Source organism: Thauera sp., from assembly GCF_035444905.1.
In the GTDB taxonomy this organism is placed as follows: Bacteria; Pseudomonadota; Gammaproteobacteria; order Burkholderiales; family Rhodocyclaceae; genus Thauera.
This window is the reverse complement of record NZ_DAOMPS010000016.1, coordinates 1-80,948: the sequence shown is the minus strand read 5'-3', so window position 1 is coordinate 80,948 and position 80,948 is coordinate 1. Positions and strand designations below refer to the sequence as shown.

At 66.4% G+C, this 80,948-nt stretch carries 74 protein-coding genes; 33 read left to right on the top strand and 41 right to left on the bottom strand.

Annotated elements, in window-relative coordinates; genetic code table 11:
• Positions 1–384 precede the first annotated feature (384 nt).
• The 13 genes from PLC66_RS09695 to PLC66_RS09630 all read right to left on the bottom strand — a co-directional run bounded on the left by PLC66_RS09695 (position 385) and on the right by PLC66_RS09630 (position 17,567).
• The gene (locus PLC66_RS09695; RefSeq protein ID WP_324539782.1) at positions 385–678 is read right to left on the bottom strand and encodes a hypothetical protein; all 294 of its coding nucleotides are present in this window, start codon (positions 676–678) and stop codon (positions 385–387) included.
• A 28-nt stretch (positions 679–706) separates the two neighbouring features.
• Entirely contained in the window at positions 707–1,042 is a 336-nt protein-coding gene (locus PLC66_RS09690; protein ID WP_324539780.1) for a hypothetical protein, read from the bottom strand.
• Positions 1,043–2,227 carry an RHS repeat-associated core domain-containing protein gene (locus PLC66_RS09685; RefSeq protein ID WP_503012189.1) on the bottom strand — a complete coding sequence of 395 codons (1,185 nt, stop codon included), beginning with the start codon at positions 2,225–2,227 and terminating at the stop codon, positions 1,043–1,045.
• Positions 2,228–2,362: 135 nt separating this feature from the next.
• Positions 2,363–4,063: an IS1634 family transposase gene (locus PLC66_RS09680; RefSeq protein ID WP_324539777.1), complete on the bottom strand. Its 1,701-nt coding sequence runs from the start codon at positions 4,061–4,063 to the stop codon at positions 2,363–2,365.
• A 143-nt stretch (positions 4,064–4,206) separates the two neighbouring features.
• A complete protein-coding gene (locus PLC66_RS22880; RefSeq protein WP_503012188.1) occupies positions 4,207–4,854 on the bottom strand; it encodes a hypothetical protein in 648 nt (215 codons plus the stop codon).
• Between the two features lie 273 nt (positions 4,855–5,127).
• The gene (locus PLC66_RS09665; protein ID WP_324539775.1) at positions 5,128–5,319 is read right to left on the bottom strand and encodes a hypothetical protein; all 192 of its coding nucleotides are present in this window, start codon (positions 5,317–5,319) and stop codon (positions 5,128–5,130) included.
• Between the two features lie 64 nt (positions 5,320–5,383).
• Positions 5,384–5,692, bottom strand: a complete 309-nt coding sequence (locus PLC66_RS09660; RefSeq protein WP_324539773.1) for a hypothetical protein — start codon at positions 5,690–5,692, stop codon at positions 5,384–5,386.
• Positions 5,693–5,701: 9 nt separating this feature from the next.
• On the bottom strand, positions 5,702–7,495 hold the full coding sequence (locus PLC66_RS09655; protein WP_324539771.1) for an RHS repeat-associated core domain-containing protein: 1,794 nt from the start codon (positions 7,493–7,495) through the stop codon (positions 5,702–5,704).
• 75 nt (positions 7,496–7,570) lie between these two features.
• The gene (locus PLC66_RS09650) at positions 7,571–7,951 is read right to left on the bottom strand and encodes a hypothetical protein (protein WP_324539769.1); all 381 of its coding nucleotides are present in this window, start codon (positions 7,949–7,951) and stop codon (positions 7,571–7,573) included.
• Positions 7,948–10,422, bottom strand: coding sequence for an RHS repeat-associated core domain-containing protein (locus tag PLC66_RS09645; protein ID WP_324539767.1), 2,475 nt, complete (start codon positions 10,420–10,422; stop codon positions 7,948–7,950). The genes PLC66_RS09650 and PLC66_RS09645 overlap by 4 nt, the downstream gene beginning before the upstream one ends.
• A 199-nt stretch (positions 10,423–10,621) precedes the next feature.
• On the bottom strand, positions 10,622–11,059 hold the full coding sequence (locus PLC66_RS09640) for an SMI1/KNR4 family protein (RefSeq protein WP_324539765.1): 438 nt from the start codon (positions 11,057–11,059) through the stop codon (positions 10,622–10,624).
• Positions 11,060–11,062: 3 nt separating this feature from the next.
• On the bottom strand, positions 11,063–17,182 hold the full coding sequence (locus PLC66_RS09635) for an RHS repeat-associated core domain-containing protein (protein WP_324539763.1): 6,120 nt from the start codon (positions 17,180–17,182) through the stop codon (positions 11,063–11,065).
• A 151-nt stretch (positions 17,183–17,333) separates the two neighbouring features.
• Positions 17,334–17,567 carry an RHS repeat domain-containing protein gene (locus PLC66_RS09630; RefSeq protein WP_324539761.1) on the bottom strand — a complete coding sequence of 78 codons (234 nt, stop codon included), beginning with the start codon at positions 17,565–17,567 and terminating at the stop codon, positions 17,334–17,336.
• 257 nt (positions 17,568–17,824) lie between these two features.
• Here PLC66_RS09630 and PLC66_RS09625 point away from each other — a divergent pair, with 257 nt between their 5' ends.
• The 5 genes from PLC66_RS09625 (at position 17,825) to PLC66_RS09605 (ending at position 22,711) form a co-directional block, all read left to right on the top strand.
• The gene (locus PLC66_RS09625) at positions 17,825–18,793 is read left to right on the top strand and encodes a PilN domain-containing protein (RefSeq protein WP_324539759.1); all 969 of its coding nucleotides are present in this window, start codon (positions 17,825–17,827) and stop codon (positions 18,791–18,793) included.
• The gene (gene gspM, locus PLC66_RS09620) at positions 18,790–19,371 is read left to right on the top strand and encodes a type II secretion system protein GspM (RefSeq protein ID WP_324539757.1); all 582 of its coding nucleotides are present in this window, start codon (positions 18,790–18,792) and stop codon (positions 19,369–19,371) included. The genes PLC66_RS09625 and gspM overlap by 4 nt, the downstream gene beginning before the upstream one ends.
• Positions 19,346–19,867 (top strand): hypothetical protein, encoded by a 522-nt coding sequence (locus PLC66_RS09615; protein ID WP_324539756.1) that lies wholly within the window; start codon positions 19,346–19,348, stop codon positions 19,865–19,867. Before gspM ends, PLC66_RS09615 begins: the two co-directional genes overlap by 26 nt.
• A 179-nt stretch (positions 19,868–20,046) precedes the next feature.
• Positions 20,047–21,945, top strand: coding sequence for a type II secretion system secretin GspD (gspD, locus tag PLC66_RS09610; protein ID WP_324539755.1), 1,899 nt, complete (start codon positions 20,047–20,049; stop codon positions 21,943–21,945).
• Complete coding sequence (locus PLC66_RS09605; RefSeq protein ID WP_324539789.1) at positions 21,887–22,711, top strand: hypothetical protein; 825 nt, start codon at positions 21,887–21,889, stop codon at positions 22,709–22,711. Before gspD ends, PLC66_RS09605 begins: the two co-directional genes overlap by 59 nt.
• A 92-nt stretch (positions 22,712–22,803) precedes the next feature.
• Here the strand turns inward: PLC66_RS09605 and PLC66_RS09600 are convergent, their stop codons facing one another.
• From PLC66_RS09600 to PLC66_RS09545, 12 genes are all read right to left on the bottom strand, one after another.
• Positions 22,804–24,444: a hypothetical protein gene (locus PLC66_RS09600; protein ID WP_324539754.1), complete on the bottom strand. Its 1,641-nt coding sequence runs from the start codon at positions 24,442–24,444 to the stop codon at positions 22,804–22,806.
• Positions 24,445–24,494: 50 nt separating this feature from the next.
• Complete coding sequence (gene lipA / locus PLC66_RS09595) at positions 24,495–25,463, bottom strand: lipoyl synthase (RefSeq protein ID WP_324539752.1); 969 nt, start codon at positions 25,461–25,463, stop codon at positions 24,495–24,497.
• A 38-nt stretch (positions 25,464–25,501) separates the two neighbouring features.
• A complete protein-coding gene (gene lipB / locus PLC66_RS09590; RefSeq protein ID WP_324539750.1) occupies positions 25,502–26,173 on the bottom strand; it encodes a lipoyl(octanoyl) transferase LipB in 672 nt (223 codons plus the stop codon).
• Positions 26,170–26,454: a YbeD family protein gene (locus tag PLC66_RS09585; protein WP_324539748.1), complete on the bottom strand. Its 285-nt coding sequence runs from the start codon at positions 26,452–26,454 to the stop codon at positions 26,170–26,172. Before PLC66_RS09585 ends, lipB begins: the two co-directional genes overlap by 4 nt.
• Positions 26,447–27,307 (bottom strand): D-amino acid aminotransferase, encoded by an 861-nt coding sequence (locus PLC66_RS09580; protein WP_324539746.1) that lies wholly within the window; start codon positions 27,305–27,307, stop codon positions 26,447–26,449. Before PLC66_RS09580 ends, PLC66_RS09585 begins: the two co-directional genes overlap by 8 nt.
• Before the next feature lie 32 nt (positions 27,308–27,339).
• Positions 27,340–28,467 (bottom strand): D-alanyl-D-alanine carboxypeptidase family protein, encoded by a 1,128-nt coding sequence (locus tag PLC66_RS09575; protein WP_324539744.1) that lies wholly within the window; start codon positions 28,465–28,467, stop codon positions 27,340–27,342.
• Between the two features lie 164 nt (positions 28,468–28,631).
• Positions 28,632–29,783: a septal ring lytic transglycosylase RlpA family protein gene (locus PLC66_RS09570; RefSeq protein WP_324539742.1), complete on the bottom strand. Its 1,152-nt coding sequence runs from the start codon at positions 29,781–29,783 to the stop codon at positions 28,632–28,634.
• 15 nt (positions 29,784–29,798) lie between these two features.
• Positions 29,799–30,941, bottom strand: a complete 1,143-nt coding sequence (gene rodA / locus PLC66_RS09565; protein WP_324539740.1) for a rod shape-determining protein RodA — start codon at positions 30,939–30,941, stop codon at positions 29,799–29,801.
• Positions 30,938–32,983 carry a penicillin-binding protein 2 gene (mrdA, locus tag PLC66_RS09560; protein WP_324539739.1) on the bottom strand — a complete coding sequence of 682 codons (2,046 nt, stop codon included), beginning with the start codon at positions 32,981–32,983 and terminating at the stop codon, positions 30,938–30,940. The genes rodA and mrdA overlap by 4 nt, the downstream gene beginning before the upstream one ends.
• A 12-nt stretch (positions 32,984–32,995) precedes the next feature.
• A complete protein-coding gene (gene mreD / locus PLC66_RS09555; RefSeq protein WP_324539737.1) occupies positions 32,996–33,517 on the bottom strand; it encodes a rod shape-determining protein MreD in 522 nt (173 codons plus the stop codon).
• Between the two features lie 3 nt (positions 33,518–33,520).
• Positions 33,521–34,393, bottom strand: coding sequence for a rod shape-determining protein MreC (gene mreC, locus PLC66_RS09550; protein ID WP_324539735.1), 873 nt, complete (start codon positions 34,391–34,393; stop codon positions 33,521–33,523).
• Between the two features lie 68 nt (positions 34,394–34,461).
• A complete protein-coding gene (locus tag PLC66_RS09545) occupies positions 34,462–35,505 on the bottom strand; it encodes a rod shape-determining protein (RefSeq protein WP_324539733.1) in 1,044 nt (347 codons plus the stop codon).
• A gap of 149 nt (positions 35,506–35,654) precedes the next feature.
• On the opposite strand from PLC66_RS09545, the gene gatC reads away from it, so the two are divergent.
• The 8 genes from gatC (at position 35,655) to PLC66_RS09505 (ending at position 43,803) form a co-directional block, all read left to right on the top strand.
• Complete coding sequence (gene gatC / locus PLC66_RS09540) at positions 35,655–35,942, top strand: Asp-tRNA(Asn)/Glu-tRNA(Gln) amidotransferase subunit GatC (RefSeq protein WP_324539731.1); 288 nt, start codon at positions 35,655–35,657, stop codon at positions 35,940–35,942.
• Between the two features lie 74 nt (positions 35,943–36,016).
• Complete coding sequence (gene gatA / locus PLC66_RS09535; RefSeq protein WP_324539729.1) at positions 36,017–37,489, top strand: Asp-tRNA(Asn)/Glu-tRNA(Gln) amidotransferase subunit GatA; 1,473 nt, start codon at positions 36,017–36,019, stop codon at positions 37,487–37,489.
• Between the two features lie 16 nt (positions 37,490–37,505).
• Complete coding sequence (locus tag PLC66_RS09530; RefSeq protein ID WP_324539727.1) at positions 37,506–38,012, top strand: hypothetical protein; 507 nt, start codon at positions 37,506–37,508, stop codon at positions 38,010–38,012.
• Positions 38,013–38,046: 34 nt separating this feature from the next.
• Complete coding sequence (gene gatB / locus PLC66_RS09525; protein ID WP_324539725.1) at positions 38,047–39,507, top strand: Asp-tRNA(Asn)/Glu-tRNA(Gln) amidotransferase subunit GatB; 1,461 nt, start codon at positions 38,047–38,049, stop codon at positions 39,505–39,507.
• A 160-nt stretch (positions 39,508–39,667) separates the two neighbouring features.
• Positions 39,668–40,759, top strand: coding sequence for a YeeE/YedE family protein (locus PLC66_RS09520; protein WP_324539723.1), 1,092 nt, complete (start codon positions 39,668–39,670; stop codon positions 40,757–40,759).
• A gap of 73 nt (positions 40,760–40,832) precedes the next feature.
• The gene (locus tag PLC66_RS09515; RefSeq protein ID WP_324539721.1) at positions 40,833–41,669 is read left to right on the top strand and encodes a class II glutamine amidotransferase; all 837 of its coding nucleotides are present in this window, start codon (positions 40,833–40,835) and stop codon (positions 41,667–41,669) included.
• A 77-nt stretch (positions 41,670–41,746) separates the two neighbouring features.
• On the top strand, positions 41,747–42,166 hold the full coding sequence (locus PLC66_RS09510) for an HIT family protein (protein WP_324539719.1): 420 nt from the start codon (positions 41,747–41,749) through the stop codon (positions 42,164–42,166).
• 32 nt (positions 42,167–42,198) lie between these two features.
• Positions 42,199–43,803, top strand: coding sequence for a cyclic-di-GMP receptor FimW-related protein (locus PLC66_RS09505; RefSeq protein ID WP_324539717.1), 1,605 nt, complete (start codon positions 42,199–42,201; stop codon positions 43,801–43,803).
• On the opposite strand, the gene phoR is transcribed toward PLC66_RS09505, so the two are convergent.
• Together phoR and phoB are read right to left on the bottom strand one after the other, a co-directional pair.
• Positions 43,790–45,109, bottom strand: coding sequence for a phosphate regulon sensor histidine kinase PhoR (gene phoR, locus PLC66_RS09500; protein ID WP_324539716.1), 1,320 nt, complete (start codon positions 45,107–45,109; stop codon positions 43,790–43,792). The genes PLC66_RS09505 and phoR overlap by 14 nt on opposite strands.
• 28 nt (positions 45,110–45,137) lie before the next feature.
• Positions 45,138–45,848, bottom strand: a complete 711-nt coding sequence (gene phoB / locus PLC66_RS09495) for a phosphate regulon transcriptional regulator PhoB (protein WP_324539714.1) — start codon at positions 45,846–45,848, stop codon at positions 45,138–45,140.
• Between the two features lie 177 nt (positions 45,849–46,025).
• Here phoB and PLC66_RS09490 point away from each other — a divergent pair, with 177 nt between their 5' ends.
• From PLC66_RS09490 to PLC66_RS09475, 4 genes are all read left to right on the top strand, one after another.
• Positions 46,026–46,451, top strand: coding sequence for a gamma-butyrobetaine hydroxylase family protein (locus PLC66_RS09490; protein ID WP_324539712.1), 426 nt, complete (start codon positions 46,026–46,028; stop codon positions 46,449–46,451).
• 7 nt (positions 46,452–46,458) lie between these two features.
• Positions 46,459–47,196 (top strand): bifunctional demethylmenaquinone methyltransferase/2-methoxy-6-polyprenyl-1,4-benzoquinol methylase UbiE, encoded by a 738-nt coding sequence (gene ubiE, locus PLC66_RS09485; protein ID WP_324539710.1) that lies wholly within the window; start codon positions 46,459–46,461, stop codon positions 47,194–47,196.
• 19 nt (positions 47,197–47,215) lie between these two features.
• Positions 47,216–48,109, top strand: a complete 894-nt coding sequence (locus PLC66_RS09480; protein ID WP_324539709.1) for a Tim44 domain-containing protein — start codon at positions 47,216–47,218, stop codon at positions 48,107–48,109.
• A gap of 63 nt (positions 48,110–48,172) precedes the next feature.
• Positions 48,173–48,763, top strand: a complete 591-nt coding sequence (locus tag PLC66_RS09475; protein ID WP_324539707.1) for a ubiquinone biosynthesis accessory factor UbiJ — start codon at positions 48,173–48,175, stop codon at positions 48,761–48,763.
• Positions 48,764–48,866: 103 nt separating this feature from the next.
• Here the strand turns inward: PLC66_RS09475 and PLC66_RS09470 are convergent, their stop codons facing one another.
• From PLC66_RS09470 to PLC66_RS09430, 9 genes are all read right to left on the bottom strand, one after another.
• The gene (locus PLC66_RS09470) at positions 48,867–49,292 is read right to left on the bottom strand and encodes a F0F1 ATP synthase subunit epsilon (protein WP_004363778.1); all 426 of its coding nucleotides are present in this window, start codon (positions 49,290–49,292) and stop codon (positions 48,867–48,869) included.
• Positions 49,293–49,345: 53 nt separating this feature from the next.
• Positions 49,346–50,746 (bottom strand): F0F1 ATP synthase subunit beta, encoded by a 1,401-nt coding sequence (atpD, locus tag PLC66_RS09465; RefSeq protein WP_324539705.1) that lies wholly within the window; start codon positions 50,744–50,746, stop codon positions 49,346–49,348.
• Between the two features lie 26 nt (positions 50,747–50,772).
• Entirely contained in the window at positions 50,773–51,642 is an 870-nt protein-coding gene (gene atpG, locus PLC66_RS09460) for a F0F1 ATP synthase subunit gamma (RefSeq protein WP_324539703.1), read from the bottom strand.
• Between the two features lie 21 nt (positions 51,643–51,663).
• Positions 51,664–53,202 carry a F0F1 ATP synthase subunit alpha gene (gene atpA / locus PLC66_RS09455; RefSeq protein WP_324539784.1) on the bottom strand — a complete coding sequence of 513 codons (1,539 nt, stop codon included), beginning with the start codon at positions 53,200–53,202 and terminating at the stop codon, positions 51,664–51,666.
• Positions 53,203–53,216: 14 nt separating this feature from the next.
• The gene (locus PLC66_RS09450) at positions 53,217–53,750 is read right to left on the bottom strand and encodes a F0F1 ATP synthase subunit delta (RefSeq protein WP_324539701.1); all 534 of its coding nucleotides are present in this window, start codon (positions 53,748–53,750) and stop codon (positions 53,217–53,219) included.
• A gap of 3 nt (positions 53,751–53,753) precedes the next feature.
• Positions 53,754–54,227 carry a F0F1 ATP synthase subunit B gene (locus PLC66_RS09445; protein WP_324539699.1) on the bottom strand — a complete coding sequence of 158 codons (474 nt, stop codon included), beginning with the start codon at positions 54,225–54,227 and terminating at the stop codon, positions 53,754–53,756.
• 47 nt (positions 54,228–54,274) lie between these two features.
• A complete protein-coding gene (gene atpE, locus PLC66_RS09440; RefSeq protein ID WP_002925444.1) occupies positions 54,275–54,520 on the bottom strand; it encodes a F0F1 ATP synthase subunit C in 246 nt (81 codons plus the stop codon).
• A 64-nt stretch (positions 54,521–54,584) separates the two neighbouring features.
• Positions 54,585–55,430 (bottom strand): F0F1 ATP synthase subunit A, encoded by an 846-nt coding sequence (gene atpB / locus PLC66_RS09435; protein WP_324539697.1) that lies wholly within the window; start codon positions 55,428–55,430, stop codon positions 54,585–54,587.
• Positions 55,431–55,432: 2 nt separating this feature from the next.
• Complete coding sequence (locus PLC66_RS09430; RefSeq protein WP_324539695.1) at positions 55,433–55,774, bottom strand: ATP synthase subunit I; 342 nt, start codon at positions 55,772–55,774, stop codon at positions 55,433–55,435.
• A gap of 213 nt (positions 55,775–55,987) precedes the next feature.
• Between PLC66_RS09430 and PLC66_RS09425 the strand changes: the two genes are divergently transcribed.
• Positions 55,988–57,334 (top strand): MFS transporter, encoded by a 1,347-nt coding sequence (locus PLC66_RS09425; RefSeq protein ID WP_324539693.1) that lies wholly within the window; start codon positions 55,988–55,990, stop codon positions 57,332–57,334.
• Here PLC66_RS09425 and PLC66_RS09420 read toward each other — a convergent pair.
• The 4 genes from PLC66_RS09420 to mnmG form a co-directional block, all read right to left on the bottom strand.
• Complete coding sequence (locus PLC66_RS09420) at positions 57,331–58,182, bottom strand: ParB/RepB/Spo0J family partition protein (protein ID WP_324539691.1); 852 nt, start codon at positions 58,180–58,182, stop codon at positions 57,331–57,333. The two genes, PLC66_RS09425 and PLC66_RS09420, sit on opposite strands and share 4 nt — an antisense overlap.
• A gap of 13 nt (positions 58,183–58,195) precedes the next feature.
• Positions 58,196–58,966, bottom strand: a complete 771-nt coding sequence (locus tag PLC66_RS09415) for a ParA family protein (protein ID WP_324539689.1) — start codon at positions 58,964–58,966, stop codon at positions 58,196–58,198.
• 114 nt (positions 58,967–59,080) lie between these two features.
• Positions 59,081–59,737 (bottom strand): 16S rRNA (guanine(527)-N(7))-methyltransferase RsmG, encoded by a 657-nt coding sequence (rsmG, locus tag PLC66_RS09410; RefSeq protein WP_324539687.1) that lies wholly within the window; start codon positions 59,735–59,737, stop codon positions 59,081–59,083.
• Positions 59,734–61,650 (bottom strand): tRNA uridine-5-carboxymethylaminomethyl(34) synthesis enzyme MnmG, encoded by a 1,917-nt coding sequence (gene mnmG, locus PLC66_RS09405; RefSeq protein WP_324539685.1) that lies wholly within the window; start codon positions 61,648–61,650, stop codon positions 59,734–59,736. The genes rsmG and mnmG overlap by 4 nt, the downstream gene beginning before the upstream one ends.
• 390 nt (positions 61,651–62,040) lie before the next feature.
• Between mnmG and PLC66_RS09400 the strand changes: the two genes are divergently transcribed.
• From PLC66_RS09400 to PLC66_RS09350, 11 genes are all read left to right on the top strand, one after another.
• Positions 62,041–62,406 carry a response regulator gene (locus PLC66_RS09400; RefSeq protein WP_324539683.1) on the top strand — a complete coding sequence of 122 codons (366 nt, stop codon included), beginning with the start codon at positions 62,041–62,043 and terminating at the stop codon, positions 62,404–62,406.
• Between the two features lie 2 nt (positions 62,407–62,408).
• Positions 62,409–63,683: a methyl-accepting chemotaxis protein gene (locus PLC66_RS09395; RefSeq protein WP_324539681.1), complete on the top strand. Its 1,275-nt coding sequence runs from the start codon at positions 62,409–62,411 to the stop codon at positions 63,681–63,683.
• A gap of 8 nt (positions 63,684–63,691) precedes the next feature.
• Positions 63,692–64,012 carry an STAS domain-containing protein gene (locus PLC66_RS09390; protein ID WP_324539679.1) on the top strand — a complete coding sequence of 107 codons (321 nt, stop codon included), beginning with the start codon at positions 63,692–63,694 and terminating at the stop codon, positions 64,010–64,012.
• A gap of 18 nt (positions 64,013–64,030) precedes the next feature.
• Entirely contained in the window at positions 64,031–66,271 is a 2,241-nt protein-coding gene (locus PLC66_RS09385) for a chemotaxis protein CheA (protein WP_324539677.1), read from the top strand.
• Between the two features lie 40 nt (positions 66,272–66,311).
• Positions 66,312–68,507 (top strand): methyl-accepting chemotaxis protein, encoded by a 2,196-nt coding sequence (locus PLC66_RS09380; RefSeq protein WP_324539676.1) that lies wholly within the window; start codon positions 66,312–66,314, stop codon positions 68,505–68,507.
• A gap of 28 nt (positions 68,508–68,535) precedes the next feature.
• Entirely contained in the window at positions 68,536–69,078 is a 543-nt protein-coding gene (locus tag PLC66_RS09375; protein WP_324539675.1) for a chemotaxis protein CheW, read from the top strand.
• Positions 69,079–69,139: 61 nt separating this feature from the next.
• Positions 69,140–71,593, top strand: a complete 2,454-nt coding sequence (locus tag PLC66_RS09370; protein ID WP_324539673.1) for a methyl-accepting chemotaxis protein — start codon at positions 69,140–69,142, stop codon at positions 71,591–71,593.
• A gap of 23 nt (positions 71,594–71,616) precedes the next feature.
• The gene (locus PLC66_RS09365) at positions 71,617–72,207 is read left to right on the top strand and encodes a chemotaxis protein CheD (RefSeq protein ID WP_324539671.1); all 591 of its coding nucleotides are present in this window, start codon (positions 71,617–71,619) and stop codon (positions 72,205–72,207) included.
• Between the two features lie 20 nt (positions 72,208–72,227).
• Positions 72,228–73,115, top strand: a complete 888-nt coding sequence (locus tag PLC66_RS09360; protein ID WP_324539669.1) for a CheR family methyltransferase — start codon at positions 72,228–72,230, stop codon at positions 73,113–73,115.
• Positions 73,112–74,191, top strand: coding sequence for a protein-glutamate methylesterase/protein-glutamine glutaminase (locus PLC66_RS09355; RefSeq protein ID WP_324539667.1), 1,080 nt, complete (start codon positions 73,112–73,114; stop codon positions 74,189–74,191). Before PLC66_RS09360 ends, PLC66_RS09355 begins: the two co-directional genes overlap by 4 nt.
• A gap of 124 nt (positions 74,192–74,315) precedes the next feature.
• Positions 74,316–75,149: an ABC transporter substrate-binding protein gene (locus tag PLC66_RS09350; protein WP_324539665.1), complete on the top strand. Its 834-nt coding sequence runs from the start codon at positions 74,316–74,318 to the stop codon at positions 75,147–75,149.
• A 53-nt stretch (positions 75,150–75,202) separates the two neighbouring features.
• On the opposite strand, the gene PLC66_RS09345 is transcribed toward PLC66_RS09350, so the two are convergent.
• Complete coding sequence (locus PLC66_RS09345; RefSeq protein WP_324539663.1) at positions 75,203–75,673, bottom strand: Lrp/AsnC family transcriptional regulator; 471 nt, start codon at positions 75,671–75,673, stop codon at positions 75,203–75,205.
• A gap of 170 nt (positions 75,674–75,843) precedes the next feature.
• Between PLC66_RS09345 and leuA the strand changes: the two genes are divergently transcribed.
• The 4 genes from leuA to PLC66_RS09325 form a co-directional block, all read left to right on the top strand.
• The gene (leuA, locus tag PLC66_RS09340; protein ID WP_324539661.1) at positions 75,844–77,556 is read left to right on the top strand and encodes a 2-isopropylmalate synthase; all 1,713 of its coding nucleotides are present in this window, start codon (positions 75,844–75,846) and stop codon (positions 77,554–77,556) included.
• 118 nt (positions 77,557–77,674) lie between these two features.
• Positions 77,675–79,135, top strand: coding sequence for an AarF/UbiB family protein (locus tag PLC66_RS09335; RefSeq protein WP_324539659.1), 1,461 nt, complete (start codon positions 77,675–77,677; stop codon positions 79,133–79,135).
• Between the two features lie 25 nt (positions 79,136–79,160).
• Positions 79,161–79,994 carry a DUF3025 domain-containing protein gene (locus PLC66_RS09330; RefSeq protein ID WP_324539657.1) on the top strand — a complete coding sequence of 278 codons (834 nt, stop codon included), beginning with the start codon at positions 79,161–79,163 and terminating at the stop codon, positions 79,992–79,994.
• A 233-nt stretch (positions 79,995–80,227) separates the two neighbouring features.
• Positions 80,228–80,948 (top strand): DNA ligase (locus tag PLC66_RS09325; protein WP_324539656.1); only part of this gene is annotated, 721 nt, incomplete at its 3' end.

The following is an 80,948-nucleotide window of genomic DNA, read 5'->3' as shown; positions in this document are numbered from 1 at the left end:
CTTTCTCATATTTCCGGCCGCGATGCGCCTCCTATCTGTGAGAAATGCGGGCTAGACGCACAACAGGCGGCAGGCTGGCTGAAGCGCCTGAATCGAGAGTTGCACCGATGACCACAACCTACATCGGCTTGCCAGTCATCAACGGGAAGCCGGTCCGACTGGCAGACATCGAAGCTCTCCGCTTGTGGTCGGCATCGAAGGTGTAGGTCCAGATCATCATGGGGACAGACCACGGCTTCGCGGCGACTCACCCGCTACAGCGCGGCGGGACCCCAAAATCGTGGTCTGTCCCCGATTACAATCCTGCGGATCAGATGGCTGTCGGCATCAAAGGCGAAGTGCGTCTGTTTGCCTAGCAGCCTGCCGGTACGCCGTCCGCCGGCTTCAAGTCCGACAGGCTGCTAGCGCGTCAGTCGTCTGCGTGATGCGGCTCTGCGCATCGAACACGTTCGTGGTGGTGTCGGTGACGTCCGTGCGCGGGCCGTTGACCTGGGTGAGGTTGCCCACTGCATCGTAGGTGAAGGCGGTGGTCAGGTTGAGCTTGCCCGTGCCCGAGTCAGCCACGACCGTTTGCGGTACGTACTTGTTGGCCGCGTTGTAGGTGGTGGTGGTGACCACCGTGCTGGTGGCGGTGTAGTCAGGCCCACCACGGTCAGGCAGTCGTCCAAACCGTGGCACCCCCTATTTCTGCCTCAAGATTAGTAATCTACTTGTGCGTAGGTTGATTTTTCATTTCGCTAAGGTATTTAGCGACACCCTTGACAATCCCCCCTCCGTCATTCTGAAGAATAGGAATAATAATTCCTGGAAAGTCTTTCAAGCCTTCCCTCAATCCACGCAATATTTTACCTTCTGTTCTAGCATCCACGCCAGATTCACGTATTTCGTAAAGCTGACTCATCGAACGCTCTAAACTTTCAAGAAGTCTCTCAAGGCGCCCAGAGTCATCGCATTTATCGCGAAGAGCATTAATAATAAACTTATATACCAATATCATTTGGTCTATATTCAATCCTGCGGCATCAAGTTTTTGACAATCCATTTATTGACCCAGCCTAATTCTAGAAGGAGAGTTATCTGGAAGGGGACCAAACTCACGAATTGACTCACCCATGTAATACCCTCGAAACGGGTTAAAATCTGCCACTCCATTGATTGCATTCCGCGCTGCACCGTTTACGCTTTGAGCCCCGCCAAAATAATCAATCAACTGCTGCTCTCGACCACGAATTGCTGCGCGATTTGTTGTATACACATCGACAACTGGCTTCTCAAAACCCTCCGCATTAAGGTGTGGCTGCCCTAGGGCACGAGTCTGAACTAACACCTCTGGTGCCTGGTAGCCACCTGTACGGCCGGCATAATACTGTCCGGTTCTTGAATTGTACCGAGTGTATGTGACGTATTGATAGGACTTAGGATTTGAACTATCCCCCGACAAAGCCAATGGGAGCATAAGGATGCCTCCACGCAACGCCCCCAAGATATCTGCAGTAGCGACACCTGATCCTCCTCCAGATATTGCGGCAGCGCTATTTGCCGAGATCGCACCAATCCCGCCAACACCAGCAGAAAGCGCTCCAGCCTCCCAAGAACTCAGCCCCAGCGGGTCGAACCGATTAACCGGGTTGTTCCCCACATACGCATACAGGTTCAGGTCATCGGCGGTGCCGATCGGGTCGGTCTGCAGGAAGCGCCCGAGTGCCGGCGAATAGAACCGCGCCTTGTAGTAGTAAAGGTTCAACCCACCCAGGTACTGCTGCCCGGTGTAGCGGAAGCGCACGCCGGTGGTGACGTTCGGCTCGCCGAACGGGCCGTAGCTGTGGATCGCGGTGCTGGTGCCCGCGCTGTTGGCCGTGCCGATGATGCTGCCCAGGTGATCGGCGTAGAGCCAGCTCTTGTCGGTCGTCGTGCTGCCTTCGTACCACACCAGCGGTTCATCTACGCCGGGGCCGTGCACGTAGCGGCGCAGGAGCGTGCCCGCGCCGTCGTACTCGGCCACCAGATCGACGCCGTCGTAGGCGAGATCGGTGATCGCGCCGGCCAGCGTGGTGCGGCGCAGCCGGCCTTCGGCGTCGTAGGCGAGCGTGGCGGCGTAGCCGGTCTTGGTCGCGCTCTTGAGCTTGTTGTCGGCGTCGAAGGCGTAGGTCCACACCCCGTCGCCGGTGAGGTTGCCCTTGGCGTCGTGGGTGAGCGTGGCACCGGCTGCGGTGGTGTATTGGTTCAGGCCGTTGGCGGTGTAGCTCTGGGTGCCGTTGGCGTAGCCCGTCCATTGGTACAGGTCGTTGGTCCAGCTCTCCCGAGTTCGACAGTTACGCTCGCAAGTCCTTGTTTTTGCTAGATCGCACTTTCAAAAATGCCACTACAACAGCGTCAGCTGCTCCGGCGCCGCCGGTTTTTCGATTCCTAAGGCATGAAGCACCTCGTTCTGTTCCGTGCTGAGGGCGGACACTCCCGTCACCGGTTCGCCGCCGTTCAGGCGCACGCGGTGATGCTGGATGCGCTGCAGTTGCTCGAGTGCCCGCTCGGGGGTGTAGCCCGCGTCGGCAGCCTTGAGGCGGCTGCGCATCACCCAGTGCAGGATCAGCGCCATGAAGCAGATCGACGCATGCGCGCGGATCCGCTCGGGCAGGCGGTGATACACCGGGCCGATCTCGATCTCGGACTTGAGCACCTTGAAACCGCGCTCGATGTCGGCGAGCGACTTGTAGCGCTGAATCACGTTCTGCGCGGCGAGCCCCTCGGCATTTGTGACCAACAGCAGCTTGCCGTCCATCATTTCGGCGAGACGCTTCGCCTTGTCGTCGATGTGGTAGCTGAAGAGCTCCTCGCCCAGATCCACCTTGAGGATGCGCGACAGGTGCGCTTCGCTGACCGCATGGTAGAAGCGCGCCTTGGCGCCGCTGTCCGAGAGCTTGCGGCCCCGGTGCTTCACGCCTTCGTCCTGCTCGGTGAGCTTGCCCGACCATTCGTCTGCCTGGCGGATCAGCGCGTCGATGCGTTCGTTGCGTTGTTCTGTCTTGGTGGCCGCAGCCATCGGGTCGTGCGCGACCACCAGCCGCAGCCCGTTCCAGGGCTGCTCCGAGATCACCTCCTGCGTGGCGGTGGCGCACTGCTGTTCGTGGAAGGGCTCGAGCAGCTCGATGAACTCGTTGTAGCGCCGGCCCGGCACCGCGACGATGAACTCGAGCGGCTTGCCGCTGGCCAGGCGCACGGCTTTCAGCGCCTCCAGATTGTCCAGGCTGAGCAGCCCCCGGTCAGCGACCAGCACCAGGCGCTGCACCGACGGGAAGCGCTCGAGCACCTTGGAGAGCGTGGGCAACAGGGTCCGGGTCTCGGCCGTGTTGCCGTCGAACACCTCGTGGTAGATCGGCAGCCCCTCGGCGGTCTGCACCACGCCGAGCATGAACGGGCGGGCGATCAGCCCTTCCTTGGCCATGCCGTACTGGCGCACGTCGCCGGCCTGCTGGCTGAGTCCTTCGCTGCGGATCGTGGTGAGGTCGTAGAACACCACCGACAGATCCTGGTCGATCAGCGGGCGCAGCAGCCCGGCGACCACCGCATCGACCTCGTCCTGATGATCCATGAGTGCATCGAGGCTGCGCAGCAACTGCTGGTGCGTCACCGCCTTCGGCCCGAAGTCGGGCAGCGCCACCGTCTGTACCCAGCGCAGCACACCGAGCTTGGATTCGGGGTCGCACAGGCGGTTGAGCACCATCAGCCGGATCAACGCTTCCACGTCCGTGGTGCGGCGCGTGCGGCGAAACACCCGGCGCAGCCCCGAGAAGCCGAGCGACTTCCACAGCTCGGTCAGCGCCCACACGTTACCGAGCGCCCGCGCGGACTCGAACGACACCGTCGGCGCCGGCGGCTTGGCGCCCATCGGTTCGCGGCCGGTGATCTTGAGCAGGCCGTTGATCACCGCATCGAGCGAACCATCGACCTGCTCGGCGCGGCCGAGCGTGGCGACGGTGCGCTTCTTCACCCGTCCGGCTTCGTCGCGATAGGACTCGACGAGCTGGACGTAGCGGCGGCCTCCGGAGGTGGTGAGCTTGACATGCATGCCGCCACTCTACCCACGCACAAAGCCGCGTCAAGTTTGAGGATGGCTGTTACAAACGTGCCACCACAGCACTTTTACGGTCGCCGCCCTCAAACCCGCGCCGGCGCTGGAGAGGCCCTCCGAAAAGGGGCGAAATTTGGAGGTCACTGTCGAACCCCGGAGCTCTGGCTCACGATTTCCTGCACCTGGTTGCGGGTGTAAGTGGTGGTCTGGTCCTGCGCGGTGCCGGTCAGGTTGTGCGCGAGACTGGCGAGCGCGCCTTGGGTGCTGTAGCCGTAGCTGGTGGTGGTGCCATTGCCGAGCGTGACCGTCGTGCGCCGCGACAAGTCGTCGTAGGCGTAGGTGGCCAGGTTGGTCGTGCCCAGTTCCTTGATCGCGCTCGGACGGTTGAGCGCGTCATAGGTGGTGGTGACGTAGAACGCGGTCTCGGGCCAGGTCAGTCGCGTGCGGTTGCCTGCCGGGTCGTACTGGTAGGCGAGCGTCTTGCCGCCGGCGGTGGTGCTGGTCAGGCGCCCGGCCGCATCCCACACGTAGGCCACGGTGTGGCTGTTGTCGGCGTACTTGGCCTGGGTGCGACGGCCCAGCAGGTCGTAGGCGAAGGCGATGTTGTCGGCGGCCGTGGGGTAGCTGCGACTGGTCAGGCGGTGCAGGTTGTCGTAGGCGAGCGTGATGGTGTCGCCGCTGCGCTTCCTGTGGCTCGTTAGGTTGCCGGCCGCGTCGTAGGTGAATTGCTCGTAGTCGGTGGTGGAGGAAGTGTTGACGGTGGTCGGGTGCGGGTAGCGCAGCTTCACTCGGCGGTCGTGGCCGTCGTATTCAAAGGTGGTGCGGTTGCCCTTGGCGTCGGTGAGCGTGACCGGCAGGCCGTTGGCGCTGTAGCTGGTGGTGGCGGTGCAATCAGGCGCACCACGGTCAGGTCATTTCCCCAAACCGTGGTGCGTCCCCTATTTCTCGCGGGTGCCTGCGACGGTATCCAGCGCTGCCCTAGTCCTTCGTCTGGCTGCTATCGGATCAAGTGCACCGTGCATTGCCTCACCACGGGCACCAATTCCCCTTGCGGCAAGGAACTACCCGCCATTTTTCTTTCGACGCAAATCTGAAGCTTCGCGCCTGCACTCGTCGATCAATCGATCAGGGTCGGTTCCAGTTCTTCTGATCGTGCGGCCTTTCGTGTCTTTTGCAACAACTTCATAAACACCGGCAGATTTTTCGTCGATATCAAAGGCCCAATCCGGGATATCTGGAAACCTGCGAATCATGGCTTGATCTCCCGCACAAATCCTCCTTGGAGCAGATCACCAAGGAGGAAAATAGGGGACAGACTCAATCGGCTATCGCATGAAGAGCCTTGCCATTTTCTATGGCGTAGGCAACCAACTCGCTTAGAGCATCAAGGAAGCGCTGCAGGTCAGTCGAACCAGTTTGGGTGCGCAGTATCCGAACCTGCTCAGACAAGTCTAGAAGATCATTGACAGCGATCTCTACATCTTCGTAGTAATCCGCGAAGTCCTGGAAACGCACAAGCCCACCAGCAGACGCTGCATTAACCAGTTCATGGTGAAGATCCACGCCTAGCGAGACAGCCTTTTCGGGTGCCCCGTTTTGGCCGAGAACCGTAAAGTCGAGAGACATAACAACCTCCTACGGGCGACCAGGGAACGCAGTGACCAACTCGCCATTCGAACGAGTGATAACGGTCATGACTGAGGTTTGTTGACCGGCGACACGATCGATCCCGATCGAGCGACCAGCATCCCATGTACGGGCGAAGTTTCCGTTGGCTTGCTTAACCATCCGTTGCTGTGTTCCTGAGTTGATCAGGGCCGACAAGTTCTCGCCTTCATTGAACTTGCTCTTACCAGCAAACTTCGCGATGTCGTTGACGCTGTGTCGCTCAACGACGTGAGCCATTCCCTTTTCGGTGATCCTGATAGGACCGTTCAGGAGTAGCGGTGCTTCCTTTGCCGCCAGCCCCGAGAGCTTGGTAACACCGAGACCAATCCCAGCGCCCATCGCTGGATTGAGCCCCTGAATGGACTTTTCAATCGTATCGCCTAACGTCGCGCTCTGGAAGCCTGCGACCGAGCGGTCCCACCAGTTATCGATGCTCCCGCCGACCTTGCCTGCAAAGAGCTTCAGATCCTCCGCGGCCAACCCCGTCGGATCACTGAAGTTGACCGGGTTGTTCCCCACATACGCATACAGGTTCAGGTCATCGGCCGTGCCGATCGGGTCGGTCTGCAGGAAGCGCCCCAGGGCCGGCGAGTAGAACCGCGCCTTGTAGTAGTACAGATTCAGCCCACCCAGGTACTGCTGCCCGGTGTAGCGGAAGCGCACGCCGGTGGTGACGTTCGGCTCGCCGAACGGGCCGTAGCTGTGGATCGCGGTGCTGGTGCCCGCGCTGTTGGCCGTGCCGATGATGCTGCCCAGGTGATCGGCGTAGAGCCAGCTCTTGTCGGTCGTCGTGCTGCCTTCGTACCACACCAGCGGTTCATCTACGCCGGGGCCGTGCACGTAGCGGCGCAGGAGCGTGCCCGCGCCGTCGTACTCGGCCACCAGATCGACGCCGTCGTAGGCGAGATCGGTGATCGCGCCGGCCAGCGTGGTGCGGCGCAGCCGGCCTTCGGCGTCGTAGGCGAGCGTGGCGGCGTAGCCGGTCTTGGTCGCGCTCTTGAGCTTGTTGTCGGCGTCGAAGGCGTAGGTCCACACCCCGTCGCCGGTGAGGTTGCCCTTGGCGTCGTGGGTGAGCGTGGCACCGGCTGCGGTGGTGTATTGGTTCAGGCCGTTGGCGGTGTAGCTCTGGGTGCCGTTGGCGTAGCCCGTCCATTGGTACAGGTCGTTGGTCCAGCTCTGGCTCACGATTTCCTGCACGGGGTTGCGGGTGTAGGTCGTGGTCTGGTCCTGCGCGGTGCCGGTCAGGTTGTGCGCGAGACTGGCGAGCGCGCCTTGGGTGCTGTAGCCGTAGCTGGTGGTGGTGCCATTGCCGAGCGTGACCGTCGTGCGCCGCGACAAGTCGTCGTAGGCGTAGGTGGCCAGGTTGGTCGTGCCCAGTTCCTTGATCGCGCTCGGACGGTTGAGCGCGTCATAGGTGGTGGTGACGTAGAACGCGGTCTCGGGCCAGGTCAGTCGCGTGCGGTTGCCTGCCGGGTCGTACTGGTAGGCGAGCGTCTTGCCGCCGGCGGTGGTGCTGGTCAGGCGCCCGGCCGCATCCCACACGTAGGCCACGGTGTGGCTGTTGTCGGCGTACTTGGCCTGGGTGCGCCGGCCCAGCAGGTCGTAGGCGAAGGCGACGTTGTCCGCGGCCGTGGGGTAGCTGCGGCTGGTCAGGCGGTGCAGGTTGTCGTAGGCGAAGGTGACGCGTAGCCGGTCTTGGTCGCGCTCTCGAGCTTGTCGGCGTCGAAGGCTTAGGTACAGACAAACGTGGGGACAGACCATGGCCTCGCGGCGATTCAGCCTCTACAGCGCGGCGGGACCCCAAAATCGTGGTCTGTCCCCGATTACACTCGTCAACTAATCCACTTCGATGGTCGGCGGGTCAAGTGAAAGCACATCGACAATGTCATTCGCAGTAGCCACCATATAGTGAGTCAAGGGCCCACCAGGGGCAGGGCCGCACCGCTCCTCATTAAACCAGACGAGGAAATCGGAATTGTCCACGCGGTAAAAGCTCTTGCTCATACCTCCGGTTCTTCGCATAGCTGACAAAGTAAGCAAGGCATCTCCCTCGTCAAGCTTTCGATACGCCATGTAGGAGTCGAACTGCAGCCTTACTCTTGAACCGTCAGTACGAACCAAGGTAAGTACGAGACTGCCCGCGCGATCGACCAACTCCTCAAGTTCAAAGCGAGCATTGCAGAAATACTCTTGCAATATTGGACTATAGATACTCATGGGTTGTATCTCACCTTGTCACGGTTTTTTCCATTCTGGATCTCAAGGGTCGGCCGTCCGTCAGTGCTATCGGGGCGTACGTTAATCTGGCGGCCATCCGGTAGCGTGCCTCGGCGCCCTCCATCCGGTAGCGGAGCAACATTAGTTGGACCTTTAGCGTCAAAATCTCTGTTCGCCTCATCCATACCGCCACCCTTTTCCCATTGTGTAGTTCGGCCCTTCGTTTTGTCACCTGGGGCGGCACCCGGAACCGGTGGCTCCTTGCCACCTGTCGTGTTCGCATCCTCATTGTAGATAGCGTTGGCCTTGCTCCCCATCCACAATCCTGCGGCCAGGCCTCCAACAGCGGTAGCCGCCTGCCCAACAGCTGGGGCTGCGGCTGGAATGCACGGAATGCAGTACGCAACTTGTATGCGCTCTCCGGTGAAACTTGATCCCAACTGCAGTCCACCCACCCCACCGTTGAGTTGATCACTCTGAACAGCACTCAGCCCCAGCGGGTCGAACCTGTTGACCGGGTTGTTCCCCACATACGCATACAGGTTCAGGTCATCGGCCGTGCCGATCGGGTCGGTCTGCAGGAAGCGCCCCAGGGCCGGCGAGTAGAACCGCGCCTTGTAGTAGTACAGATTCAGCCCACCCAGGTACTGCTGCCCGGTGTAGCGGAAGCGCACGCCGGTGGTGACGTTCGGCTCGCCGAACGGGCCGTAGCTGTGGATCGCGGTGCTGGTGCCCGCGCTGTTGGCCGTGCCGATGATGCTGCCCAGGTGATCGGCGTAGAGCCAGCTCTTGTCGGTCGTCGTGCTGCCTTCGTACCACACCAGCGGTTCATCTACGCCGGGGCCGTGCACGTAGCGGCGCAGGAGCGTGCCCGCGCCGTCGTACTCGGCCACCAGATCGACGCCGTCGTAGGCGAGATCGGTGATCGCGCCGGCCAGCGTGGTGCGGCGCAGCCGGCCTTCGGCGTCGTAGGCGAGCGTGGCGGCGTAGCCGGTCTTGGTCGCGCTCTTGAGCTTGTTGTCGGCGTCGAAGGCGTAGGTCCACACCCCGTCGCCGGTGAGGTTGCCCTTGGCGTCGTGGGTGAGCGTGGCACCGGCTGCGGTGGTGTATTGGTTCAGGCCGTTGGCGGTGTAGCTCTGGGTGCCGTTGGCGTAGCCCGTCCATTGGTACAGGTCGTTGGTCCAGCTCTGGCTCACGATTTCCTGCACGGGGTTGCGGGTGTAGGTCGTGGTCTGGTCCTGCGCGGTGCCGGTCAGGTTGTGCGCGAGACTGGCGAGCGCGCCTTGGGTGCTGTAGCCGTAGCTGGTGGTGGTGCCATTGCCGAGCGTGACCGTCGTGCGCCGCGACAAGTCGTCGTAGGCGTAGGTGGCCAGGTTGGTCGTGCCCAGTTCCTTGATCGCGCTCGGACGGTTGAGCGCGTCATAGGTGGTGGTGACGTAGAACGCGGTCTCGGGCCAGGTCAGTCGCGTGCGGTTGCCTGCCGGGTCGTACTGGTAGGCGAGCGTCTTGCCGCCGGCGGTGGTGCTGGTCAGGCGCCCGGCCGCATCCCACACGTAGGCCACGGTGTGGCTGTTGTCGGCGTACTTGGCCTGGGTGCGCCGGCCCAGCAGGTCGTAGGCGAAGGCGACGTTGTCCGCGGCCGTGGGGTAGCTGCGGCTGGTCAGGCGGTGCAGGTTGTCGTAGGCGAAGGTGACCGTCTCGCCGCTGCGCTTCCTGTGGCTCGTGAGGCTGCCGACGGCGTTGTAGCCGTACTGCTCGTAGTCGGTGGTCGATGAGGTGCCAACCGTGGTGGGGTGCGGGTAGCGCAGCTTCACCCGGCGGTCGTGGCCATCGTACTCGTAGGTGGTACGGTTGCCCTTGGCGTCGGTCAGTGTGACCGGCAGGCCGTTGGCGCTGTAGGTGTAGGTGGCGTAAGTCTGGACCAGGTCGGTGCCGACCGCCCGCTTGACGCTGCGCACAAGGTCGTTCTTGAAATAGGTCGTCTCGGTGACCCGGTTGCCGCCCTCGCCCGCGGGGAGCGCCTCGGTGACGCGCATCAGGCGGTCGAGGCTGTCGTAGGCGTAGTCGGTGACCGCGACCGGAGCGGCGGCCGTCGGGCAGGTGGTCGCCGCGGCGGTCACTGCCGGGCCCCAGGCCCTGCGCAGCTTGCCGGTGGCGCTGTAGCTGCGGCAGCTGACCAGCCATTGTGTGCCCAGCTGGGCCGCCGTGCGGATGAGCCGGCCGTCGTTGTCATAGCCAAAGCGCGTCTGCTTGCCCAGCGCGTCGGTCGTCTGCGTGATGCGGCGCTGCGCATCGAAGGCGTGCGTGGTGGTGTCGGTGACGTCCGTGCGCGGGCCGTTGACCTGGGTGAGGTTGCCCACCCCGTCGTAGGTGAAGGCGGTGGTCAGGTTGAGCTTGCCCGTGCCCGCGTCAGCCACGACCGTTTGCGGGACGTACTTGTTGGCCGCGTTGTACGTGGTGGTGGTGACCACCGTGCTGGTGGCGGTGGTTTTGCTGGTTTGCGAGGTCTGCAGGTAGAAGGTGGGGTAGCCGCTGGCAGTGTAGGCGCGCGTACCACGGTCAGGTCATTCCTCCAAACCGTGGTGCGTCCCCTATTTCTCATCCGCTTGCCCCCCTTCAGCGAGCCAAACGCCCCCGCCTCACCGGCCCTTACCCCCTTTGCCGCAGGAATTACTGCTCAAATGACCGGATCTTGGCAACGAACTCATCGAAGCTGGCTGCGACTTCGTAGGTGGCGCAGTCGGGATCGTCTAGATCGCAATAGATCACCTTGGCTGCGACATCACGCTCGAACTTCAGGCAGAACAAGTTGCCCCCAGAATCGCACGCGATTGGCAGGGCGTGAAGGCCTGGGCAGCGTTCGGCAACTAGGGCGAGATTCCACGCCAAGTCACTGCTTTCTACCGACCTCCCAATGCCGAAGAAGACTTGTACGTCCGTCGGTGAACCGTCGGCCCCGGGAACATCTATCGTGTCTGGAGTTGGTGCTCCTCCGTTGCTGCGCAGGAGGAACTGCCGATAAGAATCAGGCAGCACAGCGCCCAACTCAGCCTCAATGGGTGCGATGTCCAGCGCTCCGATCTTCGGACCAACGTTCTCGATCAACATTCTTCACGGCCCTGGCAGGAATCCACCGGTGTGACCGGTCTGCGAGTGAATGTCTCGGGGTACCAATTGCATCGTCTTGCCATCCTGGTGATGGTGCCACGTAAAGCCTTCCGGAGTCTTCTTGAGCCCAGCGGCTTCGTTCGCAGCGCGGAAGTCGCCTGCTCGCGACCCTGTCTGTGTGATCTTCACCTCGGCCTTGGCGACAGCAGAGAAGTCAGGGTAGCCAGCCTTGTCGAACGGCACACCGGTCTTGGGGTGAACACTTCCTGCAAGATGGCCGTTCCGCAGGCCTGCCGCTCCCTTTGCGGCCTGAGTTCCAGCACCAACCCTGCCAATCACCCCCGGGCCAATGCCCACATAGCCTACAACATTCCCCTGCGCATCATGCATCGGCAGGTTAAGCGGACTATTGGCGGCATTCTCCAGACCCTTGCTGACCATCCATCCAAAGAAGTTGCCTGCCGAGGGATTTGAATCGACGACGCCCTGTACTCCACGGCCAAAGGACGAGTCGCTGATCTTGCCGATCAGCATCTGGGCCTCAGCCGCGGCCAACCCCGTCGGATCACTGAAGTTGACCGGGTTGTTGCCCACATACGCATACAGGTTCAGGTCATCCGCGGTGCCGATCGGGTCCGTCTGCAGGAAGCGCCCCAGCGCCGGCGAGTAGAACCGTGCCTTGTAGTAGTACAGATTCAACCCACCCAGGTACTGCTGCCCGGTGTAGCGGAAGCGCACGCCGGTGGTGACGTTCGGCTCGCCGAACGGGCCGTAGCTGTGGATCGCGGTGCTGGTGCCCGCGCTGTTGGCCGTGCCGATGATGCTGCCCAGGTGATCGGCGTAGAGCCAGCTCTTGTCGGTCGTCGTGCTGCCTTCGTACCACACCAGCGGTTCATCTACGCCGGGGCCGTGCACGTAGCGGCGCAGGAGCGTGCCCGCGCCGTCGTACTCGGCCACCAGATCGACGCCGTCGTAGGCGAGATCGGTGATCGCGCCGGCCAGCGTGGTGCGGCGCAGCCGGCCTTCGGCGTCGTAGGCGAGCGTGGCGGCGTAGCCGGTCTTGGTCGCGCTCTTGAGCTTGTTGTCGGCGTCGAAGGCGTAGGTCCACACCCCGTCGCCGGTGAGGTTGCCCTTGGCGTCGTGGGTGAGCGTGGCACCGGCTGCGGTGGTGTATTGGTTCAGGCCGTTGGCGGTGTAGCTCTGGGTGCCGTTGGCGTAGCCCGTCCATTGGTACAGGTCGTTGGTCCAGCTCTGGCTCACGATTTCCTGCACGGGGTTGCGGGTGTAGGTCGTGGTCTGGTCCTGCGCGGTGCCGGTCAGGTTGTGCGCGAGACTGGCGAGCGCGCCTTGGGTGCTGTAGCCGTAGCTGGTGGTGGTGCCATTGCCGAGCGTGACCGTCGTGCGCCGCGACAAGTCGTCGTAGGCGTAGGTGGCCAGGTTGGTCGTGCCCAGTTCCTTGATCGCGCTCGGACGGTTGAGCGCGTCATAGGTGGTGGTGACGTAGAACGCGGTCTCGGGCCAGGTCAGTCGCGTGCGGTTGCCTGCCGGGTCGTACTGGTAGGCGAGCGTCTTGCCGCCGGCGGTGGTGCTGGTCAGGCGCCCGGCCGCATCCCACACGTAGGCCACGGTGTGGCTGTTGTCGGCGTACTTGGCCTGGGTGCGCCGGCCCAGCAGGTCGTAGGCGAAGGCGACGTTGTCCGCGGCCGTGGGGTAGCTGCGGCTGGTCAGGCGGTGCAGGTTGTCGTAGGCGAAGGTGACCGTCTCGCCGCTGCGCTTCCTGTGGCTCGTGAGGCTGCCGACGGCGTTGTAGCCGTACTGCTCGTAGTCGGTGGTCGATGAGGTGCCAACCGTGGTGGGGTGCGGGTAGCGCAGCTTCACCCGGCGGTCGTGGCCGTCGTATTCGTAGGTGGTGCGGTTGCCCTTGGCGTCGGTCAGTGTGACCGGCAGGCCGTTGGCGCTGTAGGTGGTGGTGGCGTAGGTTTGTGCCAGCGCCGTGCCGACCGCCCGCTTGACCTGGTGCACGCTGTCGTCGGCGTTGTACACCGTCTCGGTGACGCGGTTGCCGCCCTGCGCCGCGGGGAGCACCTCGGTGACGCGCATCAGGCGGTCGAGGTCGTCATAGGCGTAGTCGGTGACCGCGACCGGGGCGGCGGCTGTCGGGCAGGTGGTGGCCGCGGCCGTTACCGCCGGGCCCCAGGCCTTCAGAAGCTTGCCGGTGGCGCTGTAGCTGCGGCAGCTGACCAGCCATTGTGTGCCCAGCTGGGCCGCCGTGCGGATGAGCCGGCCGTCGTTGTCATAGCCAAAGCGCGTCTGCTTGCCCAGCGCGTCGGTCGTCTGCGTGATGCGGCGCTGCGCATCGAAGGCGTGCGTGGTGGTGTCGGTGACGTCCGTGCGCGGGCCGTTGACCTGGGTGAGGTTGCCCACCCCGTCGTAGGTGAAGGCGGTGGTCAGGTTGAGCTTGCCCGTGCCCGCGTCAGCCACGACCGTTTGCGGGACGTACTTGTTGGCCGTGTTGTAGGTGGTGGTGGTGACCACCGTGCCACTAGCGGTGGTCTTGCTGGTTTGCGAGGTCTGCAGGTAGAAGGTGGGGTAGCCGCTGGCGGTGTAGGCGGTGTAGCCGTAAGTGGTTTGCGGTTGCACGCCTGCGGCATCGGCCGGGGCGGTGACCGTCAAGGGGTTGCCTTGTGCGGTGTAGGTGTAGGTGGTGACCTTGCCCAGCGCGTCAGTGGCGCTGGCGACCTTGTTGAACGCGCTCTCGTAGGTGAAGTTGCTGGTCAGCATGGCCAGCCCCGAGCCGGGTTTGGCGATCTGGCGAACCTGGCTGACATTGTGCGTGCAGCGCTTGTCGGCGGCTGCGCACGGGGCGTCGTGGTAGCTGTATTCCAGTGCATTGCCTTCGGGGAAGGTCTTGCGCGTGAGCCGCCCCTGGCCGTCGTAGGTGTTGACCGTGCTGCGCCCGAGCGGGTCGATCGACTTCAGTTCCTTGCCGAAGGCATCAAAGTACGAGACCTTGCTGACGGCACCCGGCCCGACCTCTTCGGAACGCGAGCCGGCGAAGTAGTAGGTGTAGAGCTTGCCCGCCGCGTTGGTCTGGGTCTGCACCCGGCCCAGGGTGTCGTAGACGTTGGTGGCGAAGGCAACCGTTGGCGTGCTGGGGTAGAAGAACTTCGTCATCCGCCCCGGCAGGTCATACTGGTAGGTGGTGGTCTTGGCGGTGGCGTCGGTGTAGCTGGTGAGGTTGCCGTTGGCATCGAAGGCGTAGCCGATGCTGCGCGTGCCGTCGCTCACCGCGCTGATGCGCGCGCCGCTGTAGGTGAAGTTGAGCACCCGGCCCAGGCTGTTGGCGACCTGGGTGAGGTTGGCGCCGCTGTAGGTGAACTTGGCCTGGACGCCACTCGGGTGGGTGTAGGTGGCGAGCTTGCCGGCGCTGTTGAAGGCCAGCTTGGCGCGGTTGAGTGTTTCGTACTGGTAGGTGCCGTCACCTTGCTTGGTCAGCCGTGCGGCATTGCCCGGGGGCGGGTTGTAGCTGCCGTCGGGGAGCTTGACGAACACTTCGCCGTTCAGGCCTTGCTGCACCACCACGGTGTTGTTGATGAGTTGGTCGCCGAACCAGCGCTGGCCCAGCGTGGCAATGACCATCTTGTCGAGCGGCTTGGCAGCATCGGCCAGCAGGTCGAGCGCGACGAGCTTCTCGACCAGCGTGGGGACGGCGTCGAGCGCGGAGTCCTCGCCCATACCCTGGAAGCCGTCCGAGCCAACCCGGGTGCTGGCAGCCAGGCTGTGCGTCCAGCCCTTGCCAAGCGGACCGTCCTGGGTGCGGGCACCGGAGCTGTAGAGCTTGTTCAGCCCCAGGCTGAGCGGAAACTCGCCAACCCCGGTCTGGATGTCTTCGTTGGCGTAGAGGAAGCTGCCCGACGCGAAATCAATCGGGTCGTTGATCAGCTTCATGCCCACCTCGATCCAGTCCGACGGCGATTTTGCACCGTTGGCCGACTGAACTACGGTTGCCGCAGGGACGTTGCTGACGCCAAAGCCCCCCGCCAACCCACCGCCGATGATGGCGCCAATGCTCGTGCCGGTGCTGTTGATGGTGAAGTAGCCCGCGCCCGACCAGCTGTTCTCGGTCAGGTTGCAGCGGGCGGGCAGGATCAGCCGGTTGCCCGCGTTGATCTGGCTCTGGAAGGTAGCCAGCCAGGGCGAGCACGACACCAGGTTCGGTTGCACCACGCTGGCGTAGTTCGACGACTTGGCGTCGTAGATGCGGTCGTTGTTGGTGGCGGCGATGTCGATGAGCTTGACCGTCGACACGGCGCTTACGCCTGCGGTCTGCTGCACCGCGGTCGATTCGAAGATGCTCGAGTGCATCGCCGAGCTGTAGAAGACGGCTCGCTCCTTGGCGGCGTCAGCGCTTTGGCTGACGACACTCAACAGGTTGCCCGGCAGGTCGACGTAAGGGGCACCGCTATAGCCGGCGATGCCGATCTGGTGGTGGAAGAGCGTGTTGGTGCCGGCGAGCCGGTCGGTGATGTAGTCGGAGTGGTTCACCTGGGCGATCCAGGTGGCCGACAGCACTGCCAGCGAGGAACCGAGAACGACTTCGGAGGTGTCGGCACTGCCGGCGGCCTTGGCGGTGTCGAGCTGGCCGCGGTAGCGTTCAACCAGCCCACGTCCGGCCGGCCCCCAGCCGTTGCCGACCAGGAAGGTGCCCCCGGCCTTGATCGACTGCGTGAAGCTCTGGTTGGCGAAGGTGTTGCCGTAAGCGCCGTGGGTGACGTTGAAGGTGACGTTGCCCACCGTGCCCGGCGTCACCGCGGTGCCAGTGGCCTGCGCGACGCCATCGAGCATGAGCACGGGCTGGTTCGAGCCGTTGTAGGTGAGCGTGAGACGCTTGCCGTAGAGGGCGTCGGAGGTGTAGCTGCGATCGATGCCTTGGTAGCGGATGCGCAGCGTCGGGCTGTAGTTGGCCGGAATCGTCGCCCACTCGGTGAGTGCGACGGCCGTGTCCTGGTAGGGCAGCGTGGTCTGGCGCAAGGCGCCGCCCGTGTGCGGGGCCACCGTCTTGCCGCCGATCACGTCGTCGAGCGTGCCCGCCGGCAGGTTGGTGCGCAGGTGTGTGGCCAGGGTGTTGGCGTAGGTGGTGAGGGTGTTGCGGATGTTGGTCCGGTTGATGCCCTGGACGTAGTCCGCGGTGATCGTGGCGCCACTCTTGGCCGCGGTGAGGTAGCTGCTGGCGTTGTAGCCGCTGGCGGTGGCGAGGTTGATGCCGCTCTTGTGGACGTGCGACTTGAAGCTCGGGTCGAAGTAGTAGTTCGTGCCGCCGATGTTGACCTTCACCCACACGTGGTCGAACTTCATGCTGTGCAGCGCAGCGGTCGAGCCCGGGCAGCTGCCCGCCGCGGTCGCCGTGACCGAGGCCACCGGGATCTGGGCGTTGCCGAAGAGGTTCAGGACCGCGCAGACGTTGGCGGTGTCGACACCGAGCCAGTCCTGCACCTGCGCAGCGGTCAGGTTGATGCGTCCGCGCACGTGGTTGGCGGTGAAGCCCGCCTGGCGCAGCAGCTGCACCATCAGCGTGGCCTGGTCGAAGGCGGTGCCCTGATTGTCGAGCAGCGCGCCGATCGCCCCTTTCTGGATACCCCATGTGGGGTAGTAGGCGATGTTGTTGCGGACGTACTCGTAGATGAGATCGGGGTCGTTCTTGAGCGCGCGCGCGAGTTCGGCGATGGAGGCCGGGCCGCTCGGTGCGGTGTCGCCCGCCACGCGGGCCGCCGACAGCGTCATCTCGCCCTCGACCGAGGCGCCACGCTCGATATCTTGCACAACGCCCTGGTTCAGATCCTTGGGCAAGGCCCGCCCCCGGATCGCACGCTCGGATTCTTCGGGAGTGACCGGTGCGAGGATGACCCGATTGACCCCGGGACCGTGCTCGATGCGCTCGAGCTGCCCACCGCGTGCCGCCTGCGCCCGGCCTGCAGCACGCGCTGTGTCGGGCGTTGCGGCCACCGCCGGCAACCCCTGGCCGAACTGGATATTGCCTTCGGCCAGCGCCGTGCCCGAGAACAGCCCGGCCACGAGCATGGCCAGCATGCCCGCGCGATGCGGACCCCAATTGCGTTCAAACATGATCGAACTCCCGAACAGGCGCACGCAAGATGTCACGTTTATTACATTGACATCGAACCAGGGCGTGCAAGGACGCGCGACCCAACGGACGGGTCGCTCGAAACCACGGTGGAAAGACAGACAGAGGCGAGCGGCGCGCGGCCGCGGACGATCAGGGCACGCCCGTGGTGACACGGCTGAGGCGATTGCCCGCCGCGTCGTACGTGTAGGTGATGACGACGCCGTTACTGTAGGTGGCCGTCTTGAGCCGGCCCAGCGTGTCGTAGGTGTAGCTCACCGAACCGGCCAACGCCGGTACCGCAAGCCCCAGCATGGCCGCGACAGCCATGAGACGAATCCCCGCGCCCACCGTCGGCGTGCGCTTGCTGCGTTGTTTCCCGCTCATCGGCCCCGCTCCTCACCAAACTGACTTCGACACACTCACGCTCGTCACAGGATTCGACTACACTCTGACGACATAAGCGGATTGCATGCGTCAATTGTTGTGGGCAAAAATCCCAATGTCAACCTCTATTCCAAATTAAATATTTGTTTAGGATGCATGACAGAAGCCGCGCCCCGGCACAACGCGCCCAGCCAACTGCCCTGATACCGACCTTGCGGGACGCGCTCGGCGCCTCTTGGCGCTGGTGGCGGACCGAGATGGATTGGCTCATCGCACCGATTGCGAGGCGCGTCTTCGGGGTTCGGGCACCACTGACGTTGGTGACGGATGCGGCTGGAAAACTTGCGCTGTCCGAGCTTGATAGCGAAGTGGACTCAGGCTGGGAGGCTGTCTGCACGGGGCGACAAGTGATCGTTCTGCTGCATCCGGCACACGTTATGCGCTTGACTTTGACACTGCCTCGATCAGCACGCGGAGATCTGCGCGCTGCCGTGCGCTACCGGATGGCGGTCGAGGCGCCGGTTGACGAGTCTGCGCTGTACTTCGACGTCGGGGACATTACGGGAGCGCCCGCGCGCGATGAGATCAGGGTTGAAGTTGCCCTCTGCAAGCGCGCGCTTGTCGCCGAGCTCGAGGCGGCTATCGAACGTGCCAAGGCCCGTGCTTGCGTGGTCGGCTTCTCGCCCGCAGGTTCGACGTCACCCAAATTCAAGTTCCACGCTTCACGAGGCATGCAACGGAGCCGGTCTGCAACGCGGATCAACCGGTGGCTATTCATCTCGGCTGCATGCATCGTACTGACGGCCGGTCCGGCGCTGTTCGCCCATGCATCATGGCTCGGGGTTCGTGCCCAGTCCGAGATTGAAGCAAGGCGAGCCAAGCAAGGCAATGTCATACAGCTTGCCGAGGTTAACGCTCGCATCATTGCCATACGCGAGCAGCTCGCTCAGGCTCAACGCTCGTCAGGCGCCCTGCGGGTCATGGAGGATATTGCGACCCACTTGCCCAAACAGGCGTGGATCAGCCGGCTGGAGTATGAGTCAGGGCGACTCAAACTCTCCGGCTATGCCGCAGACCCTGCTGCAACTGCACGGGCGCTCGAGCAGGCTGCCAGCCTGACCAGCGTGAAACTGGAGTCGGTTTCACGGCCGGATGGCGGGGCTGACGGCGTGAGCGTGCCGCAGTTCGCCTTGAATGCGATCGTTGGCAGGGAACGGAGCCGATGACGACGGTGCGGACAATGGCGCAACGTTCATTGGCGATCGTCGTCACGGTCTTGCTGTTTGTCGGCGGCTGGACGCTTGTGCTGCAACCGCTCTATGGCCTGCCTGTGACCGCAATCGAACGGCTGAATGACACGCGCTTCGAGCTTGCACGCCTGCAGGCATTGGCGTCGGAGAGCGGAGACCTCACCGCTGACGATGTAGACCGGCTCGAGCAATCCGTGGCCCCATTGATCTTCTCCTCCCCAAAAGACGGCGCCGCATTCGTTGCCGCGGTCGACTCACTGATCCGTAGCGCAAACGTTCAGTTGCTGGAACTCAGGACGGCGGATCCCACGAAAGTGGCGAACCTGACCCGCTTCACGATCGACGTGCGAATGACTGCATCTGAAGAGGCATTGATTGGCTTGCTGATTGCGGCTGAACGTCATCGACCACTGCTTCTTATCGAGCGGGCGGTGGTGACGACGACGGCTTCGATGATCGACAACAGTTCGACTCCGGTTTCCGCAGAGTTGCGGGTAAGTGCCTTTGCGGGAAAAAACGACCAGCCGAGTGAAGGTGAAGCCCGTGCTCGATAGGCAGACGGTCTCCTTGCTGCTTATCAACGTCTGTGTGGGCTCGTTATCCGTGATCGCCCATTCGGTTCTACTGGAGGCGCCGGACGATCTGCCCGCTACGCGCGCGAGCGTTCCGGCTGCTGCCGAGACGTCGCTTGTCTTGATGGAAACGGTGCCCAACGCGCTTGAACAAACCCTGTTGTTCTCCCCTTCGCGGACCCGCTTGGCCCCGGCACCTGCCGAGCCGGAGGCAAGCCCCGGCGCGACGCTTCCCCGCTTGGTCGGCATCATGATCGACGGCCATAAGCGAACTGCTTTGCTCGAGCTGGAATCCACCGCTTCGAGAAAAGTTGTCGCCGAGGGTGATCTGTTTGACGGGTGGGTTGTGATGGCAATCGCCGCCCACGCTGTCCGGCTGCAGGGTCGATCGAGCAATGAGGATAAGTCCCATGCCGCCCCGAGCGTCGAGATCCGACTCAGGCAACTCATTCAACCCTCACAAGACCCAGAACAATGAACAAGTGGCATCGACTCCTTTTGGGGATCGCCGTATCGACGGGGTTGAGTGCGTGCTCCACGACACCTCCTGTCGCACCTACCCGCCTGTCGACGTGGAAGATCGTTCCAGCGGAGCCCATGAAGGCAAGCCCGGATACTGGGCCATCTCTTCCGAGTGCGGCAGAAGACGCGTCAAGAATGACCACGGAGTTCTACAAGTCTGGTCGCAGCGAATCTACGGTGCCCCGCGAGGGAACACCTGGCATCCCTGACACAGGTGAACGCTTCGAGCTCAACTTCAATGAGGCCGATATCCGTGGCGTGATCGACGCTGTGCTCGGAGACATGCTCAAGCTCGACTATGTTGTCTCGCCAGCGGTGGAGGGGCGCATCACCCTGCGCACAAGTCGCCCTGTGTCCAAGGCCTCTTTGCTGTCGGCCCTGGAGGCTGCACTGGGTTCCGTTTCGGCAGCCTTGCTAAGGGATGGTCAAACTGTAAACGTGGTGCCCTGGAGCGAGGCTCCGCAGCGGGTTCGCCCTGCACAACGCCTTGCCTCGGCGATGCCTCCTGTTCCGGGCTACGCGGTGGAGATCATTCCACTTCGTTACGTGAACGCGAACGACATGCAGGCGATTCTAGATTCATTCGTCCCAAAAGGGACCGTCCTTCAGGCAGACACCCATCACGGGCATCTTGTCGTGGCGGGCAGCAGCCAGGACCGTGGCGCCATTCTGCGTACTGTCGAGAATTTCGACGTCGATTGGCTAAGCGGCATGACGTTCGCGCTCTACAAGCTTGCTCAGAGCCGGCCGGAGACCATCGTTGCGGAACTGCGGGAGATATTCCAGGGCAAACTCGACCTTTTTACGACCCGAATCCGCCTCGTGCCGCTCGAACGCATGCAGGCCGTGCTTGGCGTTGCTCGCAACAAGGCTGATCTCGAACTGCTAGGCGAGTGGATTGGGCGGCTTGATGTCTCGAAAGCCGGTGCACAGCGCATCTTCGTCTATAACGTTCAGAATGGTAACGCGAAGGACTTGGTGACATCGCTCCGGCAGGTGCTGACTGGGGAAATGCAGACTACAGCGACTACCAGCCCATCGACGTCCTCGTTGCCGCAGCCGCAGATGCCCGGCTTGCCATCGCCCTCGATATCGCCCTCAGCATCGGGCCCCCAGGCGAACATTGGCAGGCTGGTGGCGATCGAGGAGAACAACTCGTTGATGTTTTACGGCACTGAGGACGAGTTCCGTGTGATCCAGGAAGCGCTCAAGCAGATCGACGTGTTACCGCGCCAGGTCATGATCGAAGCGTTTCTGGCCGAGGTGACCCTGAACAACAACCTGCGCTATGGCGTGCAATGGTTTTTCGACTCGAGTGAGAACACCGTGACCCTGAGTGCGACCGACACCGGCTCGGTCGCTTCGCAGTTCCCGGGTTTCTCTTATGTGTATTCGGGGAAGGCAAATGCACGCATCGTCCTCAATGCCCTGCAATCCAAGACGGAAGTGAAGATCCTCTCGGCGCCCAAGATATCCGTGCTGAACAACCAGAAGGCAAGCCTGCAGGTGGGCGACCAAGTGCCCATCGTGACGCAGACTTCTCAGGGCACGGACGCGGGCGGCGCTCCGATCATCAGCACGATCCAGATGCGCGACACGGGGGTTATCCTGGAGGTGACGCCCCGGGTCAATGACAATGGGAATGTGATCCTTGATGTCATGCAGGAAGTGAGCGAGGTTGCTCAAACCACCTCTTCTGGCATCGACTCGCCGACCATACAGCGAAGGAAGATCCACAGCGTCGTCGCGACGCGCGACGGCTTCACGGTGGCGCTCGGCGGCTTGATCCGAGAGAGTGGCGGTGTCGGAAACAGCGGCATCCCATTGCTCAAGGACATGCCCGTGGTCGGCAACCTGTTCAGGAACAACACCTCCGATACTCGCCGCACCGAGCTGGTGGTCTTGCTCGTTCCGCATGTGATGCGCAATCAGATGGAAACCCAGTCGGTCGTCGATGCGCTGGTTGACGGCCTCGATGCAGCTTCCCAGCTCGCCGAGCATGCACGCCCACTCGTGCGGCCTCGTGCGCAGTAAAGGCTTTGTCCTCCTGCATACGTTGTGGCTACTTCTCGTAGCGGCAACACTTGTTGCCGGCTCGATGGCCACGGTCTTCTATTCGACCGAGGAGCTTGCGATTTCGGAACAGCGGCTCAGCATGGACCTTGCGCACGAGTCTGCCGTCGAGTTGGTCATCCACGACATTCTGGTCAACGGCAACCGAAGCCCCTGGATCGGCGACGGCGTCGTCACCCGGGACGTGAAGATCGCGGAGCGGGTGATCGGGGTTTCGGTTCAGCAGGCCACAGGACTCGTGGATCCGCTGACGTCCGATCCGAAGGTGCTCGACCGCCTGCTGGAACGCCTTGCTTTAGCCCCCTTGAGTCAAGGCTCCTCGGCCGAGAGATCAGCGATTGGAGCTCGCCCTGCCACCTACGCAGACCTTCAGGCAATGCTCGGCCTCGACCATGAGCGGTTTACCTGTCTATACCCGCACGTTACGCTTTACTCGAGCCGTGCAGAGCCGGACGAGCGGTATGCGTCGAGCCATCTTGCCGACCTTATCGGACTGAGATCTGGTCCGCTGGGCGAGCGCTCAATCCTGACTGACAGTCCTGTCCACAGCGTCGTTGGCAGGACGTTTCGTGTGAATGCGCTTGCCACCAACGAGCAAGGTGATGCTGCCGGGCTCTCCATCGAAGTCACGATCACCGGCCAAATCGATCCCAGCCATCTTGTTAGAAGCCGGAAACGCATCGCAACCGCAGCAGGAAAAACCATGAGGTGCGACAAGCACACGTAACGACGGGCGATCCCGAGACAACCGAACTGTGCACAAGTCCGCTCGGCAGTCCTTCGGCAACAACTTGCCGTTTGCACAGTTTTTCTGGGGGCCTACAACCGCCCGTTGTCCTTCTCCGCTGCGCTTACAATCATTGAAAGGTGCTTGAGCAAGCTCTGCGTCAATTGGTGAATGCTCGGCTCCCTAACCTGCACTACCAAAGCCGCGCTTTGGGCGTTCTGCTCCTCAATAATTGCCAGTTGACGAAGCGCCACGCCGCGCTCGATAACCTCGGCGAAGCACGCCCTGCGCTGGCGCACACGTCCTGCCTCATCAGAGAACAGCAGTTCCGGAAGCACCTCTCCATCCTCATCGACAGCAACCGCCAGCGAAAACACCGGGACAGCCCTCTCTTTGGGGTCTATCACCCGGATCGTTCTGTCCTTCTTGCCGCTTGCCGTGATCTCGCGACGAATCCGGGTCAGTGTCTTACGTACGAAGTGGGGTAGCGGAGGCTTCTTTTGCATCGGCGGACCAGCCTCGGGTTGCGTAGCCAAATCAATCCCGGCTGCATCCGATGAACCATCCGGCTCGCCAAACGCGACCTGCTCGATGCTGCCGTTGCTGCGTATCAAGAAAACCTCAGCGCTTGCAAAGCTCTCGATTTTCTCCTTCCAGACCGGTTTGCGCAGAAGGTCCGGAAAGCGCCTCTTGGTCGTAAAACCTCCGGAATGCTGCGACTTACGAGCACTGGGATCATCATCGACCGTCTTTGTTCGGAGCGAGATCTCGCTTACGTGACGAACGCCAGTCGCGTTCCGGCTACTTTCCGGGCTTCGTGCGCCTTGGGCGTTGCGCCGGGACGTTTCATAGGAAAGGGATCGAAACGGGAAGGCGTGCGAGCAGGAGCGAAGTTGATAAGCCAGGAACGTGGCTCTTGGTTCATCGCCAAAGGGCAACCAAACGCCAGTTACAGCGAGGTTCGTCTCGCCCTCGAACGGAAAGCCGGTATACGGGTAGGCCACCTGTCCACTTGCCGCAGCTTTCTGGCAGGAAATGTGGATGCCAGCCGCCGAGCGCCAGGCGAGTCGATCGCCAGCCATCCTGCCGACATCCGAGGCCGACGCCCCGGATATCCCGGGAGCGAGGACAAGGTGCATGTGCCGGGAGCCTGGATCGAACGATTTGCTCGACCACAGCGCCTCCGCGTTGAGCGGCATGGAAAAGAGCCGTTGGAGCAGGTTGCTCGACGAGCCGAAGTAGAAGCGGATGATCTCCACGCAAGGGATCAGCAGCCTGCGGTCGCCCCCCAACGAAACCGCCACGCAGTAAGCCTGCGTGTGAGGCCGATGCCACGGGTGGGCATGCAGTGGAATCAGAAATTTTTCGTCTACCGCCAGACCTGCTTTAACGAAGCTGGTGGTACCGGGCACGATCTGGACGCTTCGAAAGGTTTCGGCATGGTAACTCGGCGAGGCGATCAAACGACCGCCCTGCCACAGATCACCGATCGCCAGCAACGGCAATACCGCAACGGGCGCCCAGACCTCCCTCTGGTGCATGTGATCCGTGCCGCCAGGCTGCAAAAGCGCCTCAGCGTCATTCGGCTCGCACCGCAGCGGCGAAATCGCCACCTTGATGCTGGGTTGGGCGTAGCGTCGAACACTCCCGGGGTAGGCGCACTCGCCGAACCAGTCAAGACGCCAGACTCGTTCGTCCGGCGTCAGACTGGGGAAATTCGGGAGTGGGCTCATGGCCTGCAAATTTGCACGGATCGATGTTAATTTGCAGCGATCGATGTAAATTAGCTTTTATCGGTGGAATTTACAACCACCCCGGCGCCGTGCGCCTGCTGGTCGGCCCAGTAGCTCGAGCGCACCATCGGGCCGCAGGCGGCGTTCTTGAAGCCCATCTTCAGCGCTTCGGTCTCGAACATCTTGAAGGTGTCCGGATGCACGTAGCGCAGCACCGGCAGGTGGCCGCCGGAGGGCTGCAGGTACTGACCGATGGTGAGCATCTCGACGTCGTGCGCGCGCATGTCGCGCATCACCTCGAGGATCTCCTCGTCGGTCTCGCCCAGGCCCACCATCAGGCCCGACTTGGTCGGCACCTCGGGGTGGCGGGCCTTGAACTCCTTGAGCAGCTTCAACGAATAGGCGTAGTCCGACCCCGGACGGGCCTGCTTGTACAGGCGCGGCACGGTCTCGAGGTTGTGGTTCATGACGTCGGGCGGCGCGGCGTCGAAGATGTCGAGCGCAATCTCCATGCGACCGCGGAAGTCCGGCACCAGCACCTCGATGCTGGTCTTGGGCGAGGCGGCGCGTGTCTCGCGGATGCAGTCGACGAAGTGCTGGGCGCCGCCGTCGCGTAGGTCGTCGCGGTCCACCGAGGTGATCACCACGTAGTTCAGCCGCATCGCGGCGATGGTCTTGGCGAGGTCGGCGGGCTCGTTGGGGTTGAGCGGGTCGGGTCGGCCATGGCCGACGTCGCAGAAGGGGCAGCGCCGGGTACAGATGTCGCCCATGATCATGAAGGTGGCCGTGCCCTTGCCGAAACATTCATGGATGTTCGGGCAGGAAGCTTCCTCGCACACGGTGTGCAGCTTGTGCTCGCGCAGGGTTTCCTTGATCTCGTTGAAGCGCTCGGCCTCCTGACCGGCGCCGAGCTTGATGCGGATCCAGTCGGGCTTCTTGAGGCGTTCGGCGGGGACGATCTTGATCGGGATGCGGGCGGTCTTGTCGGCGCCGCGCTGCTTGCGCGCAGGGGTTTCCATGGTCGCGTTCTCTGTAGGTTCCGGGTGGGAATGGGGGATTATGAACCGGGTCGCGTTGATTCGACAGTCTGCGCGGCCTGATGTGCCGCATCCGTGTCGACCGCGCCCGGTGGCAGCAGGTGCTGCAGATGCGCAAGCAGGCGTTCGCCCACCTGCTCGACGTCGGCTTCGATGCCGAAGTCCTTCATGCGGATGGTCTTGAGGCCCTCGTAGCCGCAGGGGTTGATCCAGCCGAAGGGGGCGAGATCGGCGTCGACATTGATCGCCAGGCCGTGGTAGCTGCAGCCGTTCTTCACCCGCAGGCCGAGGGCGGCGATCTTGTCGCCGGCGATATAGACACCGGGGGCGCCGTCCTTGCGTGCGGCATCCAGACCATACTCGGCCAGGGTGTCGATGATCGCCTGCTCCATCAGGTGCACCAGCTCGCGCACCTTGAGCCGGCGCCGGTGCAGGTCCAGCAGCAGGTAGGCCACCAGCTGGCCGGGGCCGTGGTAGGTGATCTGGCCGCCGCGGTCGATGTGCACCAGCGGGATGGCGGCCGGGTTCTGCAGCAGGTGCTCGGGCTTGCCGGCCTGGCCGAGGGTGTACACCGGCGGGTGCTGCAGCAGCCAGATCTCGTCGGGCGTGTCGGCGCCGCGTCCGGCGGTGAAGGCACGCATGGCCTCGAGCGCCGGCGCGTACTCCACCATGCCGAGGCGCTTGACGATCACAGCACCACCTTGACCATCGGATGCGAGGTCAGCTCGCGGTACAGCGCGTCGACCTGCGCCTGCGACAGGGCGCGGAAGGTGCAGGTCACGGCCAGGTAGTTGCCCTTGCTCGACGGGCGCATCTCCGCCCCGGCGGGGTCGAAGTCGGGCGCGTGGCGCAGCACCACCTCGATGACCGCCTGGGCAAAGCCATCGACGCGCGCGCCCATGACCTTGATGGGGAAATCGCAGGGGTATTCGATCAGCGTCTGGCGCGTCGGCGCGCCCTGGGTGTCAACCATTTCGCATCACCGTGTGCTTGAAGTCCTGATACCAGGCCACCATCTGCCGCGCCATCGGGCCCGGCGTGCCAGCGCCCACCGGACGGCCGTCGAGCGCGGTGATCGGCAGCACTTCCTTGGTCGACGAGGTCATCCACAGCTCGTCCGCGCTGCGCACTTCCGCTTCCAGCACCTCGCGCACCGCATGTTTCATGCCGTGACTGCGGGCGAGCTCGAGCACCACGTCGTAAGTGATGCCGGGCAGCATCAGGTGGCTCTTGGGCGGCACCAGCAGCACGCCGTCCTTGCACACGAAGATGCTCGAGGCCGCGCCCTCGGTCAGGAAGCTGTCGCGGAACAGCACGGTCTCGGCACAGCCATGGTCGATGGCGTGCTGGCGCAGCAGGCAGTTGGCCAGCATCGACACCGTCTTGAGGTCGCAGCGCAGCCAGCGGATGTCGGCCGCACTGACCGCAGCCACGCCGCTGGCGAGCTGCTCGGCGCTCGGGGTGAGCAGCGGCTCGCTCATCAGGAACACCGTGGGCATGACCTCGGGGCCGGGGAAGGCGTGGTTGCGCCTGGTGTCGGCGCCGCGCGTCACCTGCAGGTACACCGACTGGTCCGGCCACGGATTGCGCGCCACGATCTCGCCCACGATGGCCTGCCATTCGGCCGTGCTGTGCGGGTTGTGCAGCCGCATCGCGGCCAGCGTGCTGGCCAGGCGGGCGATGTGCTGGTCGAGGCGGAAGGCGCGCCGCGAGTACACCGGGATGACCTCGTAGGCGCCATCGCCGAACAGGAAGCCGCGATCCATCGGCGACACGCGCGCCTCGGCGAGCGGCAGGTATTGTCCATTGACGAATGCGGTGGTCACGTCGGCCTCCTCGGACTCGGGTGCGCGCAGGCTCACAGGCGCTTGAACAACATCACGATCGCATCCCACAGGCGACCGAAGAAGCCGGCGACCGGGACGTCCTGCAGGGCCACCACCGGGTACTGGCCGAGCGGCCGGCCGTCGATGGCGAGGGCGAGCGTGCCCACTTCCTGGCCCTTCTCGATCGGCGCCACCAGCGGCTGGCGGCTCTCGAGCGTGACCTGGATGCGGTCGGCCGCCTCGCGCGGCAGCGACAGCATGAAGTCGCGGGTGAAGCCGACCGGCAGCTCGTTCGCCTTGCCCTTCCAGACGCGGAATTGCGACAAGGCCTCGTCGGCGCCGTACAGCTTCACCGTGTCGTAGAACTGGAAGCCGAAGTTGAGCAGCTTGAGCGACTCCTGCGCGCGCACCGTATCCGAGGCCGCGCCCAGCACCACCGAGATCAGGCGGCGCGGGCCGCGCTCGGCGGTCGACACCAGGCAATAGCCGGCGGTGCTGGTGTGGCCGGTCTTCATGCCATCGACCGTCGGGTCCATGTACAGCAGGCGGTTGCGGTTGGGCTGGCGGATGTTGTTGTAGGTGAACTCGCGCATCGAGTACAGGCTGTAGTACTCGGGGAACTCGCGGATGATCGCGCTGGCGAGGAGGGCGAGATCGTTGGCGGTGGTGTAGAGCTGCGGATCGGGCAGGCCGGTGGAGTTGGTGAAATGGGTGTTGCGCATGCCCAGGCGCTGGGCCTCGCGATTCATCAGCGCGGCGAAGGCTTCCTCGCTGCCGGCGATGAGCTCGGCGATCGCCACGCAGGCGTCGTTGCCCGACTGCACGATGATGCCCTTGATCAGTTCATCGACGGTGACCTCCTTGCGCGGCTCGATGAACATGCGCGAGCCCTCCATGCGCCAGGCGCGCTCGGACACCGGCACCACCTGGTCGGCGGCGATGGTGCCCGCTTTCAGCGCCGAGAAGGTCAGGTAGGCCGTCATCAGCTTGGTCAGCGAGGCCGGCTCGATGCGCGTGTCGGCATCCTTGGCGACCAGGGTCTGGCCAGTGGCGTGGTCGACCAGCACCCAGGCATTGGCGGCAAGCGCCGGCGGTGGCACCGACTGCGCGAGCGCAGACAGGGAAAACAGTGAGACGAAAACGGCGATCAGAAAACGCATGACGAAACCCGGGGAAATGAAGAGGAAGCAGCGCGCGGCGCGCCAGCAGGGGGCGGACAGGACCGAGGACGGCGCACGGCCCGGCGCGAACGCCCAATTATAGGCGCCGGCCCCGCACAGACCCAAAATGAAAGGCTTTGTTGCAACCCGGCCATCGACAAGACTCAGCGCACCACCACGAAGGGCTTGAGCTTGAGCAGCGTGCCCATGCGCTCGGCCGCGCTGCGCGCCGCATCGACCGAGTCGTAGGGGCCAGCATGCAGGCGGAAGCGCTCGCCGTCGGCGAACAGCTCGAAGCGCTCGGCCAGTGCGGCCGCGCGGTCCTGCACGGTGTCGCGAAAGCCCTCGGCGTTGGCATAAGAGGAGAACGCGCCCAGCTGCAGGAAGATGCCGCCGCTGGCCGATGCGACCGGCGGCGCCAGGCCCTCGGCGGCGCCGGCCACCGGTGCGGCAGCGAGTGCCGTGTCAGCCGCCGCCCTGTCCGCCGCGACCGCATTGGCGGCCGGCGCCGCCGGTGCCGCGGGAGCCGCGGGAGCCGCGCTGGCGACGGTCACCGGCGGCGGGGTCAGCGGCTCCAGGGCGCGCGCGGCCAGCGGCGGCTCATCGGCCGCCACCAGGCCCTCGTTGCCACGCCCACGCAGCGGCGGTACCGGTCGCGCGCTGGCCACCAGTGGTGCCTCGTCGGGCAGGATCTGCTCGACCTCGACCTGCGCGCTGCCGGCATTGATGTAGCCGAGGCGATGCGCGGCGGCATACGAGAGGTCGATCACCCGGCCGCGCAGGAAGGGGCCGCGGTCGTTGACGCGCACCACCACCGAGCGGCCGTTGGCGATGTTGGTGACGCGCGCATAGCTCGGGATCGGCAGCGTCGGGTGCGCGGCGGTCATCGCATACATGTCGTAGGGCTCGCCGCTCGAAGTCGGCCGGCCATGGAAGCGCCGCCCATACCAGCTCGCATGCCCGCGCTGACGGAAGGCCCGCAGCTCCGTTTCCGGTACGAAGCTCTGCCCCATCACGTGATAGGGCCGATTGGCAAAGCGATGCAGCGGCTCGGCACGCGGCTCGGCGTCGGGGATGCTGTCGAGGTGCTCGGGCAGCACGTCGTCGGGGCCGTCGTCGAGGTAGTAGCCACCGCCGCGCGTCGTGGGCGCGCGCGCGGCGGTCTCGGCCGCGGGGGCACTGGCGGCCGGCTCGGCGTCACGCTTGGGCGCCGAGCCGCAGGCCGTCATCAGGCCGGCGGCGAGCACCAGCGCAAATGGGAGGGCGCCGAAGCGGTGGCGCCGCAGGGTGTGCTTGATCTTTGGCGTTCGATTCATCGTTTCATCCGGGAATCAGGTCTTGTCCGCAAATCGGCTGCGCTGGATGCTCATCAGGATGCCGATGCCCAGACAGAGCGTGACGAGCGCAGTTCCACCGTAGCTGATGAAGGGCAGCGGCACCCCCACCACGGGCAGGATGCCGCTCACCATGCCCATGTTCACGAAGGCATAGGTGAAGAAGATCATCGTGATCGCCCCCGCCAGCAGGCGCGAGGCATGGGTCGGCGCATTTGCCGCGATGTGCAGGCCGCGCAGCAGCAGCAGCGCATACACGCACAGCAGGGCGATCGCACCGACCAGGCCGAACTCCTCGGCCAGCACGGCGAAGATGAAGTCGGTGTGGCGCTCGGGCAGGAAAGCGAGGTGGGTCTGGGTGCCGTCCATCCAACCCTTGCCCATCAGGCCGCCGGAGCCGATCGCAATCGTCGACTGGATGATGTGAAAGCCCTTGCCGAGCGGATCGCGCGTGGGGTCGAGCAGGGTACACACGCGCTGCTTCTGGTATTCGCGCAGCACCTGCCAGTCGACCTCGGGCTGACACAGGGTGTCGCCGAAGGCGACGATCGAGCCCAGGCCGATCACGCCAGCGACCACCACCGGGATGATCAGCTTCCACGACAGTCCGGCAAAGAAGATCACGTACAGGCCCGATGCCGCCACCAGCAGGCTGGTGCCGAGATCGGGCTGGATCAGGATCAGTCCGATCGGGACCACGAGCAGCAGGCCGGCGACGACGAAATCGAGAAAGCGCGTCTGGTTCTCACGCTGCTGGAAGAACCAGGCCAGCATCAGCGGCATGGCAATCTTCATCAGCTCGGAGGGCTGGATGCGCGCCACGCCCAGATCGAGCCAGCGCTGGGCGCCCTTCGACACCTCGCCGAACAGGTCGACCGCGACCAGCAGCAACACCCCCAACACATAGAGCGGCACCGCCAGCGACAGCAGGCGCTGCGGCTTGAGCCAGGCCAGCAACCACATGCCGGCGAGCGCGACGGCGAAGTGCGTGAGCTGCGAATCGACCCGCTCGGGCGAGGCGCTCTGCATCAGCACGTGCGCGCTCGCGAGCAGCACGCCCAGCAGCAGCAGCAGGATGGGGTCGATCGGGCGCAGGAAGGCGCGCGCCAGGGCCAGGGGGTTGAAGCGGGTCTCGTTCATCGCGCGCTCCTGGCCGGCGGGACGGGCGCCATCGTTCCAACCGCAGGCTGGGCCGGGGGCGCGGGCGATGGGGGTGGCGATTGAGGTGATGACGGGGGCAGCGCCGGCAGTGCAGCGCCATCGAGCACCGCTCCCTCGATGCCGGTGTCGGCGTCCACCGACTCGCTCGCGTCCTCGTCCTCAGGCGCGGGGGCGCCGGCGCGCTGGTTGAGGAGGTAGTAGTCGATCACCTGGCGCGCGATCGGCGCCGCCGACTGCGAACCGAAGCCGCCGTTCTCGACCAGCACGGCGAGCGCGATCTTGGGGTTCTCGGCCGGCGCATAGGCGACGAACCAGGAGTGGTCGCGCAGGCGTTCGCGCACGTTCTTCTCGACGTAGCGCTGGCCACGCAGCGAGAACACCTGCGCGGTGCCGGTCTTGCCGCCGACGCTGTAGGGCGCGCCCTGGAAGGCGCGGCGGCCGGTGCCGCTCTTGTTCACGTCGACCATCGCATCGAGCACCGACTTCAGGTGCGCCTGCTGCAGCGGGATCTCGCGCAGCGGCTCGGGCTCGACCGCACGGCGCTCGCCGGTGCGCGAATCGACCACGTACTTGACCACATGCGGGCGGAACAGCTTGCCGTCGTTGACCAGGGCCGCCATCGCGTTGGCAAGCTGCAGCGGCGTGAAGGCGTTGTAGCCCTGGCCGATGCCGACCGAGATCGTCTCGCCTGCGTACCAGCGCTGCTGCTCGGGCTTGCGGAAGCGGCTGCGCTTCCATTCGGGCGAGGGCAGCACGCCGGTCGCCTCGCCCGGCAGGTCGATGCCCGTGCGCTCGCCAAAACCGAAGGGCGCCATGAAGCCGGCGATGCCCTCGATGCCGAGGTCGTTGGCAAGCTGGTAGTAATAGGTGTTGCACGACACCACGATGGACTTGTGCAGGTCGACCGTGCCGTGGCCGCCGATCTTGTCGTCCATGAAGCGGTGGCCGCCGAAGTTGAAGTAGCCGATGTCGCGGATCGCCTGGCGGGCGGTGCGCTTGCCGGTCTCGAGCCCGGCGAGCGCCATGAAGGGCTTGTAGGTGGAGCCCGGTGGATAGGTGGAGTAGATCGCCCGGTGCAGCAGCGGATGGTCGGGCGACTCGTTGAGCGCGCGCCAGTCCTGGGTCGAGATGCCATCGACGAACAGGTTGGGGTCGTAAGTCGGCATCGACACCAGGGCGAGCACGCCACCGGTCGCCGGCTCGATCGCCACCAGCGCGCCGCGGCGTTCGCCGAAGGCGGTCTCGGCCACGCGCTGCAGCTCGATGTCGAGCGTGAGCTCGAGGTCGTTGCCCGAGCTCGCCGGCGTGTGCGACAGCGCACGCACGGCACGGCCGCTGGCGTTGACCTCGACCTGCTCGACGCCGGTGATGCCATGCAGCTCGGTCTCGTAGGACTGCTCCAGCCCGGCCTTGCCCATGTGCAGCGTGCCGCGGTAGTTGGCCGTCTCGCCGCGCTCCTCGATGCGCTCGACGTCGCGCTCGTTGATGCGGCCGATATAGCCGACGACGTGGGACGCGGTCGTGCCCTGCGGGTAGTCGCGCAGCAGGCGGGCACGGACGTCTACGCCGGGCAGGCGGTAACGCTGCGCCACCACGCGCGCCACCTCCTCGTCGGTGAGTCGGCTGCGTACCGGCACGCTCTCGAAGTTGCGGCTCTCTTCGAACAGCTTGCGGAAACGGCGCAGGTCGCGCGGCTCGATCGGCACCAGGCTGGCGAGCTCGGCCAGCGTGCCCTCGAGGTCGCGCACCTCGGACGGCATGATCTCGAGCGTGTAGGTCGCGTAGTTGCGCGCCAGCACCACGCCCTGGCGGTCGACGATGGTGCCGCGATGCGGCACTACCGGCAGCAGCGCGATGCGGTTGTCCTCGGCGCGGGTCAGGAAGTAGTCGTGGCGCTGCACCTGCAGGAAGTGGAAGCGCGCCGCGAGCAGGCCGAGGCAGACGAGCACGAACAGGGCCGCCACCACCACCCGCCGGCGGAAGCGGGCGAGCTCGACCGCGGGCGTGCGAAACTCGGTCACCGGCCGCCGGCCTCAGATCGGGCGGTTGTCATCGCGCTCTACCGGCTGGTACTGCGGCAGCAGCAGCAGGAAGGACAGCGGGGCCCACAGCAACACGCTGGTGAGGCTCGACAGGAAATAGGACCAGCCCGGGAACTCGCCCCCCGCCAGCAGGCGGACCACCACCATCAGCACCTGGGCGAGCAGCAGCAGCGGCAGCACATGCAGCGCCTGCTGCCAGGACGGGAACCACAGGATGCGGCGCGCCAGCGTGTTGCCGAGGTAGGCGAGCACCACATAGGCGAGCGCATGCTGGCCCATGGCCGCGCCCAGCCCGACATCGACCAGCAGGCCGAACACGAAGCCCGCCCCCATGCCGATCAGCAGCGGCTCGCGCACGCACCAGAACACCAGCACCAGCGCCACCCAGTCGGGCAGGCCGGGGGTGCGGCCGGTGGGGATGTATTCCAGGCCGAGGGCGACGAACAGGCTCAGGTAGACGAACCAGAGCTTGACCGGCAGCAGGATGCGGCTGGAGCGATTGGTCGGCTGCATGCGTCAGCGCCCTCCCTCGGCTGCGGGTGGTGGTGGCGGGTAGGCGGCGCGGCCCACCACCAGCACCTGCACGCTGCGCTCGATGGCGGCCAGCGGCTCGCACTCGATGCGGGCGAAGGCATCGGCCTCGCGATCGACGCTGAGCACCGTCGCCACCGGCAGGCCGGGCACGTAGACGCCGTCCAGGCCCGAGGTCACGAGCTGGTCGCCAGGGCGGATGTCCACGTCGGCGAGCACATGGCGCATCTCGAGCGTGCCGCGACCGGTGCCGTAGAGCACACCGCGCACGCCGTTGCGCACCACGCTGACCGGAATCGACTGGCGACGGTCGGTGAGCAGGGTCACTTCGGCCTGGATCGGATGCACGCGCGTGACCTGGCCGATCACGCCGCGCGCATCCACCACCGCCAGCCCGGCCTCCACGCCCTGCTGCGCACCGCGGTCGAGGATGACCTTGCGCGCGAAGGGGTCGGGGGCGTTGTAGAGGATGTCGGCGGCCACGCTGCGCACCTCGATGCGCTGCGACATCTCCAGCAGGGCGCGCAGCTGCGCGTTCTCGCGCTCGAGATGGTCGAAGCGCAGCAGGCGCTCGCCGACGTCGAGCTGGTGGCGGCGCAGCTCGGCGTTCTCGAGCTGGACGTCGATCAGGGTGCCGAAGTAACGCGCGGCGTTGCGCACCACATCGGCCGGCGTGGACGCGGCCATCTGCAGCGGGTAGGTGATCACCGACAGGCCGTTGCGCAGCACCTCGAGGTAGCGAAAGCGCAGGTCCGCCACCAGCAGCACGAGGCACAGGGCGACGAACATGAACAGGCGCGCCAGCGGCGCCGGGCCGCGCTTGAAGATCGGTGGGGGCTGATGGCCGACGAAAGACATCCGAAAAAACCAGGGCCGTCAGGTTGCACGGTGTCGCCACGCTCCGGCGCGCGCGCCGGAGCGGGACATCACTCGGAGGTGAAGATGGAGGCGAGCTGGTCCATCTTGTCGAGCGCCATGCCGCAGCCGCGCGCCACGCAGGTCAGCGGTTCCTCGGCCACCACCACCGGCAGGCCGGTCTCTTCCATCAGCAGGCGGTCGAGGTCGCGCACCAGGGCCCCGCCGCCGGTCAGCATCATGCCGCGCTCGGCGATGTCGGCACCGAGCTCGGGCGGGGTCTGCTCGAGACCGATCTTGACTGCGGAGACGATCTGGTTCATCGGCTCGGCGAGCGCCTCGAGGATCTCGTTGGACGAGATCGTGAAGCTGCGCGGAATGCCTTCGGCCAGGTTGCGGCCCTTGACCTCCATCTCGCGCACCTCGGAGCCGGGAAAGGCCGAGCCGATCTCCTTCTTGATCTTCTCGGCGGTGGTCTCGCCGATGAGCATGCCGTAGTTGCGACGGATGTAATTGACGATGGACTCGTCGAACTTGTCGCCGCCGACGCGGATGCTGCCCGAGTACACGATGCCGCCGAGCGAGATGACGCCGACCTCGGTGGTGCCGCCGCCGATGTCGACCACCATCGAGCCGGTGGCATCCGACACCGGCAGGCCGGCGCCGATCGCCGCCGCCATCGGCTCCTCGATCAGGAAGACCTGCGAGGCGCCCGCCGCCAGGGCAGCGTCACGGATCGCGCGGCGCTCGACCTGGGTCGAGCCGCAGGGCACGCAGATGATGATGCGCGGGGAAGGCGACAGCAGGCGCGAGTCGTGCACCTTCTTGATGAACTGCTTGATCATCTGCTCGGTGACGACGAAGTCGGCGATCACGCCGTCCTTCATCGGCCGGATGGCGGTGATGTTGCCTGGCGTCTTGCCGAGCATCAGCTTGGCCTGGTGGCCGACGGCCTGGATCGAGCGCTTGGCATTGGGCCCGCCCTCGGTGCGGATCGCCACCACGGAGGGCTCGTCGAGGACGATGCCTTTGCCGCGCACGTAAATCAGCGTGTTGGCCGTGCCGAGATCGATCGCGAGATCGCTGGAGAAATAGGAGCGCAGGAAACCGAACATGAAACCTTCCGAAACCGGTGGACTGTGTGGATCGCGTGCCGCATCGCGATGGCCCCGGACGCGGGCGCCACGGGGTGTAGCCCCAGGCGGGGCAAAGAGGATTATGATAACCTACAAACCTTTGTGGATTCAGCAGGTTTTGTTACCTCATGTCGCTGTCCAATGAACAAGTGGGCCACATCGCCCGCCTCGCACGGGTCGCGCTGACCGACGCCGAAATCGACGCCACCCGGACCAAGCTCAACGACATCTTCGCGCTCATCGAGCAGATGCAGGCGGTCGACACCGCGGGCGTCGAACCCATGAGCCATCCGCAGGAATTCGGTACCCGCCTGCGCGCCGACCGCGTCACCGACACCGACCGCCGCGACGCCTTCCAGCAGGTCGCGCCGCAGACCGAAGCCGGCCTCTACCTGGTGCCGAAAGTCATCGAATGAGCCGCCGCGCCCGGGCGCTGCCCACACGCCCTGCCCGAGCCCCTGCCTGAGCCCTTCTCCTGCCTGCAGACCCCATGATCAACGCATCCCTTCCGGAACTGCGCCGCGCGCTCGACACGCGGCAGATCTCCAGCGTCGAACTCGCGACCCTGTTCCTCGACCGCATCGGCGCGCTCAACCCCGAGCTCAACGCCTTCATCACCGTCGACCGTGAGGGTGCGCTCGCCGCGGCGCGTGCAGCCGACGATCGCATCGCCGCCGGCACGGCGGGCGCGCTCACCGGCATCCCGCTCGCGCACAAGGACGTGTTCTGCACCGAAGGCGTGCTGACCACCTGCGGCTCGAAGATGCTGGCCAACTTCGTCAGCCCCTACGACGCCCACGTGGTGAGCCTGCTCAAGGCGGCCGGCACGGTGAGCCTGGGCAAGGCAAACATGGACGAGTTCGCGATGGGCTCGTCGAACGAGAGCTCGTACTACGGCGCGGTGAAGAACCCCTGGAACCTTGCGCGTGTGCCCGGCGGGTCGTCGGGCGGCTCGGCTGCCGCAGTGGCCGCACGCCTGGCGCCGATTGCCACCGGCACCGACACCGGCGGCTCGGTACGCCAGCCGGCGGCCTTCTGCGGCATCACCGGCATCAAGCCCAGCTACGGACTGGTGAGCCGCTGGGGCATGATCGCCTACGCCTCCTCGCTCGATCAGGGCGGCGCCTTCGGCGCCAGCGCCGAAGACTGCGCGCTGCTGCTGGAGGCGATGACCGGCTTCGACGAACGCGACTCCACCAGCCTCGAGCGCCCGGCCGAGGACTACGCCGCCGCGCTCGCCGCGCCGGCAGCCGCCCGCCCGCTCGAAGGCCTGCGCATCGGCCTGCCGCGCGAGTTCTTCGCCGAGGGCATGGCCGACGACGTGCGTGCTGCGGTCGAGGCCGCGCTCGCGCAGTACCGCGCCCTGGGCGCCACCACGGTCGAGGTCTCGCTGCCCAACGCCAAGCTGGCGATCCCGGCCTATTACGTGATCGCGCCGGCCGAGTGCTCGAGCAACCTCAGTCGCTTCGACGGCGTGCGCTACGGCCACCGCGCCGCGGAGTATGCCGACCTCGCCGACATGTACAGCAAGAGCCGCGCCGAGGGCTTCGGCGCCGAGGTCAAGCGCCGCATCCTGATCGGCACCTACGTGCTGTCGCACGGCTACTACGACGCCTACTACCTGCAGGCGCAGCGCCTGCGCCGCCTGATCGCGCAGGACTTCCAGGCCGCGCTGCAGCACTGTGACCTCATCGCCGGCCCGACCACGCCGCGCACCGCCTGGGCGCTGGGCGAGATGGCGGACGACCCGGTGCAGATGTACCTGTCGGACATCTACACCATCGCAGTGAACCTCGCCGGCCTGCCTGGCCTGTCGCATCCGGCAGGCTTCGGCGCCGACGGCCTGCCAGTGGGCCTGCAACTGATCGGCGACTACTTCGACGAAGGCCGCCTGCTGAACGCCGCCCACCGCTTCCAGCAGGCCACCGACTGGCACGCCCGGCGGCCGGCGTGTGCGGCCTGACGCACCTGCCGCGGCGATGAGGAACAGCCTGCGTCGCGCCGGCCTGGGGGCCTCGGCGGCCGTCCTGCTCGGCGCCTGCGCAAGCCCCCCGGAGGCGCCGTCACCGGCCGCAGGTGCACGGACCATCCCCGAAGCCTGGCTGGAACGGCCGACCGCAGCCGCCGGCCGCCTGCAGCCGATGCCGGTGCGCCCCTTCGACGTCAGCACCGACTGCCGCTTCCGCGACGAAGCGGGCTACCTCACCGCAGTCCGCCTCGACATCGCGCAATCGGACGTGCGCGCCTTCAGCGCCGCCGTCGACATTCCGCGCCGCGGCAGCTGCCGCTTCGATGGCCCGTTCACGCAGACGCGCCGCCTGCCCAGCGTGCAGCTCAGCGCCAGCGACGGCTGCACGGTGAATATCTGGGAACAGGGCGAAGCGGTCACCGTCGGCTTCGCCAACTGCGCCGGCCGCTGCACGCGGGGCGCCTTCGACTACGTGTGGCCGATCATCGTCGATCGGTCGAACGGACAGTGTCATTGAAGCGGGCCGATCGCCTGCAACGAGAGAATCGACCATGAGCAGAACGGATTGGGAAGTCGTCATCGGGCTGGAGGTCCACGCCCAGCTCAACACCGCCAGCAAGATCTTTTCCGGCGCCAGCACCGCCTTCGGCGCCGAGCCCAACCGCCAGGCGAGCGCGGTGGACATCGCCCTGCCCGGCGTGCTGCCGGTACTCAACCGCGGCGCGGTCGAGCGCGCGATCCGTTTCGGCCTGGCGATTGGCGCCCACGTGGCGGAAAAGAGCGTGTTCGCGCGCAAGAACTACTTCTACCCCGACCTTCCCAAGGGCTACCAGATCAGCCAGATGGACCTGCCGGTCGTGGTCGGCGGCGCGATCACGATCCGCGTCGGCGAGGGCGAGCAGGCGTACGAAAAGACCGTGCGCCTGACCCGCGCCCACCTCGAGGAAGACGCGGGAAAAAGCCTGCACGAGGACTTCCACGGCATGACCGGCATCGACCTCAACCGCGCCGGCACGCCGCTGCTCGAGATCGTCTCCGAACCCGACATGCGCTCGTCCGCCGAGGCCGTCGCCTACGCCCGCGCGCTGCATGCGCTGGTGCGCTGGATCGACATCTGCGACGGCAACATGCAGGAAGGCTCCTTCCGCTGTGACGCCAACGTGTCGGTGCGCAGGAAGGGCGTCACCGAACTCGGCACGCGGCGCGAGATCAAGAACCTCAACTCCTTCCGTTTCCTGCAGCAGGCGATCGATTTCGAGGTCCAGTGGCAGATCGACACCCTGGAAGACGGCGGCCGCATCCAGCAGGCCACGGTGCTGTTCGACCCCGACACGGGCGAGACGCGCATGATGCGCAGCAAGGAAGACGCCCACGACTACCGCTACTTCCCCGACCCCGACCTGCTGCCGCTGATGATCGCGCCGGAGTGGAAGGCGCGCGTGCAGGCGGCGATGCCCGAGCTGCCGGGGGCGATGAAGGCGCGCTTCATGGACGCCTGGGGACTGTCGGCCTATGACGCCACCACGCTCACCGCGTCCAAGGAGGTCGCCGACTTCTACCAGGCCACGGTGTCGGCCGCGGGCGCGGCGCTCGCCAAGCCTTGCGCCAACTGGGTCATGGGCGATCTCGCCGCGCGCCTCAACAAGGCCGAGCTCGACGTTGCCGCCTCGCCGGTGTCGCCCGCCCAGCTCGCCGGGCTGGTCGCGCGCATCGCCGACAACACCATCTCCAACGCCATCGCCAGGAAGGTGTTCGAGGCGCTGTGGAACGGCGAAGGCCGGACCGCCGACGAGATCATCGACAAGCAGGGCCTCAGGCAGGTCACCGACACGGGCGCGATCGAGGCCATGATCGACGAAGTGCTCGCCGCCAACCAGAAGTCGGTGGACGAATTCCGCGCCGGCAAGGAGAAGGCCTTCAACGCGCTCGTCGGCCAGGTCATGAAGGCCAGCAAGGGCAAGGCGAGCCCGGCCCAGGTCAATGAGCTGCTGAAGCAGAAACTGGGCGCGTGAGCCTCGCGCCTGAGCGGCGGCAGCGGGCTGCCTGCCTAGGCCGCGTGACTCAGGCTTGCGCTGCATCAATGTCCTCCTTCCTAATTCGTCACATTCTTATATTCTTGAATGCTGGCGAATTGCACGCGACGCGGGCCCGAGACCTGCGCGGGAGGACGACATGGCAACGGTGGTCGAGCTCATCGAATGGCTGGGGGAAGATCGCAGCCTGGCCCTGGGGGGCCTGCTCATCGGCGGCCTGTTCGGCTTTCTCGCCCAGCGCTCGCGGTTCTGCCTGCGCGCCGCCGTGGTCGAGGTGGCGCGCGGCGAACTCGGCCCAAAGCTCGCCGTCTGGCTGCTCGCCTTCTCGTCTGCGATCATCCTCACCCAGGGCCTGATCCTCGCCGGCCTGTTCGACACTGCCAACGTGCGCCAGCTCGCCAGTCAGGGCAGCCTGTCGGGCGCTGCGATCGGCGGCCTGCTGTTCGGCGTCGGCATGGTCCTCGCCCGTGGCTGCTCGAGCCGCCTGCTCGTGCTGGCGGCAAACGGCAACCTGCGCGCCCTGCTGTCCGGGCTGATCTTCGCCGTCACCGCCCAGGCCGCGATGAGCGGCGCCCTGTCGCCATGGCGCGAGGCGCTCGCCGCCCTGTGGGTGATCGACGGCGGCAGCGCGCGCGACCTGCTCGCCCTCAGTGGCCTGGGCAGGACCGGCGGGCTGGTGTTCGGCCTCGCCTGGCTCGCCGGCGCCATCGTGTTCGCCAGGCGCAGCCGCATCGCGCGGTGGGGCTGGCTGGGCGGCATCGGCGCCGGCCTGACGGTGGGACTGGCGTGGTGGTTCACCCATCGCATGGCCGGGCTCAGCTTCGAGCCGACGCCGGTGCAGAGCCTGTCCTTCACCGGCCCCTCGGCCGATGTGCTGATGCGGGTACTGTCGCCGCCGGGCCAGCCCCTCAATTTCGACCTCGGCATGGTGCCGGGCGTCTTCCTCGGCTCGTTCATCGCGGCCCTGCTGGCGCGCGAGCTCAAGCTCGAAGGCTTCCAGGGCGGCCACGCGATGCGCCGCTACATCATCGGCGCGGTGCTGATGGGCTTTGGCGGCATGCTCGCCGGCGGCTGCGCGGTCGGCGCGGGGGTATCGGGCGCGGCGGTGTTTGCCCTTACGGCATGGGTGACGCTGAGCGCCATGTGGCTCGCTGCCAGCCTGACCGACTGGCTGGTCGACCGCCAGAGCGCCGCCAGCGCGCGCACGGCGACGGCACCCAGCGCGCCCTGAGGCCGCGCGCGGCCGGGATTCGCGGCCGCTTCGCTATACTGCGGCCTTATTGCCCGCTGCCCGGAGTCCGACCATGTGCCAGCTGCTCGGCATGAACTGCAACGTGCCGACCGATATCTGCTTTTCCTTCGCCGGCTTTCGCGCCCGCGGGGGACGCACGGACCACCATCGGGACGGCTGGGGCATCGCCTTCTTCGAAGGCACGGGCGTGCGCCTGTTCCTCGACCCCGCACCCAGCGCGCACTCCCCGGTCGCCGAGCTGGTCAAGCAGTACCCGATCCGCTCGCTCAACGTCATCGCGCACATCCGCAAGGCCACCCAGGGCGAGGTACGGCTCGAGAACACCCACCCCTTCCAGCGCGAGCTGTGGGGGCGCTACTGGATCTTTGCCCACAACGGCAACCTGCGCGCATTTGCGCCCACCCTGTCAGGGCGTTTCCTGCCGGTCGGCACGACCGACTCCGAGCTCGCCTTCTGCGCCATCCTCGATGCACTGGCGAGCCGCTTCCCGCAGGGCCGGCCGGCGCCGGCCGAGCTGCACGGCGCGCTGCGCGAGCTGGCCTGCGAGATCGGCAGCCAGGGGGAATTCAACTTCCTGCTCTCGGACGGCGACTGGCTGTTCGCCCATTGCTCCTCGCGCCTGTGCTACATCGTGCGCCAGGCCCCCTTCCCGGTCGCCCACCTGTCGGACGAGGATGTCGCCGTCGACTTCAACGAGGTGACGACGCCCGACGACCGCGTCGCGGTGATCGCCACCACCGCACTGACCGACAACGAATCGTGGACCGACATCCCGCCCGGCACCCTGGTGGCCTTCCACAACGGCGCGCCGGCCGCGCTCGGCGACGGCACCACGGTGGCGCAGGATTACCCGCGGCCGCCCGCAGCCGGGCCGAGCCCGAGTGCGTAACAATTCCTCGTGCGCGGGTTTTGGCGCGGGTTAGAGTGTGAGTCCCGAAATGCATCCACAGCCGATCGAGATCAATCATGGATTGCCCCTTGTGCGCCCTGCCGCCTGAACACGTCGTCTGGGAAGACGACCGCTGCCGGGTGATCCGTGTCGATGACCCCGCCCACCCCGGCTTCTGCCGCGTGGTGTGGGGCGAGCACGTGGCCGAGATGACCGACCTCGTGGGCGCCGATCGCCAGCACCTGCTCGCGGTGGTGATGGCGACCGAGGCCGCGCTGCGCGGACTGCTCCACCCCGACAAGATCAACCTCGCCAGCTTCGGCAACATGGTGCCGCACCTGCACTGGCACGTGATCCCGCGCTATCGCGACGACCGCCACTTTCCGGAGTCCGTGTGGGGCGCCGCGCAGCGCGACGGCGTCGTCCACCCCGCAGCCGACCCCGTTGCCCTCGCACGCGCCATCGACGACGCGCTCAGCCTTGCGCGCGCGGGCTGAGCCGGCTCGCGCGCGAACCTCGAAGCTACGCCATGGATTACACCCACCCCTCCGCCTGCCTCGACCTGCTGCAGCGCCTGCATCCGATCGACTTCAAGGCCACGCACCAGACCCTGGTGCAGATCGTGCACGGCCTGCTCGAGGGTCGCCCCGCCCCCAACCAGCATCTCGAGGTGCTCGAAGCCGCGCGTGACACCCTGAGCTTCGCGCAGGGCGAGATGGCGCGGCGCTATGCCGCCCACCCGCTGCCGCCCGACAGCGAGGAAAACGCGACCCTCGGCCGCGTGATCGCCCTGTGGCAGGACATGGCGCGCTCCTACGCGCGCATCGCCGACGCCGACGCGGCCGAAGGCACGCTCGAAGACCAGCGTGCCCTGCTGATGCAGCGCCGCATCCTGTACGAGGGCCTGGCGCTGATCGAGTACTTCCGTGCCCATCGCGCGCTCGAGCCTGGCATGTGGCGCACCCTGCACAGGAGCTACGCCAGCGCGCTCGAACAGGGCGTCGCGCGCATCCGCGTCTCCGAGCCCCTCAACGAAACCTGGCGCGCGCAAAGCCCGCACGAAGCCTACGTCGCGATCCTGCTCGTCGATCTCGCCAACCCCTACGGCCGCAGCGAGCGCGAGCTGGGCTGGATCGTGCGCTGGGCGCAGCGCTTCGCGCCCTACTGCGCGGTCGATGCCGAGCTGGAGAGCTCGAAATCGACCACCTACGGGGTGGACTTCGAGCTCGACCAGGGCCTGCGCCCGCTCGGTCTGCTCGCCCGCACGCCGAGCCTGATGCGTTTCGACGGCAGCGCCCTGGCAACCCAGATCCAGGCCGTGATGGCGCAGTTCAAGCGCGGCGTCAAACCGGCCTCGCTCGGCCTGGGCGAGGACTGCTCGACCGGCGACGCCGGCCGTCTGCTGCTGTCGCTGTACCGGCCCTGGGGGCTGGCCGCCGCGGGCAGGCGTTTTCCGCGGCGCAGCAAGGTCGGCGAGGTCGAGCTCACCGGAGACTGGCTGGGCATGGGCTTCGCCATCCAGGGTGAGCTGTTCCAGCAGCCGCGCACGGCGTCGGCGCACCGACCGCGGGCCGAGGACATGGCGCTGCTCACCTTCCGCGAGCGCGCGAGCCTGATCCCCGATCCGCAACGTGAGCTGCAACGGCGCAAGGAGCAGGCCGAGATGCTCGGTCTCGAATGCGAGCGCTGGGGTCTGCTCGACCAGTCGGTCGGCGGCTTCCGGCTGCAGCGCCGCAGCGACGCCTCGCGCCTCGAGCATCACCAGCTCATCGCCATCCGCCCGCCCGACGGCGAGCAATTCCTCTTGGGCGACCTGAGCTGGCTCATGTACCGCGCCGAAGGCACGCTCGAGATCGGCGTCAATGTGCTGCCCGGCGTCCCGCGCGTGCTGGCGATCCGCCAGACCAGCAACGGCAGCCGCGAGCCCTACCACCAGGCCTTCCTGCTGCCCGCCTCGCCGGCCCTGAAGTCCGACGCCTCGCTGGTGCTGCCGGCGCAGTGGTTCCGGCGCGGACGCATCCTCGAGCTGCGCCAGGACGGCGTCGCGCGCAAGGTCGAGCTGACCAGGCTGCTGCTGCGTGGCGCCAACTTCGACCAGTGCAGCTTCGACGAGTTGGAGCCTAGTCCCGCCTGAGCCGTGCCGCCGGAAAACGCATCGTGAAGCGGCTGCCCTTGCCCAGTTCGCTGTCGACCGCCAGTTCGCCCTGGTGGCGGGTGACGATGTGCTTGACGATCGCCAGGCCGAGGCCGGTGCCGCCGGTCTCGCGCGAGCGCCCGCGGTCGACGCGGTAGAAGCGCTCGGTCAGACGCGGGATGTGTGTCGGATCGATGCCGATACCGTCATCGCTGACCCAGTACTCGCCGCCCTCGGCGCTGGAGCGCCAGCCGATCTCGATGTGCCCGCCGGCCGGCGTATAGCGCACCGCATTGCTGGCAAGGTTGGCGAACGCGCTGTGCAACTCCTTGCGACTGCCGAGCACGGCCGCCTCGCCACCCTCCAGCACCAGGCTGATCTCGTGGCGGCCCGCCGACAGCAGCTCGGTCTCGGCCGCGACCTCGCGCACCAGGCCGATGGCGTCGACCAGCTCGTCGACCTGGGCCGGCGCACCAGTCTCCAGCGCCGACAGCGTCAGCAGCCCCTCGATCAGGCGCTGCATGCGGCCGGACTGCTCGCTCGCCAGGCTCAGGTACTGGATGACCTCGTCGCGCGAGTAGTGATCGATGCCGTCGATCAGGGTCTCGAGGAAGCCGCCGACCACGGTCAGCGGCGTCCGCAGCTCGTGTGACACGTTGGCGACGAAGTCGCGCCGCATGTTCTCCAGGCGCTCGAGCTGGGAGATGTCGCGCGACAGCACCATGCGCCGGTTGCCGGCAAAGGCGATGACCAGGATCTGCAGCGCGCGGTCGCGCCGCCGATGGGAGTGCATCACCAGCGGCTCGCTGAAGTCGTTCGCGGCCAGGTAGGCGACGAACTCAGGCTGGCGGATCAGGTTCTGCAGCGGCGCGCGCAGATCGTGCCGACGGTCGAGGTCGAAATGCTGCTCGGCCATCGGGTTCATCCATTCGATCGTGTCGTCCTCGCCGAGGTACAGCACGCCGTCCGGCATTGCCTGCGCGGCCTGCTGGAATCGCCCGAGCTGGGCCGACAGCTTCTCCTTGACCTCGCATTCACGCTGCAGGCGCTCGCCGATCTCGGCGAATACGCCTCCCCACACGCCCTCTCCCTGCGGCACGGGCGTACCGACCGGCTGTCGGGCCCACTCCACCAGCGCGACCAGGTTGCGCACGAGCAGGATGGCCGACGCGATGAAGCCCACCAGCAGCAAGGCCAGCGCCGCATCGGCACCGCGATACGCCGCCGCCAGCGCCGCCAGCACGATGACCGCGACGAAGGGCGCGGCGGCACTGATACCGATGTAGCGCAGAGGTCTGAGAATCACGCCGGGGCCGCTCGGGATGGGCTGTCGATCACGACGCCGCCGAGGTCAGCGGCGCCTGCACCGAGAAGCGGTAGCCGCTGCCGCGCACGGTCTGGATCAGGCTGTCGTGGGCACTCGGTTCGAGCGCACAGCGCAGGCGCCGGATATGGACGTCGACGGTGCGTTCTTCGACGAACACGTGATCGCCCCACACCTGGTCGAGGAGCTGGGCGCGTGAATGCACCCGCTCGGGGTGGGTCATCAGGAAGTGCAGCAGGCGAAATTCGGTCGGCCCCAGCGCGAGCGCGGTCTCGCCGGCGCTCACCCGGTGCGTGGCGGGGTCGAGGCGCAGGCCGCCGAGCTCGACCGCGTCCTCGGTCGCCTGGGGCGCGCGCCGACGCAACACCGCCTTGATGCGGGCGACCAGCTCGCGCGGGCTGAAGGGCTTGGTGATGTAATCGTCGGCCCCGGTCTCGAGGCCGGTGACCTTGTCCTGCTCCTCGCCCCGCGCGGTGAGCATGATGATGGGAATCTCGCGGGTGCGCTCTTCGGCGCGCAGGCGGCGCGCAAACTCGACCCCTGAGGCACCCGGCAGCATCCAGTCGAGCAGAACCAGATCGGGCAAGGCCTCGCGCACGATGCGCTGAGCCGTCTCCGCATCCGCGGCACGCACGACGTGGTGCCCGGCACGCGCGAGGTTGGCGGCGATCAGTTCCTGGATCGCCGGTTCGTCTTCCACAAGCAAGATGTTCGCTGGCATGCCTCGACTCCGTGTAAGCAGCAGCGGCAGTGTATTGCAGCTCTTTGACGCTTTCATGACACGTCATCGCAGTGAAACACCACCGTGGCGGCGCGGGCCTGCCCCGCTGGCGCCGGCACTGGGAACGACCGGCACCGATTCGGGTATGATTGTGGCCCCAAAACCGGGACTGACACCATGGCCGGACTCGATCGCAACACGCCGATTCCCACCGAAATCACGGTGCACCGCAAGTCCAGGCGTCTGGACATCGCCTTCGACGACGGCAGCCGCTTCGAGCTGCCCTTCGAATTCCTGCGCGTGTACTCGCCCTCCGCCGAGGTCCGCGGCCACGGCCCCGGGCAGGAGACCCTGCAGCAGGGCAAGCGCGACGTTGACATCGTCGACATCTCGCCGGTCGGCAACTACGCCATCAAGCCCGTGTTCTCCGATGGTCACGACAGCGGGCTGTACTCATGGGACTACCTGTACGGCCTCGGGCGCGAGCAGGAGGCTCTGTGGGCGGCCTACCTCGAGCGCCTTGAGCGTGAAGGCGGCACCCGCGACCCAGCCCTGGTCCCGCCGCCGGCGCCGAAGGGCGGCGGTTGTGGCCATCACCACTGAGCACATCATGAGCGACAAGACCACGCACTTCGGCTACCAGACGGTGGCCGAGGAACAGAAGGAAAAGAAGGTGGCCGAGGTCTTCTCCTCGGTCGCGAGCAAGTACGACATCATGAACGACCTGATGTCCTTCGGCCTGCACCGGATCTGGAAGGCCTTCACCATCCAGGTCTCGGGCGTGCGCGAGGGCGACCGCGTGCTCGACGTCGCCGGCGGCACCGCCGACCTCTCGCTGGCGTTCGCGCGCAAGGTGGGCAGGACCGGCCAGGTGTGGCTCACCGACATCAACCACGCCATGCTCTCGCGTGGCCGCGACCGCATGATCGACCGCGGTTTTCCCATGCCGGCGGCGCAGTGCAACGCCGAGAAGCTGCCCTTCCCCGACGACTGGTTCGACTGCGTCACGGTCGCCTTCGGGCTGCGCAACATGACGCACAAGGACGTCGCCCTGGCCGAGATGCGCCGCGTGCTGCGCCCGGGTGGCCGCCTGCTGGTGCTGGAGTTCTCGCGCGTGTGGAAACCACTGTCACCGCTCTACGACCTCTATTCCTTCAAGCTGCTGCCCTGGATGGGCGACAAGGTGGCGCGCGACGCCGACAGCTATCGCTACCTCGCCGAATCCATCCGCATGCACCCTGGACAGGAAGAATTGAAGTCCATGATGGAACAAGCCGGCCTTGGCCGGGTCGACTACTTCAACCTGAGTGCCGGCGTTGTTGCGCTGCACCGTGGCTACAAGATCTGAACCTGGAGACTCAACACCGATGAAATCCTTCTTTCTCTCGCTCGTCCTAGCGATCGCTTCCTTTGTCATGGTGATCCCCGAGGCCGAAGCCAAGCGCCTTGGCGGCGGCAGCAGCTTCGGCATGCAGCGCCAGGCCACACCGCCGTCGCAGCCGCGCCAGCCCGCAGCCACCCAGCAGCAGGCACCGCGTCAGGGTGCTGCCGCGCCTGCGGCCCAGAGCCGCTCGTGGATGGGTCCGATCGCCGGCCTCGCCGCCGGCCTCGGCCTCGCGGCGCTGTTCTCGCACCTGGGTCTCGGCGAAGGCTTCGCCAACTTCTTCATGATCCTGCTGCTCGCCGCAGCGGCCTTCTTCATCTTCCGCATGATCTTCCGCCGCAATGCCGGCGCGAACGCCCAGCAAGGTCGTGGCCTGCAGTACGCCGGCGCGCCGGCCGCGGCGGGCCCTGCCACGGGCAACGCCATGCCCTTCCAGGCCCAGCCGGCGTTCGGCAGCGGCGCCGCGCAGGGTGAGCCGGCAAGCAGTGGTCTGGAAAAGGCGATTGCATCGGGCTTCGACACCGACGGTTTTGCGCGTCAGGCCAAGCTGAACTTCATCCGCCTGCAGGCTGCCAACGATGCCGGCAATCTCGACGACCTGCGCGAGTTCACCACGCCCGAGGTGTTCGCCGAACTGTGCATGCAGCTCAACGAGCGTCGCGGCACGGAACAGCGCACCGATGTGGTCGAACTCAACGCCGAGGTCATCGACGTCGAGGAGGCCGACAACCGCTACGTGGTCAGCGTGCGCTTCGACGGCCTGCTGCGCGAAGAGGCCGATGCCGCGCCGGTGGCCTTCAACGAGATCTGGCACCTCACCAAGCCGATCACCGGCAGCGGAGGCTGGCTGATCGCCGGCGTGCAGCAGTTCCAGTAAGCCCCTTGGCGTAACCTCGGGAGGCACTCTTCAGGTGCCTCCTTCTTTTTTTGGCAGTGCCGCATGCTCTCCAGCGCCTTCCTGTCGGCCACCAACCACCTCCTCGCCCAGTCCGGCTGGGCACGCGTGCGCCTCCAGCCCCACGCCGGGCAGACCGCCAGACTGGGGCTCAGCCCCATCGGGGACGTGGACTTCTGCGTCACTGCCGACGGCTACCTCGCCGAGTGGGCGGGCGAGGCGGCGCCCGACGTCGGCCTGCGCGTCGCCGTCGGTGAATTGCCACGGCTACTGGTCGATGGGCTGGAAACGGCGATGCGCCACGTGCGCATCGAAGGCAACGCCGAGTTTGCCGAGGCCCTCGGCTTCGTGTTCCGCCACCTGCGCTGGGACGCCGAGGAAGACCTGTCGCGGGTGTTCGGTGACATCGCCGCCCACCGCCTGATGGACACCGGCCGCAAGCTGGTCGCCGAGGGTCGGCGCTCGGCGGAGCGGGTGGGCGGCAATCTCGCCGAATACCTCACCGAAGAAGCCCCGCTGCTGGTACAGAGGGCAGCGCTCGCACCCTTCGCCCAGTCGCTGGTTGCGCTGCGCGACGATGCGGCGCGGCTCGAGAAACGCATCAAGCGCCTCGAACAGCGCGCCCGGCCCGCCTGATCACCGCGACGCCGGGCCTTTTTGCCGATTCACCAACTCGGGGGCGCAAAAAAAAAGCAGCCCCGAAGAGCTGCTTTCATGATGCGCCTGCGAAGGTCGCCGCTCAGTGACCGCGCTTGCGCAGCCGCTGGATGGCGGCGAGCTGTGCCACTGCTTCCATCAGCTCGGCCTGGGCCTTGGCATAGTCCAGACGCGCGGTCTGGTTGGCCATCGCTTCCTCGGCCTTACGCTTGGCTTCGAGCGCCTTCGCCTCGTCCAGATCCTTGCCACGGATCGCGGTATCTGCGAGCACCGTCACCAGACCTGGCTGAACTTCCAGCAGGCCACCCGCGACGAAGATCAACTCCTCTTCGGTCGCATTCTGGGCACGCACGCGCACGGCGCCCGGCTTGATCCGGGTCATCAGCGGCATGTGACCAGGCAGGATGCCGAGTTCACCCGCCTCGCCAGGCAGCGCGACGAACTCGGCCAGCCCGGAGAAAATCTGCTCTTCCGCACTGACGATGTCGACATGTACCGTCATAGCCATATGTTTCCCCTTGATGTCCCGCGCATCGCATCTGCGCTGCGCGGGCTACCTCGTTACTGGAGCTTCTTCGCCTTCTCGATGGCCTCGTCGATGCCGCCGACCATGTAGAAAGCCTGTTCAGGCAGGCTGTCCAGCTCGCCGCTGACAATCATCTTGAAGCCACGGATCGTCTCTTGCAGCGTCACATACTTGCCCGGCGAACCGGTGAACACTTCTGCAACGTGGAAGGGCTGCGACAGGAAGCGCTGGATCTTGCGCGCACGGGCCACCGACAGCTTGTCTTCCGGCGACAGCTCGTCCATACCCAGAATCGCGATGATGTCACGCAGTTCCTTGTACTTCTGCAGCGTCATCTGAACCTGGCGCGCCACGTTGTAGTGCTCTTCACCCACGACCAGCGGATCGAGCTGGCGCGAGGTGGAGTCGAGCGGATCGACCGCCGGGTAGATACCCAGCGCGGCGATGTCACGCGACAGCACGACGGTCGAGTCGAGGTGCAGGAAGGTGGTGGCGGGCGACGGGTCGGTCAAGTCATCCGCGGGCACATACACGGCCTGGATCGAGGTGATCGAACCGACCTTGGTGGAGGTGATGCGCTCCTGCAGACGGCCCATTTCTTCGGCCAGCGTCGGCTGGTAACCCACCGCGGACGGCATACGACCCAGCAGCGCGGACACTTCGGTACCGGCCAGGGTGTAGCGGTAGATGTTATCCACGAAGAACAGGATGTCGCGGCCTTCGTCACGGAAGCGCTCGGCCATGGTCAGGCCGGTCAGCGCCACGCGCAGACGGTTGCCCGGGGGCTCGTTCATCTGACCGAACACCATCGCGACCTTGTCGAGCACGTTGGAGTCCTTCATCTCGTGGTAGAAGTCGTTACCCTCACGAGTACGCTCGCCCACGCCAGCGAACACCGACAGACCGGAGTGCTGCTTGGCGATGTTGTTGATCAGCTCCATCATGTTCACGGTCTTGCCGACGCCGGCGCCACCGAACAGGCCCACCTTGCCGCCCTTGGCGAACGGGCAGATCAGGTCGATGACCTTGATGCCGGTTTCGAGCAGTTCGACCGAGGGCGAAAGCTCGTCGAACTTCGGCGCCTTCTGGTGAATGGCGCGCAGCTCGTCGGTCTCGATCGGGCCGGCGTCGTCGATCGGGCGACCGAGCACGTCCATGATGCGGCCCAGCGTGCCCATGCCGACCGGCACGGAGATCTGCTTGCCGGTGTTGGCAACCTTCATGCCGCGGCGCAAGCCGTCGGAAGAACCCATCGCAATCGTACGCACCACACCATCACCGAGCTGCTGCTGAACCTCGAAGGTCAGATTTGCTTCGGCAAAAGAGTCGGCCACGTCCTCGAGCTTCAGGGCGTCATACACCTTGGGCATCGAATCACGCGGGAACTGGATGTCCACCACCGCGCCGATGCACTGAACGATCGTACCTTGACTCATCGTCGTTTCCTTAATTCAATAATCCGTTACACCGCGGCGGCGCCGCCGACGATTTCCGACAGCTCCTTGGTGATCGCGGCCTGGCGGGTCTTGTTGTAGACCAGCTGCAGCTCGCCAATCACGTTCTTGGCATTGTCGGAAGCGGCCTTCATTGCCACCATGCGCGCGCTCTGTTCGGATGCCATGTTCTCGGCCACCGCCTGGTACACCAGTGCCTCGACGTAACGCACCAGCAGCTCGTCGATGACGACCTGCGGATCCGGCTCGTAGAGGTAATCCCACGAGCTTTCGGGCGTACCCAGCTTCTCGCCGGTCAGCGGCAACAGCTGTTCCAGCACCGGCTCCTGCTTCATCGTGTTGATGAAGCGCGTGTAAGCCACGTACACCGCGTCGATCTCGTCGTTCTGGAACGCATCGAGCATCACCTTGACCGGACCGATCAGCTTTTCCAGGTGAGGCGTGTCACCGAGCTGCGTGACGTTCGACACCACCTTCGCGCCCATGCGCTGCATGAAGCCGAGCCCCTTGTTGCCAATGCAGCAGGCCCGGATCTCGGAGACGCCGTTCGCCTCCCAGTCCTTCATGGCATTCAGCGCAACACGCTGGACGTTGGTGTTGAGGCCACCGCACAAACCCTTGTCGGTGGTCACCAGGATCAGCCCCACCCTTCTCACCTGATCCTTGCGGATCAGGAAAGGGTGCTTGTAGTCGGTCACATTGGCCTGGGACAGGTTCGCGGCGAGTCGGCGGATCTTCTCGGCAAAGGGGCGGGCAGCACGCATCCGTTCCTGCGCCTTGCGCATCTTGGATGCGGCCACCATCTCCATGGCCTTGGTGATCTTGCGCGTGTTTTGCACGCTCTTGATCTTGGTACGGATTTCCTTACCGCTAGCCATATTCCGTCTCCCTCGCCGGCCTTAGGACCAGCTCTTCTTGAACTCGGCGATCGCAGCAGCCAGCGTCTTCTCGCCGTCGGCGTCGAGTTCCTTCTTGCTCAGGATCGAGGAGACCAGATCGGCCTGCTTGGTCTTGACGAATTGCAGCATCGCGGCCTCGAAGGGCAGCACGCGGGCGACCTCGACGTCGTCGAAGTAGCCGTTGTTCACCGCATACAGCACGATGGCCATTTCGGCGATCGACATCGGCGAGTACTGGGCCTGCTTCATCAGCTCGGTCACGCGGCGGCCGCGCTCGAGCTGCTTGCGGGTGGCGTCGTCGAGGTCGGAAGCGAACTGGGCGAACGCTGCGAGTTCGCGATACTGCGCGAGGTCGGTACGGATGCCGCCGGAAAGCTTCTTGACGACCTTGGTCTGTGCCGCGCCACCGACGCGGGACACCGAGATACCGGCGTTGATCGCGGGACGGATACCGGCGTTGAACAGGTCGGTCTCGAGGAAGATCTGGCCGTCGGTGATCGAGATCACGTTGGTCGGAACGAACGCCGACACGTCGCCGGCCTGGGTCTCGATGATCGGCAGCGCGGTCAGCGAACCGGTCTTGCCCTTGACTTCGCCATTGGTGAACTTCTCGACGTAGTCGGCATTCACGCGCGCGGCGCGCTCGAGCAGGCGGGAGTGCAGGTAGAACACGTCGCCCGGATAGGCTTCACGGCCCGGCGGGCGGCGCAGCAGCAGCGAAACCTGGCGGTAGGCCCAGGCCTGCTTGGTCAGATCGTCATAGACGATCAGGGCGTCCATGCCGCGGTCGCGGAAGTACTCGCCCATCGTGCAACCGGAGTAGGCGGCCAGGTACTGCATGGCGGCGGACTCGGATGCGGTGGCGGCGACGACGATGGTGTATTCCATCGCGCCGTTCTCTTCCAGCTTGCGCACGACGTTGGCGACGGTCGAGGCCTTCTGGCCGATGGCCACGTACACGCAGTACATGTCCTGGCCCTTCTGGTTGATGATCGCGTCGACGGCGACGGCGGTCTTGCCGGTCTGGCGGTCGCCGATGATCAGCTCGCGCTGGCCACGGCCGATCGGCACCATGGAGTCAACCGACTTGAGGCCGGTCTGCACCGGCTGCGAAACGGACTGGCGCGCGATCACGCCCGGCGCGACCTTCTCGATCTTGTCGGTGAGCTTGGCGTTGATCGGGCCCTTGCCGTCGATCGGCTGGCCCAGCGCATTGACGACGCGACCGACCAGCTCGGGGCCGACCGGCACCTCGAGAATGCGGCCGGTGGCCTTGACGGTGTCGCCCTCGGTGATGTGCTCGTATTCGCCGAGCACCACCGCGCCGACAGAATCACGCTCGAGGTTGAGCGCCATGCCGAAGGTGTTGCCGGGGAACTCCAGCATCTCGCCCTGCATCACGTCGGTCAGGCCGTGGATGCGGGTGATGCCGTCGGTGACGGAAACCACCGTGCCCTCGTTACGCGACGTGGCGGCGAGCTGCAGGTTCTGGATCCGGCTCTTGATCAGGTCACTGATCTCAGAGGGGTTGAGTTGCATAGACATTTATGCTCCTAGTTCTTTAGCGCAGCGGCCATGTTCGCGAGCTTGCCGCGGACCGAGGCGTCGATGACTTCGTCGCCAACGGCGATGCGGACCCCACCGATGAGTTCGGGGGCGAGTGTGACCGTCACGTTGATGGCGGCCTTGAAGCGAGCTTCGAGGTCTGCCTTCAATGCGGCCAGCGCTGCATCGTCGAGCGGGAAGGCGGAGGCGATTTCCGCCTCCAGGACGCCTTCGTGTTCGTTCTTGAGAGCAACGAACAGGTCACGGATCTCCGGAAGCACCAGCAGGCGTTCGTTATCCACGAGGACACGGACGAAGTTCTGCTGTTCGGCGGTCAATTCACCGGCAACGTCCTGCACCAGCTTGTTGAGCTGGTCGGCAGAAAGGTTGGGGTTCTTGAAGCACGCCTGCATGTCCGGATCGGCGGCCAGGCCGGCCAGCCGATCCAGTGCTTCCGACCAAGGCCCCAGCGCACCTGCCCCGCGAGCCAGCTCGAAGGCGGCATCGGCATAGGGGCGCGCGATGGTGACGTTCTCGGCCATGACTTATTGCAGTTCCTGTTTCAGGTTGGCAAGCAGTTCGGCATGCACCTGGGCATTGATCTCACGGCGCAGGATCTTCTCGGCGCCGGCAACAGCCAGATGGGCGACCTGGTCGCGCAGGGCTTCCTTGGCGCGTTGCGCTGCGGCACCGGCTTCGGATTCGGCCGCTTCGCGCGCTGCGGCAATGATGCGGGCGGCTTCGGCGCGGGCCTCGTCGATCAGGTGGCTCGCCTGCTTTTCAGCAGAGGTACGCACGTCGCCCGCGGATTCGCGGGCCTTGCGCAGTTCCTCGACGACCTTCTTCTCGGCGAGTACCAGATCAGCCTTGGCCTTGTCCGCAGCTGCCAGCCCGTCGGCGATTTTCTTCGCACGCTCGTCCAGTGCCTTCACGATGGGCGGCCACACGAATTTCATCGTGAACCACGCCAGAATGAAGAACACAACGAGCTGGGCTATCAGAGTTGCGTTCAAATTCACGGTTCTTGGCCCTCAGGTTGGTTCAATAAAGGATGAACTCGAACCGATCAGAGCTGGAACGGGTTGGCGAAGGCGAACATCATGGCGATACCGACGCCGATCAGGAACGCGGCGTCGATCAGACCAGCGAGCAGGAACATCTTGGTTTGCAGGGCGTTCATCAGTTCGGGCTGACGAGCCGAGGCTTCGAGGTACTTGGAACCCATGATGCCGATACCGATACAAGCACCGATCGCACCCAGACCGATGATCAGACCAGCAGCCAGAGCAACAAAACCCAGAACGTTTTCCATGACGACTCCTTAGTGGGGAAGGTGAGTTTAAAACCAGGTACTGCGTTGAAGATTAAAGCGAAACTTAGTGGCTCTCGTGCGCCTGACCGACATACACCAGGGTCAGCATCATGAAGATGAAGGCCTGCAGCAGGATGATCAGGATGTGGAAGATCGCCCAGATCGTGCCCGCGATGACGTGACCGACGAAACCGAACACGGTGGCCGTGCCGCCCAGCAGCGCGATCAGGATGAAGATCAGTTCGCCAGCGTACAGGTTGCCGAACAGTCGCATGCCGTGCGAGATCGTCTTGGCGAGGAACTCGATGATCTGCATCGCGAAGTTGACCGGGTACAGCAGCGGGTGGCTGCCGAAGGGAGCGGTGAAGAGCTCATGCACCCAGCCGCCGACACCCTTGATCTTGACGTTGTAGTACAGGCACAGCAGCAGCACGCCGCAGGACATGCCAAGGGTGGCGGACAGGTCGGCGGTCGCCACGACACGCATGTAGGCGTGGGCGGGGTCGCCGCCGGCCGCGGCGTAGATGCCGGTCCAGATCATCGGAATCAGATCGACGGGCACGAGGTCCATCGCGTTCATCAGGAAGATCCAGATGAAGACCGTCAGCGCGAGCGGTGCGACGAACTTGCGCGACTCAGGGCTGTGAATGATGCCCTTGGCCTGGTCGGCGACCATCTCGACCAGGAGCTCGACGAAGCCCTGGAAGCGCCCGGGGACGCCCGAGGTCGCCTTGCGCGCAGCCAGCCACAGGATGAAGATGGTCAGCAGGCCAAGGCCGATCGAGAAGAACATCGAGTCGATATTGATGATGCTGAAATCGACGATGTTTTCCTGCGGGTGCCCGGTGTTGTTGAAATGTCCGAGGTGGTGGGTTACGTACTCGGATGCGGTGGGAGCGTTTCCAGCCATGGTCAGGTCTTCACCAAAAATGCAAATAAGTTCGCCTTAAGCGCCAGGATGAGACCGATCAACATGCCCCCCCAGTGGAGGTCAGGATAGACAGCCCACACCAGCACCAACAATCCCACTATCGAGGCGACCTTGATGAACTCGCCTGCGACGAAGGCGGTCACCGTCGCCGTACCGGTCCGGCGCGTCATGGCCGCAAGGCGCATGGCGAACATCCAGCTCGGCAACACGCACGCCAAGCCTGCAGCCGCCGCGGAAATCGCGCCGGGGACACCGAACAGGGCTGCTGAAATCAGCGCTGCAAGCAGTGTCGCAACGAACTGCATTATGACGGCTTTAAGCATCGGTTTTATCGCCCGTGCGCATTTCTTCGCAGGCGACCGCCCAAAATCCCGCGGATGGTAGGGGTTTACCGCAGCAAAGTCAAACTTAGGTTGCATTGCAACACGGACTCGAGGAACCGTCGTGTATCTTATAGAAGTTGGATCACCTGCGGGCGATCCAGAACAGATTCTTCCTGCCCTCACCGCCCGGCTCCGCCCCTGTCCCACGCCGCCATGATCACGACCCGCAAGGCCACGCGCCGCGAAATCTTCGGCTGGAGCATGTTCGATTTCGCCAACCAGGCGTACACGCTGCTGATCATCACGGTGATCTTCGGCGACCTGTACACCCGCCTGGTGGTGGGCGACGCGCCGGACTACCGGCTCGGCAACCTGCTGTGGAGCCTGGCGCTGTGCCTGAGCTATGCCCTGGTGGTGGCGAGCGCGCCGCTGCTGGGCGCCATCATGGATTATGCGCAGGCCAAGAAGCGCATGCTGTTCGCAAGCTATCTGCTCACGGTGGCGAGCACCGCCCTGCTCTATTTCGTCAGTCCGGGCCACATCTGGCTCGGCTTCGCGCTCGTGGTGGTGTCGAACACCGCCTACTCGGTCGGCGAGTCCTTCATCGCGAGCTTCCTGCCCTTTCTCGGCGACAGCGACGAACTGGGCCGGATATCGGGGCTGGGGTGGGCACTGGGCTATGCCGGCGGCCTGGTGTCGGCCGGCTTCGTGCTGCTCTTCCTGGGCGAGGTAAGCGCGGAGAACTTCGAGCGCATGCGCTGGGTGGGGCCCTTCGCGGCGGTTTTCTTCCTCGTCGCCGCCATCCCCACCTTCCTGTGGGTGCGCGAGCCGCCGGTCGGTCGTCATCGCACGCTCGATCGCGGCGTGCTGCGTGCGGCCTACGGCCGCCTGCTCGGCACGCTGCGCTCGGTGTCGCACTTTCCCGACCTCGGCCTGCTGTTCGCGTCGATCCTGTTCGCGATGGCCGGCGTGTATGTGATCGTCGCCTTCTCCTTCATCTACGGCGCACAGATCATCGGCTGGAGCGAAGGCACGCGCAACCTGATGTTCATCGTGGTGCAGATCACCGCCCTCCTCGGGGCCCTGCTGTTCGGCGCACTGCAGGGCCGGCTCGGCGGTCGCCGCACCTACGCGCTGACCCTGGTGCTGTGGATTGCGGCCATCCTGGCGATCTACTTCGTCGGCGCGCTGACCGCGGCCATCAACCGCAGCTTCGGCCTGGCGCTGGCGGTCGAGGAGGTGTTCCTGTTTGCCGGGCTGCTGTCCGGCCTGAGCCTGGGCTCGAGCCAGTCGGTCGGCCGGGCCCTGGTGGGCATGTTCGCACCCGAACACCGGGCGGCCGAGCTGTTCGGCTTCTGGGGGCTGTTCAGCAAGCTGGCGGCAATCTTCGGCATCTTCGGCGTCGGCCTGCTGCAGTGGCTGTTCGGGCTGCACGGCGCGGTGCTGTTCTGCATCGCCCTGTTCGCCCTGGCGCTGCTGCCGCTGGCCGCGATCGACGAGGCGCGTGGGGTGGGCGCGGCGCGGCGCGCCGACGAACAGGCGCGCGCCGGCGAAGCCTAGCGCAGGCGGCCGAGCACGCCGTCGAGCTGGTCGAGGCTGCCGAAGCGGATCGTGACCTCGCCCGCGCCCTTCTTGTTGGCCTTGATCTTCACCGTGGCGCCGATCGCATCCGACACCTCTTCCTCGAGGCGCAGCAGGTCGCGATCGGGCTGGGGGGCAGGCTTCTTCTGGCGCGGGTTGAGGATCTGCTGCACGAGGCGCTCGGTGTCGCGCACCGACAACTGGCGCGCGGCGACCTGGTTGGCGAGCTGGATCTGGCTGGCGCCATCCAGCGGCAACAGGGCGCGCGCATGCCCCATGTCGATGTCGCCCGCCATCAGCAGCTCCTGCACCTGCTTGGCGAGATTGAGCAGGCGCAGCAGGTTCGACGCCGCCGGGCGCGAGCGGCCGACCGCGTCCGCCGCCTGCTGGTGGGTCATGTCGAACTCGTCGATCAGGCGCTGGATGCCACCGGCTTCCTCGAGCGGGTTGAGGTCCTCGCGCTGGATGTTCTCGATCAGCGACATCGCCAGCGCGGCCTCGTCGGGGATCTCCCGCACCAGGCAGGGCACCTCGGCCAGGCCGGCGATCTGCGCCGCACGCCAGCGCCGCTCGCCGGCGATGATCTCGTAGGCGTCGTCGTCCACCGGACGCACCATGATCGGCTGCATCACACCCTGGGCCTTGATCGAGGCCGCGAGCTCCTCCAGCGAGCCCGGGTCCATGCGTGTGCGCGGCTGGTACTTGCCGGGCTGCAGCGCGATGATCGCCAAGGACTGCAGTTCGCCCTTGTCGGCCTCTTCTTCCTGGTTGGCGGCGAGCAGCGCGTCGAGTCCGCGGCCGAGGCCCTTGAGTCTGGGTTTGTTCATGTCGGCTCCGGGTTTAGAAGGTCTTGGCGCGCTCGATCATCTCGTGCGCAAAAGCCATGTAGGCCTGCGCGCCCTTGGCGGACTTGTCGAACACCACGCCCGGCATGCCATGGCTGGGCGCCTCTGCCAGGCGCACGTTGCGCGGCACGATGGCGCGGAACACCTTGTCGCCGAAGTGGCCCTCGAGCTGGTTCGACACCTGCTGCTGCAGGGTCACGCGCGGGTCGAACATCACCCGCAACAGGCCGATGATCTTGAGATCGCGATTGAGGTTGGCGTGCACCTTCTTGATCGTGTTGACCAGGTCGGACAGGCCCTCGAGCGCGTAGTACTCGCACTGCATCGGGATGATGACACCGGTGGCGCAGCACAGGCCGTTGAGGGTCAGCATCGACAGCGAGGGCGGGCAGTCGATGAGGACGAAGTCGTAGTCGTCGTGGAAGCCGGCGAGCGCATTGCGCAGGCGCTTCTCGCGCTGGTCGAGGTTGACCAGCTCGACCTCGGCGCCGGCCAGGTCGCGGTTGGCGGGCAGTACGTCGTAGCCCCCGGTGGACGAGACGACGCGCACCCCGGCCAGATCGACCAGGCCGACCAGCAGGTGGTACACCGAGCTCTTCAGCTCGCGTTTGTCGATGCCGCTGCCCATCGTGGCGTTGCCCTGCGGGTCGAGGTCGATCAGCAGCACGCGCTGCCCGGCCTGGTGCAGGGCGGCAGCGAGGTTGACGCAGGTGGTGGTCTTGCCCACCCCGCCCTTCTGGTTGGCGACGCAGAATATCTTGGCCATGTTCGGTTCAGGCTGTTCCGGTTGGAGGGGTCGCGCAGGCTGCGCGGCCCCCGGAGTGTACTTCAATGCGGCAGCGCAACAGGCGCACTGCCGCGCGCGCGCCGCGACGCCGCCTCATGCCGCGCGGCGGATGACCAGCAGATGGCGCTCGGCGCCCAGCCCCGGCACCGCGAGCGCATGCGTCTCGCTCAAGGCCCAGCCTGCCGGCAGCATGGCCAGTTCGTCGGCCGGATGGGTGCCCTTCATCGCATACAGCGCGCCGCCTTCGGCAACGAGGTGGCCGGCCAGCCGCACGAAATCGGCCAGGCTCGAAAATGCGCGCGAGATCACGCCCTCGGCCGCGCCGCCAGGCAGGTCCTCGGGCTGCACCTGCTCGACGCGCTGGTTGATCACGCCGAGGTTGCCCAGGCCGAGCTCGATCTTCGCCTGTTGCTGGAAGCTTGCCTTCTTGCCCACGGTCTCGATCGAGCTGACTACCAGGCCGGGACGCACGATCGCCAGCACCACGCCGGGCAAGCCGCCGCCCGAGCCGATGTCGGCCAGCCGGCTCACCGCGCTCAGTTGCGGCAGCACTGCCAGCGAATCGAGCAGGTGGTGGGTGATCAGCTCCTGCGGGTTGCGGATCGCGGTGAGGTTGTAGACCTTGTTCCACTTCAGCAGCAGCTCGCCGAAGGCAAGCAGGCGGTCGACGGTTTCCGCCGGCAAGGCCAGGCCGAGGGCGGCGACGCCATCAGCCAGTTGCGCCGCATGGGCCTGCAGCCGAGCGCTCATGCCGCCGGCCTCCGCAGCGTGTCGCCGGCGCGCGCCGCCAGCTCGCGGCGCTTGAGCCACACCAGCAGCAGCGAGATCGCCGCCGGCGTCACCCCCTGGATGCGGCCCGCCTGGCCGATGGTCTCGGGCTTGTGCTGGTTGAGCTTCTGCTGCACCTCGCGCGACAGGCCGCGCACCTCGGCATAGTCGAGCTCGGCCGGCAGGCGGGTGGTCTCGGCCTGGGCCTGGCGCGCGACCTCGTCCTGCTGGCGGTCGATATAGCCCTGGTACTTGGCCGCGATCTCGATCTGCTCGATGACCTGCGGGTCGGTCTCGCGCTCATCGGGTGCCCCGGGCAGGCTCATCAGCGACGCGTAGGTGGTGTCGGGCCGGCGCAGCAGCTCGAAGTAGCGCTGCTCGCGCTCGAGCGCCTTGCCCAGCACGCGCTGCTGATCGTCGGCGGGGATCGCCTCCGGCCGCGCCCACGCCGCCTTGAGCTGGGCCGTGCCGCGCTCGATCGCCTCACGCTTGGCGCAGAAGGCGGCCCAGCGTTCATCATCGACCAGGCCCAGCTCGCGCCCCTTCTCGGTCAGGCGCAGGTCGGCGTTGTCCTCGCGCAGCGACAGGCGGTACTCGGCGCGCGAGGTGAACATGCGGTAGGGCTCGGACACGCCGCGCGTGATCAGGTCGTCCACCAGCACGCCGAGATAGGCCTCCTCGCGGCGCGGGCACCAGGGCTCACGCCCCTGCACCTGCAGCGCGGCGTTGGCGCCGGCGAGCAGACCCTGCGCGGCGGCCTCTTCATAACCGGTGGTGCCGTTGATCTGGCCGGCGAAGAAGAGCCCGCCGATCGACTTGGTCTCGAGGCTGGACCTGAGGTTGCGCGGGTCGAAGTAGTCGTACTCGATCGCATAGCCGGGGCGCAGGATATGGGCGCTCTCCAGGCCGCGGATGCTCTGCACGATCTGCAGCTGCACGTCGAAGGGCAGCGAGGTGGAGATGCCGTTGGGGTAGATCTCGTGCGTCTCCAGGCCTTCCGGCTCGAGGAAGATGTTGTGGCTGTCCTTGTCGGCGAAGCGGTGGATCTTGTCCTCGATCGACGGGCAGTAGCGCGGCCCCACGCCCTCGATCACGCCCGAATACATCGGCGAGCGGTCGAGGTTGGCGCGGATGATGTCGTGGGTGCGCGCGTTGGTCTGCGTCATCCAGCACGGCAGCTGGCGCGGATGCTGGCCGGCATGGCCGAGGAAGCTGAACACCGGCACCGGGTCGTCACCGGGCTGCTCGGTCATCACCGAAAAGTCGATCGTGCGCGCATCGAGCCGCGGCGGCGTGCCGGTCTTCAGGCGGCCCTGCGGCAGCTTGAGTTCCTTCAGGCGCGCGCCGAGCGAGATCGCCGGCGGGTCGCCCGCGCGCCCGGCGGAATAGTTCTGCATCCCTACATGCACCAGGCCGTTGAGGAAAGTCCCCGCGGTCAGCACCACCGCCGGCGCCTCGAAACGCAGGCCGATCTGGGTGACCACGCCGGTGACGCGGTCGCCGACCACGGTGAGGTCGTCCACCGCCTGCTGGAACAGCCACAGGTTCGGCTGGTTCTCCAGCCGGCGGCGGATCGCCGCCTTGTACAGCACGCGGTCGGCCTGGGCGCGGGTGGCGCGCACCGCCGGCCCCTTCGAGGCGTTGAGGATGCGGAACTGGATGCCGCCCTCGTCGGTAGCCGCGGCCATCGCGCCGCCGAGCGCATCGACCTCCTTCACCAGGTGCCCCTTGCCGATACCACCGATCGAGGGGTTGCAGCTCATCGCCCCCAGGGTCTCGATGTTGTGGGTGAGCAGCAGCGTGGCCGCGCCCATGCGCGCCGCGGCGAGCGCGGCCTCGGTCCCGGCGTGACCGCCGCCGACCACGATGACATCGAAACGGGTGGGGTAGAGCATGGTGCGCTCCGTGCTGCAATGCATTAACGAGGGGCAGGATTCTACGCCCTTGACGCCCGAGCGACTAGGTTCCGCATCCGTGTTTCACGGAATTTGGTTGTTTAAACAGTAATTTATCACGTCACCTTGGCTGCCGCGGCCGGCACGGCCAAGGCCCTTCGCATGCTGGCTGACGCCCGCGCACGCCGGCGGCGCACCGCCCCCCGGCGGCTAAAGTCGGCACCGTCGCGGCCGATAAGGTTTCCATCATGAACCGTGAATTCCTGCGCGGTTCGAGGTGCCAAGCCCGGCCGGTCCTAGACCTTGATCAAGGTTCACGGCCCTCCTGCATGGTCTGATGGTCCCTCGAACGCATTCCTCACTCAATACCGGCACGACGGTGCACCCGCAATGAAAACCATCTTCCTCGTCGACGACTCCGCAACGATCCTGCTGTCCATCTCGGGCATCCTGTCCAAGGCGGGCTATGCGGTCGAAAAGGCCCCGAGCGCCCTCGACGCGCTCAAGAAGTTCCAGGCCGGAGTCAAGGTCGACCTGCTGATCACCGATCTGAACATGCCGGGCATGAATGGCATCGACTTCATCAAGGAAGTCCGCAAGCTGCCGAGCTACCGCTTCATGCCCATCCTGTTCCTCACCACCGAATCCCAGCAGTCGAAGAAGGCCGAGGCCAAGGCAGCCGGTGCCTCGGGCTGGATCGTGAAGCCCGCCTCGGCCGACGAGTTGCTCAACACCATCAAGCTCGTCATGCGCTGATCATGAACAGCTCGATCTTCCTGCGCCGCTCGCTGCTCATGGTGAGCGCCATCGCGCTCGCGACCGGCCTCGCCGTGCTGCTACTCAACGACTGGTTCAACGGCAGCTTCCTGCCGATGCTGGGCATTCCGCAGCCGCTCGGCAACGCAGTCGGCTCGGTGATGATCGTGTTCGCCGCCTACCTCGGTGTGCGCCTGGTGTCACTGGCCTACTTCCGCGACAACGCCTTCGGCCAGGAGATCACCCTGGACAAGCTCCAGCACAACCGCGAGCAGGCCGCCCAGGTCGGCCAAGAGATCGCCAGCGAGCTGCGCGGCGTGCCCGCCTACAGCGACGTGTTGCGCAAGCAGCTCGACAGCGTGGTGCAGCAGACCGAGCAGGCCGCCTACGACATCAGCGAGCGGCTGCAGACCATCGACAGCGTGGTCGAGCGGCTCAACACCTTCGTCACCGAGCGCTCCAACGAATCCACCGAGATGGTGCACAGCTCCGAGTCGCGCATCGCCAACAACCAGGCGCTCATCCAACGCATGCAGGCGTACATCGACCACCGCATCGTCGAAGCGCGCCAGGATCAGGAACGCGTCGCCCAGGTCGTCGACGAGGCACGCTCGCTGGAATCGCTGACCAAGCTGATCAAGGACATCGCCGCACAGACCAACCTGCTGGCGCTCAACGCCGCCATCGAGGCCGCGCGCGCAGGCGAGGCCGGGCGCGGTTTCGCGGTGGTGGCCGACGAAGTGCGCAAGCTGTCGACCGAGACCGAGAAGGCCGTGCAGTCGATCAACCTCGGCATCCAGGGCGTCGCCGCAACGATCGAGACCCAGCTCAAGGAAAAGCTCGCCGCCACCGACCTCGACCAGGAGCGCGACGCCCTCGGCCAGTTCGCCGGGCAGCTCGCCGAGCTCGGCCAGAGCTACGAGGACATCCTGCGTGCGCAATCGAGCGCGATGGACACGGTGCGCGAGAGCAGCAACGAGCTGGCCTCGATGTTCATGGATGCGCTCGCCAGCGTGCAGTTCCAGGACGTCACGCGGCAGCAGATCGAGCACACCGCCGACTCCCTCTCCCGTCTCGACCAGCACCTCGGGGTGCTCGCCGAGCGCCTCGAGCAGAGCGACAACCCGAGCTTCAGCTACACCCCGCTCACCGAGCACCTGGACGAGATCTACAGCCGCTATGTGATGGCGCAGCAGCGCCAGACCCATGACGCAGCCATCGGCAGGACCGCCGTCGGCGCAGCGGGCAGCACCAACCCGAAGATCGAACTGTTCTGAGAACCCCCATGCCTGCCCGCAAGAAGAAGTCGCCCGATCGCATCGCGATCGGCGAGGACATGACCATCTACAACGCCGCCGCCCACAAGCAGCAACTGCTCGACGCCCTCGCCGGTGCCGCCGAGCGGCTCGAGATCGACCTGTCGGCGGTGACCGAGATCGACACCGCGGGCTTCCAGCTGCTGATGCTGGTCAAGCGCGAGGCGCGCCGCCTCGGCAAGCAGGCGCAGATCGTCGCCCACAGCGAGGCCGTGCGCGAGCTGCTCGACTTCTACAACATGGCCGCCGAGTTCGGCGACCCGCTGTTGATCCCCGCACACCAGGCCTGAGCCGGAAGCCATCGAACCATGGATGAAATCACCACCGTCTTCGTCACCGAGAGCCGCGAACAGCTCGCCGCGCTCGAGGCCGCCCTGCTGCAGCTCGAGAACAGCCCTGGCGACGACGACACCCTGAATGCGATCTTCCGCAGCGCGCACACCATCAAGGGCGGCGCCGGCGTCATCGAATGCGACTACATCGTCGCCTTCACCCACGTCGTCGAGAACGTCCTCGACAAGCTGCGCAACCGCGAGATCAGCCTCGATGCCGACCTCATCGCGCTGCTGCTGGGCTGCGCCGACCACATCGGCAACCTGCTCGGCGTGCTCGAATCCGCCGGCGCCGGGCCCGACGCCGCCAGGCCCGATGCCGACCTCGCCGCCGAGGGCGAGGCCCTGCTCGCGCGCCTGCAGCGCGACTGGCTGTCCGGCGCCCGGGCCGACCCGGCCTCCGGCCCACCCGCCGCCATGGCGCCGCCGATCGAAGCCAGCGGCGGCGCCGCGGTCGAGACCGACTGCTGGCACATTTCGCTGCGCTTCGGCGCCGACGTGCTCAAGAACGGCATGGACCCCCTGTCCTTCCTGCGCTACCTGGGCAGCATCGGCCGCATCGAGCGCATCGAGACCCTCGCCGACGCCATGCCGGTCGCCGCGCAGATGGACCCCGAGGCCTGCTACCTCGGCTTCGAGATCAGCTTCTCGTCCAACGCCGACAAGGCCGCCATCGAGCGCGTATTCGACTTCGTGCGCGACGACTGCACGCTGCACATCCTGCCGCCGCACAGCCGCCTCGACGACTATCTCGCGCTCATCAACGGTCTGCCCGAAGACACGATGCGCCTGGGCGAGATCCTGGTGAAGGTCGGCGCGCTCACCCAGGCCGAGCTCGACGAGGGCCTCGTCCAGCAGCAACGGCCGGCCGACGCCGTGGCGCAACCCGCGCCAGGCGCCGAGGAAGCCGCGGCGCCGCCGCTCGGCGAGATCCTGGTCGAGCACAAGGTGGTGCAGCCCGAGCTGGTCGAGGCTGCGGTCGCCAAGCAGAAGCAGGTCACCGAGAAGAAGGCCGCCGAGGCCCGCCTGATCCGCATCCAGGCCGACAAGCTCGACCGCCTCATCGACCTCGTCGGCGAACTCGTCATCGCCGGCGCCGGCGTCAGCCTGCTCGCCAGCCGGAGCGGGATCGGCGAACTCGTCGAGGCAGCCTCCCTGAGCAGCCGGCTGGTCGAAGGCATCCGCGATGCGGCACTGCAGTTGCGCATGGTGCAGATCGGCGAGACCTTCAACCGCTTCAACCGGGTGGTGCGCGACACCTCGCGCGAGATGGGCAAGGAGGTCGAGCTGGTCATCAGCGGCGGCGAGACCGAACTCGACAAGTCCATGGTCGAGAAGATCGGCGACCCGCTGATGCATCTGGTGCGCAACGCCATGGACCATGGCCTGGAAATGCCCGAGCTGCGAGCAGCCCAGGGCAAGTCGCCGCGCGCGCGGCTAGAGCTCAACGCTTTCCACGACTCGGGCAGCATCGTCATCGAAGTCGTGGACGACGGCGCCGGCCTCAACCGCGACCGCATCCTCGCCAAGGCGGTCGAGCGCGGCCTGGCCCAGCCCGGCCAGGCGCTGTCCGATACCGAGATCTTCAACCTGATCTTCGAGCCCGGCTTCTCGACCGCCGAGAAGGTCACCAACATCTCGGGCCGAGGCGTCGGCATGGACGTCGTGCGCCGCAACATCCAGAGCCTGCGCGGCAGCGTCGACGTCAGCTCGACGCCTGGCCAGGGCTCGCGCTTCGCCATCCGCCTGCCGCTCACGCTGGCGATCATCGACGGCTTCCTGGTCGGCGTCGGCGACGCCGCCTACGTGATCCCGCTCGACAGCGTGGTCGAGTGCATCGAGCTGGCCGCCGACGGCGTCGAGCGCGACTACGTCAACCTGCGCGGCGAGGTCCTGCCGCTGGTGCGCCTGCGCCAGATGTTCGCCATCGAGGGCGAGGCACCCAAGCGCCAGAACGTGGTCGTCGTCCAGTACGCCGGCATCAAGTCGGGCATCGTCGTCGACGAGCTGATGGGCGAGTTCCAGACCGTCATCAAGCCGCTCGGCCGCATTTTCCGTCACATCAAGGGCATCGGCGGCTCGACCATTCTCGGCAGCGGCGAGGTGGCGCTGATCCTCGACGTGCAGGCGCTGGTCCAGCGCTGCGCCACGAGCGAGGAGCAGCGCGCCCGCGGCGTGTCGCCGTCGCGCACCCTGGCCGCCCCGGTCCGCGCCTGAACCTTCTTTCGCAACGTCCCGTCTTCCCCTGGAGTTCATCATGAAGAACCTGAAAATCGGCATCCGGCTTGGCATTGGCTTTGCCGTCGTGCTGTTGCTGCTGCTGATCACCGCCGTGATCGGCAGCCTGCGGCTGCAAGCATTGCAAGGCAGCGTCGCCGACCTGGTCGGCGACAAGAACGTGAAAGTCGCGCTGGCCAACGAGATCATCAATTCGGTCAACGAACTCGGCCTGCAGCACCGCAACATGATGATCACGGCGCTGCAATCCGACAGCTCGCTGCAAGGCCTCCTGCAAAGAACAGCGGAGGAGCGGCAAAAGATCATCCAGGGCCTGGAGAAGCTGGATGGCATGAGCTACAGCAGCGCGGGCAAGCAGCTCCTCGAGCAGGTGAAATCCGCACGTCAGACCTTCGTGGGCATTCAGCAGAACTTCGAAGCGCAGATCCAGCAGCGCAACTTCGACCGCGCGAGCGAGATCTTCCCCGAGTACCGGCAGGCCTACATCGCCTACCGCGAAGCGCTCGCCAGGTTCATCGACTTCCAGAACAACCTGACGCGCGAGACCGGACAGCAGGCCGAAGCCCAGGCCGATCAATCGGTCATGCTGCTGCTGGGCCTGCTCGCCGGCGCACTGGTCATCGGAATTGGCTTCGCGAGCTTCATCACGCGCTCCATCACCCGCCCGGTGAGCGAGGTGAGCGCGGCGGCGAAGAAGATGGCCCAAGGGGACTTCAACTTCGACCTCAGGTCCGATGCCAAGGACGAGGTTGGCGAGGTCGTCCGCGCGGTCGCGGACGTCCAGTCCAGCGTCAAGCGCATGATCGCGGACGCCGGCATGCTGTCGGACGCCGCGATCGCCGGCAAGCTCGCCACCCGCGCCGATGCCAGCAAGCACGAGGGCGACTTCCGCAAAATCGTCGAGGGCGTCAATGGCACGCTGGACGCCGTCATCGGTCCGCTGAACGTGGCCGCCGACTATGTCGACCGCATCGCCCGCGGCGCCATCCCGCCGCGCATCACCGACAGCTACAACGGCGACTTCAACACCATCAAGAACAACCTCAACACCTGCATCGACGCGGTCAATGAACTGGTCGCCGACGCCGTCATGCTCGCCCAGGCCGCCGTCGAGGGCCGCCTGCAGACGCGCGCCGATGCCGCCAAGCACCACGGCGACTATCGCCGCATCGTCGACGGGGTGAATTCCACCCTCGACGCGGTGATCGCCCCCATCGACGAGGTCAAGCGCGTCATGGTCGCGCTCTCGGGCGGCGATCTCACCCAGAAGATCACCGACGACTACGCCGGCGACTTCCAGGTGCTGCAGAACGCGGTCAACGACTCCATGGACAAGCTCGCCGAGATCATCGAGCAGGTGCGCGGCGCGGCCGATGCGCTGACCAACGCCGCCGGCCAGGTCTCGGCCACCGCACAGAGCTTGAGCCAGTCCTCTTCCGAGCAGGCCGCCAGCGTGGAAGAGACCTCGGCCTCGATCGAGCAGATGAGCGCCTCGATCAACCAGAACTCGGAAAACGCCAAGATCACCGACGCCATGGCCAGCAAGTCCTCCTCTGAGGCGGGCGAGGGCGGCCAGGCCGTCCGCTCCACCGTCGAAGCGATGAAGAACATCGCCGGCAAGATCGGCATCATCGACGACATCGCCTACCAGACCAATCTGCTCGCCTTGAACGCCGCCATCGAGGCCGCGCGCGCCGGCGAGCACGGCAAGGGCTTCGCGGTGGTCGCGGCCGAAGTCAGGAAGCTCGCCGAGCGCAGCCAGGTCGCCGCCCAGGAGATCGGCCAGCTCGCCGGCAACTCGGTCACCCTGGCCGAGCGCGCGGGCAAGCTGCTCGACGAGATGGTGCCCTCGATCAACAAGACCTCCGACCTGGTGCAGGAGATCGCCTCGGCCAGCCAGGAGCAGACCGCCGGCGTCGGCCAGATCAACAACGCCATGGGCCAGTTGAACAAGGCCACCCAGCAGAACGCCTCCGCCTCTGAGGAGCTCGCCGCCACCGCCGAGGAGCTCGGCGGCCAGGCCGGGCAGCTGCAGGAGCTGATGGGCTTCTTCAGCGTCGGCGCGAGCGCCTCCGCCGCCCCCAGGCGCAGTGCGGCACCCAAGCTGGTTGCGGTGCCAGCCGCTGCGCCCAGCGCCAAGGCGGCGCGTTCATCCGGTCGCCTGACGATCGGCAAGCCGGTCAGCTTCAGCGAAAGCGACTTCGAAAAATTCTGAGCACACGCCACGCAGCAGGAGCCCGGCCATGAGCCAGAACCTTACACACAGCAAGCACGAGCTCAGCGTCCGTGCGGACGCCAGCCCGCAGCAATACCTGACCTTCAGCCTCGGCGGCGAGGTGTTCGCGCTCGGCATCCTCAACGTCAAGGAGATCATCGAGTTCGGCAGCATCACCGAGATTCCGATGATGCCGGCCTTCATCCGCGGCGTGATCAACCTGCGCGGCGCGGTGGTGCCGGTGATCGACCTGTCGGCCCGCTTCGGCGGCGCCGCCTCCAGGGTGTCGCGCCGCACCTGCATCGTCATCGTCGAGCTCGGCGACGGCGAGGATCGCCAGGATCTGGGCGTGATCGTCGACGCGGTCAACGAGGTGCTCGAAATCCCGCGCGCCGACATCGAACCGCCGCCCAGCTTCGGCGCCCGGATCCGTGCCGACTTCATCCAGGGCATGGGCAAGGTCGAAGGCCGCTTCGTCATCATCCTCAATGTCGCCCGCGTGCTGTCGACCGAGGAAATCGCCATGCTCGCCAGCATGAGCAGCGACACCAACGCCAGCGAAGAACAATAAGCACAGGACGGGCGCGCGCGCCGTGTGCGCCCTCGCCCGCACTCAATCCGGAAGACCCGAGATGAACACTCAATCCTACGGCTGGCGCTCGATCCGCCTGCGCCTGTTCCTGCTGTTCGCAATCGTGATCGCGGCAGTCCTGTCCTATGCGGTGAGCGACGTCGCAACGCAATGGAACACCCGCAATGCAATGGAGCGCGGCGCACAGTACAGCCAGCTCTCGGTGCAGATCAACGGCGTGGTGCATGAGCTGCAGAAGGAGCGTGGCCTGTCGGCCGGCTTCATCGGCTCGCGCGGCGACCGCTTCCGGGCCGAGCTGGCGAGCCAGCACCAGGACAGCGACAAGGCCCGCGCCGCACTCGACGGCTGGCTGGCCGCAGCCGAGCGCGCCCAGCTGAGCGACGCCATCCAGAAGGCCCTCGCCGACGCCCAGGCCCGCCTTGCCGAACTGCAGACCACCCGCGGCCGCGTGAGCGCGCTGAGCATCCCGGGACCGGACTCCTTCAACTACTACACCGGCACCATCGAGCGCCTGATCACGGTCATCGACATTGCCGCCTCCGCAGCCGAGGAGGTCGAGCTGTCGCGCGGCATGAACGCCTATCTGATGTTCGTGCTCGCCAAGGAGCAGGCCGGACGCGAGCGCGCCTCGATCAACGGCCTGTTCGCCGCCGATGCCGCAGCCGACGTGCCCCTGCATCGGCGCATCATCACCATCCTCACCGCGCAGGACACCTACCTCGCCAACTTCCGCTCGATGGCGCCGCCGGCCTGGAGCGACGCCTTGCAGACGGTGCTCGACAGCGAGGCCGGGCGCGAGACGGCGCGCCTGCGCCAGATCGCGCTTGACCACATGCTGCTCGGGGCGTTCGGCGTGGAACCGGCAAACTGGTTCGCCACCATCACGCGCAAGATCGACCTGATGAAGGTCGAGGAGGACCGTATCGCCGCCATCCTGCTCGACCGCGCGCAGATGCTGAGCCGGGACTCGTCCACCCAGTTCGCGCTTTCCATCGCGATGACGCTGGCGGTGCTGGTGGCGGCCGTGCTGTTCGGGCTGCAGGTCACCGCCCTGTTGCGCGGGCTGCGCGGCAACGCCGAAGCGGCGCACCGCATCGCCCAGGGCAAGCTCGACGAGAAGATCGAGGTTCAGAGCCACAACGAGCTTGGCGAAATCGAGCGCGCACTCGCCGAGGTGCAGTCCAACCTGCACGCCATGATCGACGACGCCACCCTGCTGTCCGCCGCGGCAGTGGAAGGCCGGCTCGCCACCCGCGCCGACGCCAGCCGCCACCAGGGCGACTATGCCCGCATCGTGCAGGGCGTCAACGCCACGCTGGACGCGGTGATCGGGCCCTTGAACGTCGCCGCCGACTATGTCGACCAGATCGCCCGCGGCGCCATCCCGCCGCGCATCACCGACAGCTACAACGGCGACTTCAACACCATCAAGAACAACCTCAACACCTGCATCGACGCGGTCAATGAACTGGTCGCCGACGCCGTCATGCTCGCCCAGGCCGCCGTCGAGGGCCGCCTGCAGACGCGCGCCGATGCCGCCAAGCACCACGGCGACTATCGCCGCATCGTCGACGGGGTGAATTCCACCCTCGACGCGGTGATCGCCCCCATCGACGAGGTCAAGCGCGTCATGGTCGCGCTCTCGGGCGGCGATCTCACCCAGAAGATCACCGACGACTACGCCGGCGACTTCCAGGTGCTGCAGAACGCGGTCAACGACTCCATGGACAAGCTCGCCGAGATCATCGAGCAGGTGCGCGGCGCGGCCGATGCGCTGACCAACGCCGCCGGCCAGGTCTCGGCCACCGCACAGAGCTTGAGCCAGTCCTCTTCCGAGCAGGCCGCCAGCGTGGAAGAGACCTCGGCCTCGATCGAGCAGATGAGCGCCTCGATCAACCAGAACTCGGAAAACGCCAAGATCACCGACGCCATGGCCAGCAAGTCCTCCTCTGAGGCGGGCGAGGGCGGCCAGGCCGTCCGCTCCACCGTCGAAGCGATGAAGAACATCGCCGGCAAGATCGGCATCATCGACGACATCGCCTACCAGACCAATCTGCTCGCCTTGAACGCCGCCATCGAGGCCGCGCGCGCCGGCGAGCACGGCAAGGGCTTCGCGGTGGTCGCGGCCGAAGTCAGGAAGCTCGCCGAGCGCAGCCAGGTCGCCGCCCAGGAGATCGGCCAGCTCGCCGGCAACTCGGTCACCCTGGCCGAGCGCGCGGGCAAGCTGCTCGACGAGATGGTGCCCTCGATCAACAAGACCTCCGACCTGGTGCAGGAGATCGCCTCGGCCAGCCAGGAGCAGACCGCCGGCGTCGGCCAGATCAACAACGCCATGGGCCAGTTGAACAAGGCCACCCAGCAGAACGCCTCGGCTTCTGAGGAGCTCGCCGCCACCGCCGAGGAGCTCGGCGGCCAGGCCGGACAGCTGCAGGAGCTGATGGAGTTCTTCACCATCGACAACGCAAGCGGCGCGCGCCGCCTCCGGTTCGCCTAAGGCCCGATGAGCGGACGCACGCCATGATCAGCTGGCACACCCTCTCGCCGCAGGAGATCGAACGGCGGGCGCAGAGCATCGCGCCCGGCGAGTGGGCGGTCGACATGCAGCGCCCGATCGCCACCCTGCTCGGCTCCTGCGTAGCGGTGTGCATGTATGACTCCGCGGTCGGCGTCGGCGGCATGAACCACTTCATGCTGCCCAACATGCGCAAGCGCGAAGACGGCGTGGACGTCGATTCGCTGCTGTCGGGCGACTACGCGATGGAGGTCCTGCTCAACGGCATCCTCGCCCGCGGCGGCGCGCGCCATCGCCTCAAGGCCAAGGCCTTCGGCGGCGGCACCATCATCAGCGGCATCGCCGCCTCGGGCATCGGCAAGCGCAACGCCGACTTCACCTGCGACTGGCTCAAGCGCGAAGGCATCGAGCTGGTCGCCTCCGACTTTCTCGGCGCCTGCTCGCGCAAGCTGCTGTTCGTGCCGGCCACCGGCGACGCCTGGTGCCGCCGCATGACGACCACCATGGCGAGCGCGCAGGAAGTGGCGAAGGCCGAGAAGGCCTATGCCGAATCGCTCAGGCGACCGCCGCCGAAATCGAATGTCGAACTGTTCTGATCGTGGAGCTCAGCCCGCATATGGATAACCAAGGCCTCAGCGACCAGGAATTCGCCCTGTTCCAGAAGCTCATCTACCGCCTGGCCGGCATCAACATGGCCGACAGCAAGAAGCCGCTGGTCACCGGCCGGCTGTCGCGCCGGCTGCGCCACTATGGCCTGGACAGCTTCGGCGCCTACTACAAGCTGGTCACCAGCGGTGAGCACCCGGAAGAGCGGCAGCTGATGGTTGACCTCCTGACCACCAACGAGACCTATTTCTTCCGCGAAGCGGCGCATTTCGACTTCCTGCAGGACTTCGCCGCCAGCCGGCGTGGCCGTCCGTTCCGGGTGTGGAGCGGTGCATCATCGAGCGGCGAGGAGCCCTACACCATCGCCATGGTGCTGGCCGAGACCCTGGGCCTGTCGGCGAACTGGGAGGTGGTGGCGTCGGACATCAGCCTGACCGTGCTCGAGCGCGCCCAGGCCGGCCTCTACCCGCTGGAGCGCGGCCGCGGCATCCCGCCCGAGCTGATGAAGAAGTACTGCCTCAAGGGCGTGCGCAGCCAGGAGGGCAACTTCCTCGTCGTGCCCAAGCTGCGCGAGCGGGTGGACTTCCGCCACATCAACCTGATCGCGCCCGAGACGCGCGACCTCGGCCAGTTCGACGTCATCTTCCTGCGCAACGTGATGATCTATTTCGACAACGACACCAAGCGCAAGGTGGTCGGCAACATGGTTCCCCACCTGCGCGAGGACGGCACCTTCATCGTCGGCCACTCCGAGACGCTGACCGGCATCACCGACGCGCTCAGCACCCTGCGGCCGACGCTGTACTGCCGCCCCAGCGCGCAGGCGCTGCTCGAGCACCATCGCAGCCCGCGCGGCCCGCGCGCCCTTCACCCCGCGCGCAGCGAGCACGGACGATGAGCGGCAGGATCAAGGTCATGATCGTCGACGACTCGGCGGTGGTGCGCCAGACGGTGCGCCAGGCCCTCGAGCGCGACGCCGGCATCGAGGTCATCGCCGCCGCCTCCGACCCGCTGTTCGCCATCAGCCACATGCAGCGCCAGTGGCCGGACGTGATCGTGCTCGACATCGAGATGCCGCGCATGGACGGCCTGACCTTCCTGAAGAAGATCATGACCGAACACCCCACGCCGGTGGTGATCTGCTCCTCGCTCGCCGAGACCGGCGCCGCCGCCACCATGCAGGCCTTGTCGGCCGGCGCCGCGGCGATCATCACCAAGCCCAAGATGGGCGTGAAGCAGTTCCTCGAGGACAGCGCCAACGACGTCGTGCAGGCGGTCAAGGCCGCGGCCCGCGCCAACGCCAGCCGGCTCGTGCCGCGGGCGGTGGCGCCGCTCACGCCGGCGCCCAAGCTCAGCGCCGACGCCATCCTCGGCGCCGGCCTGGGCAGCGGCTCGAACATGGTGCGCACCACCGAGCGCATCGTCGCCATCGGCACCTCCACCGGCGGCACCCAGGCGCTGGAAGCGGTGCTGACCCGCCTGCCGGCGGTCTGTCCCGGCATCGTCATCGTGCAGCACATGCCCGAACGCTTCACCGCGATGTTCGCCGAGCGCCTCAACAGCCTGAGCGCCCTCGAGGTACGCGAAGCCCGCCACGGCGACCGCGTCATGCCCGGCCGCGCGCTGATCGCCCCCGGCGGCAAGCACATGATGCTGGCGCGCAGCGGCGCGCAATACACGGTCGAAGTCATCGACGGCCCGCTGATCAATCGCCACCGGCCCTCGGTGGACGTGCTGTTCCGCTCCTGCGCCAAGTTCGCCGGCAAGAACGCCGTCGGCGTGATCATGACCGGCATGGGCGACGACGGCGCCCGCGGCCTCAAGGAAATGCACGACGCCGGCGCCCACACGATCGCCGAGGACGAATCCACCTGCGTGGTGTTCGGCATGCCGCGCGAGGCGATCAAGCTCGGCGCGGCCGACAGCGTGCTGCCACTGGACCGCATTCCGGAAGCGATCATGAAGGCGGGGTAGCCGCTTTCCACCGTTCCCGAAACGCCACTACCACCGGAAGCGGCCGTTGAGCCGATCGCTCTACGGGCGGCAAGCTCGCGACGCATGCCGCTCAGGGCCCCGGCCCACAGAGGAGACACCCCAGATGAAGACCTTGATCCAAGCCCTCGTGCACACGCACCTGCCCCGCCTTGCCGCCACGGCCGCCCTTGCGCTGCTGCCGCTGGCCGCCCAGGCACAGACGCCCTCGATCATCGTCGCCTCCACCACCTCCACCGAGCAGTCCGGCCTGTTCGGTCACATCCTGCCGCGGTTCAAGGAGGCCAGCGGCATCGAGGTCAGGGTGGTCGCGCTCGGCACCGGCCAGGCGCTCGACGTCGGCCGCCGCGGCGACGCGGACGTGGTGTTCGTGCATGACGCCGCCGCCGAGCAGAAATTCGTCGACGAAGGCCACGGCATCGAGCACAGGAAGGTGATGTACAACGACTTCGTTCTGATCGGACCGAAGGACGACCCCGCCGGTGCCCGCGGCAAGGACATCACCGCAGCCCTGCAGAAGCTCGCTGCCGCCAACGGCAGCTTCGTGTCGCGCGGCGACAAGAGCGGCACCCACGCCGCCGAGCTGCGCTACTGGAAGGCGGCCGAGGTCGCCGACAAGGGCACGGGCTACCGGGAGTGCGGCTGCGGCATGGGGCCGGCGCTGAACATGGCGGCCTCGACCGGCGGCTACGTGCTCGCCGACCGCGGCACCTGGCTCAGCTTCAGGAACCGCGCCGGGCTCGCGGTGCTGGTCGAAGGCGACACCCGGCTGTTCAACCAGTACGGCGTGATGGTGGTGAACCCGGAGCGCCACCCGCATGTGAAGCTGGCCGAGGCGCGCAGGTTCGTCGACTGGGTGGTGTCGCCCGCCGGCCAGGGGGCGATCGCCTCGTACCAGATCGAGGGCGAGCAGCTCTTCTTTCCCAACGCCGACAAGTAAGAAGTACGGCCAGGCGGTTCAGCCCCTGCGCAGGGCCGCGACGGCCCCGCGCCTCAGCTCCCCATCACCGGCAGCGCCGTCTTGTCGATCACCCGGCGCAGCACGAAGCTCGAATGCACCCCGGTCACGCCGGGGATGCGGGTGATGCGGTGCAGCAACAGCTCCTGATAGCCGTCCATGTCGGCAACGATCACCTTGAGCTGGTAGTCCGCGTCCTGGCCAGTGATCAGCAGGCATTCCAGCACCTGGGGAATCTTCTCGATCTCGCCCTCGAAGTGCGCGAAGCGCTCGGGCGTATGGCGGTCCATCGAGATGTGGATCAGCGCCATCAGCGACAGGCCAAGCTTTCTCGCATCCAGCAGGGCGCGATAGCCGCGGATCAGGCCGGACTCCTCCAGCGCGCGCAGCCGCCGCAGGCAGGACGAGGGGGAGAGGCTGATGCGGTCGGCGAGCTCCTGGTTGCTGATGCGGCCGTCCTGCTGCAGCAGGTCGAGGATCTGGCGGTCGTAGCGGTCAAGTTCCATGATCATCCCCGTGTTTGTCGTGACATGGCAGATCATTGCATCGCTTTAAGATAATGTGAACGATTCTGCGTCAAACAACCGATATCGCCCGCAAGATCGCAAGCAAATGCCGCTCCTACCGGCGTAGACTTTCGTCCATCGAATCACGCCAAGCCCACGAGGACCGCGCCATGATGTTGCACACGCCCGCCGCCAAGTACCGCCCCTTCGCCCCGATCGCGCTCACCGACCGCCAATGGCCGAACAAGGTCATCGACCACGCCCCGATCTGGATGAGCACCGACCTGCGCGACGGCAACCAGGCGCTGTTCGAGCCGATGAGCGTGGAGCGCAAGATGCGCATGTTCCGCACCGTGTGCGACATCGGCTTCAAGGAGATCGAGGTCGGCTTCCCGTCGGCCTCGCAGACCGACTTCGACTTCGTGCGCCAGCTCATCGAGGGCGGCCACATCCCCGCGGACGTCACCATCCAGGTGCTCACCCAGGCGCGCGAAGACCTCATCCGCCGCACCATGGAATCGGTGCGCGGCGCGCCGCGGGCGATCATCCACGTCTATAACGCCACCTCGCCGACCTTCCGCGAAGTGGTGTTCGGCATGGAAAAGCCGCAGGTGGTGGCGCTCGCCGTCTCCGCGGTGCGTCTGATCAAGCAGATCGGCGAGGAGATGAGGGCCGAGTGCGGCACCGAGATCGCCCTCGAATACAGCCCCGAAACCTTCTCCGCCACCGAGCTCGACTTCGCCAGGGAAGTCTGCGACGCTGTCACCGCCGAGTGGGGCGCGACGCCGGAGAACAAGGTCATCCTCAACCTCCCCGCCACGGTCGAGGTGTCGACGCCCAACGTCTATGCCGACCAGGTCGAGTGGATGCACCGTAACCTCGCCCGTCGCGACAGCGTGGTGCTCTCGCTCCATCCGCACAACGACCGCGGCAGCGGCGTGGCCGCCGCCGAGCTCGGCCTGATGGCCGGCGCCGACCGCGTCGAGGGCTGCCTGTTCGGCAACGGCGAGCGCACCGGCAACGTCGACATCGTCACCCTCGCGCTCAACATGTATACGCAGGGCGTGTCGCCCGGGCTCGACTTCTCCGACATCAACGCGGTCGCCCGCACCGTCGAGTACTGCAACCAGTTGCCCATCCACCCACGCCACCCCTATGTGGGGGACCTCGTGTTCACGGCCTTCTCCGGCTCCCACCAGGACGCCATCAAGAAGGGATTCGCCGCCCAAAAGGCTGGCCAGCCGTGGAACGTACCCTACCTCCCGATCGACCCCGCCGACGTCGGCCGCAGCTACGACTCGGTGATCCGGGTCAACAGCCAGTCCGGCAAGGGCGGCATCGCCTACCTGCTCGAGACCGAGTACGGCATCGTGATGCCACGCCGCCTGCAGGTGGAGTTCTCGCGCGAAGTGCAGCAGGTCACCGACGCCAGCGGCGGCGAGATGTCGGCGGCGGCGATCTGGGACCTGTTCCGCAGCACCTACCTCGATACCGCCGAGCCGGTGCGCTACGTCGAGCACCACCTCTTCGAGCACGGTGCGGCGCAGGGCATCCGCCTCGTGGTCGAGATCGGCGGCACCCGCCACCTGCTCGTCGGCGAGGGCAATGGCCCGATCGACGCCGCCATCCACGCCTTGCGCGGCGCCGGCATCGACGTCCAGGTACGCAGCTTCGAGGAGCGCTCGATCGCGCCCAGCGAGGACGGCGGCAATGCCCAGGCCTGCGCCTTCGTCGAGCTCACCGAGGCCGGCGGAGCGGGCGGCGACCGCTACGGCGTGGGCGTCGACGGCAACATCGTCACCGCCTCGATCCGCGCCATCGTCAGCGGGGTGAACCGCCTGCAGCCGAACCGGGTCGCAGCACCCGCGGCGCGCGCCGCCTGACGCACAGGCTGGCATCACCTGCCCACGGCGTGCGTGAAGGACGCCGTGGGCACGGTCCCTGCAACCCGACTCGCGCGGCGCGCTAAGATGGCGCGAACGCCTCCCGCCTGCCCGCACGATGGAACCCGAACTCGCCTCCGACCTGTTTGAGTCGCTCGGACTCGAGGCCCTGCTGCCCGAAGCACTCGCCGCCTGGCGGCCGCTGCTGGTGGAGGGCCTGGCCTTCTTCCTCGACCGCCTGCCGCCCGCCCGTCTCGGCCCGATCGTCGCCGAACAGTTCGCGCTGGCCGCGACCGCCCCCGCCGCCGCCCGCATCGCCGCGCTGCTCGCGCACTGCCCCACGCTGCACAAGCTCGGCCAGGTCGTCGCCCGCCAGCCCGCGCTGGACGCCGAGCTGCGCCGCCACCTGCAGGCGCTGGAATCGCTGCCGGCGAGCACCGACATCGATGCCCTGCTCGCCCATGTGCGCGCCGAACTCGGCCACGACCGCCGCCTGCGCCTGGCCGACCGTGCGCTCGCCGAGGGCAGCGTCGCGGTGGTGCTGCCGTTCTCGTGGCGCCAGGACGGACGCAGCCACGACGGCGTGCTCAAGGCGCTCAAGCCCGGGGTGGTACAGCGGCTGGCCGAGGAGCTTGCCATCCTGCCCGCGCTCGGCGACTTCCTCGAACGCCGCGGCGCCGCGCTGGCGCTGCCCGCCCTTGATTACCACAGCCACCTCGCCGCCGCCGGCCGCCTGTTGACGCAGGAGATCCGCCTCGAGCACGAGCAGGCCAACCTGCGCGCCGCGGCCGGCGTGCTCGCCGACGACACGGACGTCTTCGTCCCCGCGCTGCTGCCCTGGAGCACGCCCACGCTCACCGCCATGGAACGCATCGACGGCCCCAAGCTGAGCGACGCCGCCCTGCCCGCGGCCGAAGCCCGCCGCCTCGGCCGCGCGCTGGTCGGCGGCCTGCTCGCGCGGCCGTTCTGGTCGTGCAGCGAAACCGCGCCCTTCCACGGCGACCTCCATGGCGGCAACCTGCTGCTCGCCGCCGACGGCCGCGTCGCGGTGATCGACTGGAGCCTCACCGCCCGCCTCACCAAGGCCGAGCGCGAGGCGCTGGTGGAGGTCGCGCTTGCTGCGCTCGCGCTCGACACCCGGCGCGCCGCCACCGCGCTGGCCGGCCTCGGCCTGCAGGACGCACGCGGCACGCCGATCGCCGCTACGGTGGACCGCGCGCTCGACACCCTGGTGCGCAGCGGCCGGCCGCTCGGCTTCGACTGGCTGGTGGGCCTGCTCGATGCGCTCGCGCTGCAGGGGGCGAGCGGCTTCGGCGCGCAGCTGGCGGTGTTTCGCAAGAGCTGGCTCGCGCTCGCCGGCGTGCTCGCCGACCTTGGCGCCGGTGGCGACACCGACCTGCCGCTGATCGGCCTCGGCCTGCAGCGCTTCGCCACCGAATGGCCGGCGCGCCTGCTCACCGCAGCCGACTCCCGTGCCTTCTCCACCCACGTCTCCACCGCCGACCTGCTGCGGGTCGCCGCCGACGCCTGGCCCGCCGGGCTGCGTTACTGGACACGGCTGCTCGCACCATCGCGCTGAGCGGCGGAGGCACGCGCTGCCCGTCATGAATCCCGCCGCCGCCATCCCTGCAACCCTTGCCGGGCGCGCGCTGTTCGAGCCGATCGCCCCCTGGCTGAGGCGCTTCGCCGCACCCGGCGTGCCGGGCCACGCCGAGCTCGACGCCCTGCTCGCCGAGGCTGCCCCCGAGGCGCGCAGCGGCGGCGGCGCACCGATCCGCTTCGTACCACCCACAGGCGATGCGGAAGGCTACGAGGCGCGCGTCTTCGCCCGCGGCGAAGTACCCACGCGCGCGGGCGACTGGCACGACTTCTTCAACGCGCTCGCCTGGTGCGCCTGGCCGCGCACCAAGGCCGCCTGCAATCGCCTGCACCTGGCCGAGCTCCACGCCCGCGCGGCCGCCGGCCTGCCCGGGCGCGGCCCGCGCCGCGACGCGCTGACGCAGTTCGACGAATGCGGTCTCGTCGTGGTGTCGGCCGACGCCGAACTCCCCGCCCTGCTCGCCGCGCACGCGTGGGAAGAGGCCTTGTGGACGCGGCGCGCACGCCTGCGGCAGACCACCCGCTTCCTCGTCTTCGGCCACGGCAGCTGGGACCAGTTGCGCGCGCCCTTTGTCGGCCTGTGCGCGAAGACCCTCTACCGCGTGGTGGAGCCTGCCTGGCTGGCACTGCCGGCGGCAGCGGCGCTCGCCGAGACCGACGCCTGGCTCGCCGCCCACCTCGTCGCCAACATCGCCGCGCTCACCCCGCGCAGCCTGGCGCCGCTGCCCTTGCTCGGCATCCCCGGCGTCACGCCGGACAACGACTGCGCGGCGTACTACCGCGACACCCGCCAGTTCCGCCCGCAGCGCGGCGCAGCATGCGCTCCCGCCCCGGCCTGAAATGCGCACTGGATAGGCGCGCCGACTGCACTTAGAATCTCTTTGTCATAGTCGTTGAGCATTCACCATGCCGTGCCACGATCACCCGCCCCCGCCGGCAAGCGATCCGCCCGCCCCTACCAAGCTCATCACGCACCCTATCGGCGCAGCGGCTGCGCTGAATGGCGAAGCCCTGCCGCAGGCCGCATGCGCGCCGGGGCATTCAGGATCCCCGCTGACCTTGGCGAAACGTCATGCGCATTCCATGTAGCGGCCCCGCCGTCCGTATCCTGATCCTGGCGCTTGCGCTCTTGCCGACAACCGGACTCGCACAGGCGCCGCACAGCGACACAGCCCTGTCGACACCCGCGGCGATGCTCGCCCTGCGCTACGACGCATCGATCGAACCCGCCGCCTACTGGGTCAGCGAAAAGCTCGACGGCGTGCGCGCGATCTGGGACGGCCGGCGCCTGCGCTTTCGCAGCGGGCGCGAGCTCGTCGCCCCCGCCTGGTTCATCGCCGCGCTGCCTGCCACGGCACTGGACGGCGAGCTGTGGCTGGGCCGGCGGCGCTTCGACGAGCTCTCCGGCCTGGTCCGCCGCGAAGATCCGCACGACCCCGCCTGGCGCGAGGTGCGCTACATGCTTTTCGATCAGCCCGGCGCCACGGGCGACTTCAGCGCCCGGCTGCACGCACTGCAGGAGATCGTCGCCGCGGCCGGCGTGCCCTGGCTGCAGATGGTCGCCCAGCAGCGCGTGCCCGACCGCGCCGCCCTGCAGCGCCTGCTCGACGACACCGTCGCCGGCGGTGGCGAAGGCCTGATGCTGCACCGCGCCGACGCGCACTGGCAGCCCGGCCGCAGCGCCGCGCTGCTCAAGCTCACGCCGTGGATGGATGCCGAGGCGCGCGTGGTCGGCTACCCCGCATTTCTCACAGATAGGAGGCGCATCGCGGCCGGAAATATGAGAAAGTTGT

Excerpts from the sequence above, each read along its gene's own strand:
- PLC66_RS09395 (WP_324539681.1), top strand. The coding sequence starts at position 62,409 with ATGAACAGCTCGATCTTCCTGCGCCGCTCGCTGCTCATGGTGAGCGCC.
- PLC66_RS09385 (WP_324539677.1), top strand. The coding sequence starts at position 64,031 with ATGGATGAAATCACCACCGTCTTCGTCACCGAGAGCCGCGAACAGCTC.
- PLC66_RS09635 (WP_324539763.1), bottom strand. The coding sequence starts at position 17,182 with ATGTTTGAACGCAATTGGGGTCCGCATCGCGCGGGCATGCTGGCCATG.
- atpB (WP_324539697.1), bottom strand. The coding sequence starts at position 55,430 with ATGGCTGGAAACGCTCCCACCGCATCCGAGTACGTAACCCACCACCTC.
- gspM (WP_324539757.1), top strand. The coding sequence starts at position 18,790 with ATGACGACGGTGCGGACAATGGCGCAACGTTCATTGGCGATCGTCGTC.
- PLC66_RS09640 (WP_324539765.1), bottom strand. The coding sequence starts at position 11,059 with ATGTTGATCGAGAACGTTGGTCCGAAGATCGGAGCGCTGGACATCGCA.
- PLC66_RS09505 (WP_324539717.1), top strand. The coding sequence starts at position 42,199 with ATGGATTACACCCACCCCTCCGCCTGCCTCGACCTGCTGCAGCGCCTG.
- PLC66_RS09350 (WP_324539665.1), top strand. The coding sequence starts at position 74,316 with ATGAAGACCTTGATCCAAGCCCTCGTGCACACGCACCTGCCCCGCCTT.
- PLC66_RS09415 (WP_324539689.1), bottom strand. The coding sequence starts at position 58,966 with ATGGCCAAGATATTCTGCGTCGCCAACCAGAAGGGCGGGGTGGGCAAG.
- PLC66_RS09625 (WP_324539759.1), top strand. The coding sequence starts at position 17,825 with ATGGATTGGCTCATCGCACCGATTGCGAGGCGCGTCTTCGGGGTTCGG.
- atpE (WP_002925444.1), bottom strand. The coding sequence starts at position 54,520 with ATGGAAAACGTTCTGGGTTTTGTTGCTCTGGCTGCTGGTCTGATCATC.
- PLC66_RS09665 (WP_324539775.1), bottom strand. The coding sequence starts at position 5,319 with ATGATTCGCAGGTTTCCAGATATCCCGGATTGGGCCTTTGATATCGAC.
- PLC66_RS09400 (WP_324539683.1), top strand. The coding sequence starts at position 62,041 with ATGAAAACCATCTTCCTCGTCGACGACTCCGCAACGATCCTGCTGTCC.
- PLC66_RS09375 (WP_324539675.1), top strand. The coding sequence starts at position 68,536 with ATGAGCCAGAACCTTACACACAGCAAGCACGAGCTCAGCGTCCGTGCG.
- gatC (WP_324539731.1), top strand. The coding sequence starts at position 35,655 with ATGTCGCTGTCCAATGAACAAGTGGGCCACATCGCCCGCCTCGCACGG.
- PLC66_RS09365 (WP_324539671.1), top strand. The coding sequence starts at position 71,617 with ATGATCAGCTGGCACACCCTCTCGCCGCAGGAGATCGAACGGCGGGCG.
- PLC66_RS09515 (WP_324539721.1), top strand. The coding sequence starts at position 40,833 with ATGTGCCAGCTGCTCGGCATGAACTGCAACGTGCCGACCGATATCTGC.
- PLC66_RS09630 (WP_324539761.1), bottom strand. The coding sequence starts at position 17,567 with ATGAGCGGGAAACAACGCAGCAAGCGCACGCCGACGGTGGGCGCGGGG.
- mreC (WP_324539735.1), bottom strand. The coding sequence starts at position 34,393 with ATGTCTTTCGTCGGCCATCAGCCCCCACCGATCTTCAAGCGCGGCCCG.
- PLC66_RS09475 (WP_324539707.1), top strand. The coding sequence starts at position 48,173 with ATGCTCTCCAGCGCCTTCCTGTCGGCCACCAACCACCTCCTCGCCCAG.
- PLC66_RS09425 (WP_324539693.1), top strand. The coding sequence starts at position 55,988 with ATGATCACGACCCGCAAGGCCACGCGCCGCGAAATCTTCGGCTGGAGC.
- PLC66_RS09530 (WP_324539727.1), top strand. The coding sequence starts at position 37,506 with ATGAGGAACAGCCTGCGTCGCGCCGGCCTGGGGGCCTCGGCGGCCGTC.
- PLC66_RS09390 (WP_324539679.1), top strand. The coding sequence starts at position 63,692 with ATGCCTGCCCGCAAGAAGAAGTCGCCCGATCGCATCGCGATCGGCGAG.
- PLC66_RS09330 (WP_324539657.1), top strand. The coding sequence starts at position 79,161 with ATGAATCCCGCCGCCGCCATCCCTGCAACCCTTGCCGGGCGCGCGCTG.
- PLC66_RS09575 (WP_324539744.1), bottom strand. The coding sequence starts at position 28,467 with ATGCGTTTTCTGATCGCCGTTTTCGTCTCACTGTTTTCCCTGTCTGCG.
- mnmG (WP_324539685.1), bottom strand. The coding sequence starts at position 61,650 with ATGCTCTACCCCACCCGTTTCGATGTCATCGTGGTCGGCGGCGGTCAC.
- PLC66_RS09520 (WP_324539723.1), top strand. The coding sequence starts at position 39,668 with ATGGCAACGGTGGTCGAGCTCATCGAATGGCTGGGGGAAGATCGCAGC.
- PLC66_RS09430 (WP_324539695.1), bottom strand. The coding sequence starts at position 55,774 with ATGCTTAAAGCCGTCATAATGCAGTTCGTTGCGACACTGCTTGCAGCG.
- PLC66_RS09360 (WP_324539669.1), top strand. The coding sequence starts at position 72,228 with ATGGATAACCAAGGCCTCAGCGACCAGGAATTCGCCCTGTTCCAGAAG.
- PLC66_RS09650 (WP_324539769.1), bottom strand. The coding sequence starts at position 7,951 with ATGAGTATCTATAGTCCAATATTGCAAGAGTATTTCTGCAATGCTCGC.
- PLC66_RS09470 (WP_004363778.1), bottom strand. The coding sequence starts at position 49,292 with ATGGCTATGACGGTACATGTCGACATCGTCAGTGCGGAAGAGCAGATT.
- PLC66_RS09345 (WP_324539663.1), bottom strand. The coding sequence starts at position 75,673 with ATGGAACTTGACCGCTACGACCGCCAGATCCTCGACCTGCTGCAGCAG.
- atpA (WP_324539784.1), bottom strand. The coding sequence starts at position 53,202 with ATGCAACTCAACCCCTCTGAGATCAGTGACCTGATCAAGAGCCGGATC.
- PLC66_RS09510 (WP_324539719.1), top strand. The coding sequence starts at position 41,747 with ATGGATTGCCCCTTGTGCGCCCTGCCGCCTGAACACGTCGTCTGGGAA.
- PLC66_RS09490 (WP_324539712.1), top strand. The coding sequence starts at position 46,026 with ATGGCCGGACTCGATCGCAACACGCCGATTCCCACCGAAATCACGGTG.
- mreD (WP_324539737.1), bottom strand. The coding sequence starts at position 33,517 with ATGCAGCCGACCAATCGCTCCAGCCGCATCCTGCTGCCGGTCAAGCTC.
- lipA (WP_324539752.1), bottom strand. The coding sequence starts at position 25,463 with ATGGAAACCCCTGCGCGCAAGCAGCGCGGCGCCGACAAGACCGCCCGC.
- PLC66_RS09545 (WP_324539733.1), bottom strand. The coding sequence starts at position 35,505 with ATGTTCGGTTTCCTGCGCTCCTATTTCTCCAGCGATCTCGCGATCGAT.
- PLC66_RS09335 (WP_324539659.1), top strand. The coding sequence starts at position 77,675 with ATGGAACCCGAACTCGCCTCCGACCTGTTTGAGTCGCTCGGACTCGAG.
- gatB (WP_324539725.1), top strand. The coding sequence starts at position 38,047 with ATGAGCAGAACGGATTGGGAAGTCGTCATCGGGCTGGAGGTCCACGCC.
- PLC66_RS09655 (WP_324539771.1), bottom strand. The coding sequence starts at position 7,495 with ATGGTCTGTCCCCACGTTTGTCTGTACCTAAGCCTTCGACGCCGACAA.
- PLC66_RS09450 (WP_324539701.1), bottom strand. The coding sequence starts at position 53,750 with ATGGCCGAGAACGTCACCATCGCGCGCCCCTATGCCGATGCCGCCTTC.
- rodA (WP_324539740.1), bottom strand. The coding sequence starts at position 30,941 with ATGAACGAGACCCGCTTCAACCCCCTGGCCCTGGCGCGCGCCTTCCTG.
- atpD (WP_324539705.1), bottom strand. The coding sequence starts at position 50,746 with ATGAGTCAAGGTACGATCGTTCAGTGCATCGGCGCGGTGGTGGACATC.
- PLC66_RS09605 (WP_324539789.1), top strand. The coding sequence starts at position 21,887 with ATGCAGCTTCCCAGCTCGCCGAGCATGCACGCCCACTCGTGCGGCCTC.
- ubiE (WP_324539710.1), top strand. The coding sequence starts at position 46,459 with ATGAGCGACAAGACCACGCACTTCGGCTACCAGACGGTGGCCGAGGAA.
- PLC66_RS09585 (WP_324539748.1), bottom strand. The coding sequence starts at position 26,454 with ATGGTTGACACCCAGGGCGCGCCGACGCGCCAGACGCTGATCGAATAC.
- PLC66_RS09660 (WP_324539773.1), bottom strand. The coding sequence starts at position 5,692 with ATGTCTCTCGACTTTACGGTTCTCGGCCAAAACGGGGCACCCGAAAAG.
- gatA (WP_324539729.1), top strand. The coding sequence starts at position 36,017 with ATGATCAACGCATCCCTTCCGGAACTGCGCCGCGCGCTCGACACGCGG.
- PLC66_RS09355 (WP_324539667.1), top strand. The coding sequence starts at position 73,112 with ATGAGCGGCAGGATCAAGGTCATGATCGTCGACGACTCGGCGGTGGTG.
- PLC66_RS09680 (WP_324539777.1), bottom strand. The coding sequence starts at position 4,063 with ATGCATGTCAAGCTCACCACCTCCGGAGGCCGCCGCTACGTCCAGCTC.
- PLC66_RS09480 (WP_324539709.1), top strand. The coding sequence starts at position 47,216 with ATGAAATCCTTCTTTCTCTCGCTCGTCCTAGCGATCGCTTCCTTTGTC.
- PLC66_RS09570 (WP_324539742.1), bottom strand. The coding sequence starts at position 29,783 with ATGAATCGAACGCCAAAGATCAAGCACACCCTGCGGCGCCACCGCTTC.
- rsmG (WP_324539687.1), bottom strand. The coding sequence starts at position 59,737 with ATGAGCGCTCGGCTGCAGGCCCATGCGGCGCAACTGGCTGATGGCGTC.
- PLC66_RS09600 (WP_324539754.1), bottom strand. The coding sequence starts at position 24,444 with ATGAGCCCACTCCCGAATTTCCCCAGTCTGACGCCGGACGAACGAGTC.
- PLC66_RS09370 (WP_324539673.1), top strand. The coding sequence starts at position 69,140 with ATGAACACTCAATCCTACGGCTGGCGCTCGATCCGCCTGCGCCTGTTC.
- PLC66_RS09690 (WP_324539780.1), bottom strand. The coding sequence starts at position 1,042 with ATGGATTGTCAAAAACTTGATGCCGCAGGATTGAATATAGACCAAATG.
- gspD (WP_324539755.1), top strand. The coding sequence starts at position 20,047 with ATGACCACGGAGTTCTACAAGTCTGGTCGCAGCGAATCTACGGTGCCC.
- phoB (WP_324539714.1), bottom strand. The coding sequence starts at position 45,848 with ATGCCAGCGAACATCTTGCTTGTGGAAGACGAACCGGCGATCCAGGAA.
- leuA (WP_324539661.1), top strand. The coding sequence starts at position 75,844 with ATGATGTTGCACACGCCCGCCGCCAAGTACCGCCCCTTCGCCCCGATC.
- PLC66_RS09380 (WP_324539676.1), top strand. The coding sequence starts at position 66,312 with ATGAAGAACCTGAAAATCGGCATCCGGCTTGGCATTGGCTTTGCCGTC.
- atpG (WP_324539703.1), bottom strand. The coding sequence starts at position 51,642 with ATGGCTAGCGGTAAGGAAATCCGTACCAAGATCAAGAGCGTGCAAAAC.
- PLC66_RS09420 (WP_324539691.1), bottom strand. The coding sequence starts at position 58,182 with ATGAACAAACCCAGACTCAAGGGCCTCGGCCGCGGACTCGACGCGCTG.